General features: G+C 63.8%; 97 protein-coding genes, 4 pseudogenes and 1 riboswitch (1 of these 102 running past the window's edge). Of the genes and pseudogenes, 41 read left to right on the top strand and 60 right to left on the bottom strand.

Annotated features, from left to right (window positions below; all coding sequences use genetic code 11):
* The 6 genes and pseudogenes from JV551A3_RS15110 to JV551A3_RS30675 form a co-directional block, all read left to right on the top strand.
* Positions 1-302, top strand: a pseudogene (locus JV551A3_RS15110) (2Fe-2S iron-sulfur cluster-binding protein); the annotation flags it as partial.
* A 169-nt stretch (positions 303-471) separates the two neighbouring features.
* Entirely contained in the window at positions 472-780 is a 309-nt protein-coding gene (locus JV551A3_RS15115) for a DUF485 domain-containing protein (protein ID WP_004376242.1), read from the top strand.
* A pseudogene (locus tag JV551A3_RS15120) lies at positions 771-2,339 on the top strand (cation acetate symporter); the annotation flags it as partial. The gene JV551A3_RS15115 and the pseudogene JV551A3_RS15120, both read left to right, overlap by 10 nt.
* A gap of 40 nt (positions 2,340-2,379) precedes the next feature.
* Entirely contained in the window at positions 2,380-3,612 is a 1,233-nt protein-coding gene (locus JV551A3_RS15125) for an OprD family porin (RefSeq protein ID WP_133972908.1), read from the top strand.
* Between the two features lie 29 nt (positions 3,613-3,641).
* Positions 3,642-5,693, top strand: coding sequence for a phenylacetic acid degradation bifunctional protein PaaZ (gene paaZ / locus JV551A3_RS15130; RefSeq protein WP_133972906.1), 2,052 nt, complete (start codon positions 3,642-3,644; stop codon positions 5,691-5,693).
* A gap of 156 nt (positions 5,694-5,849) precedes the next feature.
* Positions 5,850-6,020 carry a hypothetical protein gene (locus tag JV551A3_RS30675; RefSeq protein WP_166674264.1) on the top strand — a complete coding sequence of 57 codons (171 nt, stop codon included), beginning with the start codon at positions 5,850-5,852 and terminating at the stop codon, positions 6,018-6,020.
* A gap of 226 nt (positions 6,021-6,246) precedes the next feature.
* Here the strand turns inward: JV551A3_RS30675 and JV551A3_RS15140 are convergent, their stop codons facing one another.
* Together JV551A3_RS15140 and JV551A3_RS15145 are read right to left on the bottom strand one after the other, a co-directional pair.
* Positions 6,247-6,504 (bottom strand): DUF6555 family protein, encoded by a 258-nt coding sequence (locus tag JV551A3_RS15140; RefSeq protein WP_133972902.1) that lies wholly within the window; start codon positions 6,502-6,504, stop codon positions 6,247-6,249.
* A 180-nt stretch (positions 6,505-6,684) separates the two neighbouring features.
* A complete protein-coding gene (locus JV551A3_RS15145; RefSeq protein WP_085625071.1) occupies positions 6,685-6,894 on the bottom strand; it encodes a con-10 family general stress protein in 210 nt (69 codons plus the stop codon).
* A gap of 275 nt (positions 6,895-7,169) precedes the next feature.
* Between JV551A3_RS15145 and JV551A3_RS15150 the strand changes: the two genes are divergently transcribed.
* Together JV551A3_RS15150 and JV551A3_RS15155 are read left to right on the top strand one after the other, a co-directional pair.
* Positions 7,170-10,970: a CheR family methyltransferase gene (locus JV551A3_RS15150; RefSeq protein WP_133972900.1), complete on the top strand. Its 3,801-nt coding sequence runs from the start codon at positions 7,170-7,172 to the stop codon at positions 10,968-10,970.
* An 82-nt stretch (positions 10,971-11,052) separates the two neighbouring features.
* Positions 11,053-11,451, top strand: coding sequence for an NUDIX hydrolase (locus tag JV551A3_RS15155; RefSeq protein ID WP_133972898.1), 399 nt, complete (start codon positions 11,053-11,055; stop codon positions 11,449-11,451).
* 126 nt (positions 11,452-11,577) lie between these two features.
* Here JV551A3_RS15155 and JV551A3_RS15165 read toward each other — a convergent pair whose 3' ends face one another.
* Both JV551A3_RS15165 and JV551A3_RS15170 read right to left on the bottom strand, forming a co-directional pair.
* A complete protein-coding gene (locus tag JV551A3_RS15165) occupies positions 11,578-12,129 on the bottom strand; it encodes an ATP-dependent Clp protease proteolytic subunit (protein WP_133972894.1) in 552 nt (183 codons plus the stop codon).
* Between the two features lie 22 nt (positions 12,130-12,151).
* Positions 12,152-12,526: a low affinity iron permease family protein gene (locus JV551A3_RS15170; protein ID WP_112251772.1), complete on the bottom strand. Its 375-nt coding sequence runs from the start codon at positions 12,524-12,526 to the stop codon at positions 12,152-12,154.
* Positions 12,527-12,692: 166 nt separating this feature from the next.
* On the opposite strand from JV551A3_RS15170, the gene JV551A3_RS15175 reads away from it, so the two are divergent.
* The 5 genes from JV551A3_RS15175 to JV551A3_RS15195 are packed head-to-tail and all read left to right on the top strand — an operon-like array spanning position 12,693 to position 17,001.
* A complete protein-coding gene (locus tag JV551A3_RS15175; RefSeq protein ID WP_133972892.1) occupies positions 12,693-13,610 on the top strand; it encodes a DUF72 domain-containing protein in 918 nt (305 codons plus the stop codon).
* Positions 13,607-14,392: an endonuclease/exonuclease/phosphatase family protein gene (locus tag JV551A3_RS15180; RefSeq protein ID WP_133972890.1), complete on the top strand. Its 786-nt coding sequence runs from the start codon at positions 13,607-13,609 to the stop codon at positions 14,390-14,392. The genes JV551A3_RS15175 and JV551A3_RS15180 overlap by 4 nt, the downstream gene beginning before the upstream one ends.
* Positions 14,389-15,591, top strand: coding sequence for a cardiolipin synthase ClsB (gene clsB / locus JV551A3_RS15185; protein ID WP_112251770.1), 1,203 nt, complete (start codon positions 14,389-14,391; stop codon positions 15,589-15,591). Before JV551A3_RS15180 ends, clsB begins: the two co-directional genes overlap by 4 nt.
* Entirely contained in the window at positions 15,591-16,538 is a 948-nt protein-coding gene (locus tag JV551A3_RS15190; RefSeq protein ID WP_133972886.1) for a lysylphosphatidylglycerol synthase domain-containing protein, read from the top strand. Before clsB ends, JV551A3_RS15190 begins: the two co-directional genes overlap by 1 nt.
* 34 nt (positions 16,539-16,572) lie before the next feature.
* The gene (locus JV551A3_RS15195) at positions 16,573-17,001 is read left to right on the top strand and encodes a hypothetical protein (RefSeq protein ID WP_133972884.1); all 429 of its coding nucleotides are present in this window, start codon (positions 16,573-16,575) and stop codon (positions 16,999-17,001) included.
* 192 nt (positions 17,002-17,193) lie between these two features.
* On the opposite strand, the gene JV551A3_RS15200 is transcribed toward JV551A3_RS15195, so the two are convergent.
* Together JV551A3_RS15200 and JV551A3_RS15205 are read right to left on the bottom strand one after the other, a co-directional pair.
* Positions 17,194-17,418 carry a metallothionein gene (locus tag JV551A3_RS15200; protein ID WP_133972882.1) on the bottom strand — a complete coding sequence of 75 codons (225 nt, stop codon included), beginning with the start codon at positions 17,416-17,418 and terminating at the stop codon, positions 17,194-17,196.
* Positions 17,415-17,879, bottom strand: a complete 465-nt coding sequence (locus JV551A3_RS15205) for a phosphotransferase system, HPr-related protein (RefSeq protein ID WP_133972880.1) — start codon at positions 17,877-17,879, stop codon at positions 17,415-17,417. The genes JV551A3_RS15200 and JV551A3_RS15205 overlap by 4 nt, the downstream gene beginning before the upstream one ends.
* A gap of 272 nt (positions 17,880-18,151) precedes the next feature.
* Here JV551A3_RS15205 and ligD point away from each other — a divergent pair, with 272 nt between their 5' ends.
* The 5 genes from ligD to JV551A3_RS15230 are packed head-to-tail and all read left to right on the top strand — an operon-like array spanning position 18,152 to position 23,761.
* Entirely contained in the window at positions 18,152-20,647 is a 2,496-nt protein-coding gene (gene ligD / locus JV551A3_RS15210; RefSeq protein ID WP_133972878.1) for a DNA ligase D, read from the top strand.
* 51 nt (positions 20,648-20,698) lie between these two features.
* The gene (locus tag JV551A3_RS15215; protein WP_133972876.1) at positions 20,699-21,742 is read left to right on the top strand and encodes an acyl-CoA dehydrogenase family protein; all 1,044 of its coding nucleotides are present in this window, start codon (positions 20,699-20,701) and stop codon (positions 21,740-21,742) included.
* Positions 21,739-22,494, top strand: coding sequence for a PIG-L deacetylase family protein (locus JV551A3_RS15220; protein WP_133972874.1), 756 nt, complete (start codon positions 21,739-21,741; stop codon positions 22,492-22,494). The genes JV551A3_RS15215 and JV551A3_RS15220 overlap by 4 nt, the downstream gene beginning before the upstream one ends.
* 11 nt (positions 22,495-22,505) lie before the next feature.
* Positions 22,506-23,105 (top strand): class I SAM-dependent methyltransferase, encoded by a 600-nt coding sequence (locus JV551A3_RS15225; RefSeq protein ID WP_133972872.1) that lies wholly within the window; start codon positions 22,506-22,508, stop codon positions 23,103-23,105.
* Positions 23,102-23,761 (top strand): glycosyltransferase family 2 protein, encoded by a 660-nt coding sequence (locus JV551A3_RS15230; RefSeq protein WP_133972869.1) that lies wholly within the window; start codon positions 23,102-23,104, stop codon positions 23,759-23,761. The genes JV551A3_RS15225 and JV551A3_RS15230 overlap by 4 nt, the downstream gene beginning before the upstream one ends.
* 195 nt (positions 23,762-23,956) lie before the next feature.
* On the opposite strand, the gene ku is transcribed toward JV551A3_RS15230, so the two are convergent.
* The 10 genes and pseudogenes from ku to JV551A3_RS15285 form a co-directional block, all read right to left on the bottom strand.
* Positions 23,957-24,778, bottom strand: coding sequence for a non-homologous end joining protein Ku (gene ku, locus JV551A3_RS15240; protein ID WP_112251760.1), 822 nt, complete (start codon positions 24,776-24,778; stop codon positions 23,957-23,959).
* A 74-nt stretch (positions 24,779-24,852) separates the two neighbouring features.
* Positions 24,853-25,758, bottom strand: a complete 906-nt coding sequence (locus tag JV551A3_RS15245; RefSeq protein ID WP_133972867.1) for an SDR family oxidoreductase — start codon at positions 25,756-25,758, stop codon at positions 24,853-24,855.
* 186 nt (positions 25,759-25,944) lie between these two features.
* Positions 25,945-26,628, bottom strand: a complete 684-nt coding sequence (locus JV551A3_RS15250) for a hypothetical protein (protein ID WP_166674263.1) — start codon at positions 26,626-26,628, stop codon at positions 25,945-25,947.
* A gap of 439 nt (positions 26,629-27,067) precedes the next feature.
* Positions 27,068-27,655: a 5'-methylthioadenosine/S-adenosylhomocysteine nucleosidase family protein gene (locus JV551A3_RS15255; protein ID WP_133972862.1), complete on the bottom strand. Its 588-nt coding sequence runs from the start codon at positions 27,653-27,655 to the stop codon at positions 27,068-27,070.
* A gap of 56 nt (positions 27,656-27,711) precedes the next feature.
* Positions 27,712-28,818: a carboxylate-amine ligase gene (locus JV551A3_RS15260; protein WP_133972859.1), complete on the bottom strand. Its 1,107-nt coding sequence runs from the start codon at positions 28,816-28,818 to the stop codon at positions 27,712-27,714.
* A gap of 6 nt (positions 28,819-28,824) precedes the next feature.
* The gene (locus JV551A3_RS15265; protein ID WP_133972857.1) at positions 28,825-29,778 is read right to left on the bottom strand and encodes a methyltransferase; all 954 of its coding nucleotides are present in this window, start codon (positions 29,776-29,778) and stop codon (positions 28,825-28,827) included.
* Positions 29,778-31,112 (bottom strand): iron-containing redox enzyme family protein, encoded by a 1,335-nt coding sequence (locus JV551A3_RS15270; protein ID WP_133972855.1) that lies wholly within the window; start codon positions 31,110-31,112, stop codon positions 29,778-29,780. Before JV551A3_RS15270 ends, JV551A3_RS15265 begins: the two co-directional genes overlap by 1 nt.
* A 21-nt stretch (positions 31,113-31,133) precedes the next feature.
* A complete protein-coding gene (locus tag JV551A3_RS15275) occupies positions 31,134-31,331 on the bottom strand; it encodes a hypothetical protein (protein ID WP_133972853.1) in 198 nt (65 codons plus the stop codon).
* Between the two features lie 60 nt (positions 31,332-31,391).
* A pseudogene (locus tag JV551A3_RS15280) lies at positions 31,392-31,511 on the bottom strand (con-10 family general stress protein); the annotation flags it as partial.
* A gap of 536 nt (positions 31,512-32,047) precedes the next feature.
* A complete protein-coding gene (locus tag JV551A3_RS15285) occupies positions 32,048-32,911 on the bottom strand; it encodes a Dyp-type peroxidase (RefSeq protein WP_133972851.1) in 864 nt (287 codons plus the stop codon).
* Positions 32,912-33,095: 184 nt separating this feature from the next.
* Here JV551A3_RS15285 and JV551A3_RS15290 point away from each other — a divergent pair, with 184 nt between their 5' ends.
* Positions 33,096-33,989 (top strand): bile acid:sodium symporter family protein, encoded by an 894-nt coding sequence (locus JV551A3_RS15290; RefSeq protein WP_133972849.1) that lies wholly within the window; start codon positions 33,096-33,098, stop codon positions 33,987-33,989.
* A 177-nt stretch (positions 33,990-34,166) separates the two neighbouring features.
* On the opposite strand, the gene JV551A3_RS15300 is transcribed toward JV551A3_RS15290, so the two are convergent.
* A complete protein-coding gene (locus tag JV551A3_RS15300) occupies positions 34,167-34,634 on the bottom strand; it encodes a sterol desaturase family protein (RefSeq protein ID WP_133972847.1) in 468 nt (155 codons plus the stop codon).
* Between the two features lie 167 nt (positions 34,635-34,801).
* Between JV551A3_RS15300 and JV551A3_RS15305 the strand changes: the two genes are divergently transcribed.
* A complete protein-coding gene (locus tag JV551A3_RS15305; protein ID WP_133978881.1) occupies positions 34,802-35,311 on the top strand; it encodes a GNAT family N-acetyltransferase in 510 nt (169 codons plus the stop codon).
* Between the two features lie 121 nt (positions 35,312-35,432).
* On the opposite strand, the gene JV551A3_RS15310 is transcribed toward JV551A3_RS15305, so the two are convergent.
* Positions 35,433-37,001: a sensor domain-containing diguanylate cyclase gene (locus JV551A3_RS15310; RefSeq protein ID WP_133978883.1), complete on the bottom strand. Its 1,569-nt coding sequence runs from the start codon at positions 36,999-37,001 to the stop codon at positions 35,433-35,435.
* Positions 37,002-37,153: 152 nt separating this feature from the next.
* Here JV551A3_RS15310 and JV551A3_RS15315 point away from each other — a divergent pair, with 152 nt between their 5' ends.
* Complete coding sequence (locus tag JV551A3_RS15315) at positions 37,154-37,654, top strand: DUF4142 domain-containing protein (RefSeq protein ID WP_085692579.1); 501 nt, start codon at positions 37,154-37,156, stop codon at positions 37,652-37,654.
* Positions 37,655-37,662: 8 nt separating this feature from the next.
* Positions 37,663-37,914: a hypothetical protein gene (locus JV551A3_RS15320; protein ID WP_133972839.1), complete on the top strand. Its 252-nt coding sequence runs from the start codon at positions 37,663-37,665 to the stop codon at positions 37,912-37,914.
* Between the two features lie 107 nt (positions 37,915-38,021).
* On the opposite strand, the gene JV551A3_RS31000 is transcribed toward JV551A3_RS15320, so the two are convergent.
* From JV551A3_RS31000 to JV551A3_RS15340, 5 genes are all read right to left on the bottom strand, one after another.
* Entirely contained in the window at positions 38,022-38,192 is a 171-nt protein-coding gene (locus tag JV551A3_RS31000; RefSeq protein ID WP_235874582.1) for a DUF6021 family protein, read from the bottom strand.
* A 55-nt stretch (positions 38,193-38,247) separates the two neighbouring features.
* Positions 38,248-39,234: a DNA-binding protein gene (locus JV551A3_RS15325; RefSeq protein WP_133972837.1), complete on the bottom strand. Its 987-nt coding sequence runs from the start codon at positions 39,232-39,234 to the stop codon at positions 38,248-38,250.
* A gap of 228 nt (positions 39,235-39,462) precedes the next feature.
* On the bottom strand, positions 39,463-40,704 hold the full coding sequence (codA, locus tag JV551A3_RS15330) for a cytosine deaminase (protein ID WP_133972835.1): 1,242 nt from the start codon (positions 40,702-40,704) through the stop codon (positions 39,463-39,465).
* A gap of 223 nt (positions 40,705-40,927) precedes the next feature.
* Positions 40,928-41,590 carry a thiaminase II gene (gene tenA / locus JV551A3_RS15335; protein ID WP_133972833.1) on the bottom strand — a complete coding sequence of 221 codons (663 nt, stop codon included), beginning with the start codon at positions 41,588-41,590 and terminating at the stop codon, positions 40,928-40,930.
* Entirely contained in the window at positions 41,587-42,234 is a 648-nt protein-coding gene (locus JV551A3_RS15340; protein WP_133972831.1) for a TenA family protein, read from the bottom strand. Before JV551A3_RS15340 ends, tenA begins: the two co-directional genes overlap by 4 nt.
* Positions 42,235-42,312: 78 nt before the next feature.
* A riboswitch (TPP riboswitch) is annotated at positions 42,313-42,427 on the bottom strand.
* A 242-nt stretch (positions 42,428-42,669) separates the two neighbouring features.
* Between JV551A3_RS15340 and JV551A3_RS15345 the strand changes: the two genes are divergently transcribed.
* The 4 genes from JV551A3_RS15345 (at position 42,670) to JV551A3_RS15360 (ending at position 50,978) form a co-directional block, all read left to right on the top strand.
* Positions 42,670-46,056: an Ig-like domain-containing protein gene (locus JV551A3_RS15345; protein ID WP_133972829.1), complete on the top strand. Its 3,387-nt coding sequence runs from the start codon at positions 42,670-42,672 to the stop codon at positions 46,054-46,056.
* Positions 46,057-46,380: 324 nt separating this feature from the next.
* On the top strand, positions 46,381-47,364 hold the full coding sequence (locus JV551A3_RS15350; protein WP_133973138.1) for an SCO family protein: 984 nt from the start codon (positions 46,381-46,383) through the stop codon (positions 47,362-47,364).
* Between the two features lie 82 nt (positions 47,365-47,446).
* A complete protein-coding gene (locus tag JV551A3_RS15355) occupies positions 47,447-49,771 on the top strand; it encodes a putative bifunctional diguanylate cyclase/phosphodiesterase (RefSeq protein WP_133972827.1) in 2,325 nt (774 codons plus the stop codon).
* Between the two features lie 256 nt (positions 49,772-50,027).
* Positions 50,028-50,978, top strand: coding sequence for a site-specific integrase (locus JV551A3_RS15360; RefSeq protein WP_166674265.1), 951 nt, complete (start codon positions 50,028-50,030; stop codon positions 50,976-50,978).
* On the opposite strand, the gene JV551A3_RS15365 is transcribed toward JV551A3_RS15360, so the two are convergent.
* From JV551A3_RS15365 to JV551A3_RS15375, 3 genes are all read right to left on the bottom strand, one after another.
* Positions 50,968-51,885, bottom strand: a complete 918-nt coding sequence (locus JV551A3_RS15365) for an SMP-30/gluconolactonase/LRE family protein (RefSeq protein WP_235874583.1) — start codon at positions 51,883-51,885, stop codon at positions 50,968-50,970. The genes JV551A3_RS15360 and JV551A3_RS15365 overlap by 11 nt on opposite strands.
* Positions 51,886-52,050: 165 nt before the next feature.
* On the bottom strand, positions 52,051-53,190 hold the full coding sequence (locus JV551A3_RS15370; RefSeq protein ID WP_133972821.1) for a glycerate kinase: 1,140 nt from the start codon (positions 53,188-53,190) through the stop codon (positions 52,051-52,053).
* A 224-nt stretch (positions 53,191-53,414) separates the two neighbouring features.
* The gene (locus JV551A3_RS15375; RefSeq protein ID WP_133972819.1) at positions 53,415-54,512 is read right to left on the bottom strand and encodes a sugar diacid recognition domain-containing protein; all 1,098 of its coding nucleotides are present in this window, start codon (positions 54,510-54,512) and stop codon (positions 53,415-53,417) included.
* 163 nt (positions 54,513-54,675) lie between these two features.
* On the opposite strand from JV551A3_RS15375, the gene JV551A3_RS15380 reads away from it, so the two are divergent.
* The gene (locus JV551A3_RS15380) at positions 54,676-56,004 is read left to right on the top strand and encodes an MFS transporter (RefSeq protein WP_112254000.1); all 1,329 of its coding nucleotides are present in this window, start codon (positions 54,676-54,678) and stop codon (positions 56,002-56,004) included.
* Between the two features lie 134 nt (positions 56,005-56,138).
* Here JV551A3_RS15380 and JV551A3_RS31005 read toward each other — a convergent pair whose 3' ends face one another.
* A complete protein-coding gene (locus JV551A3_RS31005; RefSeq protein WP_235874585.1) occupies positions 56,139-56,336 on the bottom strand; it encodes a hypothetical protein in 198 nt (65 codons plus the stop codon).
* Here JV551A3_RS31005 and JV551A3_RS15385 point away from each other — a divergent pair.
* The 3 genes and pseudogenes from JV551A3_RS15385 to nemA all read left to right on the top strand — a co-directional run bounded on the left by JV551A3_RS15385 (position 56,253) and on the right by nemA (position 60,134).
* Positions 56,253-57,721: pseudogene (locus tag JV551A3_RS15385) on the top strand (FAD-dependent oxidoreductase). The gene JV551A3_RS31005 and the pseudogene JV551A3_RS15385 sit on opposite strands and share 84 nt — an antisense overlap.
* 71 nt (positions 57,722-57,792) lie before the next feature.
* Positions 57,793-58,803, top strand: a complete 1,011-nt coding sequence (locus JV551A3_RS15390) for an aldo/keto reductase (protein ID WP_133972817.1) — start codon at positions 57,793-57,795, stop codon at positions 58,801-58,803.
* A gap of 233 nt (positions 58,804-59,036) precedes the next feature.
* Complete coding sequence (gene nemA / locus JV551A3_RS15395) at positions 59,037-60,134, top strand: alkene reductase (protein WP_133972815.1); 1,098 nt, start codon at positions 59,037-59,039, stop codon at positions 60,132-60,134.
* 146 nt (positions 60,135-60,280) lie between these two features.
* Here nemA and JV551A3_RS15400 read toward each other — a convergent pair whose 3' ends face one another.
* The 15 genes from JV551A3_RS15400 to hisN form a co-directional block, all read right to left on the bottom strand.
* Complete coding sequence (locus tag JV551A3_RS15400) at positions 60,281-61,261, bottom strand: LLM class flavin-dependent oxidoreductase (RefSeq protein ID WP_133972813.1); 981 nt, start codon at positions 61,259-61,261, stop codon at positions 60,281-60,283.
* Positions 61,262-61,361: 100 nt separating this feature from the next.
* Positions 61,362-62,273, bottom strand: coding sequence for a LysR family transcriptional regulator (locus JV551A3_RS15405; protein ID WP_112253995.1), 912 nt, complete (start codon positions 62,271-62,273; stop codon positions 61,362-61,364).
* A 245-nt stretch (positions 62,274-62,518) separates the two neighbouring features.
* Positions 62,519-63,211: a TraX family protein gene (locus tag JV551A3_RS15410; protein ID WP_133972811.1), complete on the bottom strand. Its 693-nt coding sequence runs from the start codon at positions 63,209-63,211 to the stop codon at positions 62,519-62,521.
* 3 nt (positions 63,212-63,214) lie between these two features.
* Positions 63,215-64,291 (bottom strand): metal-dependent hydrolase, encoded by a 1,077-nt coding sequence (locus tag JV551A3_RS15415; protein ID WP_133972809.1) that lies wholly within the window; start codon positions 64,289-64,291, stop codon positions 63,215-63,217.
* A gap of 376 nt (positions 64,292-64,667) precedes the next feature.
* On the bottom strand, positions 64,668-65,918 hold the full coding sequence (locus tag JV551A3_RS15425) for an OprD family porin (RefSeq protein WP_133978887.1): 1,251 nt from the start codon (positions 65,916-65,918) through the stop codon (positions 64,668-64,670).
* 54 nt (positions 65,919-65,972) lie between these two features.
* Positions 65,973-67,172, bottom strand: coding sequence for a benzoate/H(+) symporter BenE family transporter (locus tag JV551A3_RS15430; protein WP_133972805.1), 1,200 nt, complete (start codon positions 67,170-67,172; stop codon positions 65,973-65,975).
* A 158-nt stretch (positions 67,173-67,330) separates the two neighbouring features.
* Complete coding sequence (gene catA, locus JV551A3_RS15435) at positions 67,331-68,245, bottom strand: catechol 1,2-dioxygenase (protein WP_133978889.1); 915 nt, start codon at positions 68,243-68,245, stop codon at positions 67,331-67,333.
* Between the two features lie 29 nt (positions 68,246-68,274).
* Positions 68,275-69,624, bottom strand: a complete 1,350-nt coding sequence (locus JV551A3_RS15440; RefSeq protein ID WP_133972803.1) for an MFS transporter — start codon at positions 69,622-69,624, stop codon at positions 68,275-68,277.
* Between the two features lie 55 nt (positions 69,625-69,679).
* Positions 69,680-70,441 (bottom strand): 1,6-dihydroxycyclohexa-2,4-diene-1-carboxylate dehydrogenase, encoded by a 762-nt coding sequence (locus tag JV551A3_RS15445; protein ID WP_133972801.1) that lies wholly within the window; start codon positions 70,439-70,441, stop codon positions 69,680-69,682.
* 145 nt (positions 70,442-70,586) lie between these two features.
* Positions 70,587-71,597 carry a benzoate 1,2-dioxygenase electron transfer component BenC gene (gene benC / locus JV551A3_RS15450; RefSeq protein WP_133972799.1) on the bottom strand — a complete coding sequence of 337 codons (1,011 nt, stop codon included), beginning with the start codon at positions 71,595-71,597 and terminating at the stop codon, positions 70,587-70,589.
* Between the two features lie 72 nt (positions 71,598-71,669).
* Positions 71,670-72,155 (bottom strand): benzoate 1,2-dioxygenase small subunit, encoded by a 486-nt coding sequence (gene benB, locus JV551A3_RS15455; RefSeq protein WP_004374327.1) that lies wholly within the window; start codon positions 72,153-72,155, stop codon positions 71,670-71,672.
* Positions 72,152-73,510 carry a benzoate 1,2-dioxygenase large subunit gene (gene benA / locus JV551A3_RS15460; RefSeq protein ID WP_133972797.1) on the bottom strand — a complete coding sequence of 453 codons (1,359 nt, stop codon included), beginning with the start codon at positions 73,508-73,510 and terminating at the stop codon, positions 72,152-72,154. Before benA ends, benB begins: the two co-directional genes overlap by 4 nt.
* Positions 73,511-73,669: 159 nt before the next feature.
* Positions 73,670-74,626 (bottom strand): helix-turn-helix transcriptional regulator, encoded by a 957-nt coding sequence (locus JV551A3_RS15465; protein ID WP_133972795.1) that lies wholly within the window; start codon positions 74,624-74,626, stop codon positions 73,670-73,672.
* Between the two features lie 287 nt (positions 74,627-74,913).
* A complete protein-coding gene (locus JV551A3_RS15470; RefSeq protein WP_133972793.1) occupies positions 74,914-75,645 on the bottom strand; it encodes a hypothetical protein in 732 nt (243 codons plus the stop codon).
* Between the two features lie 226 nt (positions 75,646-75,871).
* Complete coding sequence (gene hisN, locus JV551A3_RS15475) at positions 75,872-76,663, bottom strand: histidinol-phosphatase (RefSeq protein ID WP_133972791.1); 792 nt, start codon at positions 76,661-76,663, stop codon at positions 75,872-75,874.
* 147 nt (positions 76,664-76,810) lie between these two features.
* Between hisN and JV551A3_RS15480 the strand changes: the two genes are divergently transcribed.
* Positions 76,811-77,701, top strand: coding sequence for a universal stress protein (locus JV551A3_RS15480; RefSeq protein WP_133972789.1), 891 nt, complete (start codon positions 76,811-76,813; stop codon positions 77,699-77,701).
* Between the two features lie 242 nt (positions 77,702-77,943).
* Positions 77,944-80,079, top strand: a complete 2,136-nt coding sequence (locus tag JV551A3_RS15490; RefSeq protein ID WP_133978891.1) for a TonB-dependent siderophore receptor — start codon at positions 77,944-77,946, stop codon at positions 80,077-80,079.
* Between the two features lie 118 nt (positions 80,080-80,197).
* On the opposite strand, the gene JV551A3_RS15495 is transcribed toward JV551A3_RS15490, so the two are convergent.
* From JV551A3_RS15495 to ptrR, 4 genes are all read right to left on the bottom strand, one after another.
* Entirely contained in the window at positions 80,198-80,719 is a 522-nt protein-coding gene (locus tag JV551A3_RS15495; RefSeq protein WP_133972783.1) for an acyloxyacyl hydrolase, read from the bottom strand.
* Between the two features lie 196 nt (positions 80,720-80,915).
* Entirely contained in the window at positions 80,916-81,662 is a 747-nt protein-coding gene (locus JV551A3_RS15500) for a phytanoyl-CoA dioxygenase family protein (protein WP_133972781.1), read from the bottom strand.
* 54 nt (positions 81,663-81,716) lie between these two features.
* Entirely contained in the window at positions 81,717-82,160 is a 444-nt protein-coding gene (locus tag JV551A3_RS15505; RefSeq protein WP_133972779.1) for a carboxypeptidase regulatory-like domain-containing protein, read from the bottom strand.
* A gap of 125 nt (positions 82,161-82,285) precedes the next feature.
* Positions 82,286-83,152, bottom strand: a complete 867-nt coding sequence (gene ptrR, locus JV551A3_RS15510) for a putrescine utilization regulator PtrR (RefSeq protein ID WP_133972777.1) — start codon at positions 83,150-83,152, stop codon at positions 82,286-82,288.
* 107 nt (positions 83,153-83,259) lie between these two features.
* Between ptrR and JV551A3_RS15515 the strand changes: the two genes are divergently transcribed.
* On the top strand, positions 83,260-84,645 hold the full coding sequence (locus JV551A3_RS15515) for an aldehyde dehydrogenase family protein (RefSeq protein WP_112253975.1): 1,386 nt from the start codon (positions 83,260-83,262) through the stop codon (positions 84,643-84,645).
* A gap of 114 nt (positions 84,646-84,759) precedes the next feature.
* Here JV551A3_RS15515 and JV551A3_RS15520 read toward each other — a convergent pair whose 3' ends face one another.
* Together JV551A3_RS15520 and JV551A3_RS15525 are read right to left on the bottom strand one after the other, a co-directional pair.
* Positions 84,760-86,670: an AAA family ATPase gene (locus JV551A3_RS15520; RefSeq protein WP_133972775.1), complete on the bottom strand. Its 1,911-nt coding sequence runs from the start codon at positions 86,668-86,670 to the stop codon at positions 84,760-84,762.
* 187 nt (positions 86,671-86,857) lie between these two features.
* Entirely contained in the window at positions 86,858-87,757 is a 900-nt protein-coding gene (locus JV551A3_RS15525) for a helix-turn-helix domain-containing protein (RefSeq protein WP_133972773.1), read from the bottom strand.
* Positions 87,758-87,940: 183 nt separating this feature from the next.
* On the opposite strand from JV551A3_RS15525, the gene JV551A3_RS15530 reads away from it, so the two are divergent.
* The 4 genes from JV551A3_RS15530 to JV551A3_RS15545 all read left to right on the top strand — a co-directional run bounded on the left by JV551A3_RS15530 (position 87,941) and on the right by JV551A3_RS15545 (position 92,956).
* Complete coding sequence (locus tag JV551A3_RS15530; RefSeq protein WP_063914126.1) at positions 87,941-89,299, top strand: glutamine synthetase family protein; 1,359 nt, start codon at positions 87,941-87,943, stop codon at positions 89,297-89,299.
* A 186-nt stretch (positions 89,300-89,485) separates the two neighbouring features.
* Positions 89,486-90,574 (top strand): polyamine ABC transporter substrate-binding protein, encoded by a 1,089-nt coding sequence (locus tag JV551A3_RS15535; protein WP_133972771.1) that lies wholly within the window; start codon positions 89,486-89,488, stop codon positions 90,572-90,574.
* 13 nt (positions 90,575-90,587) lie between these two features.
* On the top strand, positions 90,588-91,883 hold the full coding sequence (locus JV551A3_RS15540) for an NAD(P)/FAD-dependent oxidoreductase (protein ID WP_133972769.1): 1,296 nt from the start codon (positions 90,588-90,590) through the stop codon (positions 91,881-91,883).
* A gap of 395 nt (positions 91,884-92,278) precedes the next feature.
* Positions 92,279-92,956, top strand: a complete 678-nt coding sequence (locus tag JV551A3_RS15545; RefSeq protein ID WP_133972763.1) for a DUF3313 domain-containing protein — start codon at positions 92,279-92,281, stop codon at positions 92,954-92,956.
* A 140-nt stretch (positions 92,957-93,096) separates the two neighbouring features.
* On the opposite strand, the gene JV551A3_RS15550 is transcribed toward JV551A3_RS15545, so the two are convergent.
* Entirely contained in the window at positions 93,097-94,473 is a 1,377-nt protein-coding gene (locus tag JV551A3_RS15550) for an L-serine ammonia-lyase (protein ID WP_133972761.1), read from the bottom strand.
* Between the two features lie 147 nt (positions 94,474-94,620).
* Here JV551A3_RS15550 and JV551A3_RS15555 point away from each other — a divergent pair, with 147 nt between their 5' ends.
* Positions 94,621-95,559 (top strand): LysR substrate-binding domain-containing protein, encoded by a 939-nt coding sequence (locus JV551A3_RS15555; RefSeq protein ID WP_133972759.1) that lies wholly within the window; start codon positions 94,621-94,623, stop codon positions 95,557-95,559.
* 181 nt (positions 95,560-95,740) lie between these two features.
* Here the strand turns inward: JV551A3_RS15555 and JV551A3_RS15560 are convergent, their stop codons facing one another.
* The 9 genes from JV551A3_RS15560 to JV551A3_RS15600 all read right to left on the bottom strand — a co-directional run bounded on the left by JV551A3_RS15560 (position 95,741) and on the right by JV551A3_RS15600 (position 105,604).
* Complete coding sequence (locus JV551A3_RS15560; protein ID WP_133972757.1) at positions 95,741-97,162, bottom strand: undecaprenyl-phosphate glucose phosphotransferase; 1,422 nt, start codon at positions 97,160-97,162, stop codon at positions 95,741-95,743.
* Positions 97,163-97,334: 172 nt separating this feature from the next.
* Entirely contained in the window at positions 97,335-98,087 is a 753-nt protein-coding gene (locus JV551A3_RS15565; RefSeq protein ID WP_133972755.1) for a WecB/TagA/CpsF family glycosyltransferase, read from the bottom strand.
* A complete protein-coding gene (locus JV551A3_RS15570; RefSeq protein WP_133972753.1) occupies positions 98,087-99,274 on the bottom strand; it encodes a glycosyltransferase family 2 protein in 1,188 nt (395 codons plus the stop codon). The genes JV551A3_RS15565 and JV551A3_RS15570 overlap by 1 nt, the downstream gene beginning before the upstream one ends.
* Positions 99,271-100,473, bottom strand: coding sequence for a glycosyltransferase (locus tag JV551A3_RS15575; protein WP_133972751.1), 1,203 nt, complete (start codon positions 100,471-100,473; stop codon positions 99,271-99,273). Before JV551A3_RS15575 ends, JV551A3_RS15570 begins: the two co-directional genes overlap by 4 nt.
* A gap of 60 nt (positions 100,474-100,533) precedes the next feature.
* The gene (locus JV551A3_RS15580) at positions 100,534-101,538 is read right to left on the bottom strand and encodes a VirK/YbjX family protein (RefSeq protein ID WP_133972749.1); all 1,005 of its coding nucleotides are present in this window, start codon (positions 101,536-101,538) and stop codon (positions 100,534-100,536) included.
* A gap of 71 nt (positions 101,539-101,609) precedes the next feature.
* Positions 101,610-102,587, bottom strand: a complete 978-nt coding sequence (locus JV551A3_RS15585; protein ID WP_133972767.1) for a glycosyltransferase family 2 protein — start codon at positions 102,585-102,587, stop codon at positions 101,610-101,612.
* A gap of 5 nt (positions 102,588-102,592) precedes the next feature.
* A complete protein-coding gene (locus tag JV551A3_RS15590; RefSeq protein WP_133972747.1) occupies positions 102,593-103,117 on the bottom strand; it encodes a serine O-acetyltransferase in 525 nt (174 codons plus the stop codon).
* An 8-nt stretch (positions 103,118-103,125) separates the two neighbouring features.
* Complete coding sequence (locus JV551A3_RS15595; protein ID WP_133972745.1) at positions 103,126-104,082, bottom strand: glycosyltransferase family 2 protein; 957 nt, start codon at positions 104,080-104,082, stop codon at positions 103,126-103,128.
* 55 nt (positions 104,083-104,137) lie between these two features.
* Positions 104,138-105,604, bottom strand: coding sequence for an FAD-dependent oxidoreductase (locus tag JV551A3_RS15600; protein ID WP_133972743.1), 1,467 nt, complete (start codon positions 105,602-105,604; stop codon positions 104,138-104,140).
* Positions 105,605-105,962: 358 nt separating this feature from the next.
* On the opposite strand from JV551A3_RS15600, the gene JV551A3_RS15610 reads away from it, so the two are divergent.
* The 3 genes from JV551A3_RS15610 to galE all read left to right on the top strand — a co-directional run bounded on the left by JV551A3_RS15610 (position 105,963) and on the right by galE (position 111,164).
* Positions 105,963-107,489 (top strand): O-antigen ligase family protein, encoded by a 1,527-nt coding sequence (locus JV551A3_RS15610; protein WP_133972739.1) that lies wholly within the window; start codon positions 105,963-105,965, stop codon positions 107,487-107,489.
* Between the two features lie 5 nt (positions 107,490-107,494).
* The gene (locus JV551A3_RS15615) at positions 107,495-110,110 is read left to right on the top strand and encodes a cellulase family glycosylhydrolase (protein WP_133978893.1); all 2,616 of its coding nucleotides are present in this window, start codon (positions 107,495-107,497) and stop codon (positions 110,108-110,110) included.
* Positions 110,111-110,189: 79 nt separating this feature from the next.
* Positions 110,190-111,164: a UDP-glucose 4-epimerase GalE gene (gene galE / locus JV551A3_RS15620; RefSeq protein ID WP_112253954.1), complete on the top strand. Its 975-nt coding sequence runs from the start codon at positions 110,190-110,192 to the stop codon at positions 111,162-111,164.
* A 758-nt stretch (positions 111,165-111,922) separates the two neighbouring features.
* Here the strand turns inward: galE and JV551A3_RS15625 are convergent.
* Together JV551A3_RS15625 and JV551A3_RS15630 are read right to left on the bottom strand one after the other, a co-directional pair.
* The gene (locus tag JV551A3_RS15625) at positions 111,923-113,563 is read right to left on the bottom strand and encodes a fatty acid--CoA ligase (RefSeq protein WP_133972735.1); all 1,641 of its coding nucleotides are present in this window, start codon (positions 113,561-113,563) and stop codon (positions 111,923-111,925) included.
* A gap of 11 nt (positions 113,564-113,574) precedes the next feature.
* Positions 113,575-115,343, bottom strand: the 3' portion of a protein-coding gene (locus JV551A3_RS15630) for an acyl-CoA dehydrogenase C-terminal domain-containing protein (protein ID WP_133972733.1). The gene runs 10 nt beyond the window's last position; 1,769 of the gene's 1,779 nt are visible here — the last part of the coding sequence; its start codon lies beyond the right edge, outside the window — the gene reads right to left on this strand; its stop codon occupies positions 113,575-113,577.

Raw genomic sequence — 115,343 nt, forward strand, 5'->3', positions numbered from 1 at the left:
CCCGCCAGGTGGATTCGGCGCTCAGCCACNTCACCGTGATCAGCGACGGCNGCGCGCTCACCTTCGACCTGCCACGCAATACCCAGAACGTGCTGGACGCCGGCAATGCCATCGGCGCCGAGCTGCCGTACCCGTGAAAGGCTGGCGTGTGCTCGACCTGCAAGTGCCGGGTGATCGAGGGCGAAGTGGAAATGGACAGCAACCATGCCCTGGAGGATTACGAAGTGGCAGCGGGGTATGTGCTGTCGTGCCAGACCTACCCGGTTAGCGACAAGGTGGTGCTCGATTTCGACCAGCTCTGAAACCGCGTCGCCTGCTTCGCGGGTGAACCCGCTCCCACAGGGACTGCACAAGACCTGAGAGCAGCGCCCTACCTGTGGGAGCGGGTTTACCCGCGAAGAGGCCCTAAGCAACACCGCAACACCCGCGTGACCTCAATAAAACAATTACAACACCCAGAGATCGCAACCCATGACACCCGAACGCATCGAAAGCATCGCCAACCACCCCGACTTCCAGCACCTGGTGCAGCGCAAACGCCGCCTCAACGGCAGCCTGACCCTGGCCATGCTGGTGATCTACTACGGCTTCGTCCTGCTGGTAGCGTTCTCGCCCAGCACCCTCGGCCAGTCCCTCAGCGGTGGCGTCACCACCGTCGGCATGCTGGTCGGTGTGCTGATGGTGCTGCTGTCCTTCGCCCTGACCGGTATCTATGTGCACCGCGCCAACAACGTGCTCGACCCGCTCAACGACAAGGTCAAGCAGGAGTGCGCACAATGAACTGGACCGCCATCTCGATGTTCATGGTGTTCGTCTGCTTCACCCTGCTGGTCACCCGCTGGGCTGCCATGCGCACCCGCTCGGCCAGCGACTTCTACACCGCCGGCGGGGGCCTGACCGGCATGCAGAACGGCCTGGCGATCGCCGGTGACATGATCAGCGCCGCCTCGTTCCTGGGCATTTCGGCAATGATGTTCATGAACGGCTACGACGGCCTGCTGTATGCCCTGGGCGTACTGGCCGGCTGGCCGATCATCCTGTTCCTGATCGCCGAACGCCTGCGCAACCTGGGCAAGTACACCTTCGCCGACGTGGTCAGCTACCGCCTGGCGCAAACCCCGGTGCGCCTGACCTCGGCCTTCGGCACCCTGGTGGTGGCGCTGATGTACCTGGTGGCGCAGATGGTCGGTGCCGGCAAGCTGATCGAACTGCTATTCGGCATCAGCTACCTGTACGCGGTGATGCTGGTCGGCGTGCTGATGGTCGCCTACGTCACCTTCGGCGGCATGCTCGCCACCACCTGGGTGCAGATCATCAAGGCGGTGATGCTGCTGTCGGGCACCAGCTTCATGGCCTTCATGGTGCTCAAGCACTTCGGTTTCAGCACCGAGGCGATGTTCGCCAGCGCCGTGGCCGTGCATGCCAAGGGCCAGGCGATCATGGCCCCGGGTGGCTTGCTGTCCAACCCGGTGGATGCCATTTCCCTGGGCCTGGGCATGATGTTCGGTACCGCCGGCCTGCCGCATATCCTGATGCGCTTCTTCACCGTCAGCGATGCCAAGGAAGCGCGCAAGAGCGTGTTCTATGCCACCGGGTTCATCGGCTACTTCTACCTGCTGCTGATCGTCATCGGCTTTGGTGCCATCGTCATGGTCGGCACCGAGCCGTCCTACCGTGACGCCACCGGAGCGATCATCGGCGGCGGCAACATGGTCGCTGTGCACCTGGCGCAGGCCGTGGGTGGCAATCTGTTCCTCGGCTTCATCTCCGCCGTGGCCTTCGCCACCATTCTTGCGGTGGTCGCCGGCCTGGCGCTGTCCGGTGCATCGGCTGTTTCCCACGACCTGTACGCCTGCGTGGTGCGCCAAGGCAAGGCCAGCGAACAGGAGGAAATGCGCGTGTCGCGTATCGCCACGCTGCTGATCGGCCTGCTGGCGGTAATCCTCGGCCTGATGTTCGAGTCGCAGAACATCGCCTTCCTTTCCGGCCTGGTGCTGGCCGTGGCCGCTTCGGTCAACTTCCCGGTACTGCTGCTTTCGATGTTCTGGAAAGGCTTGACCACTCGCGGCGCAGTGTGCGGCAGCATGGCCGGCCTGGTTTCGGCGGTGCTGCTGGTGGTACTGGGCCCGGCGGTGTGGGTCAACGTGCTGCATAACGAGAAGGCGCTGTTCCCCTACAGCAACCCCGCACTGTTCTCCATGAGCCTGGCCTTCCTCGGCGCCTGGGTGTTCTCGGTCACTGACAGCTCCGAGCGCGCCAGCCAGGAGCGTGGCCGCTACCTGGCGCAGTTCATCCGCTCCATGACCGGAATCGGCGCTGCCGGCGCCAGCAAGCACTGACTCTCAGGGAAGAACAACCATGTCGGGTAAAACAACAACAATGAACCGCACGCACTTCATTTCGGCCGCCTGGCTGGCGGCCCTCGCCCTGCCGATGCCGGCGATGGCAGATTTCATCGGTGACAGCCACGCCCGGTTGGAGCTGCGCAACCACTACCTCAACCGCGACTTCCGCCAGAGCAACGCACCACAGGCCAAGGCCGAGGAGTGGGGCCAGGGCTTTACCGCCAAGCTGGAGTCGGGGTTCACCGAAGGCCCGGTCGGCTTTGGTGTCGACGCCATTGGCCAACTGGGCATCAAGCTCGACTCCAGCCGCGACCGCCGCAATACTGGCCTGCTGCCCTTCGGCCCGAACAGCCATGAACCGGTTGACGACTACAGCGAACTGGGCCTCACCGGCAAGGTACGGGTGTCCAAGAGCACCCTGCGCCTGGGGACCTTGCAACCGATCCTGCCGGTGGTGGTGTACAACGACACCCGCCTGCTGGCCTCCACCTTCCAGGGCGGCCTGCTCACCAGCCAGGACCTGGCCGGCCTGACCTTCAACGGCGGCCGCCTGACCAAGGCCAACCTGCGTGATTCCTCGGGCCGCGACGACATCGGCTACGGCGCCGCCAGCAGCGACCACCTGGACTTCGGTGGCGGCAGCTACGCCCTCAGCCCGCAAACCAGCGTCAGCTACTACTACGCCAAACTAGAGGACATCTACCGCCAGCAGTTCGTCGGCCTGATCGATACCCGCCCGTTGGGCGAAGGCCTGAGCCTGCGCACCGACCTGCGCTACTTCGACAGCCGCAACGACGGCGCCGAACGTGCTGGCAACATCGACAACCGCAACTTCAACGCCATGTTCACCCTCGGTGTACGGGCCCACAAGTTCACCGCCGCCTGGCAGCAGATGTCCGGCGACAGTGCCTTCCCGTTCGTGAACGGTGGCGACCCGTTCACCGTCAACCTGGTCACCTACAACACCTTCACCCGCGCCGGGCTGGACTCGTGGCAGCTGCGTTACGACTACGACTTCGTCGCCATGGGTATCCCCGGCCTGAGCTTCATGACCCGCTACACCGATGGCCGCCACGCCGAAACCGCCACCGTCAGCAATGGCCGTGAGCGTGAGCGCGACACCGACATCACCTATGTCATCCAGAGCGGCCCGTTCAAGGACGTCAGCCTGCGCTGGCGCAACGTCACCTTCCGTTCCGGCAATGGCCTGACCAACGCCGTGGACGAAAACCGCCTGATCATCGGCTACACCGTGGCGCTGTGGTAACAGCGCCCCCCTCTACATTGGAGAACAGCATGTCTGCCGCCCCTACCCTGCAAAGCTTCATCGCCGGCCGCTGGTTTGGCCAGCATGGCGCCCAGGCCCTGCGTAGCGCCCTGGATGGCCACGTTTTGGCCTACAGCCACGAAGAGCGCCCGGATTTCGCCGAAGCCCTGGACTTTGCCCGTGCCCGTGGTCTGGCCACGCTGATGGCCCTGGACTTCCAGCAGCGCGCCGCGCGCCTGAAGGCACTGGCCCTGTACCTGGCCGAGCGCAAGGAACAGCTCTACGCCTTGTCCCACCACAGCGGCGCGACGCGTGCCGACAGCTGGATCGACATCGAAGGCGGCAACGCCACGCTGTTCTCCTATGCGGGCATCGGCAGTCGCGAATTGCCGTCGGGCAATCTGGTACATGAAGGCCCGGCCATCCCGCTGGGCAAGCAAGGCCATTTCGCCGGCAGCCACATCCTGGTGCCGCGTGCCGGCGTAGCGGTACACATCAACGCCTTCAACTTCCCCATCTGGGGCATGCTGGAGAAGTTCGCCCCGACCTTCCTGGCCGGCATGCCGTGCATCGTCAAGCCGGCGACCTCGACCAGCTACCTGACCGAGGCCGTGGTGCGCCTGATGAATGCATCCGGGCTGTTGCCCGAAGGCAGCCTGCAACTGGTGATCGGCAGCACCGGCGACCTGCTCGACCGCCTGCAGGGCCAGGACGTGGTGACTTTCACTGGCTCCGCCGACACCGCCGCCAAGTTGCGTGTCACGCCGAACCTGGTGCGCAACTCGGTGCCGTTCACCGCCGAAGCGGATTCGCTGAACTGCGCCATCCTGGGGCCGGACGTGACCCCGGACAGCGAAGAGTTCGACCTGTACATCAAGGAGGTGGTCCGCGAAATGACCACCAAGGCCGGGCAAAAATGCACCGCCATCCGCCGCGCCATCGTACCGGCCAGGCACATCGATGCCGTTGCCACGCGCCTGCGCGAACGGCTGGCCAAGGTGGTGGTCGGCGACCCCTCGCTGGAAGGTGTGCGCATGGGCGCCCTGGCCTCTCACGACCAGCAGCGCGATGTGGCCGAGCGGGTGCGTAGCCTGCTGCAGAGCTGCGACCAGCTGTTCGGCGCCAGCGATGGCTTTGCGCCGCGTGGCGAAGGCGTGGCCGAGGGCGCGTTCTTTGCCCCGACCCTGCTGCAGGCCCGCGATCCGCACGCTGAAGGTGGCGCCCATGATATCGAAGCATTCGGCCCGGTCAGCACGCTGATGGCGTATGACGACCTCGATGAAGCCCTGGCGCTGGCCGCGCGAGGCAAAGGCAGCCTGGTGGCAACCTTGGTCACCGCCGACCGCAGCGTGGCAGCCACGGCCATCCCGGTGGCCGCCGCCTGGCATGGCCGCCTGCTGGTACTCGACAGCGAGGCGGCCAAGGAATCCACGGGGCATGGCTCGCCATTGCCGCAGCTCAAGCACGGCGGCCCGGGCCGCGCGGGCGGTGGCGAAGAGCTGGGTGGCCTGCGTGCCGTCAAGCATTACCTGCAGCGTGCCGCAGTACAGGGTTCGCCGAGCATGCTGACGGCGGTTACCGGCGAATATGTGCGCGGTGGCGAAGTGATCGAAACCGAAGTGCACCCGTTCCGCCGCTATTTCGAGCAGTTGCGCATCGGCGAGTCGCTGCTCACCCATCGGCGCACCGTGACCGAAGCCGATCTGGTCAACTTCGGCTGCCTGTCGGGCGACCATTTCTACATGCACTTCGACGAGATCGCCGCCAAGCAATCGCAGTTCGGCAAGCGCATCGCCCACGGCTATTTCGTGCTGTCGGCAGCGGCCGGGCTGTTCGTCTCCCCGGGGGCAGGCCCGGTACTGGCCAACTACGGCCTGGACACCCTGCGCTTCATCAACCCGGTGGGCATCGGCGACACCATCCAGGCGCGCCTGACCTGCAAGCGCAAGATCGACCAGGGCAAGACCAGCCCACTGGGCGAGCCCCAGGGTGTCGTGGCCTGGGATGTGGAGGTGACCAACCAGTTGGGCGAGCTGGTCGCCAGCTACGACATTCTCACCCTGGTGCTGAAAAAGCCCTGACAGTGCCGTTTGTCAGGGGCGGTGGCAATCCAACCGACCTCCCCTGGCTGTTGCCGCTCTCATTCAATGAGGGGTGGTCAATGGCTTCGCCTCTCACTCCTGTATTGGGCCCGCCTGATCGCGGGCCGTTTTTTCATCGAGAGCGAGGGTTGCGAGATGAATGGCTTGATGGCAATGGGTGGCGGCAGCGCACAGGATGACTGGCCAGAGCTCGAGCCGGACCAGCGCAATGACCGGGCAGATGACCCGGATGCCGACCCCAATGTGGCAGATGACGAAGAAAACCGCCCGGGTGTACCGGCCAGCGACCCCGAATCCGGTGCCTAGGCGCCCTGCGCGTGCCTCGGAGCGGCTTTAGCCGCGAAGAATCCAACGCGGTGCATGGCACCGGCTGCGCCGGTGTTCGCGGGCGCGCCCGCTCCCACAGGTATGGCGCACTCCTTGAGCTGGTGGTGTCCCTGTGGGAGCGGGCATGCCCGCGAAGCAGGCGACGCGGTGCTTTGAGCAAGACAGTTGTTCATACAAGGATTGCGCAAGGTCTTGCAATCGGGAATCACATTGTCGCCGCAGACTGGTTCGGTTTGCCGCCGGAAAGCCGCCAGCTCACTGCGGTAATGCCGTAGCGCTCGGCCATCGGCCTGCTGACTTTTCTGATTTTTTCGCGCCCGAACTTGGGGATGATGCCGATGCCCGCATCGCAACTCGCCCAATGCCAGGCCTCGGCATTGTCCAGCGTCTCCAGACGAATGATGAAACTGCGCGGCTGGCCATGCAGTTGGTAATCGATGATGTATAACTGTGGGCTAGGCATCGCAGGGGCCTCCCTTTCTCCATGGATGACACCCTGATTGATCGGAGCACGGCCAGAAGATTCAAAAAATTGTCGAACAATAGGGATCAAAGGCTATTGCAGCCTTGGTACGCAGAGCTGTACGCAGAGCTCGGCCGGCACCCGGCACAGCGGGTACCGGGTGTCCGGCAACCCTTCAGCTCACTGTTGGCGCCCCCCGCCATGGCTGTTCTGGCCGCCCTTGCGGCCGGCCTCCGATGCCCGTTGGCGGTCATTGGCGAAGTTGCCGCCAGAAGCCTGCCCGCCTTTGTGCCCAGCGCGGGAGGCCCGTTCCCGGTCATTGGCGAAATTGCCTGGGTTGGTTTCCTTGGTGCCGCCGCGCTGGCTGGCTCGCTCTTGATCCTGCGCCATGTGGTATCTCCTTGCGATGGATGGGTCGCATTAATATTTGCCATGCCTTGGTTCCGAGCCGCCGATCACAAAGTCTGCTCAATGGTTTTGCCGGCAACTGACCAGTGGCACCAAACATGGGCCGGCAAAAGGTTTGCGTGGCGGAAGCAGGTAGATCGCACTTTCCTTTGCCGGCGGAGGTCTCAACAACATGGCGACGGCCTATAATCGCGCCACACACACGCCCGATGATGCTGCTTCGGGCGGAACGTTCCGGTCTGTACAAGGCTCCGTCCATGAAGTCGTCCGCCAAGCAACCTGCCTCGCCCCAGAACCCGGCGCTCAGCCCCAGCCACCTGGATTTCCCGGTGGTGGGCATCGGTGCATCGGCAGGCGGCCTGGAAGCGATCTGTACGCTGTTCCGGCAAATGCCCGGCGATTGCGGCATGGCCTTCGTCGTGGTCTTGCACCTGTCCCCCGACCACCAGAGCGTCGCCGACCGCATCATCCAGGAGACCACGCAAATGCCGGTGCGCCAGGTGACCGAGCCGGTGCCGATCGAGCGCAACCACATCTACGTGATTTCCCCGGCCAATCGCCTGTCCACCAACGACGGCTACCTGCGCGTGACCCCGGCCAACCGGCGCCGTGGCGACCACGTGGCCATCGACCTGTTCTTCCGTGACCTGGCTGACGTGCACAAGGACCACGCCTTCTGCGTGGTGTTGTCTGGTACCGGTGCCGATGGTGCCGTGGGCCTGTCACGGATCAAGGAGCAAGGCGGCGTGACCCTGGCGCAAACCCCGGACGACGCCCAGTACGACAGCATGCCCCGCGCTGCCATCGAGACCGGCATGGTCGACCTGGTGCTGCCGGCGGCAGAAATGCCGCAGAAGCTGCTGGAGCTGTGGCGCAATGCCCGTCAGGTGAGGCTCCCGGAAATCGAGGACGACACCCTGCCCCCGGCTTTGGGCACCCGTGCCGGTGATCCCCAGGCTTGCGAGCCGATGCTCGAGGAGATCCTGCTGCAATTGCGCAGCAATACCGGCCACGACTTCCAGCACTACAAGCGCGCGACGGTGCTGCGGCGCATCGAGCGCCGCCTGCATGTAACCGGCCAGGCGGACCTGGCGGCCTACCTGCATTACCTGGAGCAGCACCCCGCGGAATCCAGGGCGTTGCTGGCCGACATGTTGATTGGCGTGACCAATTTCTTCCGTGATCGCGAAGCCTTCGAAGCACTGGAGCGTCATGTGCTGCCGCAGCTGGCCTGCGAGCGCGACCCTGCCGATGGCGCGGACGAGATTCGCGTATGGTCGGCCGGTTGCTCCACCGGTGAGGAGGCGTACAGCCTGGCCATGCTGGTTTGCGAGCAGCTGGCACTGGAACAGCGCACGAGCAAGGTACAAGTGTTCGCCACTGACCTGGATGAACGCGCCATCGCCATTGCCCGCAGTGGCTCCTATTCCGAAGCGATCGTCACCGATGTGCCGCCCAGCCGGCTGCGCCAGTTCTTCCTCAAGGAAGACCAGCATTACCGGGTGCGAAAAGAGGTTCGCGAAAAGGTGCTGTTTGCCCGTCATAACCTGTTGTCGGACCCACCGTTCTCGCAGATCGACTTGATTGTCTGCCGCAACCTGCTGATCTACCTGGACCGCGAGGTGCAGAGGGACATTCTGCAGATGTTCCACTTCGCCCTGCGCCCAGGTGGCTACCTGTTCCTCGGTTCGTCCGAGTCGGCCGACATGGCCAATGAACTGTTTACCCCGGTGGACAAGCGCAATCGCATTTTCCGCGCACTGGATGCCAGCAATACCGGCCGTAGCTCTGGCCATAAACCTGGCCGTCAGCTGCCCGGTACTTCTGCCGTCAACATGCCGCAGGAAACACTGGCCACGGCCAAGGCCAAACCGGGGCGCAAGCCATCCTTCGCCGACCTGCACCACCGCGCCCTGGCGCGGCGCATGCCGCCCAGCCTGATCGTCGATATCGACGGCAATATCCTGCACATGAGCGAAGGCGTGGGTCGCTTCCTGCAACTGGCCGGGGGCGAACCGAGCCGCAACCTGCTCAACCTGGTGCTGCCGCCCCTGCGCCTGGCCCTGCGCAGCACCTTGTTCCAGGCGCGTCAGGGTACCGAGGCGGTGACCTCGCGCCCTGTCGACCTGGCGGAATCCATGGGCAAACTGCAGGTGGAGATCACCGTGCAGCCGTACAAGGACGACCTCAGCGCCAGCGATTGCATGCTGGTGGTATTCGAAGAGCGCGCGCCCGACCCATCCCTGCCGTTGCCAGGCGTCATCCGCCAGACCGACAGCATGGTCCTGCACAACCTCGAGCGCGAACTGCTGCGCACTCGGCTGCTACTGCAGGAAACCATCGAGCAGTCAGAGGTTTCCAGCGAGGAGCTGACCGCTTCCAATGAAGAGATGCAGGCCATCAACGAGGAGTTGCGTTCGGCCAGCGAAGAATTGGAAACCAGCAAGGAAGAGCTGCAATCGATCAACGAGGAGTTGCTTACGGTCAACTACGAGCTGAAGAACAAGGTCGAAGAAACCGACAAGATCAACGACTACCTCAGCAACCTGATCGCCTGCACCGAGATCGCCACGGTGTTCGTCGACCGTAACCTGCATATCCGCTGGTTCACGCCGCGCGCCACCGACCTGTTCAACATGCTGCCAGTCGATACCGGCCGTTCCCTGCTCGACATCACCCATCGCCTGGATTACCCGGCACTGGCCGACGATGCTCGCGCCGTGGCCCAGGGCGAGGCCATCATCGAGCGTGAAATCGGTAGCCAGGGCGATCACTGGTACCTGGCGCGCCTGCTGCCCTACCGCTCCAGCGAGCAGAAGATCGACGGCACGGTGCTGACCTTCATCGACATCAGCAGCAGCCATGCCGCCGAAGAGCGCGTGCGCCTGGGCGAAGAGCGCCTGAGCAAACAGTTGGCCGAGACGCAGAATACCAGCCACATGAAGGACGAGTTCTTCGCCGTCATGTCCCATGAGCTCAAGCACCCGCTCAACCTGATCCAGCTCAACGCCGAAATCCTGCGCCGCCTGCCGTCGCTCAGGAACATCAGTGCAGCGAGCAAGGCCGTTGGTACCATCTGCGATGCGGTAACCAGCCAGGCGCGGATAATCGACGACCTCCTGGATGTGGCGCGCATTCGTACTGGCAAGCTCAAGCTCAAGACCGAGCCTGTGGATCTGCTTGCCGTCCTGCAGGGCATCCATGGCGTGGTAGTGAGCGAGCAACATCCCTGCCCGGTTCGCCTGGAGCTGCCCGCCGACAACCTGCCGGTAATGATCGAGGGTGACGTAACGCGCCTGGAGCAGATCATCTGGAACCTGCTGAACAACGCGCTGAAATTCAGCCCGGCAGGCAATGAGATACGCCTGGTGCTGAGCCACGACGAAGACCACGCGCGCCTGCAGGTGATCGACCATGGCGTGGGCCTGAGCCACGACAGCCTCGAGCACATCTTCGACCTGTTCAGCCAGGCTGCGCCGCAACAGGCCAGCCACAGCCGCGAGGGCCTGGGCATTGGCCTGTCACTGGTGCGGCAACTGGCCGAGGCCCATGGCGGTAGCGTACGCGCCACATCACCGGGGCTTGGCCTGGGCTGCACCTTTACGGTCACCCTGCCCCTTTGCGAAGTTCAGCACCCGCAGCGTGCGCAGGGCTCGGAGCCACTGAGCGAGGGCCGTCTGAATGGTATTCGCGTGTTGCTGGTGGATGACTCCGTAGAGGTGCTGGCGGTAATGCAGGAGCTGCTGGAAATGGAGAGCGCCACTGTTCATGCCTTCAGCAAGCCGCGTGAGGCCCTGGACGCCGCTGCGGGTGAGGAATACGACATCATCCTGTCCGACATCGGCATGCCGGTGATGGACGGCCACGCGTTGATCAAGGCCCTGCGTGGCTATGTGCATCTGCGCCATACCCCCGCCATCGCCCTGACCGGCTATGGCGCCAGTGCCGATCAGCACAAGTCACGCCAGTCGGGCTTCGACCGGCACTTGAACAAGCCTGTGGGTTATGACGAGCTGGTGGAAGCCATCGAAGCATTGAGCGGCTCGGTGCCTTACTGACCGCTGGTCGCTTTCAACGCAACGTTCATTGCAGCCGGGGGCCGAATCATTCATGGAATGAGGGATTCGCCCAGGAGCCTGAATGAAGCCAGTCAAGCATCGCGCCACCATCATCTGCCGGCATGGCAAACAAACCCATAAATGGTTGTGGGTAAGAAAGCCCAATGCCGCCTGGACCCTGCCCGGCGGCAAGATCGAACCCGGCGAGACGCCGGTACAGGCGGCGGAGCGTGAATTGCTTGAAGAAACCGGGTTGCAGGCAGAATCACTGACGCTGTTGATGCGCCATGAAACGGCACAGCGCATGCATTATGTGTTCGAGGCGGAGTTCATCGAGGCCCCGCACCCCAAGGCCTTGCACGAGATTGCCGACTGCCGGTTCGCTCATCTGGACCAGGTGCCCATGCTCAAGGACGAGATCAAGCTGCTGATCCGCTCGTTGCTGGCGTGTGATCGGGCGACGGCAGCATCGGTGAGATAGGCCTTTATTGCCCGTGCCGGCCCTTTCGCGGGCTTGCCCGCTCCCACAGGTGCTCCACCGCTTCTGAAGCAGGTGTTAAACCTGTGGGAGCGGGCAAGCCCGCGAAGAGGCCGGTACAGGCACGCGCTAGGCATGCACACTCCACTGGCAGGCCTCCACCTCGATCGGCATCTCGTCTATGGCATGGATCATCCCGTTCGCCAGTGCCTCCCGGGGGCCGAGTATTCGCGGATAGGCCATCAGATAACGTGGCACATCCAGCACCTCATCCGCCCCTTCGGTCCGCTCGGCGACGATCTGTGCATACAGCCGCAGGTCGTAGTCCAGGCTCATTGCATACTCGGCCATGCGTGAGTGGTCGACAGAGCCATGCAAGGTCCAGTGGAACGGATGGAACAGGAACTTGCTGTAACTGCATGCCGTGCGCCGTTCCCCGGCCAGGAACAGGATGTTGCCCATGGACTCCACCGTGCCCAGGTTGTGGGTATGCACCTCGATCGGTAACGCCCGCAGAAAGTTGTACAAGGTAAACCCGTAACTGCACTCGCCGCCCATGGTGGCGATGTTCAGTTGCAGGACCTCGGCCCCTTGCTGCAACGCCCGGGAACAGGTGTTGATCAGGTTGCCGCAGGTGGATGAGTTGATAGGCCCGGTAAAGTGGACGATATGTCTGGCCATGCTTGCCTCCAGTGTTGGCAGGTCATTCCTTGGTTTTCTGCGCATCGTCACCCTGCCCGGCCATTTGCCGGTACTGCTTGCGCAGGGCATGCAGCTCGGCCGGATCCATGTCTTCAAGGTCCAGCAGCGCCTTGTGCGCCTGTTGGGTGGTGCGCAACAGTTCATCGATCTTGATGTGCAGTTCGTCGTTGTCGCGGTTCTGGGTGTTCTGGATCAGGAACACCATGAGGAAGGTGATGATGGTGGTCGAGGTATTGATCACCAGTTGCCAGGTGTCGTTGAAACCGAACAACGGCCCGGTCACCGCCCAGCTCAGGATCAGCAGGCAGGCGATGCCAAAGGTCAGCGGGCGGCCGGCCCAATTGGCCAGCCACTGGGCGAAACGGTCGAATTTCATCCTGGCGCCCTTCCTCGTAGCAGGTATTGGGTGGAAACGTCGCGGGCCGCAAAGTTCAACGCGGCATCCGCCTTTTCCGTTGGTCAACCGTGCTGAACCCTGGCCGCTGTTCACCAGTCGCACCTTCAGAGTGACCGAACAAGGACCCGGCAATGAGGAAGGCAGCGTGAGCGATATCCGCATCGGCATCTCTGGTTGGCGCTACGGCCCGTGGCGCAAGGATTTCTACCCGAAGGGCCTGCCGCAGGACGACGAACTGGCGTTCGCTTCGCGAGCGGTCAACAGCATTGAAATCAACGGCTCGTTCTACAGCCTGCAAACGCCCGAACGCTATCGGGGCTGGCATGACGAAACACCGCCCGGCTTCGTGTTCGCGGTAAAGGCCCCCCGCTACATCACCCATGTACGCCGGCTCAAGGATATCGAAGAACCCATGGCCAATTTTTTTGCTTCCGGGCCGCTGCTGCTCGGCAAGAAACTGGGCCCGTTCCTGTGGCAATTTCCACCGAACATGAAGTTCGACGAGGCCCGGTTCGCCCGTTTTCTCGAACTTTTACCGCACAGCCGCAAGGCTGCGCGCGAATGCGCACAGGGCTGTGCGCAGCGCCTGCAGGGCAACGGCAGCACTGATATCAAGGGTAATGCTCGGCTGCGCCACGCCGTGGAAATCCGCAACGAAAGCTTTCTGTGCGAAGCCTTCATCAAGTTGCTGCGCAAGCACCGGGTGGCGCTGGTAGTGGCTGACAGCGCCGGGAAATGGCCGTATGTCGAAGACCTTACCGCCGACTTCGTGTACATGCGCCTGCATGGCGATGTCGAGCTGTACAGCAGTGGCTATACCGCCCAGGCGCTGCGGCGCTGGAAGCAGCGCATCCAGCTGTGGAGCCAGGGCGGCCAGGCCGACGATGCCCAGCTGATCGTGCCGGGGCCGCCACCACGGCGCGCCGCCCGTGACGTCTACTGCTATTTCGACAACGACCAGAAAGTGCATGCGCCGTATGACGCCCGGCGCCTGTTGCAGAAGCTGTCGCTGGACCATGAGCTGATGACCGAGCCTGGCGTGGTGCCGGAGGTGACCCTGTGAACAGGACACTGCCTGCCCCGCACTGCATCATCGACAAGATCACCGCCGTGCATCGGCTTAATGTACTGACCTTGAACGTGCACAAGGGCTTCACCTTCTTCAACCGGCGCTTCATCCTGCCCGAGCTGCGCGAAGCGGTGCGCGCCACCGGTGCCGACCTGGTGTTCCTCCAGGAAGTGCACGGCAGCCACCAGCAACATGCGCTGCGCCACCCGGCCTGGCCGGAGACGCCACAATACGAGTTCCTGGCCGACAGCATGTGGCCGCAGTTCGCCTACGGCCGTAACGCCGTGTACCCCCATGGTGACCACGGCAACGCGCTGCTGTCGAAATTCCCCATCAGCCGCTTCGACAACCTCGACGTCTCGGTGCAGGGCAACGAGCAGCGCGGCCTGCTGCATTGCCAGCTGGAGGTGCCGGGCCATGACCAGGTGCATGCGGTGTGCGTGCACCTGGGCCTGCGCGAGGCACACCGGCAACGCCAGGTGAAGCTGCTGCTGGACCTGCTCGACAGCCTGCCGCCCAAGGCGCCGGTAATCGTGGCCGGCGACTTCAACGATTGGCGGCTGAAGGCCGATGCGGTGCTGTGCGAACACCTGGTAGAAGCCTTCGGCGAGCATTTCGGCACCCCGGCGCGCAGCTTTCCGGCGCGCCTGCCGCTGTTGCGCCTGGACCGCATCTACCTGCGCAACGCCATGCCCGGCAGCGCCCAGGTGCTGTCGAAATACCCGTGGTCGCACCTTTCCGACCACGCCCCTCTGGCATCGGAGATCAACCTGTGAACCGACCCTGGGTAGACGGCAACAGCGTGCAGTTGCTGATCAATGGCGAGCAATACTACCCCCGCGTGTTCGAGGCCATGGCCCAGGCACGCGAGGAAATCCTGCTGGAGACCTTCATCATCTTCGATGACAAGGTTGGCCAGCAATTGCAGCAGGTACTGATCGATGCCGCCCGGCGCGGCGTGCGTGTCGAAGTGGCCGTGGATGGCTACGGCACGGCCGACCTGCCTGCGCCGTTCATAGCGGCCATGACCGATGCCGGGGTCAGTTTCCACGCCTTCGACCCGCAGCCGCGGCTGGTGGGCATGCGCACCAACCTGTTCCGGCGCCTGCACCGCAAGATCGTGGTGATCGATGGCGAGCGGGCGTTCATTGGCGGCATCAACTACAGCGCCGACCACCTGGGCGACTTTGGTGCCATGGCCAAGCAGGACTATGCCGTGGAGGTCGCCGGCCCGGTGGTGGCGCAGGTGCATGCCGCCAGCAAGCGCCTGATGTCGCCGGTACTGCAGCCGCCCAGCGCGGTACGGCCGCTGACCGAGCCTGCCGGTACCTGTAGCGCAGTGCTGGTCGAACGTGACAACGGGGTGCGCAGTACCGATATCGAGGCCCACTACCTGCAGGCGTTTCGCAGTGCCCGGCAGCGTATCGTGGTGGCCAATGCGTATTTCTTCCCCGGCTACCGGCTAATGCGCGAACTGCGCAATGCATCCCGGCGTGGCGTGGAGGTGCGGCTGATCCTGCAGGGCCAGCCGGACATGCGCTGGGTGCGGGCGTTGTCGCGGCTGCTGTACAACTACCTGTTGCGCGACGGTGTGGCCATTCACGAGTACTGCCAGCGGCCGTTGCACGGCAAGGTGGCGCTGGTGGACGACCAGTGGGCTACGGTCGGCTCCAGCAACCTGGACCCATTGAGCCTGTCGTTCAACCTGGAAGCCAACCTGTTCATCCGTGATCGCGCCTTCAATCACCAACTCAACCAGCACCTGCAGGCGCTGGCCCGCGAACAATGCAAACCGGTCACGCTGGAACGCATGGTTCGCGGCTACTGGTGGCGCGCGCCGTTGATTTTCCTGTGCTTCCACGTGATCCGCCATTTCCCGCGGATTGCCGGTTGGTTCCCGGCGCACCGCCAGCACCTGCGTTCGCTGCAACCAGAAGCCGAGGCTCAGGGTGACTATCACGAGGGCAAGACCTGATGGCGCGAAAACACTGGCAAACCTGGGGCAAACGGCTGTTCACCCTGGCATTCCTGATCCTGATCCCTGCGCTGCTGTACCTGCTGGCGCGTAACCTGGACTGGAACGAGGTACGCCAGTCGTTGCTGGCCTACAAGCCCGGGACCTTGGCCATCGGCCTGGCGCTGGCCGGGTGCAGCTACCTGACATTCGCCAGTTACGACCTGCTTGCCCGGGCCTACACCGGCCACCACCTGCCGGCTCGCCAGGTTTTGCCAGTGGCCTTCGTGTGCTATGCCTTCAACCTCAATTTCACCACCTGGGTGGGTGGTGTGGCCTTGCGCTACCGGCTGTACAGCCGCCTGGGCCTGGACACGGCAACCATCACGCGCATCATCACCCTGGGTCTGCTGACCAACTGGATGGGTTACATGCTGCTGGCTGGCACGGTGTTCGCCTTGCGCCTGGTCGAGCTGCCTGCCAACTGGGCGGTCGGCGCCAGCGGCCTGCAACTGATCGGCCTGGTTTTGCTGGCGATTGCCGCAGGTTACCTGCTGGCCTGTGGTTTCGCCAAAAAGCGCACCTGGCGCTGGCGCGAGCATGAGGTAACGCTGCCATCGCTGCGCCTGGCGCTGTGCCAGGTGGTGCTAGGGGCCAGCAACTGGGCGCTAATGGCACTGCTGATCTTCTGGTTGCTGCCTGGCGAAGCCTTCTACCCCTCGATACTTGGCATCCTGCTGATCAGCTGCGTGGCTGGTGTGGTCGCGCATATCCCGGCCGGGCTGGGTGTGCTGGAAACGGTGTTCCTGGCCCTGCTGCACGGGCAACTTGCCCAGGGTACGCTGGTGGCGGCCCTGCTGGGCTACCGCACGCTTTACTATCTGGTGCCGCTGTTGCTGGCGGTGCTTACCTACCTGATCCTGGAAAAGCGCGCCAAGGCCATGCGCCGGCGCGACAAGCCTGCCTAGACCTGACAAGGGCCATTGGCCCGGGAGGTGGCAAATGCGTGGCGCTGTCTTGAAGCCGATGTTCATCCTGATGGTGGCCAGCCTGGTCAGCGGCCAGGCCCTGGCCGAAGCCTGCAATGTGCTTACCCGTTCCTCCAGCGAGGCGGTAACGCCGGTGGAGCGGCACAGCTGTTACAGCTACAGCAACCTGCCCGCCGAGGCGATCAACTGGTCGTGCAGCAACGAGAGCAAGGACATGCTCAACAGCGAAAAGCACAAGGTAGCGCGTTGTGCGGATGGTAGCGTTGGCAGTTGCATCGCACCCTTGACCCAGGAAGCATTGGCCAACCCCAAGGCCGCCGGCGGTGACAGGCCGGCGTTGCCCAAGGATGCGCGAGTCATCACCTACTACTACGACACCCCCAGCCTGGGCCAGGCCCGCACTGATTGTGAGCGTAGCAATGGCATTTGGCAGACTCATTGATCTGCAGGCCTGCGCGCTGCTTTGTGTGGGAGCGGCCTTGTGTCGCGAAAGGGCCGCAGCGCGGCCCCAGGGTTTCAGCTTCGCACGGAAAATTGCCGAGGCCGCTTTGCGGCCCTTTCGCGACGCAAGGCCGCTCCCACAGGATCATCACAGCCCAATAGACCTATGCAGAACCTATGAGACAGCGATGTTTCAGGGCGAAATCGGGTCACTCGCCGGGAAAGTCTCGTCCAGCGCATTGTCCACTGCGCTTTCCCCGGTTTTCTCGCCACAGTGGCAATCAGGCATCCGGCACGGCTCGCCATTGCGATGCCCGCTGGCACAGGCCTCGCAACAATACACCTTGCCTTCGAGCTGCAAGGCATTGGCATCCACGGTGCAGGAACAATCTGCACAGGCACAACGCAGTTCGTTCATGGCTTGCTCTCCTCGTCATCGACTACATCATCGGTCCACGGTTCGCCATCCAGCGGCGCGGAGCGGGCCAGTTCGGCTTCGTCCAGGCCTATGCCGCCGCCAATTTCGCTGGCCCCCACCCGCCGCAGGGTCTTGTCTGCCGGGCCGCCGCTGCCACCCGGTTCGTGCGGGTCGCGGGCGCCGGTTTCGTCCAGCAAGGTGTCCGGGCTCAAGTCGTCATAAGTGACATTGTCCTCGTGCAGGCTGTCGCTCAACGCCTCGCCGCCGGTCATGCCGCTTTCGGCTACGCGCCGGGGCGGGAACTCGCGGGCCACCTCCGCGGCTGGTCGCTCGTCACCCACACGCCCCTCGCGCTCATCCAGGCGCTCATCGAAATCCAGTTCGTGCACGCTGCCCATGCGGTCTTCGGTGTCGTCGATTTCGCTGGGGGTATACGGTTTCGGTTCATCTGCTCGGGCCATGTGCGTTCTCCGTCAGGTGGCTTCATTCGGTCGACTGCACCTGCTGCTGGAAGATTCAGAGTTTTTTTGAACTACCGCCCGGGCCGCTGCCTCCCAGCTTAGGGTTTGTATGAAAAGTCGCCGAGCGGCGATCAGGCAAGGCGAAAACAGGCGAGGAAGCGGAGTTTACGGGTTGTAAATGAGCATTCCGAGCCTGTTTTCAACGCAGCATGATCGTCGCGCAGGCACTTTTCGTACAAAGCCTAGAGACTGCGAACCGCCCGGAGCCCGCCATGGCCAAACCCCTGCAGGAATATGCGCGCAAGCGCGACTTCAATGCCACGCCCGAGCCCAGCGGCAAGCGCAGCCGTGGCAAGCGGGCCCACGCACTGCAGTTCTGCATCCAGAAGCACGATGCCAGCCACCTGCACTACGACTTCCGCCTGGAGCTCGATGGCACGCTGAAAAGCTGGGCCATCCCCAAAGGGCCGTCGCTGGACCCCAAGGTGCGCCGCCTGGCCGTGCACGTGGAGGACCACCCGCTGGACTACGCCGACTTCGAAGGCCATATACCCGAAGGCCATTACGGTGCAGGCGACGTGATTGTCTGGGACCGGGGCATCTGGGAGCCCGAAGGCGATGCGCTTGAGGCCTATGCCAAGGGCAAACTGCGTTTCCGCCTGCAAGGCGAAAAGCTCGGCGGTGTATGGAACCTGTTCCGCACCCACCTGGCCGGCAAGAAGGAACAGTGGATGCTGGTCAAGTCGCACGACGGCCAGGCGCGCAGCGAAGCCGACTACAGCATCGTCGACGCCCAGCCCGACAGCGTGCTCAGCGACCGCACGCTGGTACCGCGCAAGCCGGCAGCAAAAAAGGCCGCCGCGCCACGTCGCAAATCCGCCAGCAAAGGCCGGAAGGTGCCGTTGCCGGCGCAGTTGCAGCCACAATTGGCGACCTTGGTCGACTCCCCGCCCAATGGCGACTGGCGCTACGAGGTCAAGTTCGACGGTTATCGCATCCTTGCCCGCATCGACGGTGACGACGTGCGCCTGTTCACCCGCAATGGTCATGACTGGAGCAGCAAGATGCCCCGGCAGGTTGCCGCCTTGCGTGCGCTGGGCCTCGATTCGGCCTGGCTCGACGGCGAGGTGGTGGTGGCCGACGATAACGGTTCGGCGGACTTCCAGGCGCTGCAGAACGCCTTCGACACCGACAATGACGAGCACATCACCTATTACGTGTTCGACCTGCCCTTCCTCGGCGGCCAGGACCTGCGCCAGTTACCGCTGCAGGACCGGCGCAGCACCTTGCAGCACTTGCTGGAACACAACGAATCGGACCTGCTCAAGTACTCCGCCGACTTTGACCAACCCGTCGAATCCCTGCTCGACAGTGCCTGCCGGCTGCAACTCGAAGGCCTGATCGGCAAGCGCGTCGACAGCCCCTACAGTGGGCGCCGCAGCCCCGACTGGATCAAGCTCAAGTGCAAGCAGCGCCAGGAGTTCGTGATCGTCGGCTACACCGACCCCAAAGGCAGCCGCAGCGGTTTCGGTGCCCTGCTGCTGGCCTTGCACGACAACGGCAGCGGCGAGTTGCGCTATGCCGGCAAGGTCGGCACCGGCTTCAGTGCCACCACTTTGGCCAGCATCCATGCCCGGCTGAAACCCTTGGAAATCGCCAGGCCGGCCCTGCCCAACCCGCCCACCGGGGCCGAAGCCCGGGGCGTGCACTGGCTGAAACCGCAACTGCTGGCCGAAGTCGCCTATGCCCAGATGACCCGTGACGGCATCGTGCGCCACTCGGTGTTCCACGGCCTGCGCGATGACAAACCGGCTACCGCCATCGACCTGGAGCGCAGCATGCCTGCCAAGACCCTGCCCACGCGCAAGCAGGCCAAGGCCCCCGAGGCCTTGGGCGAGCTGCGCCTGACCCACCCCGAACGTGTGGTCGACGCCACCAGCGGCGTTACCAAGCGCGAAGTCGCCGAGTACTACGCCGCCGTCAGCCAGTGGATAATGCCCCAACTCAAGCACCGCCCGGTCGCGCTGGTGCGCGCGCCGGACGGCCTGGCCGGGGAGCTGTTCTTCCAGAAGAACGCCGGTCAGCTGCATCTACCCAACGTGCTCAGTTACGACAAGGCCGAGGCCGGCCAGGCGGCGATGGTCATCAACCGCGCCGACACCTTGCTGGGTGCTGTGCAGATGAACATGCTCGAGTTGCACACCTGGAACGCCACCGACAAGGACTTCGACAAGCCCGACCGCTTCGTCCTCGACCTCGACCCGGATCCGGCACTGCCGTGGAAGGCCATGCTCGAGGCCACCCAACTGGCCCTGACGCTGCTGGATGAACTGGGCTTGAAGGTATTCCTCAAGACCAGTGGCGGCAAAGGCATGCACCTGGTCGTGCCGCTGACCCGGCGGGCCAGCTGGGATGAAGTCAAGGCGTTCAGCCACGGCATCGTCGATTACCTGGCCAGGCTGTTCCCCGACAGGCTCAGTGCCGTTTCCGGGCCAAAAAATCGCATCGGGCGCATCTTCATCGACTACCTGCGCAACGGCAAGGGCGCAACCACCGCCTGCGCGTATTCCCTGCGCGCCCGCGAAGGCCTGCCGGTATCCGTGCCGATCTGGCGCGAGGAACTGCCACAACTCAAGGGTGCCAACCAGTGGAACATCGGCAACGTGCTTGAACGCCTGGGCGATGTGGATGACCCCTGGGCCGATTATGCCAAGACAAGGCAATCGATCACCGTAGGCATGCGCAAGCAACTGGGGCTGGCCCGATGACGGCTTGCCTGCAGCGCTACGCCCGCAGTGCCTCACCAAGGAGCCGAGCCCATGAGCATCGTTCAGGATTTTGACCTGACCAACCTCGATCGCCTGCTGCGTGCCTTCGGTGAGCGGCAGCAACCGCTCAACCTGGATACCCAGTTGCCGCAACTGATTCAGGCACTGCAAGCCGACCACCTCGACCTGCTCCCCCTGCCCGGCCAGGGCAATACCCTGCGGCGCTGGCAAACCCTGGCGCGGGTGGCAGGCTGTGACCTGGCCTTGGCCAAGCTGTACGAGGGCCACACCGACGCGTTGGCAATCCTTGCCGAATGCGCTGCGGCACACCACGCCGCCGAGGGTATATGGGGCGTTTGGGCCGCCGAACCGCCGGATGCCCGCGCCTTCATCGTGGACCGTGAGGGCGACCAGGTTCGCCTGAAGGGTCGCAAGGCCTGGTGTTCGGGCGCACTGCAGATCGACCGGGCATTGGTCACCGCGTGGGACCAGCACGACCAGCCCCAGTTGGTGGCCATCGAACTGTCCCATCCCAGCCAGGGCCTTGCCATAGAACGCTGGCAGGCCATCGGCATGGCCACCACCGCCAGTGTCGAAATCGAATTCAACCACACCCCTGGCATCGCCATCGGCCGCCCCGGGCAATACCTCTCCCGCCCTGGTTTCTGGCATGGCGGTGCTGGTATTGCGGCCTGTTGGTACGGCGCCGCGGAAGCTTTGGCCGATTACCTGCGCGAACACTGCCGCAACCCCCGCCCCGACCCACACGCCGATGCTCACCTGGGTGCGGTCGACGCCGCCTTGTACGGCGCCAGGGCGGCACTGCGCGAATGCGCGGCGTGGATCGACCGCCAGCCAGGCGCAGACGCCAGCTTCGAAGTGCGCCGCACCCGCGCCCAGGTGGAGCAGGCCGTGGAACAGGTGATCCACCACGTTGGCCGGGCGCTGGGCGCCTCTCCTTTCTGCCGTGACAACCATTTTGCCCGGCTGAGCGCCGACTTGCCGGTGTTCCTGCGCCAGAGCCATGCCGAGCGCGACCTGGCGGCGCTCGGTGAGCAGTTGGCCCAACAGCCGGCAGGAGTCTGGCAGCTATGAGCGAGAACCTGATCCAGGCGAACAGCGGTACACCGTGGGCTGCCTGGCAGCAGGCCGCGCACCTGGCCAGGGCTACCTGGATCACCCCGCAGCAGCTGTGCCCACCGGGCCGTCGCCTGGTACTGCTGGCTCCCCACCCCGATGACGAGATTCTCATGGCCGGTGGGCTGCTGGCAGGCTTCCAGGGCCGGGAAGACGACCTGGTGCTGATCTCCGCGACCGATGGTGAAGCCAGTCACCCTGGCTCTGCCCACTGGAGCGAACACCGCCTGCGCCGACAAAGGCCGCTGGAAAGCCGCCATGCACTGCAACAGCTTGACCTCGACCTCGGCCGCCTGGACTGGCGGCGGCTCCACCTCAAGGACGGCGCGTTGCCGCGCAACGAGGCGTTCCTGCTCAACCACCTGAGCCAGTTGCTCAGGCCTGACGACCTGCTGATAGCCACCTGGAGCGGCGATGGCCACTGTGACCACGAGGCAGCGGGCCGGGCTGCGGCGCAGGCGGCCCGGATGCGCAAGGTGCAATGCCTGGAAGTACCGGTATGGGCCTGGCACTGGGCGCAACCGGACGACCCGCGCCTGCCATGGCCACGCGCTCACCGCATCCAGCTGGACGAGGCCAGCCTGGCCCGCAAGCGCAAGGCCCTGGCCGCCCATGTCAGCCAACTCGAGCCGGATGGCCTGCGCCCGCCCGTACTGCCGCCGAACTTGCTGGAGTGTCTGCTGCAACCTTTCGAACTGGTGTTCCTGTAAATGGAGTTGTCATGAGCCTCGACCCACAGTATTTCGCTGACCTGTACGCCAGCAGTGAAGACCCTTGGGCCTTTCGCACCCGCTGGTACGAAAAGCGCAAACGCGACCTGGTCATGGCCAGCCTGCCGCGCCAGTGCTACCAGCGGGTGTTCGAGCCGGCGTGCGCCAATGGCGAGCTCAGCGCCTTGCTGGCCGAGCGTTGCGCCAACCTGTTGAGCCAGGACCTGGACCCTACTGCGGTAGCGCTGGCCGGTGAACGCTTGGCTGCACTGCGAAATGTCTCGGTGGAGTTGGCGCGGCTGCCCTCGGACTGGCCGGGTGGGAGTTTCGACCTGATCGTGCTGAGCGAGGTGGGTTACTACCTAGACCCGACCGACTGGCTGCAGGTGATCGAACAGTCGGTGGCCAGCCTGACCTACGACGGCGGGCTGCTGGCGTGCCACTGGAAGCATCCCATCGCTGGCTGCCCGCAAGACGGGCGTGAAGTGCATCGCATGCTGGCCCGGCACCTTCCGTTGCATCTGCAGTTGCAGCATGACGAGGCAGACTTCGTGCTGGAGTACTGGTCCACCCAGCCCAGCGTGGTCGACCTCGACGAGACTTGCCCATGATTGCCGTGGTGATCCCGGCCCACAACGAGGCCCGGCGCCTTGGGCGCTGCCTGCGGGCAGTACTGGCTGCCGCCCAGCAGGCGCAGCAGGCAGGGCACCAGGTGGAGGTGCTGGTGGTGCTGGACCGCTGCAGCGATGGCAGCGCCGCCGTGGCAAGACGCCTCGGTGTACCGGTACTGACGGTGGATGCCGGCAACGTCGGTATGGCCCGCCGGGTTGGCGCAGCGTACATGGTCGAGCGCGGCGCGCAGTGGCTGGCGTGCACCGATGCCGACAGCCGGGTGCCAGCGCACTGGCTGCTGTCGCAACTGGCCTGCAGGGCCGAGGTGGTTTGCGGAACGGTACATGTCGAGTCCTGGCAACCCTGGCAGACAGCGGCCTTGCGCAAGCTGTACCACAGCCGTTACCAGGCATGTGAGGGGCATCGGCATGTGCATGGGGCCAACCTCGGTGTATGTGCCGACGCCTATGATCGGGTGGGTGGTTTCCAGCCCCTGGCGGCGCATGAAGATGTGCAGCTGGTCAGCGACCTGCAGGCCAGTGGCGCGCAGATCGTCTGGACCGCCAGGCACAGCGTGGCCACCAGCAGCCGGCGCGACAGCCGCGCCCGCGAAGGGTTTGGCGATTATCTGGCGGGGTTGCAGACACAGATCTGATGCTGGTTCGCAGGCGGCGCGTACCCACACTGGCCTCAAGCCATGTGCAAATACCTGTAGGAGCGGCTTTAGCCGCGAAGAATTCAACGCGGTGCATGGCACCGGCTACGCCGGTGTTCGCGGCTAAAGCCGCTCCCACAGGGGCCCCGCGTTATGTACAGTTCCATGCGAGCTGGCTTGCGGTGACGATTCCTTTCACGACGCCTTGCGTGTCTTCTTCGCCGGCTTCTTGCCACCCAGGCTGCGCTTGAGCAGTTCGGTGAGGTCGAGGATGTCGGCGCCTTTCCCTGCTTCCGTCGCCTCGCCCTTCTCCACCGTCTCGATCTTGCCCTTGCTGGCCTTCTCTTCCACCAGGTCCATGATGGTCTGGCGGAATACATCCTGGTAGTCCGCCGGTTTCCACTCCCCGCTCATGTCTTCCACCAGCCGCTTGGCCATGTCCAGCTCGCGCTTGTCCACCTTGGCCTCTGTCACACTGCTGTCCAGCTCCAGTGTTTCCAGCCCGCGCACTTCCTCGGGCCAGCGCAGGGTGATCATCACCAACGCGTCGTCCAGCGGCCGCAACAGCGCCAGGTGCTGGCGGGTGTGCAGCACCACCGTGGCCAGCGCCACCTTGTTGGTCTTCGCCAGGGTTTCGCGCAGCAAGGCGTACACCTTGCCGCCACGACGGTCCGGGGTAAGGTAGTACGGCGTGTCAAAATACTGCAGCGGAATCTCGCCGGCCTCTACGAAGGAAAAGATGTCGATCGTCTGGGTCGCCTCGGGCCTGGCCTTGCGAATTTCCTCTTCGCTGATTACCACGTAGCGGCCCTTCTCGAACTCGACGCCCTTGACGATGTTGTCCTTGTCGATTTCCTTGCCGGTGACCTTGTTCACCCGCTTGTAGCCGACCGGCTCCATGCTGCGCTTGTCGAGCCAGTCGAAATCGACCCGCTCGGTGCGCACCGCGGTATTGAGGGCCACGGGTATGTGCACGAGGCCGAAACTGATGGCGCCTTTCCAGATTGCCCTAGCCATTGGAGGTGCTCCCAGGGTTGCCTGCCAATACCTGAATCGACTGCAGCGGGCGGCGAAGGTTTAGCCGCCCTGCCCTACGGTAGCGGGTTGCCGCCCGTCACGCCGAACACCTCCCCGGTGATGTAGCTGGACTCCTGGCTGGCCAGCAACACATACACCGGCGCACACTCGGCGGGCTGCCCCGGGCGCTTCATCGGTGTTTGCGCGCCGAAGTCGGGGATTTTCTCCGGTGGTTGGCCGCCACTCGGTTGCAGCACGGTCCAGATGGGGCCCGGGGCCACGGCGTTGACCCGGATACCGCGCTCGATTACCTGCTTGGCCAAGGCCTTGGTGAAAGCGACGATCGCGGCCTTGGTGGTGGCATAGTCGAGCAAGGTGGCTGAAGGCTGGTAGGACTGGATCGAGGCGGTGTTGATGATGGTCGCCCCTGCCGGCATCAGCGGCACTGCGGCCTGGCAAAGCCAGAAAAGCGCGTAGACGTTGGTTTTCAGGGTGTGGTCGAACTGCTCGTGGCTGATCTGACTGATATCCTTGCGCGCTTCCTGCTTGCCGGCAACGTTGACCAGGATGTCCAGGCCGCCGAGCTGCTCGTGGGCCTGGTCGACCAGTTCCTTGCAGAACTGCTCATCCTTCAGGTCACCAGCAATGGCCACTACCTTGCGGCCTTCGGCTTCGATCAGCTTGATGACTTCGCGGGCGTCGGGTTGTTCGATGGGCAGGTAATTGAGGGCAATGTCGGCACCCTCGCGGGCAAAGGCGATGGCCACTGCCCGGCCGATGCCCGAATCGGCACCGGTGATCAGCGCCTTGCGCCCTGCCAGGCGGCCAAAGCCCTTGTAGGTGGTTTCGCCGTGATCTGGCTCAGGCTGCATGTTGGCATCCAGCCCCGGCGCTGGCTGGCCTTGGGCAGGGAACGGTGGGTGCGGGTACTGAGTCAGCGGGTTCTGCATGCTGAACTGGTCGTGGGGTTTGTTGGGCATGGGGGTCACTCCTCTGGTGAAACCGGTATCGGCCCTTCGCGGGCTTGCCCGCTGCCACAGGTCTTGAAGCTGGTGGTAGTCCTGTGGGAGCGGGCAAGCCCGTGAAGGCCGCTCTACCGTTTTCGAGGTAAACCGCCATCGATGGTTTTTTCCGACTGGTCCATACACCGACCAGCGGTCGATACGTCACTCAGAGCGACTAGTTCCGTGCCTCGACTGCGTCGACATCCGGCGCGTCCGGTGCATCAGGGGCATCTGGCGCGTCGTCCACATCCGCCTTGGCAGCGTCCCTGGCTGCATTGGCAGCGACTTTGGCCTCGTCCCTTGCAGCATCAGCAGTTGCCCTGGCTGCATCTCTGGCCGCGTCAGCTTCGTTTCTGGCTGCGTCCCGGGCGGCATCTGCCGCGTCCCGGGCAGCGTCTCTGGCTTCATCTGCGCCTGCCAAGCCAGCCGCTTTTGCAGCGTCGCGGGCTGCGTCCGCCTCGGCTCGGGCAGCGTCTCTGGCTGCATCCGCAGTAGCTTTGGCCGCATCCCGGGCGGCATCCGCCTCAGCCCTGGCAGCGTCCCGCGCTGCATCAGCATCGTTTCGGGCTGCATCCCTGGCAGCATCTGCCGCATCGTTGTCGTTGTCGTTGTCGTTGTCATGCGCATCGCCTGGGCCTCTGCCGGCCATGCCACCACGGTCACCATGGTCACCATGGTCACCATCGCCGCCACCCGGGCCGCCATGTCCGCCACCACCATCACCGCCATGACCACTTCCAGAGCCACCGCTGCCACCACCGTGACCGCCACCGCCTCCAGAGCCACCGCTGCCACCGCCGTGGCCGCCGCCGCTTCCAGAGCCACCGCTGCCACCACCGTGCCCACCGCCACCTCCTGAGCCACCGCCACCGCCACTGCCGCCGTGACCACCGCCGCCGCCGCTACCACCGTCCTTGGCATACACGCTGGAGAAACTACCGATGTAGTCGGGCACCAGGACGGTCGATGCCGACAGGACGCCACCTATTGCCAATGCCAACAAACATTTCTTGAGCAACATGATGCACCTCCGCTTGGAGTTGCGTCGTCATCTCCGTATCGAACGCAATGACCAATGAGTTCGCAACCGCCCATGGAGCGGACAGCCAACCGGCGCGGCCATAGATCTGCAATGTCAGCGAGCAGCCTCAGTTTTCGCACGATCCTTCAGAGCCAGTCAGCATCTTTGCGTGGGAAATATTCCCACATATTAAGACTAGTACTGTCTGCCTGAGTTCCAAGGACCGAATATCAGGCCAAGGCACGTTTCAGGACTTGCCAGCAGTCACGCCTGGCTGAAAAGCACCCGCCTGAAAGCCTCGGCCGCCAGGTGTACCTGCACCGCCCAGTCCTGCGCCGCGTCACTGCCGGCATCATCGGAAATGTATTTCAGGCACACGAACGGGATGCCTTCGCTACGTGCGATCAGCGCCAGCACGTAGGCTTCCATGTCGACCACGTCGTAAGGTGCATCGCCATGGTTGATTTCGAAGCTGTCGCCACTGCCGCAGGTTTCCAGGGGCAGGCCGGGGATCTGCGCCCCATGCTCCAACACCACCGGGATGTCCGACAAAGGCGTCTGGTAGCGGGCAAAGCCCAGCGGGGTCACATCCATGTCGCGCTGCACGAAGCGGGTGCAGCACACCACCTCGCCTTTGCCATGGCGCTGGCTGCCGGCCGAGCCAAGGTTCACGATCAGCCTGGGCCGGCGTGCGGCAATAGCGTTGGTCAGGGCGATGGCAGCATTGACCTTGCCGATGCCGGTGAACACGGTGTCGAGCTCAGCGAATACATCCCCGGCTTCGGCTTCGAGGGCGAAGACAAACAACGTGTCGTCCAGGGAAATGTCGGGGAATTGCTTGATCAGCATCATGGCGCGGGTGGTTCCGAGTGGCTGCGAAAGGCGCGGCCATTTTCGGCCAACCCCGGCTAATTGCAAGCCCCGGCGGCCACCACCGCCCGTAACGCCTGCGCCCTGCCCAGGCCGGCAGCGCTGGCCTGGGCCAGGCATTGCAGTTGCTGGTCGGCATGGGTGCCTTGGCGCAACAGGTGTCGTGCATGGTGGAAGGCACGCTCGGCATCTGCCGTATCGACCGGCAACTGCTCCTGCAACTGGGCCAACCAACCTTCGGCCGTGACCGGCTGTTGCTCATGCAGGCCGATGAACTCGCCCTGGCGCCCATGGCGCATGGCGCGCCAGTAGTTTTCCTGGGTGATCCAGCGCTGCTCGCGGCTGCAGGCCACCGGGTCATGCCGGTACATGACGCTGTGCTCTACCAGGTGGCGAAACAGCGCAGCGATGCACAGCGCGTCCTCCAGGCGCGGGCAGCCATCGCAGATGCGCAGCTCGACCGTGGGGAAGCGCCGCGAAGGCCGGATCGCCCACCAGAAGTCGCCATCCGCGGCCAGCGACCCAGTGCGTTGCAGCAATGCGCGGTAGCGCTCGTAGGCGGCCCAGTCCGGCAAAGGCTCGGGCAAGCCCATGTGCGGCCACTCCCCGCAAATCACTCGACGGTAGCTCATGTAGCCGGTGCACTGGCCTGCCCACAGCGGCGATGACGTACTCAGTACCAACAACAAGGGCAGCCAGCCCAGTACACGGTTGATCAATTGCATGCGGTCGCAGCCTGGCGGTACGCCCACGTGTACATGCAGGCCGTTGAGCAGGCTGCGCTGCGCTACATGCCGGTAGTCAGCGAACAATTGCCGGTAATGCGCCGGGGTAGCCGGTTTCTGCCGCAGCCAGGCGGCATTGGGGTGGCTGGCCGCACCGTACAGGCCCATGCCCTCTTCGGCCAGCACCGTGTTCAACCGCTGGCGGCTGTGCTGGAAGAACTCGCGTGCCTCGAACTGGTTGGCGAACACCGGCGAGGCCACTTCGATCTGGCTGCGGAACATTTCCTGGGCAAAATACTGGCCCAAGGCCTCCCGGCAACGCCCGACTACGGCTGGCGAAGGTGTGGCCGGTACCTGCCCTGAGTCCAGGTTCACCAGCAGGTATTCTTCCTCGATGCCGAATGTGCAGGGTCGGGCCATGCTGCCTCAGCTGTTGCGGGTGACGGTAAGCACCACGGCGGCGATGCGTTCTACCTGCTCGTAACCCGGTTCGTTCAGTTGCTCGCCAAACACGTCCGGGTCGATTTCCCGATACACCCAGGACCATTCCGGGCCCGCCAGGCGCAGGCGGATGGCTTCGAGCAAGGCGTCCCGGCCTTCGATTATCGCCACGCCGGTATACAACAGTAGCGTGCCTCCTGAACCCAGCCGCTCGCAGGCTTGTTCGACGATCCGCAGCGACAGCTGGGCGCCGAGTGAACCACCGCCATGCCGATAGGTACGCTCACCGGCATCCAGCATGTACGGCGGGTTGGCAACGATAAGGTCGAACAGCCCGGTAATGCCGCCGAGCAGATCACTCGGTTCTACGGATACATTGCTCAGGCCCGCCAATGCCGCGTTGATCGCGGTGTAACGCAGCGCGAGCGGGTTGATATCCACGGCGCTGACATGGGCATGGGGCGCCGCCCGCGCAATCAGCAAGGCGCCCACGCCTGTACCGCAACCAATATCCACGGCATGCTCGACGCGTTTCGGGGTGCGTTGCAGATGATCGTGGATGACCTGGGCGAAACGGTAACTGTCCGGGCCGAGAAACACCGCGTCGGCTTCCTGGGTGGGGTACGCAGAGTGCACCAGCAGCAGGTCGTCGATAGTCGACCAGCGCACGGTGCTGATCAGCATGTCCCCGTGCTCGTTCAGCACTTGGGCCAGGCGCATTTGTTCCAGCTCGTCGGCAGAAACCAGTGACGAACGGAACGGACGGTTCCAGCCGAATACATCGCGCACTGTCCTGGCCTGCTCAGCTTCCGGGCGCGCATTCACGCGCGCATGGGTTGCCGGGGTGACACAGGTGAAGCGATAGCCGTCGGCGCGCAGGCGTTTGCCCAACTGCAGCATTGCCTGGTCAGCCTGGATTTGTTGGGGATCGAGCAGCATCAGCGGGTTACCTCCTGGATCAGGCCGGTAGCACGCAAATAACGCCGGGTGGCCAGCAATCCTTCCGGTGTCGCATGGCGGTTACCGGCCATCGTGTCGATCAAAGTTTCGATATCGGCGTCCTGGGCAGGAGTCGCGGGCGTATCATCCGATTGCACTTGCACCTCCCAACTGCCTGGCAGCACCCGGCGACCCCGGGCTTGCCAGCCTGCCGCGATCCAGTCGTGCCAGAGTTGTTTTTCATAAGCCGTGAACACGCCATACATCGGTGCCGAAGGGCCGTCGATGAGCCCCCACCAGCGGCTGTTGGTGGGCGCTTCACCACGACATATCCAGCCTTGCGCCTGCAGGGCCTGCAGGAACGCGGGCATGGCGCCGGGCTCGGCCAGCCATTGGTTGACGGTGCGCTTTTGCAAGCGGCAATGATCGGAATGCATGAATCGGCCAAAATTGCGCTTTTGTTCCAGTGCCGACAGCAGTTCGAATTCAAGGTCGAAGCTGCTGACAAGGCTGGGGGTATCGAGCCCCAGGTCGTTCAAGCGGTACCCGCTGCGCACCCGCTGGTAGAACTGACCAGCGTCGTCGCGCGGGCACAATTGGCGCAGCGCCTGAATGGACAGATGCGCATGCCCGCTGGCCGCGTTGTCGATGGTGACGTGGAGCTGGAAGTAATGGCCATCGATGCCCAATTCCGCCAGTTCGTAGGTGGTAATCAGCAAATGCAACGGTGGCTGTTCATAGCCCAGGTTGTAGCCGATCACCTCGGGAAGAAATTCATCGCCGTGGCGCCCCAATGCCAATTGCAAGGCGCCTTGCAGGTAACGCTGGTCATCCAGTTCAGGGAGGTCAAGGCAACCCAGCCGGCTCAACAGCCGTTGGTAGATCATTACATGGTTACAGCGCGGGTCGCCGCCGCCCAGTTCTTCCATGTAAGTGCGAATCAAGCCGTGATAGCGCGGATCCCCCCAGTGTCGCAAGGTACTGTGCAACCATGCACCGTCCACTGCCTTGGTGGGCGCCACCTGTTGCAGGAACCACAACGCCTGGGCGCGGTTGGCAAAATAGCGCCGTGGTGCGCCTTGGCGGCGTTGCTCGAGGTAACTGGCGTAGGCTTCAGCCACCCCGCTTGCGTGGCGAGCGCTCCAGGCTTCCAGCTCAGCAGGGTCTGCAGGCAAGTCATCCGGCAAACGCTGCGCGTGTGCCAACTGTTCGCCCAGCCATGCAGTGCTCGTGCTGTCGTGGCCCACGAGCAACCTCTGGTAGCGCTCCTTAAGGCTTGGCCCATTTGCCGAAGCCGGTATCACCGCGTCGGTCTTGCGGGTCATTACCGTCATGCCGTAGTCCTTGTCCGCATTTTATTGGCTGGGTTTCTGACCAGGCATCGGTTCAGGGTCTGGCGCAGGTTGTGAAGCAGGTTTGTCGTCGGGTTGCTGCATTTGCAGCGAGGGTTTGCTTTGGTCGGCATCCTTCGCCGGGTGGTCGTTGTCCCGGTCAAAACAGCCACCCAGCAAGCCAAGCGTGCCCACCAGGGTTATCAGAGGGATCAATCGCATGGGGTTCTCCTTCTGTGCAAAATCGCAGTGCCCGATCACCCGGGCACTGCGTAGCCTCACTTACGAACGGCCGCCCTTGCGGCCCGATTCGCTGGTACGGCCACCACCGGATTGCTGGCCGCCCTTGCGCCCAGCTTCGGAGGCTTTTTCGCGGTCATTGGCAAAGTTGCCCGGGTTCTTGTTGCCACCCTGGCTGCCTTGCTGGTTGCCGGTGCGGCTGTTCTCTTTGTTGGCCATGGTCTTAAACCTCGTATGACTTCGGAATGCACGGCATTACCTGCCGTACACCTGTTGGGAGTTCAGTCATTTCGGCGGATTCGGTTTAATGCGAAGCGTTCTGACCAGCGGCATTAAATAAGCGGCGTCAGCATATTTGGTGCGCCTGTCAGTCGCGCGATAGGCGGGCCAGCTGGCTCTGCCAATGGCAACGCAGTCGAGGTGGGAGCAACTGTCTTGCTCAATCTTTAAAAGCGGGCGCGATCCCTGTGGGAGCGGGCGCGCCCGCGAACACGGGCGAAGCCCGTGCCATCCACCGCGTCGCCTGTTTCGCGGGCTTGCCCGCTCCCACAGGTACTGCACATGGCTTGGGGTCGACGCGGTCGAGGCGGGAGCTGGCTTGCCGGCGAGGGGCTGCACAGCAGCCCCAACATTAGCCAAGGCGGCGTATGCTGCCCCGGCTTGTGACGGCCAGCAAGCCCAAGCTGGGTGTTTAGCGATCAGGCTTGCAACAGCAGGCGCAGGTCGACACCCGTCTCGCTCATGGGCGGGCACCAGTAGTATCCACCGGTCAATGGCCGGCTGAAGCGGTACAGGCCGTCGATGATGCCGTCCTCCAGGCCGCTCATGCGCCGCAGCTGTACCTCGAACGCATCGAAGCTGTGACCAAGGGCCACGAAGGCCAGGCCAGCGCCACGCTGGTCTGCCCAGGCCACCGAACGACGGACCATGAACGCCTCTGGTTCAAAGTTTTCCTGGGCCGTGCGCTTGACATGGGCCGACTCGGGGGCGTCATCGAGCTCTTCGTTGTCGCTCAGGCGGCGACCGATGATGTTGTCCTGGTCGGCCTGGGGCAGCGACTTGAAGTACTCAAGGTCGTGCTTCCACAACTGGAACGCGGCAAAGCTTGCGCCATCGGCGCCAATGGCCACCTGCACGGCCGCTTCGTCCACCGGGTTTTCGGTGCCGTCTTCATAGCCGGTCAAGTCATGGCCACCGCGGTGCAGGAAGCCGTCGACGCTATCGGCCAGCCGCAGGGCCGGAGCCAATGCTTGCTCCAGGGCCTGGGCCCGCAGCAGCAGGTCGCCCCGCTCGTTGCCACGCAGCCACAGCCACAGGGCGTGTTGGGTGCTGGGGTTCTCCACTGCAGCATCCAGCTGAGGGAAGGCGCGCAAGCCAGGTACCTCACGGCCCAGGGCCTTGGCCATCGGGGCGCCGACACCTAGGATCAACTGTACGCCATCGACCTGCGGCAGCAAGGCATCCAGGGCGGCAGGCAGGGCCTCGGGCGAATGCAGGGCGAAGAACAGGTGACGGGCGTGAGCCGGCACCGGGGTGGCAAGCAGACCTTGCTGGAACGGCATGACAGGAAAATCCTTGGTAAAAAAAGGAATGCTACTGCGCCTGCAGGCCTACTGCAACGCGGCATACAGCCTCGCCAGCCGCTGCGCTTGGTAATAAACGGTTACCAAGTGCTGGCGCTTTGCAATTAGCTATCAATCAGGGCCGACCTACACTCCTCCCGATCCTTCGCCCGAGAGACCGCCCATGACCGCCTCGCCTTTGCTCACCGCCTTCCTGCCGCTGGCCCTGGGCATCATCATGCTCGGCCTCGGGTTATCACTGACCCTGGCCGACTTTGCTCGCGTGGTGAAGTACCCCAAGCCAGTGGTGATAGGCCTGGTTTGCCAGATCCTGCTGCTGCCGCTGGTGTGCTTCCTGATCGCCAATGGCTTTGGCCTGGAGTCGGCCCTGGCGGTGGGGCTGATGCTGCTGGCCGCGTCGCCAGGCGGCACCACGGCCAACCTTTTCAGCCACCTGGCCCATGGCGATGTGGCATTGAATATCACCCTGACGGCGGTCAACTCGCTGATCGCTATCCTGACCATGCCACTGTTGGTGAACCTGTCGCTGAGCTGGTTCATGGCATCAGACCAGGCCATACCGCTGCAGTTTGCCAAGGTGATGCAGGTGTTCGCCATCGTCCTGCTGCCGGTAGCGCTGGGCATGCTGATTCGCCGCTTCGCACCCGCTTTTGCCGCGCGCATGGAAAAGCCGATGAAGCTGGTGGCCGCGTTGTTCCTGGCGTTCACCATCGTCCTGGCGCTGGCCAAGGACTGGCAGACCGTGGTTGCATACGCGCCGGTGGTGGGCCTGGCCGCGCTGCTGTTCAACCTGCTGAGCCTGAGCGTGGGCTACTGGGTGCCGCGCCTGCTGAACATTCCCAAGCGCCAGGCGATTGCCATCGGCATGGAGATCGGCATCCACAACGGCACCTTGGCGATTGCCCTGGCATTGAGCCCTTCGCTGCTGAACAACGCCACCATGGCGGTGCCGGCGGCGCTGTACAGCCTGATCATGTTCTTCACCGCAGCGGCATTTGGCTGGTGGGTGAGCCGCGGGCATGTGGCGGCGCAGCCCAAGGGCGAAACGGTTAACTGAGGGCCTTTGCAAGCGCTCCACGTACCCTGTGGGAGCGGGTTCACCCGCGAAGAATCCAACCTGGTGCATGGCACCGGCTGCGCCGGTGTTCGCGGCTGAAGCCGCTCCCACAGGGTCCCCGCTTACTCAAGGAGTCATGTGCAGTTCCATCATGGTGGGCTGCTCTGCCAGTCCCTGTCACGACTGGCTGCGCTTACGCTTCAACTGCTGCTTCAACACCTTCAATGGCGGTGCATAGAAAAACCCGAACGACACACTCCCCGTGCGCCCCTTCACCGCATGATGCAACCGGTGCGCGCGGTGCAGGCGCCTGAGGTAGCGGTTGACCGGCCGTGGCTTGCGTGGCCAGTGCCGGTGAAAGAACCCGTCATGGGCCACGATATACAGCACGCCATACCCCGCCACCCCGCCGCCCACCCACTGCAAGGGTGCATGACCACCCTTGCCCAGAGCCACCAGCACCGTCGCGATCAACCCCAGGGCCACCAGGTACAAGTCATTGGTTTCGAGCATGCCCAGTTGCGGCTCATGGTGCGAGCGATGCAGCCACCAGCCCCAGCCATGCATGATGTACTTGTGAGCCAGCGTGCCAACGCCCTCCATGGCTACCAGGGTGCCGAACAGTACGGCGAGATTGAACAGCATGGAACGGTCCGGGGGATGGCAAGGGAAGGCGCAAGGGTACCGATTGCCCGCGTTTTTTTCCATGCAGGCGTGGCTAGCTGACAAAAGGTGTAAGCTCGGTGCGCTGACAATTGCAGCCGCAGGTGCTGCCGGCAGACCAGGACATACAACTTGAAAAGGACTTGTTGATGCGCATCCGCCCTACTCTCGCGCGGGACATTCAATCGCTCCCGGAGGTCGAGCGCTCGGCTGCCCAGGCCTTTGCCGCCTGGCCGGCACTGGCATGGCTGGCGCAGGGTGACGTGATGGATTGCGAGGCTCACCGGGCGTTTGTCGACGCAGGCGGTAGCTGGGTGGTCGAGGACCTGGATGGGTGCATTCTGGGGTTTGCCTGTGCCCGGCTCGAGGATCAGGCGCTACACCTTCATGAAGTTTCGGTACGCCTGGAGGCCCAGGGGCAAGGTGTCGGGCGCAAGCTGCTGCAGCAGGTGGCCGATGCGGCGCGCCAGGTAGGGGCGCGGGAGCTGACCTTGACCACCTTTGCCGATGTGCCATGGAATGCACCGTTCTATGCGCGGTTGGGGTTCGAGGTGATTGATGAGGGGCTGCTGGATGCACGCTTGCAGCAGATTCTGGCCGGCGAGCGTGCCCATGGGTTCGAGGGCCGTTGTGCGATGCGCCTTGGTATAGATAACTAGACCCCGGGGCTGCTTTGCAGCCCATCGCCGGCAAGCCAGCTCCCACAGGTAATGAGCACTGCGCGGTCTTTGTGGGGGCTGGCTTGCCGGCGATGGGGCCGGTACAGGCAACCCGGGGCCTTCATTCCTCTACACCCACCACCGAACTTTCTGCCACACAATACCCATCCCGTCCCTGGCGCTTGGCCTGGTACAGCGCCGCATCCGCCGCGGCCATCAGGCGCTCGGCCGTCACCCCCTCTCGCGCCAGGTCTCCCACAGCAATCCCCGCACTGAACGACACCCGGCCCAGTGGGCTACCCACATGCTCCAGCAGCTGCCGGCGCAACAGCTGTTGCACCTCCTGCACCAGCAGCTCCGCCCCGCGAGCATCGGTATCGGGCAGCAGCAGTGTGAACTCCTCGCCACCATAGCGCACAGCCAGGTCGGCCGGCCGCTTCAGCGCCTGCTGCAGCACCTCGGCAAAACGCCGCAGGCACTGGTCGCCCGCAGGGTGCCCATAACGGTCGTTGTAGGCCTTGAAGTAATCCAGGTCGAGCATCACCAGCGCCAGCGGATAGCCCTTGCGTCGTGCCCTGCGCAGCTCCGGCTCGAACACTGCATCCAGCCGCCGGCGGTTACCCAAGCCGGTCAGGCTGTCGGTCAGTGCCAGAGCCTTCAGGGTCTGATGCGCCTGGTGCAACGCCCGCTCGATGACGATACGCTCGCGCAGCTGGCGCAACACCACACCACCAAAGGCCGCCAGGCCCACCAGCAACAGCAGCAATACCGCCACCGACTTGATCGCATCGTGCCGCCAGGGTGCGACGATCGACTCCCGCGACAAGCCCGCCTCCACCACCAACGGGTAGCTGGCCAGTGCGCGATAGCCATACAGCCGTGGCGTGCCGTCCACCACGGCGACCGCTTCGGCCACCCCTTCACTTGCATGCGGCAGGTGAATGCGGAAAATCTCACTGCTGCTCAGGCTGCGGCCCACCACCTGCTCGACGAACGGCCGCCGTACCAGGATGGTGCCGTCGCGCTTGGCCAGTACCAACGCGCCGCGTTCGTCGATCTTGAAGTCACCGTAGTAGCGCACGAACCACTCCACCTTGATGGTGCCCAGCAACACCCCGGCGAAGCTGCCATCGGCATATTGCAGGCGCCGTGAAATGGGGATGATCAGGTCGCCAGTGGAGCGGCTGCGCACCACCGAGCCGATGTGTATCCCACGGTCGGGATGGTCGCGGTGGTAGATGAAGTAGTCGCGGTCGGCATTGTTGGCATTGGGCGGGACTACCTCCTGGTCAGTCACGATCCAGCTGCCATCCGGGCCATACACGAACAACCCGTGCAGCTGCGGCATGATGCTTTTCTGCTGCACCAGCAACGTATGCAGGCGCGGCCGGTCGATATGCTCGAAACCGTCGCCTTCCAGGCGCTCGGCCAGCGCCGCGGTAATGGCGTCGACCTGGCGGATGGCGTCTTCGGCATGCTGCGCCGTGGCCCGGGCCAGGTTGGTGACCATGTTCTCGGCATTGGTGAAGGCGTGCCGGTAATCACGCCAGATACGCCAGCCTTCCACCACGACGAAGGCCAGCATCACCACCAGCATGAACGCCAGTACCAGGCGGAAAAGCGCCACGGCGCGGCCCTCGCCGGTTAGCGCGAAGAGCCCGTCTTCATCCTGTTTCCTGGCTGCACACATTGAAATCCCTAGCCATACCGCGTTCGCCGCCTTTCACTATAGTTGAGCACCATCTGCACGCAGCCGGCCAGGAAAAAGATTAAACCTTTGCCCCCCGTTCACCCTCAACCGTACGCGACACTGAGGTCGCGCCACGGTTTAAGGAGTGAAGCATGAGCAGTCTCTTCATCAAGCGCGTCGGTTTTTCCATGGTGTTGGGCTTGGCATCGGTGCATGCGATGGCGGCAAGTTCCGATGACTTCGTCGAAGCGGCCACCGAGGCCGGTATTGCTGAAGTGGTAACCGGCAAGCTGGCGCTGGAAAAAACTCAGAATGCCGAAATCAAGACCTTCGCCCAGCAGATGGTCACCGACCACACTCAAGCCAACCAGAAGCTTGGCGACATCGCTCGCAAGCTCGACATTTCCGTACCTGACGAAGCGGCGATAACCGACAAGGTCAAGAAAATGATCCTGGAATGGCGGGAGGAGTCGTTTGACAAGTCCTACGTCAACAACCAGGTCGACGCTCACGAAAAGGCGGTAGAGCTGTTCAAGAAGGAAGCGGCATCGTCCGACAAGGCTGAGCTGAAGGCCTTCGCCAGTGAAACCCTGCCCAAGCTCGAACAGCATCTGGAGCATGCCAAGGCGCTTCAGGCCAAACACGGCAAGTGAGGCCCGCCATGAGTAACGATGCATTGAAAGCCGAAGTGCTGACTCGCCTGCTACATGCTCACCCCCAGGGGCTGGGCAAGGAGGTGCTGGACAACTACCGGGGCGAGAAAGCCGTTGCCGGCATGCTGAAAACGTTGCAGGAGGCCGGTTTAATCCAGGATGGCAGCGTGGCGGTTGGCAGCGACCACCAGATCAGCGTGAACTATCCGATCAAACTCTCGGCTGCGGGCGTGGAGGCAGCCAGGCAGGCAGAGTCCTGAGTCGTATGAGCGGGGCTTGCCTGGCCAAGGGCTCGAGCCAGCCTGCCCCGAGCAATGCCGTCTTGATCGCAGGGGCCGCTGCGCGGCCCTTTGCGACAATGCCGAGGTCATGGGGATTTTTCGACGTCCCGCGGTGGCTTGGCAGGCCCTTGAGGGTCGACTTGCGGATCTTCCACATCGGGTGAATCGGGATCGAAACCCAAGTCCTCGCTTTTGTTCGCCTGCTCGGACGAATGAGGCCCTTGGGGATGTTTGCCTGGCTGTTCTGGTTCGGGCATGAGGCTATCTCCGGTAAGTGTCTAGGGAAGAAACCACCGGCGGTAAAAAGTTTGATTAATCTGCATCCACAGCTAGCCGAGCGCGGCATTCAACCAACGCTTGATCACGCTCGTTGAGCTGTTCCTCGAGCCGCTGGAGTTGACGAGCCTGTTCCGCGCACAAATCGCGCCTGGCCTCCAGGCTCTGTGCCTGCACATCCAGCTGCCGGCGCATTTCCTCGCTGGCACCCTGCGCCTGGGCCAGGATCGTGCGCAAGCCCTGAATCTGCGCATCACGCTGCTCCAGCAATTCATCCTGCGCCCTGCAGGCGCTTGCGGCCTGGCGATGTTCACCCAGCAAGCGCTCGTTGTCGCGGTGCAGGCGGGTCAGCTCGTCCTGCTTGACGATCATGCCCTGCTGCAGTTGACGCAACTCCACTTGCAACTGTTGCAGCTGCGCTTCGTGGCGGCGCTGTTCCTGCTCACGCTGTTCGCGGCTGGCGTTGCGGTAGTGCTCCAGCGCGTCGCGGGCATGACGGTGCTTGTCTTCCAGTGATTTGACCTGCTCGTCCTTGTCGGCCAGGCGCACCTGCATCTCGCCCAGCGACTGGTTGAGGCTGGCACTGCGCAGCTGTTCGGCCTGCAGGGTGCTTTGGGTGGAAAGCAGTTTTTCCGATTCGGCGGCCAGTGCGGCCACATCAATCTGATGCTGTTGATGCGCCGCAGCCAATGCCTGCTGGGCAATGGCCAGTTGTGCCTCCAGTTGCTCGCGCTGCCGAGTGAAGGCGCTTTCGGCCTGCTCGATCTTCAGGTCGGCCTCGTCCTGCAACTGGGTTGCCAGTTGCCCGACCATTCGGCTCAGCACGTCGCTCAGCGCAATACCGCCCTCGGAGGTCACAGGCTGCTGGCCGTTCAGCTCTTTCAGGTAGCGGTGAATCGTGGTCTTGGAGCCGGTGTTGCCCAGCTCGATACGTATCGCATCGATGCTGGGATTTTCGCCCCGGGCAATCAGTGCCTGACGCGCCTGCTGCACTACAACCTTGTTTATACCGCCCCGGGCCATGCTTGCTCCTACGATTTTGTACCGTGTTATGTACCATGTAATTACATACCAATTATGGAGACAAGGAATTACCCACGCAAACATTTCCTATGGTGGAATAATCACGGCTTATCGCATGTGAGTGGGTCATGGAGGCTGTGCAAGGGGATAAAACAGTACGCCAGACAGCAAAGCGCCCCGCACGGCTTCAAGCCGGCGGGGCGCTGCAAAACGCTGACGCAGCTAGCGTCAGGTGTAGTGTTTAACCTTGGCAGGTGTTCTACGCATCAGCACCTTGCCACTGCGTACCGACACCAGCGCATGCCCCTGGCTGCGCACCATCTCGTAATCGTCTGGCGCGGACAGCAGCAACAGGTTCGCCGGGCGCCCCACCTCGATGCCGTAGCGCTCGCCCAGGTTCAGGGTGCGGGCGCTGTTGTCGGTGATCAGGTCCAGGCAGCGCTGCAGGTCTTCGTAGCCAAGCATGTGGCAGATGTGCAGGCCGGCCTCGAGAATACGCAGGATGTTGCCATTGCCCAGCGGGTACCAAGGGTCGACGATGGAATCCTGGCCAAAGCACACGTTCATACCAGCCCGATCGAGCTCGGCCACACGGGTGACGCCGCGGCGTTTCGGGTAGTTGTCGAAACGCCCTTGCAGGTGAATGCTCTCGGTCGGGCAGGACACGAAATTGATACCCGACTGCTTGAGCAGGCGAAACAGTTTGTAGCAGTAGGCATTATCGTACGAGCCCATGGCCACGGTATGGCTGGCTGTTACCCGGGGGCCCATGCCGCGCAACCGCGCCTCTTCGGCCAACACTTCGAGAAAGCGCGACTGCGGGTCGTCGGTTTCGTCGCAATGCACATCCACCAGGCAGCCGGTACGCTCGGCCAGGTCCATCAGGAACTTCACCGACGACACACCCTGGTCGCGGGTGTTCTCGAAATGAGGGATGCCGCCTACCACATCTGCACCGATGGCCACCGCCTCGGTCATCAGCGCCCGGCCGTTCGCGTAAGATTCAATACCCTCCTGGGGAAAGGCGACGATCTGCAGGTCGAGCAGGTGGCGCACTTCGTCACGCACTTCGACCATGGCCTTGAGCGCGGTCAGGGTGGGGTCGGTGACATCGACATGGGTGCGCACGTGCTGGATGCCATGCTCCACCAGCATGCCGATGGTCTTTTTCGCGCGGTTCTTGATGTCGTCGTGGGTGGTGATCGCCTTGCGCTCGGCCCAGCACTCAATCCCTTCGAACAGGGTGCCACTCATGTTCCACCGCGGCTCGCCGGCGGTCAGCGTGGCGTCCAGGTGAATGTGCGGTTCGATAAACGGCGCTACCACCAGGTTTTGCCCGGCGTCCAGGTCATCGGCAGCACGCACCGTCACCTCTTCTGCCTGGGGCAGAATGGCGGCGATGCGTTCGCCGCTGAGCTCGATGCGGAACAGGCCAGGCTTGCCGCGCAGGCGTGCGTTGATGATGTTCATGATGCGTCTCCCTGGGCTTTGCTGGTGGCCCTGCCAGCATAGTGGCCGAAATCTCATCTGCCCGGCTAGCGAGGACCTTTGTAGGAGCGGCCTTGTGTCGCGAAAGGGCTGCGAAGCAGCCCCAGGATTTCAGCGCAGAAGCACAAATTGCTGGGGCTGCTTTGCAGCCCTTTCGCGACACAAGGCCGCTCCTACATGAGTACGCCAAGGGCCATGCAGTACGTTACTGGCTATCCAATCCCGTCTGCCAGAAATCCGCCTCCAGGCTGGACGCCTGGCCGAAAATCCCCACCAGCTCGGCGAACCGCTGCTCGGTCATGCTTCGTGCCGCCAGTTCATCCAGGTGCTTGCGCGCCGCCGCTGCAACCCCTTGGTAGCCCTCCCCGGCATATTCGCCGATCCATTCGCGGTACGGGTGATTGCTCAAATCGCCGATGCGCTCGGCCAGGGTTCGGCCGATCTCGGCATAGCCGATCACGCACGGCGCCAACGCCACATGCAACTCCAGCAGGTCACCCGCGGCACCGCAGTCCAGCACATAGCGGGTATAGGCAACCGTGGCCTGGTGTTCAGGCGCGGCCTCGATATCGGCCTGGGTCAGGCCCCAGCGTGCACACAGCCGCAAGTGCAGCTCGGTTTCATCCAGAATCGCCGCCAGCCCGGCCTGTGCGGCGCGGATGTCGGCCGGGCGACGGCTCTTGTAGGCGGCCAACGCCCAGGCGCGGGCGAACTGGATGAGGAACAGGTAATCCTGTACCAGATAGGTACGGAAGGCGGCTTCGCTCAGCGTACCCTCGCCCATCTGGCGCACGAATTCGTGGTCGACATAGCTGTTCCACTGCGGCGTGGCGGCAGCCTTGAGGCGGTCGAAGATATCCATGCTCATTTGTCCTCCGGGTAGACGGCATCGAAGAAGGCCAGCTCCAGTGCCACGGTGCGCTGGTAGAAGTCACCCGCCAGCGCGGCATCCTGCGGGCCGACGCGGTCGAGTTCGGCTTGCAGGAAGGTAACGAAGTCCTGAAATGCCGGGTTGTCGTGCAGGGTGATCCATTCGGCGTGGACGAAGTTGTCCGGCATCGGTTTTGGCGCCTTCAGCGCCCAGTCCAGATACAGGCCTTCGGCGACGTTGAGCACCGCCAGCGCGGCTGCATAGGACCGGGTGGCCGCCGCTTCGCGCATGATCGCCTTGAAACCTGCGGTCGGCACGGTGTCGGCCGGCTCGCTGCGTTGTGCAGCACTGACCCCGAGGGCCTCGAAGGCGCGCAGGAAGTAGGTGTTCTCGTCACTGGAGATCATCCCGGCAAAACGACCGAAGCGCAGGCGCGCCTCGAAGGTGTCGGCGGTGGCAATGGCTGCGCCCAGCAGGGTCAAGAAGCTGTCGAGGAAGCGGTGGTCCTGCACCAGGTAGTCGACCATGATCGGGTCCGGCAGGCTGCCGTCGCACAATTGGGTGACGAAGCGATGGCCAACGGCCGCCGACCAGGTCGGCTCGCTGCGGCGGCGCAGGGACTGGCTGAAACGTTCGGTCATGTTGCTGTCCTTGATGGGGGTGACAGCGAGACCGCGGTGGTTGGCATGGACGGGCCTCGCAGTGAGGCCGGCAAAAAGGCAGGTTTCAAGTCCCATCCCTTCGCCGGCATGATCCGGATCAGGTTCGAAGGGTCACCGCGCTGCAGCATCCAGCGGTTTCTCAGCCCGTTGCCAGGCTCCCCTTGGTGGCGCTCAGGTATACCCCAGGGCGCCGCTGCTGTCACCACCCAATCTGTGGGCAATCGGGGACCCACTAGTGGGGACCTTCACCCATTTTTGACGCCACGGTATTTAGCGCACATCAAGCGCCACAAGGATTTGTTTAGAAACATATTCCTCGTGTTTGGGTTGGCACACCCGTTGCTCCAGCCCCAGAAACGGGCAAAAAGCCATTGATGGCCGCAAGCCATGATGTCGCGAACGAGGCACAAGGCAATGAAAACACCTGCCGTGATCCACCCTGCCAGGCATGCATTCCAGCTTTCCACCCTCACCACGTTGATGCTCGGGCTGATCACGGCTACGGCGGCTCCCCTTGACGACAACAGCATGCCACCGCCGACTGACCCTTCGGCCTACACCAACCAGCCGGCTGACCCGACCCAGGCTTTGCTGGACCTGTACAGCATGCCAGAGGCAAATCGAGGCTCACTCGAGCTGACCGATGGAGTGTACGGCGACCGCGACACGGTACGCGCAAACAATGTGCTGCCGCCGGCTCTGCAAACCGGGGAAAAATACCCCACCAATGGCAAACCCAGCCCGCTGTTCGGGGCGCTGCCATTCACCCAGCAGTTACTGTTGTTCGAGGAATTCGGCACGGAAAGACTCGACCCCACGCTGCCGCCGCCCGCTCTTACCTTCCCGGTGCCCACCCTGGGCGCGGCACCGGCGCAGGACCCTAACGTGGTGGCCCGCAGCGGCCCCAGCGGTACAGCCCTGGAAGCCTTCCTCAAACAGCCGGGCCTGTACCCTTTCCCGACCCAGTATTCCAACGTGCTCGACCGCAACCCCTGGAAAGCACAGATCGAGATGTTCCTCAACCGCCAGCCGGTCGGTTCGCCTGCAGAAGGCCGGCCGCCAGGAAAAGGCTGGTCGCATCAGCGCTGGAACGAGTTCTATCCGCAGGCAGGATTCAAGACTGCCCAGGCCGGTGCGCGCATCAATCTCGGCTTGCGTGACCGCAAGCAACTGCACAACTATGCAGTTGGCGAGTTCGCCCCGGGCGGCCTGTACTACCAGACCTCGGATATCCCGAACACGCTGGGCACCACCAAGGGCATCGACACCCGCTTCCACCCGAAAATGCCGCTGCAAAATCACAAATCGCTATGGACCTTCGACGGGACCTTCCCACCCAAACTGCTGATGGCGCGCTATGGCCAACCGATCCTCATGCGCCATTACAACGCGTTGCCGATCGACCCCTCGGCCAACGCCGGGTTTGGCCTGCATACCCTTTCGACCCATGAGCACAACGGCCACTCCCCCGCCGAAAGCGATGGCTATGCAAACGCCTACTTCTTCCCGGGGCAGTACTACGATTACCGCTGGCCACTGCAACTGGCCGGCTATGACACCATCAATACCCGTGCCGAAGACCCACGTGCCGCGTTCCCCTGCTCGGCGGGCGAAACCTTGTTCGTCAATGATGCCAACCCCGGCCTGAAAACCTGCCAGAACGGCAGTATCAAGATCCGTGGAGACTGGCGCGAAACCATGAGCACCCACTGGTTCCACGACCACATGATGGATTTCACGGCGCAGAACGTCTACAAAGGCAACGCCGTGATGATGAACTACTACAGCGCCCTGGACCGCGGCAACGAGGCCCTGCAGGATGGCGTCAACCTGCGCTTTCCCAGCGGCTCGGGCATGCCGTGGGGCAACCGCGACTACGACGTCAACCTGGTGATCGCCGACAAGGCCTGGGATGCCAACGGCCAGCTGTGGTTCAACCCGTTCAACACCGATGGCTTCCTCGGCGACCAGATCCTGGTCAACTGGCAATACCGGCCCACGCTCAAGGTCCGCGCGCGCAGTTACCGGTTCCGTATTCTCAATGGCTCGGTGTCGCGCTACCTGAAGCTTGCCGTAGTGCGGGAAATCGCCGGCAACAGCGGCGAATTCAAAGGCCCGACCGGCTCCAACCTGTCGTATGCGCGGGTGCCGTTCCACATGATCGCCAACGACGGCAACATCATGGAACACACCGTGCCGTTCGACGGGACGATGGACCTCAACGGTGATGGCAACCTGCAGGACAACAATGGCGTCTTGCCGTTGCAGGGCATCGCCGAGCGCTACGACATCATCATCAACTTCGCCAAGCATGGCATCAAGGTTGGCGACAAACTGTACCTCGTCAACCTGGAGGAGCATCAGAGCGGCAAGGGCCCGGAAGGTGCCATTGCGCTGGCCGATGTGCTGTCGGAGAAATACAAGGCCGTGATCAAGCAGACCAGCAGCGGGCCGGAGTGGGACAACGGCGACCCGGCGATCGGCAAGTTCCTGCAGTTTGTGGTTCAACCCTACAGCGGCCAGGACCTGAGCATGGACCCGGTTGCCTATGAACCGGCAAAACCGGGCAAGGCCGAAGGCCTGAGAATGCTGCCGCTGCCAATTGACCGGAACTCGGCCACCGACCAGGCCAAGCTCAAGGATGCCCGCCATCGCGAGTTCATCTTCGGTCGCTCGGACGGTACCGACACCCAGCCCTGGACCATCAAGACCGATGGCGGCTTTGGCTACAGCATGGACCCACGGCGCATCAGCGCGGCGCCACAACTGGCCCAGCAGTCCACCGACGGCGGCTTCAGCGGCGACGGCACCCTGGAAGTGTGGAAGATCATCAACGGTGGCAATGGCTGGAGCCACCCGGTGCATGTGCACTTCGAGGAAGGCGTGGTCCTCAGCCGCGATGGCAAGGCCCCGCCAGAATGGGAAAAATGGGCGCGCAAGGACGTGTATCGCATCGGGCCGGATATCGACTCTTCGGAAGAAGTGGAAGTGGCGATCCGCTTCCGCGAGTTTGCCGGGACCTACATGGAACACTGCCACAACACCCAGCATGAAGACTCGTCGATGCTGCTGCGCTGGGACCTGGAGCACCCCGGCCAGTTCCAGGTGATGCCGACCCCGCTGCCAGGCTGGGATGGCGTGGAGTACGTGGCTTCGGTTGGCCTGCCGACCTTCCGCACCAACGACCACGATGACGACGACCCGGCCAACAAACCGCCGGTCGCAGCCAACGACACCGCAGCTACCACGGCCGGAAAGCAGATCACCTTGAACGTGCTGGCCAACGACACCGATCCGGAGAACAACCTGCCGTTGACCGTCGTCGGCCTCAGCCAGCCGGGCTCCGGCCAGGGCGCTACCAGTACCGACGGCAACACGGTCACCTACGTCCCGCCGGCCTCGGTAACCACAGCGTTCACCGCCAGCTTCAACTACTCGGCTCGTGATGCCAAGGGCGCTGAATCGGTGACCCCGGCCACGGTCAGCATTGCGGTGAGCCCGGCAGTGGCGCTCGACCAGATCCAGATCACCAGTGCCACGGTGCAGGTGCGCAGCGGCAACCGCTTCACCTGGGACGTTTCGGGCACCACCACGGTGGCCACCGGCAACAGTATTACCGTGACTGCGGCAACTACCAGCGGCCCGCTGCTGCTGGGTACGGCCACGCTCAGTGCTACGACCAGCGGTGCCCGTTGGCGGTTGTCGACCACCACCACCGGCAGCGGCCCGGCCACACCGGCGACCGTGACCGTGAAATCGGCGCTGGGGCAGAGCGTGACGGCACCTGTCAGCATCAGGTAACCGAAAAGCGGGGGCCGCTGTGCGGCCCATCGCCGGCAAGCCAGCTCCCACATTGTCAGCACCGACTTCCAGGCATGCACAGATCAGTAGGAGCAGCCTTGTGCTGCGAAGAGGTCGGAAGGGCAAAAAATCCTCTTTGCCGGTAATGGCCTCTTCGCAGCACAAGGCTGCTCCTACAGGCAATGAGGCAACCTGATGGGGCAAGACAGTTGCTCCCACCTCGACCGCATCGGCTCCGAGCCTTGTGCAGTACCTGTGGGAGCTGGCTTGCCTGCGATGGGCGGCAGCGCCGCCCCCAACATCGTTATCGACGAGGACCGCATCATGTCCGGTTCATGGCGTTTCCTGCTGGTGCTTTCGCTGTTCGCCGCCAGCATCCCGTTCTGGCCGCTGCAACCGCAACAACCCGTAGCCAAGGAAGCGGCAACCCCTTGGGGCGCCAACTACTTCCCCAACGTCCCCCTGCTCACCCAGGACGGTGAAAAGGTGCATTTCTTCGACGACCTGATCAAGGACAAAGTGGTTGCCATCAACTTCATCTTCACCGGCTGTTCCGACTCCTGCCCGGTGGAAACCGCCCGCCTGCGCCAGGTGCAGAAAATCCTCGGTGACCGGGTCGGCAAGGATATCTTCCTCTATTCCATCAGCATCGACCCCTACAACGACACCCCCGCCACCCTCAAGCGCTACGCCGAAAAGTTCGGCATCGGCCCCGGCTGGACGCTGCTCACTGGCGAGCCTGCCGATATCGAACAATTGCGCCGCAGCCTGGGCCTGTACATCGATGGCCTGGAAAACGGCCGCTCCAAGGACCACAACCTGAGCCTGATCATCGGCAACCAGGCCACCGGCCGCTGGATGAAGGCCTCGCCCTTCGAAAACCCGTACATCCTCGCCGACCGCCTGGGCAACAGCCTGCACAACTGGAAACAGGCCAGCGCCATGGCCAATGACTACGCCCAGGCTCCCAAGGTGCGCACCCCCAGCAGTGGTGAGCAGCTGTTCCGTACCCGCTGCTCGTCCTGCCACACCCTGGGCAACGCCGAGCCAGGGCAACCCGGCATCGGCCCCGATCTACTGGGCGTGACCCGCCAGCGTGATACCAACTGGCTGACCCGCTGGCTGAAGGAGCCCGACCAGATGCTGGCACAGAAAGACCCCCTGGCCATGCTGCTGTACGAACAGTACAACCGCGTGGCCATGCCCAACATGCGCCTGGGCGATACCGAAGTCAGCGCGCTGATGAACTACATGGAGGAAGAAACCGCGCGCCTGCAGACACCCCTTGCAGATAAGGGAAATCCTTAAAGGCAATTAGCCACCAGTCATTAGGCTGTCATCTTACTGTCGTATTTTTCGACCCATCACCCAGGGTCGGGAACTATCAGCAGTGATTCGCCGTTCGCTTTCATCCGCCAGCCTTCTGCGGCTGCTGATTTTGATGCTCTGTGCAGCCACCCTCGCCTTTCTCTGGGGGCTGCACGTTTCGCAGAAGGCCGCCGCCCGCCAGGATGCGCTGTCGGCCAAGGCCGCCGAGCATCTGAACCTGGCCAGTATCGTCGGCGAAAGCCTGCGCCAGCTGGTGGATCGCGCCCAGGCCGTGGGCCGGGTTACCCAGGACGACATGAAGGTGCTGCGCAAGGGCAGTGTCAGCCTGGCGCGGATGCTTGCCGAAGACCCGGTATTCAAGCGCATGAGCCTGTACGATCGGCAAGGCCGGCTGTTGTCGGCCAGCCACGCCGACGAAGCTGCCGAACTGCCCGAGGACTGGTTGCGCCAGCTGCAGCGGCACGTTGCCCGCTACGGTTTCAAGCCGCTTCTACCCAGCGTGCAGGCACCCGGCCAGCCAGCCACCTTGCCCAACGGGCGGCTGCCCTTCCTGCTGCCGCTGACCAATCTGCCTGGTCGCGAAATCGACAATATCCTGGTGGTGCAGCTGGACATCGGCTACCTGGCGGTGCTGCTACAGCACATCGACCTGGGCAGCAGCGGGCTGGTGCGCCTGTTGCAGGATGACGGCCCGGAGCGGTTGCGCATCGATAGCAGCGGCGTGGTGGTGGCCGGTGACGCACTGCTGCCCAAGCTACCGGACAGCGGCAGTGAAACAGGCATGCTGACTCAATACACGGCCGGCGACCCGTACCAGAGCCTGTACCGGCGCCTGCCCGAGCGGGGTTTCAGCGTGGTGGTCAGCCAACGTCAGGACGAAATACTCGCGCCGTCCGCGCTGGCCTATGCCCGGCAGTTCTGGCTGAACCTGAGCATGACCCTGATGATCCTCGCCAGCCTGCTGTGGACCTTGCGCCTGTTGCGCAAGCGCCAGGAGGCCTTCAGCGCGCTGGAACAGGCCCAGCAGGTCAACCAGCAGTTGATCGGCCGCCTTGAGGACGAACACCGGCGCAGCAGCCATGCCGCAGCCACCGACCATCTCAGCGGCCTGCACAACCGCCGCCAGTTCGTCGAGGTGGCTGGCCAGGCGCTGACCCGGCAGCGCGGCAAGCGCCGGCTGATGGCGATTTTGTTCATCGACATGGACCGCTTCAAGTCGATCAACGACTCGCTCGGGCACAAGATCGGCGACCTGCTGCTGCAGGCCGTGGCCGGGCGCATCCAGCGCCTGCTCGAGCCCGGCGACGAGGCTTCGCGCTTTGGTGGCGACGAGTTCGTGGTGCTGCTGGCCGGCGAGCGCAGCGAGGAACAGATCAATGCCTGGGTCCGCGTACTGGTGCAAAAGCTGTCGGCCACCTATGCGCTGGACGGCCAGGAGGTCAACACCAGCCCCAGCGTGGGCGTTAGTATCTGCCCACGCGATGGCCAGGACATCGACAGCCTGATCCGCAGTGCCGATGCCGCGATGTACTCGGCCAAGCAGGCCGGGCGCGCGCAGTACCGTTTCTTCGACCCGTCGCTGAACCGGGCCGACATCCACGCCTTCACCCTCGAGCAGGCCTTCGGCAGCGCCCTTGCCGAGCGCCAGTTCGTGCTGCATTACCAGCCACAGATCCGCCTCGACACCCAGCAGGTGCTGGGCTACGAAGCGCTGGTGCGCTGGGACCACCCCGAGTTCGGCCTGCTGTACCCGGACCGGTTCATTGACCTTGCCGAGCGCAGCGGCTTCATTGTCGAACTGGGTTGGGAGGTGTTGCGCCTGGCTTGCGAGGCCTTGTCGGCTTGGGACGCCCAAGGCCGGGAGACACGGCTGGCGGTCAATGTATCCGCCCTGCAGCTGCGCCAGGCGGACTTCGCTGCACGGCTGTTGAGCAAACTGCAGCAGTACGCCATCGCCCCGCAGCGGCTGGAGCTGGAAATCACCGAAACCACCATTCTCGACGCCGAAGGCACGGCGGTGGCACACCTTCACACCCTGCGCGACGCCGGCCTGGGCATCAGCCTGGACGATTTCGGCCGCGGCTACGCCGGCTTCGCCCACCTGCACTCACTGCCGCTGAGCAAGCTGAAGATAGACCGCTCGCTGATTGCGCCGCTGTCCAACAGCCACGACGACAGCCCGATCGTGTCGTCCACCATCATCCTTGCCAAACGCCTGGGCCTGGAAGTGGTGGCCGAAGGCGTGGAAACCCGCGAACAAGTGGTGTGCCTGAAGCTTGCCGGCTGCGATATCGCCCAGGGCTACCACTTCAGCCGGCCGCTGTCGCCGGCGCAGCTGCGGGAGTACCCGCAGTTCAACGGTGTCGAGGACAAGGCCTGCGTGTAACGTAAGTCCTGCCCGGGAGCAGCGGATGAGTGATGCGTCGTTGGCACGCCAGATTGGGGCTGCTTCGCAGCCCATCGCGACACAAGGCCGCTCCCACAGGTACAGCGCTGGACCTGCAGGCAGCGCAACCCTGTGGGAGCGGCCTTGTGTCGCGAAAGGGGCGCAAAGCGCCCCCGAAAATCCCGACAGCATCGCAGCCAGGACAGGCAATCCATTTCGGTTTATCGTGTACCCATCATCCGTTTGCGCACGCACCATGACCGACATCGAGCGCTACCTCCGCGCCGCCACCCGCGACAACACCCGGCGCAGCTACCAGGCCGCCATCGAGCATTTTGAAACCCACTGGGGCGGCTTTCTCCCGGCCACGGCCGAGAGCATCGCTCGCTACCTGGCCGACCACGCCGACCAGCATGCCGTCAGCACGCTGCGCCAGCGCCTGGCGGCGCTCAGCCAATGGCACGTCGCCCAAGGTTTCCCCGACCCGACCAAGGCGCCGCTGGTGCGCCAGGTACTCCGCGGCATCCGCACCTTGCACCCGACACCGCCCAGGCAAGCCGCGCCGTTGTTGCTGCAGCACCTGCAAAGCGCAGTGGAATGTTTCGAAGAAGAAGCCCGCCAAGCCCGGGAACAGCATGACCTGGCCACCCTGCGCCGGGCGCGTCGCGACGCTGCGCTGCTGTTGTTGGGCTTCTGGCGTGGTTTTCGCGGCGATGAACTGGCACGCCTGCGGGTGGAGCACATCCAGGCCGAGGCCGGTGTCGGCATCACCCTGTTCCTGCCCCGCAGCAAGGGCGACCGCGAAGCCCTGGGCGTACAACACCGCACCCCGGCGCTCAAGGCCTTGTGCCCGGTCGCGGCCTACCTGCTATGGCTGGAGGTCGCCGGCATCGCCCATGGGCCGGTGTTCCGCAAGCTCGACCGCTGGGGCAACCTCGGCGACACCGCGCTCAACAGCAACAGCCTGGTCGGCCTGCTGCGGCGCATGCTGGAGCGCGCCGGGGTCCCGGCGGCGCTGTACACCGGCCACTCGCTACGCCGTGGCTTCGCCACCTGGGCCACGGCCAACGGTTGGGAGTTGAAGGCGCTGATGAGCTATGTGGGCTGGAAAGACGCCAAGTCGGCATTACGCTACATCGACGCAGCGCAGCGCTTTGGCGAACTGGCCGTGCTACCGGCCAGCCAGGTGCAAAAGCTTATTCCTTGAAGGTGTGGCGGGGGATGCCGCCAATTGCCGGGCTGAAGGCATACAGATCGCCTGCATCAGGGTAATGGTGCAGGTCTTCGGCACTCATGCCGAAGCGCGCGGTGCTGATGAACAAGGTATTCATCCCCTCCCCGCCGAAGCAGCAACTGGTGGGGCACGGTACTGGCATCAGCACCTGGTCGGTCAGTTGGCCATGGCGGTCATAACGCAGCAGGCAACTGCCATGGTATTGGCACACCCACAGGCCGCCTTCGCGGTCCAGCGCAAGGCCGTCCGGCCGCCCCAGTTCGGCAGGGGTTTCGGCAAACAGTGTGACCGCGCCAAGCCGGCCTTCGGCCAGGTACCTGGCGCGGTAGATCGAGCGCGCCGCCGAATCGACGAAGTACACCGTGTGGCCGTCCTGCGACCAGGCCAGACCGGTGGGCAATGCCATGTCGTCGTGGATCACCTGGTCACTCAACTTCCCGTCAAAGCGGAACAGCGCCCCGGTGTTGCCGCTCAGGGCATCGTCCATCAGCCCGGTCACGAATCGGCCCTGCGGGTCGCAGGCGCCGTCATTGAAACGGTAGGTCGAGCGCGGGTGAACCGAAACCGAATGCCGGCGCACCCTGCGCAACGACACATCGAAGATGGCCACGCTGGCGTCTTCGGTGAAAATCAGGTTGCCTTGGTCGGTCAACGCCAGCGCGCCGATGCGTGCCGCGGATTCGTACAGGCACTGGGCTTGGCCATCGGGTATCAGACGGTTGATGCGCCCGCCAGAGATATCGACGAAGTACAACGCGCCGCTGCCTTCATCCCAGACCAGGCTTTCGCCCAGGTCGGCGCGGGTACTGGCGACGTTGACTGGCACGTAGCTGCACGCCTTGAGGCGGTTGCGCAGCTCGTCCACCTCAGCCACCGTCATGGTACAGGCCAATCCCAGGCCCTGTGCGGCGTCGGTGAAGGCCGCGACGTTGTCTTGGAAAGGCTCTGTGACGGGCATTTGCTGGTTACCTTCGATTTTCCTGTCTACGATAACAACAAAAAAATCAATGACCAAGCGCGGGGTGCGGCTGACTGCAGCGGTCGATCAGGTTCGTGTTGCGCAGCGCCACAGCCGCCCGATATCACAAGCTCGCGCCTGCAACAGCTCAGCGGCATTGGCGCATGCCTGCTCCAGGCTCATCGGCCCGCTGGCCAGGGCAAAGGCGGCATCGACACCATGGGCATACAGCTGCTGGTAGCCTTCACCCAAGGTCCCGGCCAACACCACCACCGGTACCCCATGGCGCTTGGCAACCCGTGCCACGCCCATCGGCGTCTTGCCACGCAAGGTCTGGGCGTCGAAGCGCCCCTCGCCGGTCACCACCAGGGCTGCGCCCTGCACCAAGGCATCCAGGCCGGCCAGTTCGGCCACCACTTCCACCCCGGGGCGGAACTGCGCGCCCATGAATGCCCGGGCCGCGAACCCCATGCCGCCGGCAGCGCCGCAGCCAGGGTAGTCGCGCACATCCTCACCCAGCAGCTGCGCACAATGGTCGGCAAAATGCCCCAGAGCCTGGTCCAGTGCCTGCACCTGCTGTGGGTTGGCGCCCTTCTGCGGGCCGAAGATAGCCGATGCGCCATTGGTGCCACACAGTGGGTTGTCGACGTCTGCTGCGACTTCGAATTGCACCTCGGCCAGGCGCGGGTCGAGGTCGCTGGCATCGATGCGGGCCAGCTTGGCCAAGGCCAGTCCACCTTCCTCCAGTGCTTGCCCGTCGGCGTCCAGCAGGCGCAGGCCCAGCGCGCGCAACATGCCGCTGCCCGCGTCGTTGGTGGCACTGCCGCCGATGGCCAGCACTATCCGTTGCGCGCCTGCGGCCAGGGCGGCGGCAATCAGCTCGCCGGTGCCCCAGGTGCTGCTGCGGCAGGCATCGCGCTGGCCGGTCGGCACCAGCTGCAGGCCACTGGCCTGGGCCATTTCGATGATGGCCGTGCGGCTTTGCGGCAGCCAGCCCCAGCCCGCCTCCACGCTTTGCCCCAACGGCCCGCGTACGGTCTGACGACGCAGTTGGCCGTGGCTGGCGGCGAGAATCGCATCCATGGTGCCTTCGCCACCGTCGGCCATCGGGCACTCGACCAGCTCGGCCTCCGGCCAGGCCTCGCCCAGGCCCGCCGCGATGGCGCGTGCGACACCGGCAGCGTCGAGGCTGTCCTTGAACGAGTCGGGGGCTATGACGATCTTCATGGGGTTTCTCCTGTCCTGATGAGCGGCATGCTGACAGGTGGCTGGCAAGGAGGCCTCGGTCAAATGCACAAAACGCCGGGCGGGTTGTTTGGGCGGATGCCTTCGTGGCTGCCTCCACCTCTGTAGGAGCAGCCTTGTGCTGCGAAGAGGCCCGTACTGACAATGCACATCTGTTGCCTGTACCTGCCTCTTCGCAGCACACGGCTGCTCCTACAGGTCTCGTGTCAATCTGCTGGCAGCAGCTGCAACCCCAGGTACAGGCTGAGCATCCCTTCCATGCGCAGAGGGTCCACCTCACCCAGCTCGGCAACCCGCTCCAGGCGGTAGCGCAAGCTGTTGCGGTGGATGCCCAGGGCATCGGCACAGGCCTGGCTCTGGCCGTCATGGGCACACCAGGCGCGCAGGGTGGTGAGCAACTGCCCACTGCTGTCCTTGTTGCGAATACGCTGCAAGGGCTCCAACAACTCATCCAGCGCATCATCGTTGCGATGGCGCCACAGCAATGCCGGCAATCGGTAGCGCTGCAGGCTGAGCAGGCGCTCGCCCGGCAGTACCTCGCGCCCATAGGCCAACAGGTCGCGCACCCGGCGATAACCCCGACGCAGTTGCTCCAGACTTTGCGCGGCACTGCCCAGGGCCAGCCGTTCCACTTCCCAGCCATGGCGCTGCAGGCGCTCCAGCAGGCGAGGTTCGTCCAGCGCCACGCCTGATGGGCGACACCACAACAACGACTGGCGAGCCGGGCTGACGCACCAACTGTCCGGGTAGCGGCTCATCAACCATGCCGCCAGGGTTTCGGCGGCTGACCCCGAGGCCAGTTCGAACAGGCACGGTACCCGCGGCAACTGCGGCTTCAGGCCCAGCTGTCGGGCCTCGTCGAGCAATCGCGGAGAATCGCCGCTGCCGCCCAGCAGCAGGGCCAGCAGATCGTCACAGCGCTGCCGTCGCCATTGCTGATCGGCCTGCAGATGGCGCTGGGCCAGCAGCATTTCGGCGGTCATGCGCACCAGTTCGCCATAGGTACGCACTTGCTGCGGGTCACCGGTCAGGCCTAGTACGCCCATCAATCGGCCATCGAGCATCAGCGGCAGGTTCACCCCGGGCTGCACACCCTTCAGGCATTTGGCCGCGTCGGTATCCAGCTCGACGATGCGGCCGTTGGCAAGCACCAGTTGCGCGCCCTCGTGGCGGGTGTTGATACGCTCCGGTTCGCCACTGCCGAGGATCAACCCCTGGCTGTCCATGACATTGACGTTGCATGGCAGAATGGCCATCGCGCGGTCAACGATATCCTGTGCCAGGTCATGGTCGAGTTCGAACATTGAACGGTCCTTTGGGTGTCAGGGTTTTGGGCTCGGGCACAGCAGCCCGGTACAAGTGCTGTGCAAAAGCACAAAGACAGGCACGCCGCAGTCCCCGAGACTCGTCAGGGCGAGCGCCGGAACAGGCGACGCGGCGACAACCATAACAACAGAGAACCCGATCATGGCATACAGCCCCGCCCCTGACCAAGGCACGGACACCAACCGCAACGCGCTGTACCGGCGCATCACCCTGCGGCTGATTCCGTTCATTTTCATCTGCTACCTGTTCAACTACCTGGACCGCGTCAACGTCGGCTTTGCCAAGCTGCAGATGCTCGACGCGCTCAAGTTCAGCGAAACGGTGTACGGCCTTGGCGCCGGCATCTTCTTCATCGGCTATGTGCTCTGCGGCCTGCCAAGCAACCTGGCGCTCAACCGCTTCGGCCCGCGACGCTGGATCGCGCTGATGATGATCGCCTGGGGCAGCCTCTCCACCTGCCTGCTGTTCGTCACCACACCCACCGAATTCTACGCCCTGCGCCTGCTGACCGGCGCCGCCGAAGCCGGCTTCTTCCCGGGCGTGGTGCTGTACCTTTCGCGCTGGTTCCCGGCGGCCCGTCGCGGTCGCATCATGGCCCTGTTCATGTCGGCGATCCCGGTATCGGGCCTGCTCGGCGGGCCATTCTCCGGCTGGATCCTGCAACACTTCGCCGCTGGCCAGCACGGCCTGGCCGGCTGGCAATGGATGTTCCTGATCCAGGGCCTGCCGACCGTTGCCCTGGGTGTACTGGCGGTGTTCCTGCTCAGTGACGGCTACCAGAAAGCCGCCTGGCTGAGCCCGGCCGAACGCCAGCTGATCGCCGCCGACCTCGAAGCCGATGCCGCCGGCAAGCCGAGCACCACCGGCGACAGCGTGCTCGCCGTGCTGACCAACCCGCTGATCTGGACCTTCGGCTTCGTCTATTTCTGCATCCAGAGCGGTGTGTACGCGATCAACTTCTGGCTGCCGTCGATCATCAAGAACATGGGCTTCGACAACCCGCTGCTGATCGGCTGGCTCAGCGCCATCCCGTACCTGCTGGCCGGTGTGTTCATGATCCTCTGCGGGCGTTCGGCCGACCTGCGCAACGAGCGCCGCTGGCACCTTGTAGTACCGATGCTGATGGGCGCCATCGGGCTCTTGATCGCGGTGAACTTCGCCGGCAACCCGGCCATCGCCATCCTCGGCCTGTCGATCGCCACCATGGGCGCGCTCACCGGCCTGCCGATGTTCTGGCCGATGCCCACCGCGCTGCTCAGCGCCGGCGCGGCTGTCGCGGGCCTTGCGATCATCAACTCGGTGGGCCAGATGGCCGGCTTCCTCAGCCCGTACCTGGTCGGCTTCATCAAGGACCAGACCGGCTCGACCGATGCCGCACTGTATTCGCTGGCGGCGTTGATCGTGCTGGGTAGCCTGGTGGCCCTGCGCGTTACCCGGGCCGGTGCGCTGAGTACTGCAAGGGCCAGTTGAGGCATTCGCGGGTAAACCCGCTCCCACAGGATCACCACCAACTCGAAGCTGGTGAAATCCATGTGGGAGCGGGTTCACCCGCGAAGAGGCCCGTCCAGACCACACAAGCTCCACACCCCGCGCCGATCGTCAGCTCAACGCATCCCCTCCCCGACCCAGGCGTCAAATGGTTCCAAAGCCCCCTTTGGAGAGCCTTCATGACCCAGCACGCCGTGGCCCGCCTGACCCAACTCGACGAACACCGCCCCCTGCGCGTCCAGGCCGGCAGCGAAGAAATCATCCTCATCCGCCAGGGCGACCAGGTGCACGGCTACCAGGGCAACTGCCCCCACGAAGGGGCACCACTCAATGAAGGCGTGGTGTGTGGCGGCCTGCTGGTGTGCCCCTGGCACAAGGCCGCGTTCGCCGTGGACGAGGGTGCGGTCTGCGAGCCGCCGGCCTGGCCGATCTGCGTCGCTATCGAACCTGGGTCAAGGGTGACGAGATATGGGTCGACGACCAACCCCTGCCCAGAACCGAGCCGCCCCGCCACAGTGATGCCCGTTGCTTCGTGGTGGTCGGCGCCGGTGCCGCAGGCAGTGCCGCAGTCGCCACCCTGTTGGCCCATGGCTTTGCCGGCCGCCTGGTCTGGGTCGATCAGGAGCGCCAGCCAGCCTACGATCGTACTTCACTCAGCAAGTTCGTGATCGCCGGGCAGATGCCGCCCGATGAAGTGCCGGGCCTGCTTGAAGCCGACGCCCTGCGCAAAGGCCAGCTGGAACGCAAGCATGGCAAGGTGCGTACCCTGAACACCCAGAAACGCCAGCTCACCCTGGCCGACGGCCAGCAGATCGACTATGACGCCTGCCTGCTGGCCACCGGCGGCAAGGCGTTGCGGCCCGATATCCCGGATGTGGAGCTGCCCGGGGTATTTACCCTGCGCTCACGGGAGGACGCCGCGCACCTGCTGGACGCTGCCGAGCCCGGCCAGCCGGCAGTGATCGTCGGTGACGGCTTCATCGGCCTGGAAGCCGCCTCGGCTTTGCGCAAGTACGGCGTGCAGGTGCACGTGGTCACCCGCCACGAGGTCCCCCTGGCCCGCCAGCTGGGCGAGCGCATCGGTCGTAGCATCCGCGAGTTGCACGAACGCAAGGGGGTCATCTTCCACGGCCCCACCGAGGTCGAACGGATCGAGGGCCAGGGCAAGGTCGAGGCGGTGCAGCTAGCCAACGGTGAGCGGCTACAGACCCCATTGGTGCTGCTGGGCACCGGGGTAAGACCGGCGACAGCGTTTATCCAGGGCGTGCTGCTGAGCGAAGACAAGTCGGTGCGAGTCGACGCTGAAATGCGCGCTGCAGGTGGCCTGTGGGCCGCGGGGGATATCGCCACCTGCCCGCTCAGCGGGCGCCCGGTGCGTATCGAACACTGGCGCCTGGCCCAGCAACATGGGGTGATCGCCGCCGCCAACATGCTCGGCGAGCAGCGCCGCTACGCCGATGTACCGTTCTTCTGGACCTACCAGCACGGCCGCACCTACGAAGTACTCGGCCACGCGCGGGACTGGAACCGCATCGAGTTCGTCGGCGAGCCGGAAAAAGGCGACTTCATCGCCTTGCAATGTGTGGATGAGCAGGTCGAGGCGGTCATCGCCAAGGGTTATTCCGATGCCATGGCGACACTGTCGCAACGCCTGAAGCGCCCATTGACCTTGCAGGAAGCCTTGGCGCTGATCGGTTGAGGCTGCCTTTCATTGCGCCCCGGTTGTGTGTAAAACGGGTAGATCAGCCGACTGCACAAGGACCCAAACGCATGATATACCGCCCCCTCGGCCAAAGTGGCCTGCAGGTTTCAGCCCTTACCCTGGGCAGCATGATGTTCGGCGAGCAGACCAGCACCGAGGACGCCCTGCGCATCATCGACAAGGCCTGGGGCCAGGGCGTCAACTTCATCGACACCGCTGACGTTTACAACGCCGGGCGCGCGGAAGAAATCGTCGGCGAAGCGGTGGCCCGCCATCGCCAGGACTGGATCGTGGCCAGCAAGGTCGGCTTTGGCCCGGCCGATGGCCTGCCCAACCGCAGCGGGCTGTCGCGCAAGCACATCTTCAATGCCCTCGATGCCACGCTGACGCGCATGGACATGGACTACCTGGACATCTACTACCTGCACCGCGAAGACCACAAAGTGCCGCTGGAGGAAACCGTGCAAGCCATCGGCGACCTGCTGCGCCAGGGCAAGATCCGCTACTGGGGCCTGTCCAATTTCCGCGGCTGGCGCATCGCCGAGGCCTGCCACATTGCCGAGCGCCTGGGCGTGCCCAGGCCGGTGGTGAGCCAGCCGCTGTACAACATCGTCAACCGCCAGGCCGAGCCGGAGCAGCTCACCGCTGCGGCCGCCCATGGCCTGGGCGTGGTGCCATTCAGCCCGCTCGCGCGGGGCGTGCTCAGCGGCAAGTATGCGCCGGGTACGGCGCCGGATGCCGGTAGCCGTGCCGGGCGCCAGGACAAGCGCATCATGGAGGTGGAATGGCGCCAGGAGTCGCTGGCCATTGCCCGGCAGATCCAGGCCTATGTAGAGGCCAAGGGCGTGGGTATCGTCGAGTTCGCGATTGCCTGGGTGCTGAACAACCGATTGGTCAGTTCAGCCATTGTCGGGCCGCGGACGGAAGAACAGTGGGATACCTATGGCGGTGCGCTGGCGGTGAAGATTACCGCGGAGGATGAAGCGTTCATTGATTCGCTGGTCACGCCGGGGCATGCGTCGACGCCGGGGTTCAATGATGTGGCGCATTATGTGAGCGGGCGGTTGGCCCGCAGCTGATCGTTCTCCTGTTCTGGCCTCTTCGCGGGTGAACCCGCTCCCACAGGATCACCACAGCCTGGGGAATTGTGGGAACCCTGTGGGAGCGGGCGAGCCCGCGAAGAGGCCAGAACAGGCGGTGCACAAGCATCAGGAACAGCAATTGGGGAGCCCAATGCCGGGCTCCCGGTCCCCCCTTTCCCCAATCACCTCGGTATCGTGCGCACCATTGGTTTCCCACCTCTGGAGCAGCAATGAAACTCTTGCAACCCCTGAAAGTCGGCCCGCTCACCCTGCCCAACCGCGTGTTCATGGCCCCCCTCACCCGCCTGCGCAGCCTGGAGCCGGGTGACGTGCCTACCCCACTGATGGCCGAGTACTACCGCCAGCGCGCCAGCGCCGGGCTGATCATCACCGAAGCCACGCAGATTTCCTTCCAGGCCAAAGGCTATTCCGGCTCGCCAGGCATCCACAGCGCCGAGCAGATCGCTGCATGGAAGCATGTCAGCGAGGGCATACACGCCGATGGCGGCCACAGCGCCGTGCAGGTGTGGCACACCGGGCGGGTATCGCATACTTCCCTGCAACCCGGCGGCGAAGCCCCGGTGGCACCTTCGGCGCTGCCGGCTGCTGCCCGCACTACCCTGCGTGACGAGCACGGCAACCTGATGCGTGTGGAAACCTCTGCGCCGCGGGCGCTGAGCGAGGCGGAAATCGCCGGTATCGTCGCCGACTTCGGCCAGGCGGCCGCCAATGCCCGTGAAGCCGGCTTCGACTTCATCGAGCTGCACGCCGCCCACGGCTACCTGCTGCACCAGTTCCTCACCCCCAGCGCCAACCAACGCGAAGACCGCTACGGCGGCAGCGTCGAGAACCGTGCGCGGATCGTGCTTGAAGCAGTGGATGCGGCGATTGCCAGCTGGAGCGCCGACCGCGTGGGTATCCGCGTTTTCCCGCTGGGTGGTTTCAATGGTGTGGACAATGGCGAGGACCAGGAAGCTGCGGGCCTGTACCTGATCCGCGAACTGGCCAAGCGCAACCTTGCCTACCTGCACCTGTCCGAACCGGACTGGGCCGGCGGCAAGCCGCTGCGTGACGAGTTCCGCCAGGCGATTCGCGCGGCCTACCCGGGGGTGATCGTTGCTGCCGGTGCCTACACCGCCGAGAAGGGTGAAGACCTGATCGGGCGTGGTTTGATCGATGCCGTAGCGTTCGGGCGCAGCTTCATTGCCAACCCGGACCTGGTAGAACGGTTGCGGGTGCAGGCGCCGTTGAATGCGCACCGAGCGCAGTTCGATTATGCCAATGGGGCTGAGGGGTATACGGATTATCCGTTCCTGAAGCAGGCTTGATGCTGATAAAGGGAGCTTTCAGGCTCCCTTTTTTGTTGCCTGTGCCGGCCTCTTCGCGGGTGAACCCGCTCCCACAGGGGGCCCACAAAGTTCAAGCCTGTGGTCATCCTGTGGGAGCGGGTTTACCCGCGAAGAGGCCGGTAGCTTTAACTCAACTGCGCCAGGGCCTGCGCGGCATAGGCATGCGAACGCTGCCGCGCCAGCGGGTCGTGGATGCGGCAGTCGATCATCAGTTCATCCGCGCCGGTCTGCTCGATCAGCGTGCGCAACCCTTCCCTTACCCGCTCCGGCCCGCCGGCCACGGTGCAGGCCATCACCTGCTCAAGTACGGCGCGCTCATGGTCCGGCAAGCTCTGGACATAACCCTCCTGCGGCTTGGGCAGCAGGCCGAAGCGCCCGACATGCAGGTCCAGCATCCACTTGCGATGGGAGCTGGCCAGGTAATCCGCCTCGGCATCGCTGTCGGCGGCAAACAGGTTCATGCCCACCATCACATACGGTTTGGCCAGTTGTGCCGAAGGCTGGAAGTTCGCCCGGTAGTGGGCGATGGCCTGCAGCAAGTAGCGCGGCGCAAAGTGCGAGGCGAAGGCATAGGGCAGCCCCAGTTTCGCTGCCAGGTCGGCGCCGAAAAGACTGGAGCCGAGGATCCACACCGGGACGTCGTGCGTGCCCGGCACGCCGCGCACCCGCCGTTTGCCGTTGTCAGCCAGGTAGTCGCGCAGTTCGGCGATGTCCTGGCCGAAGTCGCGCTCTGGCGCAGCACCACGCAAGGCGCGCAAGGTCGGGCCGGAGCTGCCCGGTGCACGGCCCAGGCCGAGGTCGATGCGGCCCGGGTGCAGGGTGTCGAGCGTACCGAACTGCTCGGCCACCACCAAGGGCGCATGGTTGGGCAGCATGATGCCACCAGCGCCGACGCGGATATGCCGGGTGGCGTTGGCGATTTCGTTGATGACCAATGACGTGGCGGCCGAGCCGATGCCCGGCATGTCGTGGTGTTCGGCGATCCAGTAGCGGCTGTATTGCTGTTGCTCGACATGGCGCGCCAGTTGGCGGGACTCTTCGATCGCGTCGGCGAAGGTCTTGCCTTCACCGATCATGACCAGGTCCAGTACGGACAGTGCAGTCATGGGGTCTCCACAGGGATTATCAGTGACTGCCAGTTTCCCTGCTGCGCAGCCAGCGATAAACCCGGCTTCAGGCCCGGCACAGGGGCCTGTCAGTCCCCAATCAGTATTCCCAGGGCACACCCGGTTCCCAGCTGGCTACCAGCAGGTCGATGAACCCGCGTACCCGTGGCGACAGGTGGCGCTTGCTTGGGTACACGATACGAATCGGGTCCGCCGGCGGCCGATAGGCTTGCAGCACCTCCACCAAGGTGCCGGTGCGCAGGTCGTCGCCAGTGATGTAGGTGGGCAGGTGAATCAGCCCGAAACCCGCCCGCGCGCCATCGAGCATCGCCTCGGAGCTGTCGATGTTCAGCCGCCCGGGGTCTTCGCACAGGTGCAGCCCCGCTTCGGTATGGAAGCGCCACGGCATGGCCTTTTCGCCGGCCAGGAAGGCGATCTTGTCGTGCCCGTAGAGGTCGCCGGGCACCTGCGGTACGCCGCGTGTGTCCAGGTACGCGGGCGAGGCGCAGGTGACGAACTGCTGCCAGGCCACCGTGCGGGTCAACAGTTGCGAGTCTTCCTTCGGTGCACCGATACGCACCGCAACGTCGATACCCTCCTCGACCAGGTCGACGAAACGGTCGGTGAAGCGGATATCCGCGCGCAGCTCGGGCCACTGCTTCAGGTACTGGTCAAGAATCGGCAGCACATGGCGCTGGCCGAACGACAGAGGTGCTGTCAGGCGCAGGGTGCCGGTGGGCTTGCCACGGCGCTGGGCCATGGTGCTTTCCACTTCGTCCAGGTCATCCAGAATCTGCCGCCAGCGCTCGTAGGCCACCAGGCCCTCGTCTGTCAGGCTCAGCTTGCGCGTGGTGCGGTTGAGCAGGCGCACGGCCATGCGCGACTCCAGGCGAGCGATGCTCTTGCCCACCGCCGAGCGCGTCAGGCCCAAGGTGGCGGCGGCAGCGGTAAAACTACCGGCCTTCGCGGCACTGACGAAGGCGGCGATGTCGCCGAAGCGGTTGGGTTCCATGGGTGGTTCCTGAATCTGATGCGGCCGGCTTAGATGGGTATGAATCTGTGAAATGCAAGCAGGACTGTCGAGGCAGCACAGCACGTGTAGGAGCGGCCTTGTGTCGCGAAAGGGCTGTGCAACAGCCCCGGCAATTTTCCTGGCGATTGAAATAGCCGGGGCCGCTGCGCGACCCTTTCGCGACACAAGGCCGCTCCTACAATGATTTTCGCATGCAAAAACGGAAGGTGTGGCTGCCAGAGTGATCAAGCGAAGACCTTGATCACCAATAAATGTACCGGATAGAACAGATAACCCCAACGTCCGACTGCTGGCACCCGCCTATCATCATGACGCAGCAACAAGCACCCGAGCGGAATCGCCAAGGCTGCAGCAATCAGCGTCAGCACGGTGATAGGCGCCAGCAGATGCTCCTTCAACCAGCTGTTGGTCAGGTTCCCGCCCATGGCCAACAGGCAAGGCAACAACCAGGCCGCCCCTCCTGTTCGGCGGGCCATCAACCATGCGCCCGGCAGCATCACCCCCGGCAGCCCGTACATCAGCTGTTCGCTGAACAGCCACCCTGCAAGCAGACCGGCGAAGCCAAGCACTCGCGCCGACCTCGACGGATGGTGCACACCCCAGGCAACCAGTAACCCCAACACCAGGGTCGGCATCACGCTGAACGTTGGCGAACCACTGTCCAGCCAACGGTACGCAGGCTCCGACAGCACCGCGAACACCAGCATCAGCCCCAGATAACGCAGGTTGCCGCGGGTATGGAGCGCCCCGCCCCTGGAGCGCCCCACATTAACCGCAATCGCCAGGCAAAACAGCGGAAACGCCAACCGGCCCAGTACGAACAAGGCGTCGGCATCAGGCCACAGGAAACGCAGGTGGTCGGCGACCATGGTCAGCATCGCCGTCCACTTGACCAGGTCCAACCCGGCTGAACGCATGCCTCAGCGCCCGGGCTCGACTGTGGCGGGCCCCAGGTAACGATCGGTCCAGGCAGCCAGCGGCAACGGTGGCTGCTGTTCGACGATCCGTCGCCAGATCAGCACCAGGTCGTCGCCATTGAATGCCGCCCCTGGCCCGGCGCCCTTCCACATCGACGGCACATCGGTAATCCAGTGCCCCTGGCTGTCACGATGGGCCATGTTGAAGCGGAACGTGTAGTTCCCCGGGATGCCCATGCGCAGGTCGCTGACCACCAGCGCATCGCCGACCTGGTCGTAGCGCAGCCAGTCATCGGTGAACCAGCGCAAGCGCTGATGCAACGGGTTCCCGGCCAGCGCTTGTGCCAGTTGCAGGTTACGCGGCAAACGCTGCATTTCTGGCGTTTGCTGGTCGAACCCACTGCTGATGCCTTCGTAGTAATCGCCGTCCGGGGTCTTGGCCAGCACTCGCCAGACCAGGCTGTTGAAGGCTATCGGCACGGCACGTACCTGGCTGACGGCGATGCCTTGGCGATCGAGGGCAGCCTGAAACCGCTGCTCGGCCGCCATGCGTCCGGCCAGGCCGAAACCCAGGTAGGCTGCGCTGAATACCAAGGCCAGGGTCAGTAACTGCGTCGCCTTGCTGGTCAGCCCTTTGATGATTGCGTAAATCACCGCAGCCAGCAGCGGCACGGTGTAGACCGGGTCGATGATGAACACCGCTGCCCAGCTTTGCGGGGTGGCTTGCAAGGGCCAGAACAACTGCGTGCCATAGACCGTGAAGGCGTCGAGCAACGGGTGGGTGACCAGCACCAGCCAGAACGCCAGGAACAGCCTGGGCAAGGTATAACCTTTGCCTGGCCAGCACTTGTTGACCAGCCAGGCCAGCAGCAAGGCCAGCCCGCTGAGCACGAACAGGGAATGAGAGAAACCGCGGTGGTAAGTCATCTGCGACACCGGGTCGGCGTAGCGGATGATCACATCCAGGTCGGGCAGCGTGCCCAGCGCCGCGCCATACAGCAGCGAGCGGCGGCCCTGGATACGGCCGAGTACGGTACCTTGCAGGGCGGCGCCGAGTACTGCTTGGGTGATGGAGTCCAAGGGGGCATTCCTGAAAGGGTGGTTTCCGGAAGCTAACTTCATCCGGGCCCAATGCGCAATTCCTCTTGTGGGAGCATCTGTAACGGGCTGCCTGCCCTGGCCTCATCGCCGGCAAGCCAGCTCCCACCCCGACCGCGCTGCCCTCAAGACTTGCGCAGTACCTGTGGGAGCGGGCAAGCCCGCGAAACAGGCGACGCGGTGGATGGCACGGGCTTCGCCCGTGTTCGCGGGCGCGCCCGCTCCCACAGGGATCGCGCCCGCGCTGACCTCAAGCCATGCGCGATCCCTGTGGGAGCTGGCTTGCCGGCGATGAGGCCAGTGCAGGCAATATGAGACAGCTGCTCCCACCGGGTTTGCACATGCCTCTATGGATGATTCAGAACAACTGCCAGGTGTACACCAGCGTCAAGCGGTTCTCGTCGATGTCGCTGCGGTAGTTGGACCGGGCCATGGCATTGCGCACCCGGATCCCCAGCCCCTTCAGCACCCCGCCCTGCACCGCATAACCAATGTCCAGGTCGCGCTCGCGGTCGCGCCCTTCATACCCCTGCCCAGTGTCGACATTGTCACCTGTTATGTAACGCACGGTGGCGGTCAGCCCCGGCACGCCCATGGCCGCGAAGTTGTAGTCGTAGCGCACCTGGTACGAGCGTTCGTCGGTGTAGGCGAATTCATAGGTTGGCACTTCGTTACCCAACGGCGAGATGTTGGCGAATACCCGTGGGAACGGGCTGTCGCCATAAATGCCCTGGTAGCCGGCATGGAAGCTGTGCCCGCCATGCCGGGCCGTGAACATCGAGAAAAACGCCTGGTTGTCGATATTGCCGAGCAACGCATCGCCATCTTCGCGCGCAGTGAAATACCCCAGGTTGGCGCTGAGCACCCAGTTGCCTACGGGCTTGCTGTGCTTGAGGCCGACAAAGCCCTGTTCGTAGATGTCCTCCAGCTGCCCGTACCACAGGCTGACGCTGCTCTGGTTGGCATTGAACGCATAGTCCCCGCCCAGGTAGTTGAAGCCGTCGCTCTCTGCCTGGCGCATCGGCACATGGCCGAGCATGGCGTTCATCTTGCCGTCGCCGCCCTCGTTGCGCAGGTGGGTGCTTTTCAGGTGCCCGGCCTGCACGGTCAGGCCGTCGATTTCCGCCGAGCTCAGGCTTGCGCCCTGGTAGGTCGGTGGCAACAGGCGGATGTCGCTGAAGGTCAGCACCGGCAGATTGGCTTGCAGTTCGCCGACGCGCAATTCGGTTTTGGACAGCCGGGCCTTGAAGGTGGGCGCCAGGCGGCTGTATTCATCGGCGGCCCGGCCATCACTGTGCACCGGCAGTAACCCGGTGTTGGTGCGGTCGGGGCTGCTGTCGAGCTTGATGCCCAGCAGGCCCAGGGCGTCAACGCCAAAGCCGACCGTGCCCGGGGTGTAGCCCGACTTGAAGTCGAGGATGAAGCCCTGGGCCCACTCCTCGGCCTTGGATTGCTGGTTGGCCCCGACGATGTCGGAGAAGTCGCGGCTGAAGTAGTAGTTACGGGCACTCAATGTGGCCTTCGAATCTTCGAAGAAGCCGCCTTCGGCGGCCAGCAACGGTTGGCTGAGCAAAGTCAGGCCCAGGGCGACGCAAGGGGTGTGGTTCATTCCGAAGCTCTCTTGATCTTGTTTTTATGGGTAAAGCGTTGGAAACACGGCGGTTCATGGGGTACGGCTCAGCACCTCCCCGGCACGTGGCTGGCGCAGCCTGAGCAACGCATGGGCCAGCAGGCCGAACAGCAAGCCCCAGAACGCTGCCGAAAGCCCCAGGAAGGCCACGCCCGAAGCGGTGACCAGGAAGGTGAACAACCCGGCATCGCGCTCGGCCGGTTCCGCCAGGCTGCGGGTCAAGGCTTCGCTGATCGCGCCATACAGCGCCAGCCCGGCCAGGGCGGCGATCAGGGCGGCGGGGAATGCTGCGAACAGCGACATCAGCGTGGCTCCGGCGATCCCCAACAGCAGGTACAGCGCACTGCCAGCCACCGCCGCGACATAGCGCCGCCGGGGGTTTTCATGGGCCTCATGACCGGTGCACAGGCTGGCGGTGACCTCCGCCAGGTTCAGCCCGTGGCAACCGAACGGTGCCAGCGCCGCGCCGGCGAGGGCGCTGGCACTGATGATCGGGCTGGCCGGCGTGGGGTAGCCGGCGTTGCGCAGCACCGCCATGCCCGGCATGAACTGCCCGGTCAGGGCCACCAGCACCAGCGGCAGTGCCAGGCTGAATACCGCTGCCATGCTGAACTGCGGGGTGACCCACTGCGGCGACGCCAGCTCCAGCACCAACGCCTCGCTGCGAAACGCCCCGCTGGCCACGGTCACCACCGTGCCCACGCACAGCACCGCCGCCACGGCGTAGCGCGGCTGCACCCTGCGCATCACCACGTAGGTGACGAACATTGCCAGTACCAGCAGCGGTTGCACCGGCAAGGCGCGGAACACCTCGATGCCGAAGCTGAACAGGATGCCAGCCTGCATGCCGGCGGCGATGGAACCTGGCAGGCGCGTGATGATGCGGTCGAAGGCCCCGCTGATACCGATCAGCAGCAGAACCAGGTTGGCCACCAGGTAGGCGCCTACAGCCTGTTCCAGGCCCAGTTGCGGCAAGGCGGTGACCAGCAGCGCCGAACCGGGGATGGACCACGCGATCACCACCGGCACCCGGTAGCGCAGGCTGAGCAGCGCACCGAGCACGGCACTGCCCATGGACACTGCCCAGACCCAGGAGGACAGTTGCCGATGGGACAGGCCGGCAGCTTCTGCGGCGTGGAAGATGATCACCAAAGGGCCTGCGTAGGAGATCATCGTGGCGATGCAGCCGGCGACCAGGGCCGACAGGGAGCAGTCCTTGATCAGGGTTTTCATGAATATCTCGCAAGGCGGTGGCCGGCCTTTGTGGCTGGCTCTTGTTTTTTGCTGGCTTCTTCGCGGGTGAACCCGCTCCCACAGGGGCTGCACAGGTTTCAGCATTTTCGCCGTACCTGTGGGAGCGGGTTCACCCGCGAAGAAGCAAACCCGCTGGATCAGGCCTCCTGCAAAGCCCGCGGCCGCCCACTGCGCTGCTCATCCTCACCGCCCTGGGCCCGCTGCAACTGGAAGTCGAACTTCAGTTCGGCATGCCGCCCCGCCTCGCCCTCTACAAACACCACCTCGCCCACCAGCCCATCGCGTGTGGCATAGGCAAAGTCATCCCACAGGTACTTGTCCCCGGCCAGGTTGATCTGCGTGGTCAGGTGTCGATGCCCTGGCGCCGAGATGAAGAAGTGCACATGCGCCGGGCGCTGGCCATGGCGGCCCAGCAGGTCCAGGCACTCCTGGGTTGGCCCCTGCGGATCGCAGCCATAGCCTGACGGCACGATGGAGCGCGCGCGGTAGCGCCCCTGGGCGTCGGTGATGATGCGCCGGCGCAGGTTGTACTCGGACTGGCTCTGGTCGAAGAACGAATAGGTTCCGCGTGTATTGGCATGCCACAGGTCAACGGTGGCCCCCGGCAGCGGCCGGCCTTGCGGGTCGAGCACCTGGCCCTCCAGGTACATCAGCGTGGCCACGCCCTCCTCGCTGCCGTCGTCCATGCGTACTTCACCTTCGGCAATGGGCGCACCGGCCACGTACAGCGGGCCTTCGATGGTGCGTGGGGTGCCGCCGACCAGGCCTGCCTGCTGGTCCTTGGCATCCTGCAGCAGGTCGAGGAAGTGTTCGATGCCCAGCCCCGCCACCAGCAGCCCGGCCTCGCCACGACCGCCCAGGCGGTTGAGATAGTCGACGGCATGCCAGAACTCGTCCTCGCTGATTTCCAGGTCTTCGATCAGCCGCGCGGTGTCCTGCAGCAGGCGCTGCACAATGCGTTTCAGGCGCGGGCTGCCGGCGTCGTTACCAAAGCCTGCAGCCTCTTCGAAGAACTGCTGCACCTCGGCAGTGTGGGAAATTTTCACGGTCATGGTGGATTACCTCATGTTGTTTTCTGGAGTTACGCTTGCGCCGCAGCGGCCTGGGCATGCTGGCGGCCGCTGGCCAGGTGCACGGCCATGGCCAGCGCGGCAATTGCGCCGGGGATGGCGAAGGCGATGAAATTGAGTTGCAGGGGCAGGTTGATGCCCATCAGCGCACCACCCAGCAACGGGCCGACGATGGCGCCATTACGGCCGATGCCCGAGGCCCAGCCCAGCCCGGTGGAGCGCACCGATAGCCAGTACAGCTGGGCGGCGCCGGCATACAGCAGGATCTGCGTGCCGATGGTGGTGGCGCCGGCAATGAAGATCAGCAGGTACAGCACCGGCATCGGGCTGTTGACGCCGAGCAGGCTGATCGACAGCGCGGCGGCAATGAAGAACGCCACCTTGACCTTGACTAGGTTGTAGCGGTCGCCGAGCCAGCCGCCGAGGATCGCCCCGGCCATGCCGCCGAAGTTCAGCGCCAGCAGGAACGACAGGCTCGAGCCCAGGCTGTAGCCGGCGTTGGCCATCAGCTTCGGCAGCCAGGAGCTGAGCGCGTAGACCATCAGCAGGCAGCAGAAGAACGCCAGCCACAGTGCCAGGGTGCGAATGGCCAGGCCGTTGCGGAACAGTTCCACTACACCGGTGAACTTGCCGGCCCTTTCGCGGGACAAGCCCGCTCCCACAGGGGCGACCAGTACATCGTCTGGTTGCACGTCGCAGTCCGGGTCCAGTTGCCTGAGCAGCTTGCGCGCCTCGTCGGTACGGCCCTGACGCACCAGGAAACCGATCGACTCCGGAAGGTGGTAGAGAATCACCGGCAACAGCAGCAGTGGCACCGCTGCGGCGAAGAACATCGATTCCCAACCGAAACGCGGCAGCATGAAGATGCCGACACCCGCCGAGAGCATGCCGCCGAGCGAGTAGCCACTGAACATGATCGCTACCAGCGTGCTGCGCAGCCGCTTGGGCGCGTACTCGTTCATCAATGCCACGGCGTTGGGCATGAGGCCGCCACAGCCCAGGCCGGCAATGAAGCGGTAGATGCCGAACTCGCTCGGGCTGCTGGCAAACCCGTTGAGGATGGTCGCCCCGGAGAACAAGGCGAAACAGATGGCGATGCCCTTCTTGCGCCCGATACGATCAGCCAGGCTGCCGAACGCCAGGGCGCCGAACATCATGCCGAACAGCGCATAGCTGCCCAGCGCACCGGCCTGCAACGGGGTCAGGCCCCATTCTTTCATGATGACCGGCAGTACCACGCCGTAGATGAACAGGTCATAGCCGTCGAAGATCAGCAGCAGGCCGCACCAGGCCATGACCATCCAGTGGAACGGGGTAAAGCGCGCGTTATCGATGATCGGGTGTACGTCAAGGGTTCGCATGGCATCTGTCGCTCTTGTTTTTGTTGTGAAAGAAAGCTCTTGCCTTGGGGGTCGCTCAGCCGAGGTCGCCGCCCCCTACCGGCAAGGTCACGCCGGTGATGTACGAGGCTTCGTCGGAAGCGAGGAACAGGATCGCGCCCACCTGCTCGTCGATGCTGCCGTAGCGGTGCATCAGGCTGCTGTCGAGGGTCTGGTCGACGATCTGCTGGTACCAGTGCTTTTCCTGTTCGGTCTGCTCGGCACTGTTGCGCGGCACGCGCCGGGGTGGCGCTTCGGTGCCGCCAGGCGCGGTGGCGTTGACACGGATTCCCCGGCCAGCAGTTTCGAACGCCAGGCACGCGGTCAGCGCGTTGACGCCGCCCTTGGCCGCGCCGTAGGGCACGCGGTTGACGCTACGGGTGGCGATGGACGAGACGTTGACGATGGCGCCGCTGCCGCGTTCGAGCATGTACGGCAGTGCGGCATGGCAGCACCACAGGGTGGGGAACAACGAACGGCGTACTTCGGCTTCGATCTGGTCCACTTGGTAGTGTTCGAAGGGCTTGGCCCAGATAGTGCCACCGACGTTGTTGACCAGGATGTCGAGGCGGCCGAACGCTTCAACGGCGCTGGCCATGACCCGGGCGCAATCGTCATGTTGTTCCAGGTCGGCAGTGAGGGTGAGCATGCCTTCGCCGGCCAGTTCGTGAACCAGTTCGGAACGGTCTACCGCGACCACTTGCGCGCCTTCGGCCTTGAGCCGCCAGCACACGCCACGGCCGATGCCCTGGGCGGCACCGGTGACCAGGGCGACCTTGCCTTGGAATCGGTTGTTCATGTGTGTCTCCTGCTTGATCCGTGTAAGGGCAATTGGGAGGGCTGCGCCCTCCATCGCGACGCAAGGCCGCTCCCACAGGGGATCGCGGTGCATGTGGGAGCGGCCTTGTGTCGCGAAAGGGCCGCACAGCGGCCCCGGCGATCTATCAGGCCGCCGCCGCGAATTTCTCGTAGTAGAAGTTCGCCGGGGTGATGCCCTGTTCGCGCACGTATTGGCTGACCGCCTCGACCATCGGTGGCGGGCCGCACAGGTACACATCCACATTGCCGTCGTTGAGGTGGCGCGGCTCGATGTGCTGGGTCACGTAGCCCTTGTGCGGGTACTGGCTGTCCGGGTTGGCCACGCAGGCGCTGAAGGTGAAGTTGGGGATACGCGCCGCCAGCGCCTGCAAGCGGTCGAGTTCGACCAGGTCGAAGTCGTTGGTCACGCCGTAGATCAGGTGCAGCGGATGCTCGCTGCCCTGCTCGGCGATCTTCTCCAGCATCGCCGTGAACGGCGCCAGGCCGGTGCCACCGGCCAGCAGCAACAGCGGGCGCTGGATCGGCCGCAGGTAGAAGCTGCCCAGCGGCCCGGCCAGGGTCATGCTGTCGCCGGCCTTGGCCAGGTTGGTCAGGAAGCTGCTCATCAGCCCACCCGGCACGTTGCGGATCAGGAAGCTGACCTCGCCGTCCTTCTGCAGCGAGCTGAACGAATAGGCGCGGCTCTGCTCGCTGCCCGGCACCTTGAGGTTGACATACTGCCCAGGCAGGAACGCCAGGCGGCCAAGGGCTTCACCCTTGATCGACAGGGCAATGGTGCTGGCCGACAGCTGTCGGACATCGCTGATGGCGGCCTCGAAACTGGCCTGTTCGGTCTTGCACAACTGCGACGAGGCCGGGATGCGGATGACGCAGTCGCTTTCGGCGCGCATCTGGCAGGTCAGTACGTAGCCTTCGGCGACTTCATCTTCGCTCAGGGCGTCTTCGATGAAATTGTCGCCCAGGTCGTAGCGCCCGGACTCGGCCTTGCACTTGCAGGTACCGCAGGCGCCGTCGCGGCAGTCCAGCGGGATGTTGATGCCCTGGCGGTAGGCGGCGTCGGCCACGGTTTCATGGCCGCTGGCCTCGATGAAACGGGTGACCCCGTCTTCGAAATTGAGTGCGATCTGGTAGCTCATGTTGCACCTCGCGGGCGAGCCGGCCCACGGCACGTCGCAGGACGCACCGGGCAGCGCTCGCAAAACCCTGGATCAGATGTGGTAGATGTCGATGACCTGGCGCACGTAGTCGTTCTTCAGCACCACCTTCTTGGCCTTGATCAGCGGCTGCTCGCCGCGCAGGTCGAGGGTGTAGAAGCTGGTGCCGAAGTAACTGTCGGTGGTCTTGTAGCGGAAGCTCAGGGTGTGCCAGTTGAAGCGCACCTGGCAGCTTCCCTCGCCCTGCTCGACGATCTCGATGTTGCTGATGTTGTGCGAGGTGCGGGTGTCGGGCACGGTCGCACTGGAACGCTCGGTCTTGATGCGGAACACGCGGTCTTCCAGGCCGCCACGGTTGCCGTACCAGATCAGCGAGATTTCGCTTTGTGGGTCTTCGGTAAGGGTGTCGTCATCGTCCCAGCTCGGCATCCAGAAGCTGGCATCGCTGGCGTACAGCTCCAGCCACTGATCCCACTGGGCATCGTCCAGGTAGCGCGCTTCGCGGTAGAGGAAGTCGCGCACGGTTTCATACAGGCTCATAGCACGGCCTCCACGGGGATCAGTCGCTGTTCGTCCTTCAGGGCCTGGATCATGGTTTCCTGCCAATACTTGTGCTGCAGCACGAACAGGCCTTCGTCCTCGGTGCGTACGCCGGACAGCAGCGGATTCAACTCGATCTCCCTGGCCGCCTCGTCGGCGCCTTCCACCCAGTGCGCAGCGCCGCGGGACATGTCGTTCCAGCCGGTGCCGCCGCCGTAGCCGGTCTGGCACGAGCGGAACTCTTCCAGGTCATCCGGGGTGGCCATGCCGCTGACGTTGAAGAAGTCTTCGTACTGGCGAATGCGCTTGGCGCGGGCATCGGCGCTCTCGCCTTTCGGGGCGATGCAGTAGATGGTGATTTCGGTCTTGTTGACCGAAATCGGCCGGGCGATGCGGATCTGCGAACTGAACTGGTCCATCAGGTACACGTTCGGGTACAGGCACAGGTTGCGCGAGTTCTCGATCATCCAGTCGGCACGAGCCTGGCCGAAGTCGGCGGCCAGCTGGTCGCGGCGCTCGTAGGCCGGGCGGTCCTCGGGGTTAGCCCAGCGGGTCCACAGCAGCAGGTGGCCGTGGTCGAACGAGTAGAAGCCACCGCCCTGCTTGGCCCAGGCGCCGGCGCTCATGGTCTTGATCTCTTCACCCGCCTCGCGCTGCTTGCGCTGGTTCTGGGTGGCGGCGTAGTTCCAGTGCACGGAACTGACGTGGTAGCCGTCGGCGCCGTTCTCGGCGGTGAGCTTCCAGTTGCCTTCGTAGATGTACGAGCTGGCGCCGCGCAGCACTTCCAGGCCTTCTGGCGATTGGTCGACGATCATGTCGATGATCTTGGCCGACTCGCCCAGATGCTCGACCAGCGGTTTGACGTCGGCATTCAGGCTGCCGAACAGGAAGCCCCGGTACGACTCGAAGCGCGCCACCTTGGTCAGGTCGTGGGAGCCGTCGCAGTTGAAGCTGTCGGGGTAGCCGGCGTTGCTCGGGTCCTTCACTTTCAGCAACTTGCCGCTGTTGTTGAAGGTCCAGCCGTGGAACGGGCAGGTGTAGCTGGAGCGGTTGCCGCGCTTGTGCCGGCAGAGCATGGCGCCGCGGTGGCTGCAGGCGTTGAGGAAGGCATTGAGCTCACCGTCCTTGTTGCGCGCGATGAAGATCGGCTGGCGCCCCATGGTCAGGGTGAGGAAGTCGTTTTTCTCGGGGATCTGGCTTTCATGGGCCAGGTAGATCCAGTTGCCCTCGAAGATGTGTTTCATCTCCAGGTCGAACAGGCGTGGGTCGGTGAACATCTCGCGCTTGCAGCGGTAGATGCCCTTTTCACGGTCGTCCTCGAGCAAGGCATTGAGGTAGTCGAATCCCAGGGACATGGCCAGGGTCTCCCTTGTTATTGTTTAGACCTGGTCAGGTTAGGGATTGGTATCGGGCGGGAATATCCGGTTTGTGCGCGGTGCTATCCGTTTTGTGCAGGCTGTTGTTTGTGCGGGGCCCTATGGGAGCGGGTTCAACCGCGAAGAGGCCGGTGCGGCTCAGCGCCGATTACGCAAGGTTTCCGAGGGCAACTCGCCAAACTGCTGCCGATACACCTCGGAAAACCGCCCCAGGTGCATGAAGCCATAATCCATGGCCAGTTCGGTCACGCTGCGTACCGAACAGCTGGCGTCGCTGAGGCAAGCGCGCACCTGCTCCAGCTTGCGCTGACGTACATAGTGTTTGGGCGTGGTCTGCAGATGCCGGTCGAACAATGCATACAACGAGCGCAGGCTCATGCACGCCTGCTCCGCCAGCGCTTCTGCTGTCAGTTCAAGCCTCAGGTTGCGGTCGATGTAATCGATGATCCGTTCAAGGCTTGCCCCCGGCGAACCCAGGCTTTCGCGACGGATATTGGTGGTCATCAGGGTCAGCAGCTTGCTGGCGACGATCTGGCTGTAATGGCCCTGCACCCTGGGTAGTGAATCGTTCACCTCCGCCTCATGGCAAACCATGGCCAGCAGATTGACGAACCCGTCCAGCTCGTCCAGCCGGTAATGGTTGCGCAAGAACCGCACCCCGCCATCGGGTCGGTGCCAGCGCTGTTCATCGCAAATCGAATCCAGCAGCCGGGTCGGCACCTTGAGGATGAACTTCTCGCAGTCTTCCGAGTAAGTCAGGTCGACCGGATCGTCGGGGTTGATCAGCAACAGCTCGCCTGGCACCAGGTGATGCTCGCGCTTGTGCCCGCGCCATAGGCAGTTGCCGTTGAGCAGCACCTGCAGGTGGTAGATGGTTTCCAGTGCCGGCGAGGTAACGCGCACGCTGCCGCCGTAGCTGATGCGGCACAGGTCGAGTTCAGCGAACTTGCGGTGGCTGAGGCTGGCTTGCGGATGAGTGGTGCGGGACAGACCGATGCAATGCTGGCCTACGTGCTGGTTGACATAATCGGACACAGCATAAGGATCGGCGTGATGAAACACGCTACTACGCTCGCTCAGCAGGCGGCTTTCCATAGGCAAGGCACTCGGATCGTTATTGTTCTGGTTGCCGCTTCCTACGGCCCGGCGGGCTGTGGTTGCGGTCGTCACGGTCATTCTATCGAGCCGGCTGCGGGTCGCGGGGGCAGGCGACAACCGGTGGATGGGCACACTTAAGCAAAAAGGCAGGGGGTTGGGCAATGCGACCTTGGGAATGGATGGGCGGATAGCGGACAGACAGGACAGGGTCAGTGTTCGTTTATCGAACGGCTTTTTCCTGTGCTGGCCTCTTCGCGGGCACAGGCATCCCGGAACCGCCCAATTCACTGCACCGGCAAGAAGTTCATCAACAGCAGGCTTTGTGCGTAATTCAAACCAATGCGCCGATAACGCTCATCCAGCAACTCCGCCAGCAAGTCCAGCCGTGCCACGATCTTGCCAAACTCCACGGCAAAACTCAGGTTGCTGCCCTCTTCCGAGATCTCGTTGGAGAACAACAGCAGCACACCATTGGCATCCTGTCGCTGGCTCAACATCCAGGTGGCCTTCTCGATATTGCGCGCCGCGTTGTTGACGAACAGCGGGTCGATGGTATCGGTCATGTAGAACTCGGTACGGCCACCGTGCGCGGTGATCAGCATGCTGCCGATGGCGTAGATGAAGGCACCGACCCGGTCACCACGAAACTCGGGGCTCAGGGCGTAGCTCAAGGCTGCAAGATCACGACGGTTGCCCAATTGCGGCAAGGGCTGGCGTTGCTCGATGGCGATACGGATCTGCCGCTCGGCAGTGGCAGCATCCACGTAGCCGGACATCTTCCACTGGTTGGGGTTGCGCAGGTACAGCTTGTTCATCAACAGATACAGGCTTTGCAGGTTGTCGCGCATGGACAGCGTGGCCAGGCGGTCGACGCTGGTCTGGAACAGTTCGCTGGGCTTGCCGTTGCCGAACTGGTCGAGCATGTCGCGGCCCTGCTGCTGGGTGCAGGCGCACAGGCATGTTAGGGCGCCTGCCAGCAGCAGACGGGAGAGGACATTGGGATTGCTTGCAACCATCGGCACCGGGTCGATATTCGGCGGCCGCACCGAGGATCAGTGTGGCCTGGCCAAGCATAGAGCCCGGAAATCGGAAAAAGTGCGGTGATCGGGGGTTTTGGATACCTGTGCCGGCCTCTTCGCGGGTAAACCCGCTCCCACAAGTTACTACACAGTTTTCAGCATCTGTGGAGAACCTGTGGGAGCGGGTTTACCCGCGAAGAGGCCAGTACAGGAGGCACATCACTTACATGGCGTGCCGCAACATCTCCACCACCTGCGCATGCAGCACCGGGTCCCCACAGGCCACCACACACCCGCCATTCTGCGCACTGCTGCCATCCCACGCTGTGATCACCCCGCCCGCCCCTTCGATGATCGGCATCAGCGCCTGCACGTCATACGGCTGCAGGCTCGCCTCGACGATCACGTCGACAAACCCGGAAGCCAGCATGCAATAGGCATAGCAATCGCCGCCGTAGCGCATCAGGCGCGCCTTGCCGGCAACAGCCTCGAACGCAGCCTTGCGCGCGGCGGTATCGAACATGTCCGGCGTGGTGCACATCAACGTGGCCGAGGCCAGATCGGCACAGGCGCGGGTCTTCAACGGCGTACCGCTGCGCCAGGCGCCTTCCGGTGTGCCGACAAAGCGTTCGCCGGTAAATGGCTGGTTCATCACCCCGACCACTGGCCGCGTGCCGTCGTTCAGGGCGATCAGCGTGCCCCACAGCGGCAGGCCGGTGATGAAGGCACGGGTGCCGTCGATCGGGTCGAGCACCCAGGTCAGCGGGCTGCTGCCGACTGCCACGCCGGCTTCTTCACCGAGGATGCCGTGCGCGGGATAGCGGGCCTGAATCAGCTCGCGCATGACGTCCTCGGCTGCCTTGTCGGCCACGGTCACCGGGTCGTACAGGCGCCCACCCTTGTCCTCGACGTCCAGGCTGGCGCGAAAGTATGGCTTGATCGCCACAGCGGCGGCATCGGCCAGCTGCTCGGCGAAGGCGCGGAATTCGCCGATCTGTTCAGCACTCAGGGACATGGGGCGGGCCTCGTGAAAATGATGGGGCCCGCATCATACCCGACACGCCGTGCCGCGCCAGCCTCCGTCAGGTGCTCATGCCGCCCTGCGCGGTCTAGACTGAACAAGACCAGATCAGCGGGGGGCTGCCACACGTGGAGGTGTGAGATGAGCCAGTTCAAGCGTCTGTTCGTCATGCTCGGCCCGCAGATGCGCCACACGCCAGCGCTGCAACGCGCGGCGGCGTTGGCGGAGTCCAGCGGTGCCTTGCTGGATATCAACGTGTTCGTCGACGATGTCGACACCTTCGGCTTGATGAGTGATAGCCGTGAGCGTGAGCGGTTGCTCAGCGACAACCGCCAATGGCTGGCGGACGAAGCCGAGCAACTGGCAGACGCCGGTCTGGATGTATCTACCGAATTGCTGCTGACCCGCGACCCGCTGGGCAGCGTGCTGGAACGGGTCGAACGGCTGGGTTGCGACCTGCTGGTCAAGGATGTGCAGCACGAACCAGTGCTCAAGCGCCTGCTGGTAACGCCACTGGACTGGCAATTGCTCAAGGACAGCCCGGTCGCTGTGCATCTGGTCAGCGACATCCGCCTGCCCCTGCCCCGGCAGATTGCCGCCGCGGTGGACCTGAACAGCCATGGCGCCGGCGAGCACCTGGATGAGCAGGTGATCCATTGCGCCCATGCCCTGGCCCTGCAGTGCAATGCCGAGCTGCACCTGCTGCATGTGTGCGACGCGGCCAGGACTCACATTGCCGACTTCGGCGCCGGCACGGTGACCATGCCCGGCTTCGATGCCGGTGTGCGGACCTCGCAGCGGGCGGCGTTCAACCGGCTGGGCGACCATCACCAGATCCCGCTGGAGCGCAGGCACTTCCTCGAAGGGGCTGCGATCAAGGCCATTGCTCAGTTCGTCGGCCACAACCGAGTGGATGTGATCGTGATGGGCAGCCACCGGCATGACGCCATGCAGACGTTCCTGGGCGGGACCACGGCGCACGTGCTGGAGCATCCGTTGTGCAATGTGCTGGCGATCAAGGCGGTTCGCTGAGTGCTGCTGCACCTGGGCTGGCCCCTTCGCGGGCACGCCCGCTCCCACAGGTCATGCACAAAGCCTGAGCCTGTGACGAATCTGTGGGAGCGGGCGAGCCCGCGAAGAATCCAGCACAAATTCTACTTGGTATCTGGTACACCAGTGCCACACAAAAATAATGCTTTTGATAATGATTCGTAGTAGTTTCTCGGCGCTTGCTCACCCTACCCTCAGCGCCCTACTCCAGGATCGTACTGTCGATGCGTCGCACGTTCGTTTCGCTTTGTGTGCTTCATGCTATCTCCCCACTGGCCTTTGCCGAACCTGAACCGCTCGGCGAACCCGCCCAGATCGAACTCCAGGCTCTGAACATCACCAGCAGCGCCGACAGCGAACGTGCCGATGGCCCGGTCGAGGGTTACAAGGCTAGCCGCTCGGCCAGTGCCACCCGCACCGACACCGCCCTGCACGAAACCCCACAATCGGTCAGCGTGGTGCCCAAGGATGTACTGCAAGACACTGGCGCCACACGTCTGCAGGACGGTCTGGACTACGCCGGCGGTGTCGGCCGCGCCAACAACTTCGGCGGCCAGGGCCTGACCACCTTCACCGTGCGCGGCTTCACCACCGGCGAGTTCTACCGCAACGGTTTTCCGATCAACCGCGGCTACCCCAACGCCCCCGACGCCAATACCGTCGAGCGCCTGGAAGTGATCCGTGGCCCGGCCAGCAGCCTGTACGGCCGTGGCGACCCCGGCGGCACCTTCAACGTGGTCAGCAAGCAGCCGCTGCCAGAGTCGAAAGTCACCCTAGGCAGCCAGTTCGATGACCAGGGCATGCACCGCGCGACCCTGGACGCCACCGGGCCGCTGAACCAGGACGGCTCGCTGGCCTACCGCCTGAACCTGCTGGGCGAAGGCGGCGAAAGCTTCCGTGACGACGTGGAAAGCGAGCGTTATGACGTGGCGCCGGTGCTCAGCTGGCAGGTCAACGACAGCACCAAGATCGTCTTCGAGGGCGATTTCATGCGCAACAACCATCCGTTGGACCGTGGCCTGACCCGCTTGCCCGGCCAGCTCGGTACAGCCTCGCGCGACACCAACATCTGGGAAAAAGGCAGCGACAACCTGCTGCACAACGACAACAACATGGCCCAGTTGCGTTTCGAGCACCTGCTCAACGACAACTGGACGCTGGGTGGCGGCATGCAGTGGCTCGACGGCTCGCTCAAGGGCAACGCCGTGGAGGCCAATGCATTGCAGGCTGACGGTCGCACGCTGGGGCGCAACTTCAACTATCGCAAACTGGAGTGGACCGACCGCGACTACCAGCTCAACCTCACCGGCCACTTCGACACCGGCGGCTACGCTCATACACTGCTGACCGGCATCGAGTATGAAGACTACGACTACAACTCGATCATCCAGCGCTCGGCCAGCGGTGCCAGTGCGTACCCGATCGACATCTTCGACCCGGTACTGGGCCAGCCACGCCCTGCCCTGACCCGCACCACCACCCATGACAAGGAAAACCTGAAGACCTGGGCGGCATTCATCCAGGATCAGGTGGCCCTGACCGAGCGACTGAAGGCGCTGGCGGGTATGCGCTTCGAGCGCTTCGAGCACGATTACGACGACAAGCTGCCGACCAACCGCGACTTCAGCAAGGGCGAAAACGGCGTCACCCCACGCTTCGGGCTGATCTACGACCTGACCGATACGGTTGCGGTCTATGCCAACACCGCGCGCTCGTTCAAGCCCAACACGGGCACGCCAAGCGGGGGCGGAGGCTTCGACCCGGAGAAAGGCAAGTCCTACGAACTGGGTGTGAAATGGGAGGCACTCGACCGCCAGCTGAGCATCGACGCGGCGATCTATCACATCGTCAAGGAGAACGTCCTGGCGCGCGACCCGAACGACCCCACCGGTACCTACAGTATTGCGGCCGGCGAAGTGCGCAGCCGTGGCCTGGACATCAATATCGCTGGCAACCTGACACCGGAATGGCGCGTGATTGGTGGTTATGCCTACGTGGACGCCGAAGTGACCGAGGATACGACCCTGCCCAAGGGCACGCGCCTGGCCAACATCCCGCGCAACAGCTTCAGCCTGCTGAATACCTACGAGTTCCAGGATGGCCTGGCCAAGGGGCTGGGGTTGGGGGTTGGGGTGAAGTACGTGGATGATCGCGCCGGCCAGACGGCTGCGACGACCTACACCATGGAGCGCTACAGCGTGGTGGACCTGCTGAGCTTCTACAAGGTCAATGAACACGTGCGGCTGAACCTGGACGTGAAAAACGTGTTCAACAAGGGCTATGACGAAGGCGCGTTCAACAACTACGTCTACCCGGGTGCGCCGCGGACGGTGCAGGCTGGGGTTTCGTATACCTTCTGACCGTTCCTGGGGCTGCTTTGCAGCCCATCGCGACACAAGGCCGCTCCTACAAGGAAACCGCGATCTCCTGTAGGAGCGGCCTTGTGTCGCGAAAGGGCCGCAAAGCGGCCCCCGGGTTTCAGAAGCCCTTGCTGTAGAACAGCGAGTACGACTCAATGCCGTCGTTAGGCTGCTTGAGCCCCGCGTTGGAGTAATGCATCGCGCGGATCCCCACCTTCTGCTCCCCCGGCAACTTCAGGCCAAAGCCGATGCGGTCTTCGAAGTTGACCGACGAGCCCAGGCGCTGGTCACCCACATCGGTCTTGGAAAACGCCGCCAGGCCAATGCCGGCCTCGATGTACGGGGTATAGGTGAAACCGCTGAATTCGTAGGTGAACACCGGGCTGAACGACAGCGAGTGCGCACCACTGGCCTCCCCGCCTTCCCAATAGGTGTACGCCGCATCCCAGTATCCGGTCAGATGGCCGGTGCTGCTTTCCAGCCACTTCTTCTCCCAGTCGAACGACAGGCCGATACGGTAGGTCATGTCGCCTTGGCCAGTGGCGCCAACGGCACCGGTCACCTGTGCCGCCTGGGCCAGATTCGTTCCGGCAAAGGCCAGCACTGCAGCAGCCAGCGAGGCTGCTAGACGGGTTTTCATCAATGACTTCTCCTGATGGTCTACACGGCAAGCGGGGGCTTTGGCCCCTCAATCTTATGCGGTGACCGGATGCATCCAGCCCGGTCACACGAAGTAATACTTTTCTGATTATCGTCCAGATAAACAGAAAGTTGAAAGTGTATTGCCACTATCGGCTAATCCGACTGCCAGCATCTACCCTGCCAGCCAGCAGGGCTCAGTCGTATTCCGCCTCTTCGTGTTCACCCAGCAGGCGCCTTTGCCTGGGCGTGGCCACCTCCAGCACCTGCGGGTTGAAGCGCCAGTTCAGGTACGGCGAAAACTTCTGCGCCACCATGCGCCGGCCATAGTGCACTTGCAGCATGTCGCGCGCGCGTGACTGGGTGCAGTTGGCCCCGCCGCTGTGCCAGACATCGCTGCGAAACACCAGCGCGTCCCCGGCCTTGCACAGCACAGGTTGGGCCTCACGGCCCTGCCAGTGCTGCTCGCCAGCCTGCGGTGGCCGCGCCGCGCGGTGGCTGCCGGGCACAATCCAGGTCGGCCCGATGTGATGGTCGATATCGCTGAGGTACAGCTGCGCAGTCAGGATCTGCGGGGGTTGGGTAAAGTCGCCGCGCTCACTGAGCCAGTCGGGCAACTGCATGGGCAGGTGGTCCAGGTGCAGGGCCATACCGGGGTAGCCCGGGTGGCTGCGCCAGGCGGTCTGGCCGATCACATGGCAATCGGCGCCCAATGCCGCTTCGGCCAAGGCAATCAGTGGCGGCAGGTCGAGAAAGGGCAACCACAACGGGTTGCGGTTGAACACGCACTTGTAGTGCTCCAGCAGCCCCTGGTAATCCCAGTGGATCGGCTGCAGGTCATCGATGGCGCAGCGCAGCAAGGCGATACGCAAGGGTTCGAGCACATCGGGGAGCAACACATAGCCCCGCTCGTCCAACATCTCCAGCTGAAGATCCAGGCTCATGGCGATGCGCTCCTTTTCGGCAGGAGCACATCCGTACTCCTGCCCGTTTTCCCATCACCGCCAGTTCAGGTTCACGGTAGTGGGGGTCTTGCCATTCACGGTCACCAAATGCTGCACCGTCTCACCCTGGGCGTTGCCAGTGACTTTGTACTTGCCGGGAGGCAACTGCACATACAGCAGCGGCCCGGCATCCGTGACGCTGAGCACGGGCTGGCCCTGTGCATTCTGGATGTCGACGGTAGCACCGCTCTGGAACTTGCCTTCCGGGCCGGTGGAGAGTTCCACGTGCAGGTCATAGCCCGGGGTCTTGCGCAGGGCGTTGGCTTCATCCTGGCCGATGCCGCCTTGCAGGTAGCGGACGCCGTTCTGCTCCTGCTGTTGCAGTTGCACGGCCTGCATGTCGATGGGGGCATTGAGGTCGGCGGCGGCCGCCAGGGTCCATGGCAGGGCCAGGGTGATCAGCAGCGCCGCGCCGAGGGCATAGTGATGGTTACGCATGGTACGACCCTCCTTTCGAGGATGGCTTACCTATTATCTGATCCTTCGGGCGTAACGGCGTTCGTGTCGATGCATGGTCGGCTGGCTGAAATTCTCTTGGTTAAAGAAAATAGTTAGCAATAACATCAGCTTGCACGCCATTCTTCGAGCAACTTCACGAACATGCTCAAACTGCGCGATACCGTGCCCCGCCGCCACACCAGCCAGGTTTTCAGGTAACGGAAATCCTCCGACATCGGCCAGGCACTGACGGTGCTGCAACCGGGCATGTTGTCGAGCATGCTGCGCGGCATCATGGCCAGGCCGGCACCGGCGCTGACGCAGGCCAGCATGCCGTGGTACGACTCCATTTCGTGGATCTTGCCTGGCACCGCCTGATCCTGCACGAACCAGTTCTCGAAGTGGTGGCGGTACGAACAGTTGGCGCGAAAGGCATAGATGCTTTCGCCGTTGACGTCCTGGGCGCGGGTTACCGGGGCGTGGTTCAGCGGCGCGATGACCATCATTTCTTCCTCGAACACCGGCATGCCCTCCAGCGTCGGGTGCAGCACCGGCCCGTCGACGAACGCCGCGACCAGGCGCCCGGACAGCACGCCTTCGAGCATGGTCCCGGAAGGGCCGGTGGACAGGTCCAGGTCGACTTTGGGATAGCGCTGGTTGTAGGCCGCCAGCAAGGCCGGAATGCGCACCGCCGCCGTGCTTTCCAGCGACCCCAGGGCGAAGGTGCCCTGCGGGTCTTCACCGGCCACGGTCAGCCGCGCCTCGTGTACCAGGTCAAGGATGCGCCGGGTGTACTCGAGGAAGTTCCAGCCGGCGGGGGAAAGGCGCAGGCGGCTCTTTTCGCGGATGAACAACTCCACGCCCAGGTCCTCCTCCAGTTGCTTGATACGCGTGGTCAGGTTCGACGGCACTCGATGGATATGCTGCGCAGCGGCACTGATGCTGCCCTGCTCTGCCACGGCCTTGAAGATCTCGAGTTGCACCAGGTCCACAGCCTTTCTCCAAACGTGAATGTTTCGCTCATTATTATTCAGTTTTCATTAAAGCCATAGCCCACTAGTCTGGCGTCACGGTTCAACAACAACGAGAGTGTCCCGCCATGAGCGCGATCAGCAGCCTGACCCACGCCATCTCCCTCGACCCGTACAGCGGCGAGCAGATCGGCGCCTACCCGTTCGACACCGACGCCGCACTGGAAGCGGCGCTGCAACGCGCCAAGGTTGGCTACCGCCAGTGGCGCCAGGTGTCGCTGGGTCAGCGCAGCGAGTACCTGCTTGCCCTGGCCAGCACCCTCGAAACCAAGGCCGAAGCCTTCGCGCAAATGATCAGCCGCGAAATCGGCAAGCCTGTCACCCAGGCCCGTGGTGAAGTCAGCAAGTGCGTCGGCCTGTGCCGCTGGTACGCCGAACACGGCCCGGCCATGCTCGCCCCCGAGCCGACCCAGGTCGAGAAAGCCCGCATCGAGTATCGCCCGCTGGGCCCGATCCTGGCGGTGATGCCATGGAACTTCCCGGTCTGGCAGGTACTGCGCGGCGCCGTGCCGGCGATCCTGGCCGGCAACACCTATGTACTCAAGCACGCGCCGAACGTGATGGGCAGCGCTTACCTGCTGGGCGAGCTGTTCAAGGATGCCGGCCTGCCGGAAGGCGTGTTCGAGGTGCTGAACGTGACCCCGGACGGCGTCACCCGCGCCATCAACGACCCGCGCATCGCCGCGGTGACTCTGACCGGCAGCGTGCGTGCCGGTATGGCGATCGGTGCACAAGCCGGCGCCGCGCTGAAGAAGTGCGTGCTGGAGCTGGGTGGTTCCGACCCGTTCATCGTGCTGGCCGACGCCGACCTGGATGCCGCCGTGAAGGCTGCGGTGATCGGCCGTTACCAGAACACCGGCCAGGTCTGCGCTGCGGCCAAGCGCCTCATCGTGGAGGAAAGCATCGTTGACGAATTCACCCGCAAGTTCGTCGAGGCCACTCGCGAGCTGAAAATCGGCAACCCACTGGAAGACGACACCTACATCGGCCCGATGGCCCGTTACGACCTGCGCGACGAGCTGGATGGCCAGGTCCAGGCGACCCTCGCCGAAGGCGCCACCCTGCTGCTGGGTGGCCACAAGGTCGAAGGCGTGGCCAACTTCTACGCGCCGACCGTGTTCGCCAACGTCACCCCGGACATGACCGCGTTCAAACAGGAGCTGTTCGGCCCGGTGGCGGCGATCATCAGCGCACGGGATGCGGAGCATGCGGTGGAGCTGGCCAACGACAGCGAATTCGGCCTGGCCTCGACCATCTACACCGCCGACTACGCGTTGGCCGAACGCATGACCGCGGCGCTGGATACCGGCGGCGTGTTCATCAACGGCTATTGCGCTTCCGACCCCCGCGTGGCGTTTGGCGGGGTGAAGAAGAGCGGCTTCGGGCGTGAGCTGTCGCACTTTGGTGTGCGTGAGTTCACCAATGCCCAGACTGTGTGGCTGGACCGTAACTGATTGGCAATTGGGGCTGCGTTGCAGCCCTTCGCGGGCACGCCCGCTCCCACGGATTGGCGCATTACCTGTGGGAGCGGGCGTGCCCGCGAAGGGCCGCAAGGCGGCCCCAGGGCCTCAATCCCGAACCTGGTCCTTGACCCAGTCCAGCATCCCCCCCGGCACGATCAGTTCATGCCGCGCCCGCGAACAGGCGGTATACAGCCCCGCCAGCATCCGCGCCCGTTCATTGCGGTTGCCCGCCACCTGCGGCGCTACCATCAGCTCCGGCGATACCATCACCCGAGCGAATTCCATGTTCTTCACATCCCGCACCCGCCCCAGGAACAACTTGGGTGCCTTGTCCCAGCGGTAACGGCTCTTGGCCCTGGCAAAGTGCTCTGGCGTGTAGCCCTTGCGCAACATGTTGGCCACTGCGACGAACGCCTTGTCATCACCCTTGTCCTGCTCCAGCGCCTGCCAGCTGGCATAGCGGAACAGCATCGGGTGACGCGGCCGGGTGCCATGGCGGTACAACTCGATGCAGTCTTCGACGAACAGCTCGAAGTCCTTGCGCGCGCTTTTCAGCAGCACGAACGGCACGCCCTGGTGGGTCAGGCGCTGGAACCAGCCAAACAGGCCCCATTCATCGTCGACGATCAGCGCTGTAGGTTGTTCCGGCACGCTCACCGTATCGAAGAAACTGACCCGGGTGTAATGCTCGGCGCTGCCACTGAAGGCTGCCTGGATCGACGCCGGGTGGGCCTGGATCAGTGGGTTGAGCACGTTATCCATCGCCGGCCCGGCCCGCAGTGAGTGGTCGATGTAACGCTGGCGGATGAAACCGCCATGGTGCGCGCTGAGGCCATTGAGGTTCTGCAGCTCGTCACCCAGGGCAATGATCGACTGCGGGCTGCGGTCGAGCACGCCAAGCATCGGTGCCGACAGCTCGTGGGCCTCGTCGACGATGACATGGGTGTAGCGGCTGTCGATCACATGAGCGGTCAGCGACAGCAGTTTGACCCGGTGGTAGTCGCGCACCGGCAACTGGATTTCCCGTGCCGACGGGCGAATCAGCTCCTGCCAGTACAGGCGCGCCTTTTCCAGCAGCACTTCCTGGTCCAGTGGCGTGGTTCCCGGCCCGGCCCAGGGCAGGTGGTGCACCTGCAGCTGGGTGTCGGCACTGTGGCAGAACGTGCGTACTGCGCGGATGCACAAGGCAACCACATCACGCGCGGCGAGTGGGCCGATGTCGGGGATGGCCAGCCAACGTACCACCTGCGCATCCTGCGGGCGCCACGAAAGCTTGGTGCGATACGGGTCGCGCAAGCGCCAGCCATTGCTGGTGAGGTCGCGGTTGAGCAGCTCGTCGGCGAGCTGGCCAAAGGTCAGCGCGGTGTAGGCGGCAGCGTCCTTGACCCGCGCCTGCAGGGCACGCAGCTGGCCTTCGGTCAAGGCCAGCAACAGTGTGCGCTGCGGGTCCAGCAGGCGGGCGAACTGGTGAATCAGGAAGGTCTTGCCGGTGCCGGCAAAGCCCTGTACCGCCACCGACTCATCGATACCACTGAGGAATTCGCGCAGCAGGCGGTTCTGTTGGTCGCTGAGCATCAGGTCGCTGGCCAGGGAGGGCAGGTACACCGGATGCAGCGGGGTTGCTCGCTGGCGGTAGCTGTCGGCGAACTGGAAGTTCCATTGGCCCTCGGCGTCCAGCAGCTCGTCGGCCTGGTACGCCACCTCGGTCGACAGCAGTGCGATACCGTTTTCGCCCAGCATGCCCAGGCCCACGGCGAAGGCTTCGCGATCGAAGTGTTGCGCTACCTGGCCCTGGAAGCGCCCCGGTGCGGCGCTTTCGACCTCGTTGGCAATGCGCACTATTTCGGCAAAGCGGCGCTCCTGGGCATCCGCCGAGGCGGTGGCGGGCTGGCGCGGCAGGTTCTGCACGAACAGCACTGCGGCGGCGTCGAGGACGCTGGCTGTGGTGAAGAAATCGGTAGTGGGCTCGCTGGCGAGGCTGTCGGCCTGGTCACTGGGCAAAGGCAGGTAGAACATCGGCACCTCGGGTGGAATCAGGGCGGCACGATAGCAATTTTCGCGGTGGATTGCTGGGTTGTGTAGTGCCTGGGCCGGCCTCTTCGCGGGTAAACCCGCTCCCACAGGGACCTCATAACGCCTGGCCCTGAGGTAATCCTGTGGGAGCGGGCAAGCCCGCGAAGAGGCCAGCAGCTACACCATCAAGTCAGCCCCTGCCCCGCTTCAAGGTCTCACTGGGAAACTCCTTGAACAACTGCCGATAACTCTCTGAAAACCTTCCCAAATGCCAGAACGACCAGCGCATCGCTACCTCGGCTACGGTCACCCCACCACCACGCAACAAATCGCGCCGCGCACCGTTCAGCCGGCGCAGGCGCAACCAGTGCGCCGGCGGCATCCCGGTAAAACCCTTGAAGGCTTGCTGCAACTGGCGCAGGGAAACCCCCGCCACATCCGCCAGCTCCACCAGGTTAAGCGTTTCCTCCGGGCAGTCGGCCGCCCACTCGCTCACCCGGCGCATGATCGCCCGTTCCTCGTCACGTCGGCCCAACGCCACGCCCTGCAGGCGCTGGCAGGCGTTGTCGAGAATGAACAGGCAGTCCTCCAGCAACTGCTCCGCCAGGGCCTGCCCCTGCAGCGGGCAATCCGCCTCGCCCAGGCGGGTCAGTGTCGCGCTCAGCCAGCTGCCGAACAGCGCATTCTGCCCGCTGCCCAGCGGCACCATGAACAACCCTTCCAGGCGCTGCGGGTCCAGCCCATGGCGGGCCAGGAAGGCCTGGTCGAACACGACCGCCACTTCCTGGTAGTTCTCCGGCGTGATCCAGATGTTGCGGCTCTGTTCGTTCAGCAGGTACAGGCTGTTCTCGCTGCGGTCGAAGCAGAACGCCAGCGAACCGCTCGGCGCACGGAAAAACTGCTCCACCCGGGTGTTCAGCCGCTCCTCGTACACCTCTACCCCGTCCAGCCCCAGACAACGCAGCTCACCGCTGAAATGCCCGGGCGACATCTGCCGGTACTGCTGCTGCCAGCCAGGGGTGGCACGTACTTGCTCGGTAACGTCGGTGGTGTGGAAAGCCTGGACTTGCAGGGCATTGGCGGTTGTCACGCTCGGTCCTAGTTGCACTCTTTTGGTGCATTCATTGCCGGAGAAAGTGGATAGATCAGCCTTGCGGGCTGCGACCAAGATAGTCTCCAGCGCGTCACCTGGGAAGCGGGACGCCTTCGAAACCGTATGACGGTTTGCGCTGACACGCTCGCTCCCACACAAAAACCCAACCAAGAGGTCTGTATGAACGCCCCCTTCGATCAGCTGTCCACCTGGCTGAAAGAACACCGGATCACCGAAGTCGAATGCGTGATCAGCGACCTGACCGGCATCGCCCGCGGCAAGATCGCGCCCACCGCCAAGTTTCTCCACGAGCGTGGCATGCGCCTGCCCGAGAGCGTGCTGTTGCAGACGGTCACCGGCGACTACGTCGACGATGACATCTACTACAACCTGCTCGATGCCGCCGACATCGACATGGTCTGCCGCCCTGACCCGGCCGCCGTGTACCAGATCCCGTGGGCGATCGAGCCGACCGCGATCGTGATCCACGACACCTTCGACAAGCAAGGCAACCCCATCGAGCTGTCGCCGCGCAACGTGCTGAAGAAAGTGCTCAAGCTGTATGCCGACAAAGGCTGGCAGCCAATCGTGGCGCCTGAGATGGAGTTCTACCTGACCCAGCGCTGCGAAGACCCGGACTTGCCACTGCAAGTACCGCTGGGGCGTTCCGGCCGTGCCGAAAGCGGCCGCCAATCGTTCTCGATCGATGCCGCCAACGAGTTCGACCCGCTGTTCGAAGACGTCTACGACTGGTGCGAGATCCAGGGCCTGGACCTGGACACGCTGATCCATGAAGACGGCCCGGCGCAAATGGAGATCAATTTCCGCCATGGCGACGCCCTGGACCTGGCCGACCAGATCACCGTGTTCAAGCGCACCATGCGTGAAGCCGCGCTCAAGCACAACGTGGCCGCCACCTTCATGGCCAAGCCGATCACCGACGAGCCCGGCAGTGCCATGCACCTGCACCAGAGCGTGGTCGACATCGCCACCGGCAAGCCGATCTTCGCCAATGAAGACGGCAGCATGAGCCAGCTGTTCCTGTACCACATCGGCGGGTTGCAGAAGTACATCCCCAAGCTGCTGCCGATGTTCGCGCCCAACGTCAACTCGTTCCGCCGCTTCCTGCCGGACACCTCGGCGCCGGTGAACGTCGAGTGGGGTGAAGAGAACCGCACAGCCGGCCTGCGCGTGCCCACCTCCAGCCCCGAGGCGATGCGTGTGGAAAACCGCCTGCCGGGCGCCGATGCCAACCCGTACCTGGCCATCGCCGCCAGCCTGCTGTGCGGCTATCTGGGCATGGTCGAGCGCATCGAGCCCAGTGCGCCGGTGCAGGGCCGTGCCTATGAGCGGCGCAACCTGCGCCTGCCGATCACCATCGAGGACGCCCTGCAGCACATGGAAGACTGCGAAACCGTGCAACAGTACCTGGGCAAGCAGTTCGTCCAGGGTTACGTAGCGGTCAAGCGCGCCGAGCACGAGAACTACAAGCGCGTGATCAGCTCGTGGGAGCGTGAATTCCTGATGCTGAGCGTGTAATCACCAAGGCATGCACTGGACCTGTAGGAGCAGCCTTGTGCTGCGAAGGGGCCAGTACCGCCACAGTAGATCTTTTGCCCTACCGGCCTCTTCGCAGCACAAGGCTGCTCCTACAAGGTAATGAGTCACCTGTGGGAGCGGCCGCCATACACCGAACTCGAAGAACAAGACCAACGAGGTGTCCCCATGCGTCATCTGCAAGCCCTGATCCCCGCCGCATTCACCCTGCTGTTCGCCACCACCACCCACGCCACGCCCTCGGTCAGCGTGTACAACTGGACCGACTACATCGGTGACACCACCGTGGCCGACTTCCAGGCCAGCAGCGGGATCAAGGTGGTCTATGACGTGTTCGACTCCAACGAAACCCTGGAAGGCAAGCTGCTGGCCGGGCGCACCGGCTATGACGTGGTAGTGCCATCCAACCACTTCCTCGCACGCCAGGCACAGGCAGGTGCCTTCCTGCCCCTGGACCGCAGCAAGCTGCCCAATTGGCAGCACCTGGACCCCAAGCTGCTCAAGCAGCTTGAACAGAACGACCCAGGCAACCGCTACGCCGTACCCTATCTGTGGGGTACCAACGGCATCGGCTACAACATCGACAAGGTCAAGGCGGCCCTTGGCGTCGACCATATCGATTCATGGGCGGTGCTGTTCGAGCCCGAGAACCTGAAAAAGCTCAAGCAGTGCGGCGTGGCGTTCATGGACTCGCCCGATGAACTGTTCCCGGCCGTGCTCAACTACCTGGGCATGGACCCGCGCAGCGAAAAACCGGCCGACTACGCCAAGGCCGAAGCCCGCCTGCTCGAACTGCGCCCCTATATCACCTACTTCCACTCCTCCAAGTACGTTTCCGACCTGGCCAATGGCGATGTCTGCGTGGCCTTCGGCTACTCCGGCGACGTGTTCCAGGCCGCCAACCGCGCCGTGGAGGCGAAAAACGGCGTGAAAGTCGCCTACAGCATTCCCAAGGAAGGCAGCAACCTGTGGTTCGACCTGCTGGCCATCCCCAAGGACGCCAACAACCCCGAACAGGCCCTGGCGTTCATCAACTACCTGCTCGACCCCAAGGTAATCGCCAAGGTCAGCGCCACGGTCGGCTATGCCAACGCCAACCCTGATGCCCAGGCCTACATGGACACGACGCTGGTGAAAAACCCCGAAATCTACCCACCCCAGGACGTCCTGGACAAGCTGTACATCTCCAGCACGCCGAGCCCTAAGATCATGCGCGTCATGACCCGCTCCTGGAGCAAGATCAAGTCCAACCGCTGAGTCGAGAACGCCCATGTCTTTCACTACCCAACACACCGCTTCGTACTATGCCGCCACGGCACGCGATGCGACGCCCTACCCGAGCCTGGACGGCGAACTGACCGCCGATGTATGCGTGGTCGGCGGCGGGCTGACCGGGGTCAATACCGCCCTGGAACTGGCCGAGCGCGGGCTTTCGGTGGTGCTGCTGGAAGGCCGGCGCATCGGCTGGGGCGCCAGCGGCCGCAACGGCGGCCAGCTGATTCGCGGCATCGGCCACGACGTCAGCGGCTTTGCCCGGCATGTCGGCCAGGACGGCGTGCAGTACCTGAAACAGGCCGGCATCGAATCGGTAGCGCTGGTAGCCAGCCGCATCGCCCAGTACGGCATTGCCTGCGATCTGCGCTGGGGCTTCTGCGAACTGGCCAACACCCCTGCGCAGTTCGCCGCCTTCAAGGACGAACAGGACGACCTGGCTGCGCTCGGTTATCGCCCTGAAACCCGCCTGGTCAGTGCCGGCCAGCTGCATGAAATCGTCGCCAGCGACCAATACGCCGGCGGCCTGGTGGACATGGGCTCGGGCCATCTGCACCCGCTTGACCTGGTCCAGGGCGAAGCCCGCGCCGCCCACGGCCTGGGCGTACGCATCTTCGAGCAGAGCCCGGTGCTGCGCATCGAGCACGGCCCCCGCGTGACCCTGCACACAGCCCGTGGCACGGTGCGGGCGGGCAGCCTGGTGCTGGGCTGCAACGCCCACCTCGATGAACTGGAACCACGCCTGAGCGGCAAAGTACTGCCGGCCGGCAGCTATGTGGTGGCTACCGAGCCACTGCCCGAGTCACTGGCCACCAGCCTGATCCCGCAGAACATGGCACTGTGCGACCAGAAGGTCGGCCTGGACTACTACCGCCTCACGGCAGACCGACGCCTGCTGTTCGGCGGCGCCTGCCACTATTCCGGCCGCGACCCCAAGGACATTGCCGGCTACATGCGGCCCAAGGTATTGAAGGTGTTCCCGCAACTGGCCAACGTGCGTATCGACTACCAGTGGGGCGGCATGATCGGCATTACCGCCAACCGCTTCCCCCAGGTCGGGCGCCTCAGCCAGCACCCCAATGTGTACTATGCCCAGGGCTATTCCGGGCATGGGCTGAACGTGACGCACTGGACGGCAAAACTGCTGGCCGAAAGCATCGCACTCGGCCACAGCCAGGGGCTGGATGTGTTCAGCGCCGTGCCACACCTGACCTTCCCGGGCGGCAAGGCACTGCGCTCGCCACTGTTGGCACTGGGGATGTTGTGGTATCGATTGCGGGAGGTGTTGGGGTGAGTTCGCCGGGAGCTTTGCGGCGCCTGTGAGACCGAGCGCCGCCCGCGCGGCGCTTCGCAGCACAAGGCTGCTCCTACATCTGTTTCGGGCCAATAACGCCTGTACCATTGCACACGACCGCCTTGTTTGGCCGGCACGATATCGAGGTGGACGCCAAGGGGGCGCGCGAATTCGCCCCAGGAATAACTGGCCCGAAATAGATGTAGGAGCAGCCTTGTGCTGCGAAGCGCCGCGCGGGCGGCGCTCGGTCTCACAGGCGCAGAAAAACTCAAGACAACCCCTTCCAGCCCCTCCAACTTGCTACCATTTCACAATCGATTGAACCTACCCACTGGCCAACTGTCGCGCACCTGCTAGCGTTGTTCTGGCCGACCTATCATGGATGCCTTTTCATCATGAAATCATTGCCCCGCATTACCCTGTTGTGCGCCGCACTGCTTACCATGGCCGCTTGCTCCAGCAATCGCGTGGACCCAAAGGACTACTCCGGCTTCCTCAAGGATTACAGCCGCCTGCAAGAAACCAAGAGCCCGTCGGGTGACCCGGTGATGCGCTGGATCGACCCCAAGGTCAACGTCAACCAGTACAGCCAGGTGTTCATCGAGCCCAGCCAGTTCTACCCCAAGCCGCAGCCGACGGAGGTCATCTCGACGCAGACGCTGCAGGAAATCACCCGTTACTTCAACGAAGCGTTGCGCCGGGAAATGGGCAGCGTGGTACCGCTGGCCAAGGGCCCCGGCCCGGGCGTGATCGTGGTGCGCCCGGCAATCACGGCGGTGTCCACCAGCAACGAGGGCCTCAAACCCTATGAGGTGATCCCTATCGCGTTGATTTCGGCCGGTGTGAACACTGCCATGGGCGGCCGTGACCAGGAGGTGGATGTCGGCGTGGAAGCTGCGTTCCTCGATGGTGCCAGCCAGAAGGTGCTGGCCCAGGTGGTGCGCAAGGGCACGGGGCAGGAACTGGAAAACAAGACAACCAAACTGACTCTGAATGACGTCAAGCCGGTGCTGGACGGCTGGGCCAAGGACATGCGTGCGAGCTTCCTGGAAGCGAAGCAGAAAGCCCGCTGAAGCCTCACTGGTCCATGTAGGAGCGGCCTTGTGTCGCGATGGGGCGCGGAGCGGCCCCAGATCCACGTATACAAGCTGAAATCGCTGGGGCTGCTTCGCAGCCCTTTCGCGACACAAGGCCGCTCCTACAGTTGACCGCGTCAACATTCGACGAAGGCAACGGCCAGGCCGCCGCGCGAGGTCTCCTTGTAGTTGGCATGCATGTCCGCCCCGGTATCGCGCATGGTGCGGATCACCCGGTCGAGCGAGATGAAGTGCTCGCCATCCCCCCGCAGCGCCATCTGCACGGCGTTGATCGCCTTCACCGCGGCAATCGCGTTGCGCTCGATGCAGGGCACCTGCACCAGGCCGCCAACCGGGTCGCAGGTCAGCCCAAGGTTATGTTCCAAGGCAATTTCGGCGGCATTTTCCAGCTGTGGCGGCGTGGCGCCCAGCACCTGGGCCAGGCCGGCGGCGGCCATCGAACAGGCTGAGCCCACCTCGCCCTGGCAACCAACCTCGGCCCCGGAAATCGACGCGTTCTTCTTGCACAGGATGCCAACCGCCGCTGCCGCCAGCAGGAAGTCCACCACGTCCGCGTCGCACGCGCCGGGGTTGAATTTCATGTAATAGTGCAGCACCGCCGGGATGATGCCGGCCGCACCGTTGGTAGGCGCGGTAACCATGCGCCCGCCGGCGGCGTTCTCTTCATTCACCGCCAGGGCGAACAGGTTGACCCACTCCATGGCACTGAGGGTGGAGCCGATCACGTTGGGCTTGCCCAACTCCTGCAGGCTGCGATGCAGCCGCGCCGCGCGGCGCTTGACGTGCAACCCGCCCGGCAGGATGCCTTCGTTGCGCAGGCCATTGTCGACGCACTCACGCATGGCACCCCAGATTCGCAGCAGGCCCTCGCGTACCTCGGCCTCCGGGCGCCAGGCACATTCGTTGGCCATCATCAGCTGCGCCACGCTCAGGCCATGGGCCTTGCACAAGGCCAGCAACTGCGCAGCACTGTCGAACTCGTACGGCAGCACCACCGCGTTCGCTTCGACTGCTGGCGCATCGATCTCGACTTGCTCGACGATAAAGCCACCGCCTACCGAATAGTAGGTCTGGCGCAACAAGCTGCCCTGCCCGTTCATGGCTTCCAGGCTCATGGCATTGGGGTGGTAAGGCAGGTTCTCGTCGAGCAGCAGCATGTCGCGGCTGTACTCGAACGCCAGCGGGTGGCTGCCATCGAGCATCAGGCAGTGCTCCTGCATCACCTGGCCAATACGCGACTCGATAGTGGCCGGGTCGATACGGTCCGGCCACTGCCCCATCAGGCCGAGCAGGCAGGCGCGATCGGTGGCATGGCCAACCCCGGTGGCCGACAGCGACCCGTATAGCCGCACCTCGACACGGCTTACCCTGGCCAACAGCCCCTGCTCACGCAGGGCCTGGGCAAAGGTAGCCGCCGCCCGCATCGGGCCGACGGTGTGGGAACTGGACGGCCCGATGCCAATTTTGAAAAGGTCGAAAACACTGATAGCCATGCTAATGCCTGACCGTGCCCGAGAATGAAGCCGCAGCACGGTTATCTGAAGAAATTGAGCGTTATTGCAATTTTTGCGCGATACTGCCGCGCTGGCTCATGGATGACCAACGAAACTTCCTAAGCAAGGCTTTAGTGATACTAAACGATGCGACGACAACTCAATGGCCAGACATTCGTCTGGCTACACGTGTTCGCCTGTGCGGCCCGGCACTTGTCCTTCACCCGCTGTGCCGAAGAGCTGCACATCACCCCGGGCGCCGTCAGCCAACAGATGCGCCAGCTGGAGGAACGCCTGGGCTACCGGTTGTTCCTGCGCCGGGCGCGCGGTGTGGAACTGAGCGCCGAAGGGCAACGCCTGGCGCAGACGGTGACCGAAGCCTACGGCAGCATCGAAGCCGAACTGCTGCGCCTGGACGCGGGTGAAATCCGCGGCACCTTGCGCCTGCGCTCGATCCCGTCGTTCCTGGCCAAGTGGCTCACGCCGCGCCTGCCGCGTTTTCAACAACGCTATCCGGACATCGAGCTGCGCCTGGTGGCCGAAGACAGTGCCCAGGCGTTGACCCCTGGCGATTTCGACCTGGCCATCGACCTGAACGATGGCAGCTACCCCGGCATGCTCTCGACGCCGCTGCTGGACGAGCAGATCTTCCCCGTGTGCTCCCCCACCTTGCTGCGCGGGCGCCCGCCGCTGCACGGGCCGGCAGACCTTGCGCACTACCCGCTGCTACACGACATCACGGCCTGGCGTGGCAGTTCGGAATATGCCGAATGGGAGTTCTACCTGGAAGGCATCGGCGCCGCCGGCCTGGATGTGCGGCGTGGGCATACCTTCAACCGCAACCACCTGACCATCGAGGCGGCGATTGCCGGCAGTGGCGTGGCGATTGCCCGGCGCACGCTGCTCAACGACGAACTTGAGCGCGGGGCACTGATCGTGCCATTCGGGGTGCCTATCGCCAATCACAAGCGTTATGTGGTGCATTACCCGCCGGGCGGGCTGAGCCAGCCGGGAGCGCGAGCGGTGCATGACTGGCTGGTGGAGGAAGCGCGGGGGTTCAGGGAGTTGCACCCTTTGAAGGACTAGGCCAGCCAAGAGCGCTTGCACACTGTCATGGAATTGCGAATGACTCATTGAATTAGCAGGGACCCTGTGGGAGCGGCTTTAGCCGCGAACACCGGCGCAGCCGGTGCCATGCACCGCGTTGGATTCTTCGCGGGTAAACCCGCTCCCACAGGGTGCGCAGAGCGTTTGCGAGATTTGTGCGTCAGTAGGCCTGCTTGCCGGTAAAGGCGCTAAGCGTGCGCACCAGAATCACGAAATCCAGCCACAGCGACCAGTTGTTGATGTACTCGATGTCCGAGTCCACCCGCTGGATCATTTGCTCGATATCCCTGGTCTCGCCCCTGAATCCCCGCACCTGTGCCAGGCCGGTCATGCCTGGCTTGATATTGTGACGGGCAAAGTAATCGACGATGTCCTGGGAATACAACGTGTCATGCTGCAACGCATGCGGCCGCGGCCCGACCAGCGACATTTCCCCGGTCAGCACATTGAACAGTTGCGGCAGTTCGTCCAGGCTGGTGCGGCGGATAAAGGCGCCGACTCGGGTCAACCTCGGGTCATTCCTCTGCGCCTGCTTTACCACGCCCTCCTCCGGCTGATGGATATGCATGCTCCTGAACTTCCAGATGCGGAACGCTTCCCCGGTCCAGCCGGTGCGTTCCTGGCGGAAGAACACCGGGCCGCGGCTATCGAGCTTGATGGCCAGCGCAACGGCCAGCAACACCGGCGATGCCAGCAGCAGGATCAGCACCGCCAACACCCTGTCCTCGAGGTTCTTCAGGAACAGGCTCATGCCCGTCAGCGGTGTTTCCGACAAGGTCAGCACAGGGATGCCGGCAATTTCCCGCACGCTGTGGTTGATCAGGCGCAACGAGAAGATATCCGGCACCCAGTTCACCGCAATGCACTTGTCGAGCAACTTGAAATACACATCGTTGATGACCTCGGAACCGCCCAGCGGGGTCACCAGGTACACCGTACGGATGCCATGGCGGGCCACGATATCGTCGAGTTCGGCAATATGCCCGAGCACCGGCATGCGCTGCTTGCCTTCGGCGCTCTCGCGCCCCGGCTCATCGGCATTGTCGACCAGCACGCAACCCAGCACACGCTCGCCGAACCAGGGATTGTTGCTGATTTTCTGGTACAGGAAGTTGGCCAGGTCACCGGCGCCAATGATCAGGGCGTTGTCCAGGCGGGCATGCGCCGTGAAGCGCTTTTGCAATTCACGCACGGCAAAGTGCAGGAACAACTGGGCGATGTAGCCGATGATGAACAACTGCACGACCAGCAGACGCGAATAGGTTTCGCTCTGTTTGGCCAGAAAGGCCATGACCACCAGGAAGCAGAAGGTTGCCGACCAGGCCTTGAACAGCCGGAAAGCCTTGATGGAAAGCCCTACGTTGGTACGGTAGATCGCATAATGATCGTAGATGACTGCCAGTGCGCCAACCAGCAACAGCAGCATGATCACGTAATCGGAAGTGATGTAGCCAAACTGGTCGTAGATCAGGTACCAGGCAATACCGGTGACTGCAATTCCATCGAGGCCGGCCTGAATGGCGTTACTTACGCTGCTTCTTCTCTGCAGCACGGAACGACTGCTTCTGGGCTCTAAGACCATTTCAGACCTCATCAATGTGCGCGCAGCAAGTGCCTTCCAGCAACCAGCAAGACTTGACAACGGCTCATGCAAAGCCCGTGAAGCGGAATCGTGCAGCCCCAAGCCATTGATCTCACTGTAGCAGCCACCCGCCATCAGCGTGCCCGGAATCACCGCTCGCGCGGCCCGCCGTTCATACGGTGTGCCTGGCCACCCCTCCGTCGCGGCAGTACAGCACGGTACGCAGCAGGAACAACGGGTTGCCCACCACATAGCGCATGAACAAACGTTTCGGCTCGCGCGCCAGCCGATACAGCCACTCCCCACCCAACCGCCGCAACCACTCGGGCGCCCGGCTGACCTTGCCGCCGAGAAAATCCAGGATCGCGCCGCCGCACACGATCAGGCATGGCACATCAGCGGCCGCCAGCCTTGCCGCCACAACTTCCTGTCTGGGCATGCCCATGCCCAGCACGATCAGTTCTGGTTGCAGCTCCCTGGCCAGTTGCAGGTAGCTCTCGACGCTGGCAAAGCCATCGTGGACCGACACCGGCACCACCCCGAACATGGCTGCGCTACGCTGCACGGCCTGGTCCAGATAAGGTTGCCGGGTGCCCCAGAACGCGACTCGCCGCCCACGGTAGGCAGCCAGTAGCCGAGGAATGAAGTCGGTGCCATTCATGTTGAGCCCCGGTTCAAGCCCCAGTCGCCGATACAGGATCGCCATACCGGAGCCGTCGCGCAGTAGCACATCGGCCGCCGACAATGCCTGATGGCAGGCGCCATCGCGAACCACCAGGTTCATTGCATGGGCATTGACGAAGCCCAGCACGGTCGCGGCCTGCGTGGCGGTCAGCCTGTCCAGCAGGCGCTGCACGGCAGTGGCATCCGCCACCACTTCAAGCTTGCCGACAATGGTGTTCCAGCGTTTCTGCCACTCAGCCATCAGTCTTCATCCCGTTTCGAACGTACCCATTCAACCTGGCGCTTGATCAGGAACCCCAGATACAACGGGATCTTTTTTACCGCGTAAAACGGCGCGTACAGCAGCACCGAGAACGGGATCAGTTCGCGACAGAAGCGCGCCCAGGCCAGTGCGACGGCAAGGCCGAGCAATGCCAACGCACAAAGGGCGATCCAGGCAGGTGCCGCCAGGCCGAACAGCAGGTATGCCAGCCAGGCCACCAGGTTGAGCCCGAGCAAGGCCAGCACCAGCAACGCCAGCGGCGGCACCAGCAGGTCAAGGGTCATGGCCAGCAAGCTGCCGTTACGCTGAGTGATTGCCGCCAGCGCACGCCTGGGCGCTTCTGCCAGCATCAGGCTCATGTGCCCATGCTCCCAGCGGGTACGCTGGCTGCCCAGGCCCTGCTGGCTGACAGGGAACCGGCTGCTGACCACAGCCTCGGGGCAGAACACTGGCGGCTTGCCTTGCTGACACAGGTCCAGACCCAGCTTCACATCCTCCACCAGGTGCCCGTTGGCCAAGTCGATCAAGGCCAGGTCACGCCAGCCGAACGCCATGCCTGCGCCCATCAACTGGCAAGGCAGGCCCAGGCGTGCCCAACCACGCGGGCGCACCAGGTTCTTGACCCGCCAGGCGAACTGGGCAACCTGCACTGCCAGCCCGGCCCCTGCCGGTGCGTGCATCAGGTACAGCGCCTGCACCGGGCGAGCGACCTCACAGTAGCGCCGCGCCAGGCGCTCGATTGCCCCCTCGCCCACCTGGCAGTCGGCATCCACCACGATCACCACCTCGGGCGGCTGACTGGCCAGATGGTGCACGCCAAAGTCCAGGGCGTAGCCCTTGCCGCGCAACCGCGTATCGTGGCGCTCCACCACTTCGGCACCCGCCTCGCGCGCCAGTCGCGCGGTGTCGTCAGTGCAGTTGTCCGCCACCACCAGCAAGCGGTCGCCAGGCCGCAACTGCGGGGCAATGCTTGCCAGCGTGGCACCAATCATCGAAGCCTCGTCATGGGCTGGCACCAGCACTGCCACTTGCGGACGAGCGTTCTTGCCCATCGGCTGCACGCGTGCAGGCAAGCAGGCCATCAGTACCTGCACCAACAGCAGCAGCACCGGCAACAGGACGATGGTCGCCAGCATGCCCAGTAACCAAGCCAAGACACTTATCATGCGGATGCCTTGAAATAGCTGGCCAGCCTGGCCGCTTCGGTATCGATGTCATGCCGTTGCAGCACACGCTGGCGAGCCGCCTCGCCCATGCGCTGCAGCGCCTCGGCAGGTTGCGCCAGGCAGTCGGCCATGGCCTCCACCAGCTCGTCCACGGTGCCGGCAGGGAACAACCAGCCGTTCTCGCCCGGCCGCACCAGCTCGGGAATGCCTGCCACATAGGTGCTCAGCACTGGCCTGCGCAACGCCATGGCCTCCATGATCACCACGGGCAAACCCTCGGCAAAGCTGGGCAGCACCAGCGCACGCGCTGCAAGGATTTCCTCGCGCACCTGTGCGCTGCTGATCCAGCCGGTGATGCGCACCTGCTGCTGCAAGCCATGCCGTGCAATCAGCGCCTCGATCTGCCTACGCATCTCACCATCGCCAGCCAGCACCAGCTCGAAGGCGATCGACCGGTCGGCCAGTACCCGCGCGGCCTCAAGCAACAGCAGCTGGCCTTTCTGTTCGCACAGGCGGCCGACGCACACCAGGCGCGGCGCCATGGGCACGCCGACCGGCGTCACCTCATGGAAACTGCGCTCGAGGCCGCAATGCACCACCTTCACCTTGGCCCAATGGTCGTATGCCACCCAGCGATACAACTGGCTGCGCCCGTACGAGCTGATCGCCGCGACAAATGCGGCACGCCGCACCTTCTCGCCCATGTGCAGAAACTGCGGTTTGTCGAACTCTTCCGGCCCGTGCACGGTAAAGCTGTAGGCTGGCCCGCCGAGCACGTTGGCCAGCATCACCACCTCGGTGGAATTGGTGCCGAAATGCGCATGCACATGTCTTGCCTCGCCTGCCCGCAACCATTGCAGCACCTGGCAGGCCTCGGCCAGGTACACCAGATGGTAGGGCCAGGCCCGGTCGGCCCGCAGACCAAGGCGCATGGCCAGCCACAGCGCCCGGGAAAACCGGCGCGGCTGTGCGCGCAGCACTTGCCAGGTGGGTGCCAACAAACCCTTGATGCCACGTTGCAGCACATAGCGGGTCCTGGCCCGTTCGCTCGCGTCCTCGGCATCCTGCAACTCGGCGTCCCACCCGCGCAAGGCAATACGCTGCACCTCTACCCCCTGGCGCTCAAGGGCCAGGATCTCGCGGCGAATGAAACTGTGGCTGACCTTCGGGTACTGGTTTATGAAGTAGGCAATGCGCATAGGAATCCAGATCAAGACCCGCGTGATGAACCTGCAGACCTGCCACTGCGGGGCCGGCCGTTACTCAAGGTTGCCGACTACTGGCGGCCGGCGCGCCGCCGATGCCGACTCGTCAGGTGCATCCCCCTGTTCCTCTTGTAGTCCAAGGTTGTGACCGCTGCCTGGCAATGCCGCCTGCAAGCGGGCGAAAACGTGGTCGAGCAACGCCTGGCGGCGGCGGTACATCGCCCGTTTCTTCGCCGGGATGTCCTGTTCCGCCCGCTGTGCCGCAGCGAGCGGAAGGGCCAGGAAGTCAGCATGGTTCGATGCAATAGCGCCGTGCTCCAGCCAGATCACGTCGTAATTGGCCGCCAGGTCCTGGCCTTTGTCGTTGCCAAAATACGCGTGCCGATGGTGGCGGCAGGCATCAGTTACGGCATACAGGTGCGCCACGCCCAGGGTCCTGGCCAGGCACTTCAATGCCTCGAGCAACAGGCTGCGCGGGCGCAGCCCTTCGAAATCCTTGGTCAGGTCGCGGTAGATCGCCAGGGAGGTTTCGCTGTCGATCCCCTTGTGAATGCCCTGCACTGCACCGATGAACAGGCACAATTCGCCCTGGCTGCGGCACAGGCTGAACGCCAGGGATGCCACGCGCAGGTCGCTCTGGAACAGGTTCAATACCAACTCGCCTTCGCGCTTGAACCAGATCGGCCGGTCCAGGACCAGGCGGCAGCCCGGCGAATAGCCGGACAGCTCGCACAGCGTCAGGCTTTCGTCCCGCCCCAGCAGCAACAGTGCCGGAAACTGCCCGGCCAGCACCTCGAAGTGCGAAGCCAGCACCTCCAGGCGCTGCGGGGCTTCCCAGCATTTGCTGAGGTACGGCCACTGCACGACACCGATGCAATCCCCCCCCAGGCGCTGCAAACCTTGCTGGCCCAGCGCCGCTGTCATGCGCTGCAGGAACGCATTCAGTTCAGGCCATTGCCTGGCAATCTGCAGCGTCAACTTGTACTTGTTGTTCAGCGCCCGCAACGAGTAACCCGGTTGCAAAGTAAACACGCTTTTCACGATCGTGCCGAGCATCATGGGCCTCTTTCTCACTAGAACTGCACATAACTCATTGAATTAGCAGGGGCCCTGTGGGAGCGGACTCCTTGTCATTTGTACTCGATCAACGTCGGTTTGCCGGCCGCAATGCGGTGGCGCAAGAACTTCAGTTGCCCGAGCATTTCCGGGAACTTGCCCAATACCAGAAATACCGCCTGTAGCCAGTTCTCTCGCACCGACTTGCCACCGCGGCGAGCAAGGCGTGCGGCCTGCAGCGGGTAGACCAGCAGCAACAGCAGGCCCCAGCCCCCCAGCAACAGGCAGGCCAGCACGACCACCACGGGGATGCCCAGGCCCCACAGCCAGGCCCGGCGCGATTCGCGCAGCCAGTGCCGCTCGGGTGGCCGACCATGCAGGTAAGCCCCTTCGGCATAGGCATGGCCAGCGCGCAGGCTACGCCGCCACCATTGGCTGAAACGGGTCATGGCGGCATCGTGCAGGGTCATCTCGGCGTCCAGGCGCCAGACCTTCCAGCCCTTTGCCCGCAGGCGCACGCACAGTTCCGGCTCTTCTCCGGCGATCAGCTCGGGGCGAAAGCCACCGACGGCGACAAAGGCGTCTACCCGCATCAGGGCATCGCCACCGCACGCCTTGGCCTCGCCGATGGGCGTGTCCCACTCCAGCTCGCACAACAGGTTGTACACCGACCGCTGGGGAAAGCGCTCGCGGCGGCGGCCGCACACCACTGCCACGTCGGGATGGTCGTCGAGAAACGCCTGCGCCGCGCCCAGCCAGCCGCCATCCACCTCGCAATCGCCATCGACGAACTGCACCAGCTGCATCGAGGGCAGTTGCCGCTGCAAGGCGAAAAAGCCTTCGTTGCGCGCGCGAGCGGCGGTAAACGGGGTGCCCATGTGCAGCGCCAGTACCTCTACCCCCAGGCTGCGGGCCAAGTGCGGTGAGCCATCGCTGGAGCCCGAGTCGACGTACATGACCTTGTCCGCACCCTGCAGCAGCGAACGCAGGCAACGCTCCAGGCGCTGGCCTTCGTTGCGGCCAATCACCACCACACCGATCCCGCTCGCCATGGGCTTCACTCGACGGGCTCCGTGGCGGCCGGTTGCCTGGCCTTTATGATGGCCGGCACCCCTACCGCCAGCGAATTGTCTGGCACATCTACCAGCACCACGGCGTTGGCACCGATGATCACGTCGTTGCCGATACGGATGCTACCGAGCACCTTGGCCCCGGTGCCGATATCGACGTTGTTGCCGAACACCGGCGCAATCGGCTCGTTGACGTTCTTCAGGCCCACCACCACGCCGTTGCGGATGCGGCAGTCATCGCCAAAACGGGCATAGCCGCTGATGACGATGCCGCCAAAATGGTCGATCACGAAGTTGCGGCCGATCACCACTTCGCACGGCAGCTCCACACCCGTGATGATCTGCACGAACTTGAACAGCACCTTGTAGATAAGCGACAACAGCTTGCGCAGCAGTGCCGGGCGCACCCCATAGCGCCAGCGGCCGAAGCGGTACACCAGCAGTACCCAGAAGCCCTGGGCGCCCCAGTTACTACCATGGGCACGCAGGTCAGCACGTACATTCTCGAACATGGCTCCACCTACCTTGTCGGTTGGCTGGCGTACCGGGTCTTGAACAACAGAGACCAGGTCGCCCGGCAGTGACGCCAGCAGGCCTGTATCGCGCCCCGGCCGCGTCGTTTCAACAGCGCCTTGAGTGCCAGCACCAGGTCGCCCAAGGTGACCAGCAACATGTGCAGGGCAAGCCCCGCCAGCCCGTGATGCTTGCGGAAGTACAGTAGCTCGCTTTCGATCTGGTAGGACGAGATCTGCCGGCTGGCCGCCTCCAGTTCGGCCACCGATCTGGAGCTTTCCCCACCGATGTGCACCACCGTGGTGTGCGGGTAGAACACCACTTTCCAGCCGGCCGCCTTAACCCGCTTGCAGTGGTCGACCTCCTCGTAATAAAGAAAGTAGCGCGGGTCGAACAGGCCCACCTGGTCGAGCACTTCGCGGCGCACCAGGTAGAAGCAGCCAGGCAGCCAGTCGCACTCGCGGACCGAAGCGTGGTCCCAGTTCATTTCGTCGACCATCTTCAGGCCCGGGAAGAAGCGCCCCAGCCCGGTACGCCCGACGAACACGTTGAGCGGTGTAGGGAAGTAGCGGCAACTGGGCTGCAAGTCGCCGTCGCGGCCCTCCAGGCGTACCCCCAGCACCCCGCACTCCGGGTGGGCTTCCATGTAGTCGAGGGTTTTCTGCAGGGAATCGGCGGCGACGAAGGCGTCGGTGTTCAGCAGCAACGCATACTTGCCCTTCAAGTGCGCCAGCAATTGGTTGTTGGCCCGGCCGAACCCCACGTTCTGCCTGTTGCTCAGCAGCAGCGCTTGCGGGCACACCTCGGCCATGCGCTGCAGCGAGTCATCGACCGAGGCATTGTCCACCACCAGGTAGCTGGCCAGCCGCTCGCTGTCGGCACGGCGCAGCGCATCGAACATCGGCTGCAGCAACCCGGCCGTGTTGAAGTTGACCACCATGACATCCACAGGTTTGCTAGCCATTGTTGCTGTCCCTCGAAGAAAGCCCCACGCCTTTGCAGTATCAGCACAACATTCGTCACGCCACGGCTTCCCTGGCCGCGTTCATCCTGGCATCGAGGTGGTCGGCCAGGCGTAACGCAAACTGCAGCAGCGGCATGGTCGGGTTGGAAGCACCGCCGGTGGCAAAGATGCTGCTGCCGGCGACGTAAAGGTTTTCGGTGCCGAATACCCTGCAGTTGGTATCGACAACACCGTACTGCGCCGACGACGCCATGCGCGTGGTACCCATGTGGTGGGCGTGTGGCGACAACCTCAGCGGTATCGAAGTGTCGTAAACGAAGTCATTGAGCTTGATGAAGCCAAGGTTCATGTCAGCCCACTGCTTGGCCAGTTCGCTGCCAATGCACTTGACGGTGTGCCGGTCATCAGCGCTCAGGGCCCAGTTGACATTGACCTTGGCCACGCCCAGCGCGTCCTTCTCGTCCAGCAGCGAAATGCGGCTGTGCAGGTTGGGGAACTGCTCGATCATGGTGCTGATGACGCCGTCACCGGGGCAACTGAACCTGGCCACGAAGGCAATCTTGCTGGCTACCCCCATGTCGCAAGCCAGGTTCTCCAGAAAGTGCTTCACCTCGGCAGTACGACCATAGGTTTGCACATCGGCCAGCAAGGCGGCCCTGACGTTGCCCTTGCCTGCCTTGTATTCGTCAACGAAGGCATCGGAGGTGTAGTACTCGCGTGGTTCCGGGGCCAACCCCGACCTGAGGATGAAGGTGCCAAGATCAATGTTCAGATGCTCCATGAAACACCCGCCGACCAGCCCGCCCTTGCTCACGATCCCCGCCGCCAGCAACGACTCGCTGTTGAGCAGTTGCCGGGCATTCTCGATTGCACCGGTGGCCAGCACGAAGTTTCTTGCAACAAGGCGCTGGCGATTGCACGCGTAGTCGGAGAGTACGACTGCGGCCAGATGGCCCGAAGCCTGGTCGAACTCCAGGTTCACGCAATTGCAATTGATGAACACGTCCAGGCCTGGGGTCTGCTCCAGGGCCGTGGCGTACTTTTGCGCAAAACGCGTTGGTGGGCTGAGCAGAAAGCGGTCGGGCTCGAAGTCTCCGCCGTCGAGGCCGGCATTCAGTGCGTGAAAATCCGCACCGGGGGGCAGGTCGACGATTTCCATGGCAGCAGGCAGGTAGCCTGCGATCTCCGAATAAGGAATGGGCCAGCCAGGCAACCCGCCAATGGGGGGAACGGCGAAGTCGGAGGGGCTGAATGGCCGGCAACGGCCGGCCCAATGGTTGGATGTGCCGCCCAGGTAACGCAGGCGGGCTTCCCCGGCGTACAGCTCCAGGCCAGTGGATGCACAGGCGTACAAGGCTTGCGAGTTCGCCGAGTATTCGCGCCCGCCACCTTCGGCAAGCAGGACGCTCCAGCCGGCGGCGGCCAGGCGCAGCCCCAGGATGATGCCCGCGGGGCCAGCGCCGATGATGCAGACATCGTAACTGTCGCGCAGGGCCTTCTGCTGCTGATAGTCCTTGATCATGGGTGTTCGTCCCGAAAGTAGCGGGACGGCAATACCCAGCCGTTGATCACCACGAACCCGGGCCTGCCGGCAGGTTGGCGGGCGACGGCTGGCGTAGCAGCGAACACCACACCGCCAACGCCCAGCAGGACACAACTCTGGAGAAACCCTCTACGACCCAACTGCCCAGTACAAAAAGTAAGCTTCCCCATGATCCAGTGACCTGCATCTTTGAAAGATTCACCCGGCTAGCCGCATTGCAGCCAGTCATCAATCGACGGCATGACGTCAATCTCTACTGATTGGCTAAAAGGTCACTATAGTTTCAATCAGCCACGATGCTAGCCGTTGCCCACCGACGCAAAGGTGCACATAGCCAATGCCTGAACATTTTCGTGCGTTGATCGTCATCCTGTTTCTGGCGAGCGTGGTCTTCCTGCTGGCGCGGCGGCCAGCCACCGACCTGATCCCGCTGGGCGATTTCAAGCGCCGGCGCAATCTGTGGTTCCTGCTTACCCTGCTGGCCTTCTTTTCGCACAGTTTCTGGCTGTACCTGGGGGCTGGCGCCGTCATCCTGTACATCGCCGGGCGCCGTGAGCACAACCCCATGGCGTTGTTCTACATGCTGCTGTTCCTGATCCCGCCGGCTTCGGTGCAGGTGCCCGGGTTTGGCGTGGTCAATTACCTGGTCGACCTCAACCATATCCGCCTGCTGACCCTGTGCGTGCTGTTGCCGGCGGCCCTGGCCCTGCGCCGGCAAGGCGACACCCTGCGCTTCGGCCGCACCTGGCCAGACAGGCTGTTGGCAGCCGGCCTGCTGCTGATGAGCGTGCTCTACCTGCGCGAAACCACCGTGACAGACACCCTGCGCCAGACACTGTACCTGTATGTCGACGTGCTCCTGCCGTATTACGTGGCCAGCCGTGGCTTGCGCCAGATCAGCGACTTCAAGGACACCCTGCTGGCCTTCGTGCTTGCCTCCTTCGTCCTGGCCCTGATCGGCGTGGCCGAGTACGTGCGCCACTGGCTGCTGTACAGTGCCATGGTCGACGCCATGGGCGTGCCGTGGAGCATGTCCGGCTACCTGAGCCGTGGCGGTTCGCTGCGCGCCAGCGTCACCACCGGGCAGGCGATTGCCCTGGGCTATGTGATGAGCGTGGCCATCGGCCTGTTCCTGTTTGTCCAGGGTTATGTGCGCCGCCCCCTGCAGCGTGCGATGGGCGCCCTGCTGCTGGCCGCCGGGCTGTTCGCGCCACTGTCCCGTGGCCCGTGGATCGGCGCCGTGGTCATCGTGGTGGTGTTCATCACCCTGGGCAAAGGTGCGGTCAGGCGCCTGGCGCTGCTCGCTGTGGCCGGCATGCTGGCCTTGCCCTTGCTGACCATCGTGCCGGGTGGCGACAAGGTGCTGGACATGCTGCCGTTCATTGGCAACCTCGAGAAAGAGAACATCACCTACCGCAAACAGCTGATGGACAACTCGTGGATCGTCATTCAGCGCAATCCGCTGTTCGGCTCGTTCGACTTTCGCAACACCCCGGAAATGCAATCGATGATCCAGGGTGAAGGCATCATCGACATCGTCAACACCTATATCAACCTGGCACTACGCGTCGGGCTGGTCGGGCTTGGCCTGTTCGTGGCGTTCTTCGTAGCCGTACTGCACGGCATCCGCAAGGCCATGCGCAGTTTTCCCGACAAGGACGACGAGCGACGCCAGCTCGGCCGGGCATTGCTGGCGACCCTGATCGGCATCCTGGTGATCATCTTCACCGTCAGCAGCATCACCTTCATCCCAGTGGTGTACTGGACTGTCGCCGGGCTGGGCGTGGCCTACATCCAGATGGCCCGCAGGCTGCACAACAGCCAGGCCATCGCGCTGGCCGACCCCGGCCTTCAACCAAGGTGACCCTTATGAGCCTGCTACCCCTGCGCAGCCGGCGTTTTCAGATCCTGCTGCGGGTTTCGGCCATTGCCGGCCTGGCCTTGCTACCGCTCACCGGCTGGGCATCAGCGTGGCAAGTCAGTGTCGATGAACAGAACGGCCTGCCCTTGGTGACCCGCGGTGGTGGGCCGATGATGAAAACCAAGTTCGACTTCTGGGCGGCCGACTGGAGCTGGACCGGTTTCTCCAGCACGTTCAAGGTCAATGGCCCCTACCACTACACGCTGCAGGGCAAGAACAAGGAACTGGACTTCGACCTGGCGGCGGATATCCGCAAGGAGCAGGCGCAAACCCTGAGCTGGACTTTCGACCTCGACGCTCATAGCCGCCAGGCCGGGGTGATGGGCGGCGGCATGGTCTTCGAGTTCGACCCTGCGCAAATTGCCGGAGACATGGGCGCCCCGCAGCTGCTACCCGGCAACCGTGGCTGGTCATGGGGCAAGGCGGACCAGGGCCGGCGCATCGAAATGCGCTTCGATCCACCGCTGGCCAAGATGTATTTCGAGCGCGGCAACCCGTCCGAACTGCGTGCGTTCATCTACAGCGACCCTATCAACGCCGGTCGGCAGCAGATCAAGGCGGTGCTGAACATTACCGGCGACATTGAGCTGGGGCCCACGCCCAGCGAACGCTTCGGCCTGGCCGACCCCGCCGGTTGGCCCGACGACCAACTGGACTGGCGCACCTCGCCAGTGGACCTGTCGTTCCTCAACGCTGCGCAAAAGCCTGCCGGCAAGCATGGTTTCGTCAAGGCTGTCGGCGAGCAGCTCATGTTCGAAAACAACACCCCGGTGCGCTTCTGGGGCACCAACCTGTCCGCCTATTCGTTGTTCAAGAGCCCCGACGAAGAAATCCGCCAACAGGCCAAACGCCTGTCGGCCCTGGGTTTCAACCTGGTGCGTCTGCACCACCACGACTCGCCCTGGGTCAGCCCGAACGTGTTTGGCGACGGCACCCTGGTGCGCGATACCCAGCAGCTCAGTGCCGAATCGCTGCGCAAGCTCGACCTGTGGATCAAGGCGCTCAAGGACGAGGGCATCTATATCTGGCTGGACCTGCACGTGCAGCGGGCGCTTACTGCCAAAGACAACATCGATGACTTCGAGGAACTGGCCAAGGGCGGGAACCATGTCGACCTGAAGGGTTACGCCTACATGAACCGCAGTATCCAACAGGCGATGAAACGCTTTGCCGAGCAGTACCTGACCCATGTGAACGAATACACCGGCCTGGCCTACAAGGACGACCCGGCCATCGCTGCCGTACTGCTCACCAATGAGAACGACCTCACCCAGCATTATGGTAACGCCCTGATGCCGAACAAGGATGTGCCGCACCACAGCGAGCGTTACATGGAAGCGGCCAAAGCCTTCGCCAAACGCTATGGCCTGCCCGCCGACCTCACCTGGCGCGCCTGGGAGCATGGCCCTTCGAAGCTGTATCTCAACGACCTGGAACAGCGCTTCGACGCCGACATGATCGCCCACCTGCGCGGCCTCGGCGTCAAAGTGCCGATCGCCACTACCAGTACCTGGGGCGGCAATGGCCTGAGCGCGCTGCCGGCACTGACCTCAGGCGATGTCATCGACGCCCATGGCTACGGGGCCAATGGCCAACTGGAGAAGAACCCGCTGACCAGCGACGGCCTGATCGACTGGCTCGCCGCCGCCCAGGTAGTTGGCAAGCCTCTGACCGTCAGCGAGTGGAACGCCGAACCCTTCCCGCTGCCCGACCGCCACTCGCTGCCGCTGTACGTGGCTGGCACCGCTGCCCATCAGGGCTGGGATGCCATGCTGCAATACGCCTACAGCCAGCAGGCCTTCAACCCAGGTTGGCGCACGGCGGATAACTGGCACGCGTACAACGACCCGGCGATGATCGCCACCTTGCCCGCTGCCGCCCTGCTCTATCGCCGTGCGGACGTGAGACCAGCCACTACCCGTTACGTGTTCGCGCCGACACCCGCCACCCTGTACAACCAGGAGATCACCCCGCGCAATTCACCGCTGCTGCGCACGGCCATGGAAAAGGGCCAATTGCAGATCGCCCTACCAGAGACGCCGGAGTTGCCCTGGCTGAAACCCGCCGCCATCCCTGCCGGTGCGCAGGTACTGCAGGACCCGGGGCAGTCCTTGCTGCCGGCCGACGCCACGGAAGCGGTCAGCGACACGGGCGAACTCAAGCGCAACTGGCAACAGGGCATCTATACCATCGACACACCGCTGACCCAGGCCGCCACCGGATGGCTGGGAGGTCGCTCGATCAGCCTGGGCGCCATTCAGGTGCAAACAAAAACGCCGTACGCCAGCGTCGTGGTGCAAAGCCTGGACGGCAACCCCCTGGGCCAGTCGCGTGAACTGCTGCTGTCGCTGGGTACCCGTGCCGTGCCCAAGGCCGATGCCAAGACACCGTTCAACGTCGAACCACTTGCCGGCACCTTGAGCATCAAGGCGCCTGCTGGCCTGAAACTGTTCGCCCGGGATGCACAGGCACAGTTGAAGCCGTTGCCGATGGCTTACCAGGAGGGGCGCTACAGCATCACATTAGACGGCAAGTACATGTCCAACTGGCTGTTCTTGAAATAGGGTATGTGGCCATCTACCCTCACAACAGACCTGTAGCTGAAAAGCGCGGCTGTACAACAGCAGAGTCCAGGAGGCATGGATGAAGTTTCTTGTTGTCGGTGGCGCAGGCTACATTGGCTCGCACATGGTCAAGCACCTGCTCGGTGCGGGCCATGAGGTGGTGGTAGCGGACCTGGTCGCGCCCGGCCCCGGCGTCCAGTGGGCGAAACTGGACATCGCAGACGAGCCCGCCCTGGACGTGCTGTTTGCTGTTTGCCGTTTCGATGCCGTGTTCCACTTTGCCTCGTTCATCCAGGTGGGCGAGTCGGTCAGCGTGCCCGGCAAGTACTACCAGAACAATGTCGCGGCCACCCTTTCCCTCCTGCAGGCCATGGTGAATGCCGGTATCAGGCACCTGGTTTTTTCGTCCAGCGCAGCCGTTTACGGCAACCCGCAGTACGTGCCGATCGACGAAGCGCATGCCAAGGGGCCGATCAACCCGTATGGGCTGAGCAAATGGATGGTCGAGCAGATTCTCGAGGACTTCGATCGGGCCTACGGTTTGAAGTCGGTATGCCTGCGTTACTTCAACGCAGCGGGCGCAGACCCGCAAGGCCAGCTGGGAGAGCGTCATGACCCGGAAACCCACCTGATCCCGTTGATCCTGCAGGCCGCTTCGGGTCGGCGTGATGCAGTAACGGTATTTGGCCGCGACTACGACACGCCGGACGGTACCTGCATACGCGACTATGTGCATGTGGCCGACCTGGCGGTTGCCCATGCACTGGCGGTGGATTACCTGCTGGCGGGTGGCGAGCGAACCGCGTTCAACCTGGGCAATGGGCGGGGGTTTTCGGTGCAGCAGGTGATCGATACGGCCCGCGCGGTGACTGGCCGGCAGATCCGCACCCTCGACGCCCCCCGCCGCCCCGGCGACCCGCCCCGGTTGGTGGCAGATGCCGGCAGGGCCATGCACGTGCTGGGCTGGCGGCCGGAGTTTGCCACGCTGGAGCCGATTGTGCGCCATGCTTGGCAGTGGGAGTTGCAGTATCCTTGGGCTCAGCACCAAAGCTGAGATTGTGAGCCCGCGGAACACCGGCGCCAACCACCGCATCGCCTGCTTCGCGGGTAAACCCGCTCCCACAGAGTCCTCCGTCAGCTGAAGGAATGCACCGTACCTGTGGGAGCGGCTTTAGCCGCGAACACCGGCGCAGCCGGTGCCATGCACCGTGTTGGATTCTTCGCGGGTAAACCCGCTCCCACAGAGTCCCCCGTCAGCTGAAGGAATGCGCCATACCTGTGGGAGCGGGCGCGCCCGCGAACACCGGCGCAGCCGGTGCCAGCCACCGCGTCGCCTGCTTCGCGGGCATGCCCGCTCCCACAGGGAACCCGTCAGCTGAAGGAATGCACCGTACCTGTGGGAGCGGGTTCACCCGCGAACACCGGCGTAGCCGGTGCCATGCACCGTGTTGGATTCTTCGCGGGTAAACCCGCTCCCACAGAGTCCCCCGTCAGCTGAAGGAATGCGCCATACCTGTGGGAGCGGGCGCGCCCGCGAACACCGGCGCAGCCGGTGCCATGCACCGTGTTGGATTCTTCGCGGGTAAACCCGCTCCCACAGAGTCCCCCGTCAGCTGAAGGAATGCGCCGTACCTGTGGGAGCGGCTTTAGCCGCGAACACCGGCGCAGCCGGTGCCATGCACCGCGTCGCCTGCTTCGCGGGCATGCCCGCTCCCACAGGGAACCCGTCAGCTGAAGGAATGCACCGTACCTGTGGGACCGGGTTCACCCGCGAACACCGGCGCAGCCGGTGCCAGCCGGTCCGGCCAGCATTCAGAGAAATGCCTGCCGGATCCTCTTCTTGTCGATCTTGCCAACGCTGGTCTTGGGGATCTCCTCCACGCAACGCAACTGCCGTGGTATCGCCCATTTGTTCAGGTGCCCGCTTTCCACAAAAGGCTGCAGGTGCCCGGCCAACCCCGCCTGGTCGAACTGCATGCCATCACAACAGACGACCAAGGCCAACGGCTGTTCACCCCACTGCGCGTCCGGGATGCCGATCACCGCCACCGATGCGACAGCCGGGTGCTGGCTGATCAGGTTTTCCAGCGCCACCGAGCTTACCCACTCGCCACCGGTCTTGATCACATCCTTGATCCGGTCCCGAATACGCACCACACCCACAGGGTCGATGCAGGCCAGGTCGCCAGTGTGCATCCAGCCTCCCAGCCACAACGCGGCACCCTGCTCCGGTTCATGCAGGTAGCCCTGGGTCAGCCACGGCGCACGCACCACGATTTCACCCAGGCTTTCGCCGTCACGGGGCACATCATTGCCTTCTGCGTCGATGATGCGCAGGTCCACCAGGGCAATCGGTACGCCGGCATCGATACGTAGCGGCAGCTGTTGCGCCATGGGCAGTGCCAGCAGGTCGGCACTCAGGTGGGTGATGCTGAGCAGCGGGCAGCTTTCCGACATGCCGTAGCCACAATGCACACTGATGCCGCGCTCACTGGCACGCAGCGCCAGGCCCAGGGTCAGCGCACTGCCGCCCAGCAGCATCTTCCAGCCGGTCAGGTCGGCGCGGCGCCCTTCCTCGCTGTCGAGCATCATCTGCAGCACCGTGGGCACACAATGGGAGAACGTCACGCCCTCGTCGCGGTACAGGCGCACCAGGCGGTTGGGCTCGTAGCGCCCCGGGTAGACCTGCTTGATGCCCAGCGCCGTGGCCACATAGGGCACGCCCCAGGCATGCACATGGAACATCGGCGTGATGGGCATGTACACGTCGCCGCTGCGCAACAGCGGCACCTCGCCGCAGGCAGCCAGGGTGCCCTGCTCGACCAGGGTATGCAGCACCAGTTGCCGGTGGCTGAAGTACACGCCCTTCGGGTTGCCGGTGGTCCCGCTGGTGTAGAACAGCGTGGCCAATGAGTGCTCGTCGAAATCGGCGAAGTCGAACTGCGGCTCGGCAGCCGCCAGCAGCGCTTCGTACTCACCCAGCAACGGCACATCTTGCGTTGCCGGGCCACCTTCAGCGAGGCGAATGAACCCCTTGACCGTGGGCAAGTCATCGCGCAATTGCGCCATCAACGGCAAAAAGTCGTCATGAACCAGTACCAGGCGGTCCTCGGCATGGTTCATGGTGTAGCGCACCTGCTCGGTGGACAGCCGTACATTCACCGTGTGCAGCACAGCACCCAGCATCGGTACGGCAAAGAAGCATTCCAGCGCCCGGTGGCTGTCCCAGTCGAGCAAAGCCACGGTGTCGCCAGTCTTGACTCCGGCGGCGGTCAGCACGTTGGCCAGCCGCTGGATGCGTTCGAGCAGCGTGGTATAGGTGTAGCGCAGCTTGTCGGCGTAGACGATTTCCTGGTTGGGCTGGTAGCGCACGCCAGACAGCAGCAGGCGCTTGATCAGCAGTGGATAGGCATAGGCCTGCTCGGCCGCGGGCATGACGCGCGTGGTGATCATGTCGGCGGCCTTCACAGTTGCCCGGCCTCGAGCAGATACAGGCTGTCGCTACCGGCCCTCACACTGGCACTCAGCGAATGAATGCGTGGCAGCAGGCGGGCAAAGTAGAACCGCGCGGTGCCCAGCTTGCTCAGGTGGAACGGCTCGGGGGCCGCATGACACTGGCATACCACGGCCATGCGTGCCCACAGGTAGGCGTAGAAGGTGTAGCCAAACACCTGCAGGTACTCCACCGCCGCCGCACCCAGCTCCCGCGGGTGGCCCTGGGCCCGGTCGAGCAACCAGGCGGTCAGTTCGTCGAGGTTGCGCACGGCAGCCAGCAGCGGCGCGCCGAACTCCGCGCTCGCCGCAGGCAACGCCTCGGCAAAGGCGGTAATTTCATCGGACACACTGCGATAGGCCTGCCCGCCATCGCCAAACAGTTTGCGCCCCACCAGGTCGAGGGCCTGGATGCCGTTGGTACCTTCGTAGATCTGGGTAATGCGGCAGTCGCGGATCAATTGCTCCTGGCCCCACTCGCGGATATAGCCATGGCCGCCCAGCACCTGTTGGCCGTGCAAGGTGGTCTCCAGCCCCATGTCGGTGAGGAAGGCCTTGGCCACCGGTGTGAGCAACGCCACCTTGGCCTCGGCCTGGGCGCGTGCGGCCGGTACTTCGCTGTACCTGGCCAGATCCAGTTGCAGCGCAACGTAGGTGGAAAATGCCCGTCCGCCTTCGTTCAGCGCTTTCATCGTCAGCAGCATGCGCCTCACGTCCGGGTGGACGACGATAGGGTCTGCACTTTGCGTCGGCGCTTCGGCGCCCGTCGGCGCACGGCCTTGCTGGCGGTCACGGGCATAGGCGATGGCGCCCTGATAGGAGCGCTCGCCCAGGGCCAGGCCCTGGATACCTACGCCCAGGCGCTCGTAGTTCATCATGGTGAACATCGCCGCCAGGCCCTTGTTCGGCTCGCCGACCAAGTAGCCGATGGCGCCGTCGAAGTTCATCACGCAGGTGGCCGAGGCCTTGATGCCCATCTTGTGCTCGATCGACCCGCAACTCACCGCATTTGCGTCGCCCAGCATGCCATCGGCGTCTACCAGCACCTTGGGCACCAGCAACAGCGAGATGCCCTTGGGCCCGGCTGGCGCATCCGGCAGCCGCGCCAGCACCAGGTGGATGATGTTCTCGGTCAGGTCCTGCTCACCGCCAGTGATGAAGATCTTGGTACCGGTGATGCGGTAACGGCCATCGGCGCCTGGCTCGGCACGGGTGCGGATCAGGCCCAGGTCGGTGCCGGCGTGCGGCTCGGTCAGGCACATCGAACCGGTCCAGCGCCCTTGGTACATGGGCGGCAGGTACAGCGCCTTCAACGGCTCGCTGGCATGGTTGAGCAGCGCCAGGCAGGCCCCGGCCGTCAGCATCGGGTACAAGCCGAACGACAGGTTGGCGGCATTGAGCATTTCTTCGAGCTGGGCGCCGATCACTTTCGGCATGCCCATGCCCCCATATTCCGGGGCACCGGCGACGCCCACCCAGCCATCGGCGGCAAATGCCCGGTAGGCATCGGCGAAACCATCGGGGGTGCGCACCTGGCCTGCCTCCCAGCGGCAACCCTGCTCGTCGCCACTGCGGTTGAGCGGCGCCACTACCTGGGCGATCAGCCTGCCGGCCTGTTCGAGCACGGCCCGGGCAGTATCGCCATCGACCTGCTCGGCCAGGGCGGGCGTTTGCGCCCACCAGGCCGGGATGTCGAACACTTCGTTGAACAGAAAATCCATGTCGCGCAGTGGCGGAAGGT

This window comes from Pseudomonas inefficax (assembly GCF_900277125.1).
In the GTDB taxonomy this organism is placed as follows: domain Bacteria; phylum Pseudomonadota; class Gammaproteobacteria; order Pseudomonadales; family Pseudomonadaceae; genus Aquipseudomonas; species Aquipseudomonas inefficax.

Coding starts and splice junctions, on each gene's coding strand:
- JV551A3_RS15515 (WP_112253975.1), top strand. CDS start 83,260: ATGAGCGCGATCAGCAGCCTGACCCACGCCATCTCCCTCGACCCGTAC.
- tenA (WP_133972833.1), bottom strand. CDS start 41,590: ATGAGCATGGATATCTTCGACCGCCTCAAGGCTGCCGCCACGCCGCAG.
- ligD (WP_133972878.1), top strand. CDS start 18,152: ATGGCCAAACCCCTGCAGGAATATGCGCGCAAGCGCGACTTCAATGCC.
- JV551A3_RS15555 (WP_133972759.1), top strand. CDS start 94,621: ATGCGACGACAACTCAATGGCCAGACATTCGTCTGGCTACACGTGTTC.
- JV551A3_RS15540 (WP_133972769.1), top strand. CDS start 90,588: ATGTCTTTCACTACCCAACACACCGCTTCGTACTATGCCGCCACGGCA.
- catA (WP_133978889.1), bottom strand. CDS start 68,245: ATGACCGTGAAAATTTCCCACACTGCCGAGGTGCAGCAGTTCTTCGAA.
- JV551A3_RS15410 (WP_133972811.1), bottom strand. CDS start 63,211: ATGCGTTCAGCCGGGTTGGACCTGGTCAAGTGGACGGCGATGCTGACC.
- JV551A3_RS15490 (WP_133978891.1), top strand. CDS start 77,944: ATGCGTCGCACGTTCGTTTCGCTTTGTGTGCTTCATGCTATCTCCCCA.
- JV551A3_RS15585 (WP_133972767.1), bottom strand. CDS start 102,587: ATGGCGAGCGGGATCGGTGTGGTGGTGATTGGCCGCAACGAAGGCCAG.
- JV551A3_RS15370 (WP_133972821.1), bottom strand. CDS start 53,190: ATGAAGATCGTCATAGCCCCCGACTCGTTCAAGGACAGCCTCGACGCT.
- JV551A3_RS15380 (WP_112254000.1), top strand. CDS start 54,676: ATGGCATACAGCCCCGCCCCTGACCAAGGCACGGACACCAACCGCAAC.
- JV551A3_RS15285 (WP_133972851.1), bottom strand. CDS start 32,911: ATGCCGTTCCAGCAAGGTCTGCTTGCCACCCCGGTGCCGGCTCACGCC.
- JV551A3_RS15565 (WP_133972755.1), bottom strand. CDS start 98,087: ATGGCTGAGTGGCAGAAACGCTGGAACACCATTGTCGGCAAGCTTGAA.
- JV551A3_RS15205 (WP_133972880.1), bottom strand. CDS start 17,879: ATGGCCCGAGCAGATGAACCGAAACCGTATACCCCCAGCGAAATCGAC.
- JV551A3_RS15470 (WP_133972793.1), bottom strand. CDS start 75,645: ATGGTTGCAAGCAATCCCAATGTCCTCTCCCGTCTGCTGCTGGCAGGC.
- JV551A3_RS15445 (WP_133972801.1), bottom strand. CDS start 70,441: ATGAACAACCGATTCCAAGGCAAGGTCGCCCTGGTCACCGGTGCCGCC.
- JV551A3_RS15320 (WP_133972839.1), top strand. CDS start 37,663: ATGAGTAACGATGCATTGAAAGCCGAAGTGCTGACTCGCCTGCTACAT.
- JV551A3_RS15500 (WP_133972781.1), bottom strand. CDS start 81,662: ATGAGCCTGGATCTTCAGCTGGAGATGTTGGACGAGCGGGGCTATGTG.
- JV551A3_RS15440 (WP_133972803.1), bottom strand. CDS start 69,624: ATGCGAACCCTTGACGTACACCCGATCATCGATAACGCGCGCTTTACC.
- JV551A3_RS15615 (WP_133978893.1), top strand. CDS start 107,495: ATGAGCCTGCTACCCCTGCGCAGCCGGCGTTTTCAGATCCTGCTGCGG.
- JV551A3_RS15145 (WP_085625071.1), bottom strand. CDS start 6,894: ATGGCGCAGGATCAAGAGCGAGCCAGCCAGCGCGGCGGCACCAAGGAA.
- JV551A3_RS15595 (WP_133972745.1), bottom strand. CDS start 104,082: ATGGCTAGCAAACCTGTGGATGTCATGGTGGTCAACTTCAACACGGCC.
- benA (WP_133972797.1), bottom strand. CDS start 73,510: ATGTCCCTGGGATTCGACTACCTCAATGCCTTGCTCGAGGACGACCGT.
- JV551A3_RS15140 (WP_133972902.1), bottom strand. CDS start 6,504: ATGCCTAGCCCACAGTTATACATCATCGATTACCAACTGCATGGCCAG.
- JV551A3_RS15600 (WP_133972743.1), bottom strand. CDS start 105,604: ATGATCAAGGACTATCAGCAGCAGAAGGCCCTGCGCGACAGTTACGAT.
- JV551A3_RS15505 (WP_133972779.1), bottom strand. CDS start 82,160: ATGCGTAACCATCACTATGCCCTCGGCGCGGCGCTGCTGATCACCCTG.
- JV551A3_RS15350 (WP_133973138.1), top strand. CDS start 46,381: ATGTCCGGTTCATGGCGTTTCCTGCTGGTGCTTTCGCTGTTCGCCGCC.
- JV551A3_RS15495 (WP_133972783.1), bottom strand. CDS start 80,719: ATGAAAACCCGTCTAGCAGCCTCGCTGGCTGCTGCAGTGCTGGCCTTT.
- JV551A3_RS15405 (WP_112253995.1), bottom strand. CDS start 62,273: ATGGAACCCAACCGCTTCGGCGACATCGCCGCCTTCGTCAGTGCCGCG.
- JV551A3_RS30675 (WP_166674264.1), top strand. CDS start 5,850: ATGAATGGCTTGATGGCAATGGGTGGCGGCAGCGCACAGGATGACTGG.
- JV551A3_RS15575 (WP_133972751.1), bottom strand. CDS start 100,473: ATGCGCATTGCCTACTTCATAAACCAGTACCCGAAGGTCAGCCACAGT.
- JV551A3_RS15360 (WP_166674265.1), top strand. CDS start 50,028: ATGACCGACATCGAGCGCTACCTCCGCGCCGCCACCCGCGACAACACC.
- JV551A3_RS15465 (WP_133972795.1), bottom strand. CDS start 74,626: ATGGAAAGCCGCCTGCTGAGCGAGCGTAGTAGCGTGTTTCATCACGCC.
- JV551A3_RS15625 (WP_133972735.1), bottom strand. CDS start 113,563: ATGATCACCACGCGCGTCATGCCCGCGGCCGAGCAGGCCTATGCCTAT.
- JV551A3_RS15225 (WP_133972872.1), top strand. CDS start 22,506: ATGAGCCTCGACCCACAGTATTTCGCTGACCTGTACGCCAGCAGTGAA.
- JV551A3_RS15545 (WP_133972763.1), top strand. CDS start 92,279: ATGAAATCATTGCCCCGCATTACCCTGTTGTGCGCCGCACTGCTTACC.
- JV551A3_RS15170 (WP_112251772.1), bottom strand. CDS start 12,526: ATGAAATTCGACCGTTTCGCCCAGTGGCTGGCCAATTGGGCCGGCCGC.
- hisN (WP_133972791.1), bottom strand. CDS start 76,663: ATGTCCCTGAGTGCTGAACAGATCGGCGAATTCCGCGCCTTCGCCGAG.
- JV551A3_RS15245 (WP_133972867.1), bottom strand. CDS start 25,758: ATGCCCAACAAACCCCACGACCAGTTCAGCATGCAGAACCCGCTGACT.
- JV551A3_RS31000 (WP_235874582.1), bottom strand. CDS start 38,192: ATGCCCGAACCAGAACAGCCAGGCAAACATCCCCAAGGGCCTCATTCG.
- JV551A3_RS15425 (WP_133978887.1), bottom strand. CDS start 65,918: ATGAACCACACCCCTTGCGTCGCCCTGGGCCTGACTTTGCTCAGCCAA.
- JV551A3_RS15325 (WP_133972837.1), bottom strand. CDS start 39,234: ATGGCCCGGGGCGGTATAAACAAGGTTGTAGTGCAGCAGGCGCGTCAG.
- JV551A3_RS15260 (WP_133972859.1), bottom strand. CDS start 28,818: ATGGCCCGACCCTGCACATTCGGCATCGAGGAAGAATACCTGCTGGTG.
- JV551A3_RS15275 (WP_133972853.1), bottom strand. CDS start 31,331: ATGCGATTGATCCCTCTGATAACCCTGGTGGGCACGCTTGGCTTGCTG.
- JV551A3_RS15155 (WP_133972898.1), top strand. CDS start 11,053: ATGAAGCCAGTCAAGCATCGCGCCACCATCATCTGCCGGCATGGCAAA.
- JV551A3_RS15220 (WP_133972874.1), top strand. CDS start 21,739: ATGAGCGAGAACCTGATCCAGGCGAACAGCGGTACACCGTGGGCTGCC.
- JV551A3_RS15115 (WP_004376242.1), top strand. CDS start 472: ATGACACCCGAACGCATCGAAAGCATCGCCAACCACCCCGACTTCCAG.
- benC (WP_133972799.1), bottom strand. CDS start 71,597: ATGAGCTACCAGATCGCACTCAATTTCGAAGACGGGGTCACCCGTTTC.
- JV551A3_RS15590 (WP_133972747.1), bottom strand. CDS start 103,117: ATGTTCGAGAATGTACGTGCTGACCTGCGTGCCCATGGTAGTAACTGG.
- JV551A3_RS15340 (WP_133972831.1), bottom strand. CDS start 42,234: ATGACCGAACGTTTCAGCCAGTCCCTGCGCCGCCGCAGCGAGCCGACC.
- JV551A3_RS15200 (WP_133972882.1), bottom strand. CDS start 17,418: ATGAACGAACTGCGTTGTGCCTGTGCAGATTGTTCCTGCACCGTGGAT.
- JV551A3_RS15480 (WP_133972789.1), top strand. CDS start 76,811: ATGAGCCAGTTCAAGCGTCTGTTCGTCATGCTCGGCCCGCAGATGCGC.
- JV551A3_RS15230 (WP_133972869.1), top strand. CDS start 23,102: ATGATTGCCGTGGTGATCCCGGCCCACAACGAGGCCCGGCGCCTTGGG.
- JV551A3_RS15165 (WP_133972894.1), bottom strand. CDS start 12,129: ATGGCCAGACATATCGTCCACTTTACCGGGCCTATCAACTCATCCACC.
- JV551A3_RS15315 (WP_085692579.1), top strand. CDS start 37,154: ATGAGCAGTCTCTTCATCAAGCGCGTCGGTTTTTCCATGGTGTTGGGC.
- JV551A3_RS15310 (WP_133978883.1), bottom strand. CDS start 37,001: ATGTGTGCAGCCAGGAAACAGGATGAAGACGGGCTCTTCGCGCTAACC.
- benB (WP_004374327.1), bottom strand. CDS start 72,155: ATGAGCCTGTATGAAACCGTGCGCGACTTCCTCTACCGCGAAGCGCGC.
- JV551A3_RS15520 (WP_133972775.1), bottom strand. CDS start 86,670: ATGTTCTACCTGCCTTTGCCCAGTGACCAGGCCGACAGCCTCGCCAGC.
- JV551A3_RS15430 (WP_133972805.1), bottom strand. CDS start 67,172: ATGAAAACCCTGATCAAGGACTGCTCCCTGTCGGCCCTGGTCGCCGGC.
- JV551A3_RS15375 (WP_133972819.1), bottom strand. CDS start 54,512: ATGTTCGAACTCGACCATGACCTGGCACAGGATATCGTTGACCGCGCG.
- JV551A3_RS15150 (WP_133972900.1), top strand. CDS start 7,170: ATGAAGTCGTCCGCCAAGCAACCTGCCTCGCCCCAGAACCCGGCGCTC.
- JV551A3_RS15190 (WP_133972886.1), top strand. CDS start 15,591: ATGGCGCGAAAACACTGGCAAACCTGGGGCAAACGGCTGTTCACCCTG.
- JV551A3_RS15365 (WP_235874583.1), bottom strand. CDS start 51,885: ATGACGGTGGCTGAGGTGGACGAGCTGCGCAACCGCCTCAAGGCGTGC.
- JV551A3_RS15300 (WP_133972847.1), bottom strand. CDS start 34,634: ATGCTGTTCAATCTCGCCGTACTGTTCGGCACCCTGGTAGCCATGGAG.
- JV551A3_RS15270 (WP_133972855.1), bottom strand. CDS start 31,112: ATGACGGTAATGACCCGCAAGACCGACGCGGTGATACCGGCTTCGGCA.
- JV551A3_RS15550 (WP_133972761.1), bottom strand. CDS start 94,473: ATGGCTATCAGTGTTTTCGACCTTTTCAAAATTGGCATCGGGCCGTCC.
- paaZ (WP_133972906.1), top strand. CDS start 3,642: ATGTCTGCCGCCCCTACCCTGCAAAGCTTCATCGCCGGCCGCTGGTTT.
- galE (WP_112253954.1), top strand. CDS start 110,190: ATGAAGTTTCTTGTTGTCGGTGGCGCAGGCTACATTGGCTCGCACATG.
- JV551A3_RS15560 (WP_133972757.1), bottom strand. CDS start 97,162: ATGGTCTTAGAGCCCAGAAGCAGTCGTTCCGTGCTGCAGAGAAGAAGC.
- JV551A3_RS15265 (WP_133972857.1), bottom strand. CDS start 29,778: ATGCTGCTCGATCCCCAACAAATCCAGGCTGACCAGGCAATGCTGCAG.
- JV551A3_RS15580 (WP_133972749.1), bottom strand. CDS start 101,538: ATGATGCTCGGCACGATCGTGAAAAGCGTGTTTACTTTGCAACCGGGT.
- JV551A3_RS15215 (WP_133972876.1), top strand. CDS start 20,699: ATGAGCATCGTTCAGGATTTTGACCTGACCAACCTCGATCGCCTGCTG.
- JV551A3_RS15400 (WP_133972813.1), bottom strand. CDS start 61,261: ATGACTGCACTGTCCGTACTGGACCTGGTCATGATCGGTGAAGGCAAG.
- JV551A3_RS15195 (WP_133972884.1), top strand. CDS start 16,573: ATGCGTGGCGCTGTCTTGAAGCCGATGTTCATCCTGATGGTGGCCAGC.
- JV551A3_RS15390 (WP_133972817.1), top strand. CDS start 57,793: ATGATATACCGCCCCCTCGGCCAAAGTGGCCTGCAGGTTTCAGCCCTT.
- JV551A3_RS15290 (WP_133972849.1), top strand. CDS start 33,096: ATGACCGCCTCGCCTTTGCTCACCGCCTTCCTGCCGCTGGCCCTGGGC.
- JV551A3_RS15535 (WP_133972771.1), top strand. CDS start 89,486: ATGCGTCATCTGCAAGCCCTGATCCCCGCCGCATTCACCCTGCTGTTC.
- ku (WP_112251760.1), bottom strand. CDS start 24,778: ATGGCTAGGGCAATCTGGAAAGGCGCCATCAGTTTCGGCCTCGTGCAC.
- nemA (WP_133972815.1), top strand. CDS start 59,037: ATGAAACTCTTGCAACCCCTGAAAGTCGGCCCGCTCACCCTGCCCAAC.
- JV551A3_RS15345 (WP_133972829.1), top strand. CDS start 42,670: ATGAAAACACCTGCCGTGATCCACCCTGCCAGGCATGCATTCCAGCTT.
- codA (WP_133972835.1), bottom strand. CDS start 40,704: ATGAACATCATCAACGCACGCCTGCGCGGCAAGCCTGGCCTGTTCCGC.
- JV551A3_RS15610 (WP_133972739.1), top strand. CDS start 105,963: ATGCCTGAACATTTTCGTGCGTTGATCGTCATCCTGTTTCTGGCGAGC.
- JV551A3_RS15530 (WP_063914126.1), top strand. CDS start 87,941: ATGAACGCCCCCTTCGATCAGCTGTCCACCTGGCTGAAAGAACACCGG.
- JV551A3_RS15570 (WP_133972753.1), bottom strand. CDS start 99,274: ATGATAAGTGTCTTGGCTTGGTTACTGGGCATGCTGGCGACCATCGTC.
- JV551A3_RS15305 (WP_133978881.1), top strand. CDS start 34,802: ATGCGCATCCGCCCTACTCTCGCGCGGGACATTCAATCGCTCCCGGAG.
- JV551A3_RS15125 (WP_133972908.1), top strand. CDS start 2,380: ATGAACCGCACGCACTTCATTTCGGCCGCCTGGCTGGCGGCCCTCGCC.
- JV551A3_RS15255 (WP_133972862.1), bottom strand. CDS start 27,655: ATGATGCTGATCAAGCAATTCCCCGACATTTCCCTGGACGACACGTTG.